Consider the following 93114-nt stretch of genomic DNA (forward strand, 5'->3'; position numbering starts at 1 on the left):
CATCTGGCAAAGGTGGGGTCAATATTGCCAAAATACAACAGCTAAACTTATTTGGTAACGCGGCGGCTAAACCTGCCGAACCGGTTGCCGAAGTAACCGACGCGCCAGAAACACGACTAAACTTAACCCTTACTGGTGTGGTCGCAAGCTCAGAGCAAGAAGCGGGTACCGCTATTATAGAAAACCGCGGCAGCCAAGCTGTTTATGGGCTGGGCGAAAAAATTGAGGGCACTAATGCCACGCTCCAAAAAGTGTATAACGACCGCGTAATCATCAAAAACGGGGCGAGAAACGAAACCTTGATGCTTGACGGCATTGATTATGAAGAAGCAAACCGACGCCGTGAAGCGCAGGCAAGAAACCGACCAGCGCCAGAAGACGACGAAGATGCAGAGGTTGAGTTGAGTGACGAGGCGCTAGAGGCAACTGCTGCACTTAGAGAGCGCCCTGCAAGCTTCACTGATTTCATTTCAATATCGCCGAAAACGGAAGAAGGCCAGCTTATCGGTTATCAGGTAAGCCCCGGAAAAGAGCCTGAGTTATTTAAGTCAGCGGGCCTTCAGGCAGGCGATGTTATTACCCAAATTAATGGGCTAGACCTTACCGACTTGCAACAATCGCAAGAGGCACTGTCTGAGCTACGCAATGCACAAAATATAGAATTAACGATTATTCGAGATGGCAGCTTAACCACGCTATATCTAGATTTACCCGAGGCGTAACAACAACTAAAACGGTAACGACTCGTCCTTATTAGATTAGGCATGCACTGACTATTACGAAGCCATTAAGCCATCGACAGGTTAGGAAATGAAGGAAGTTAGAATGAAAAGGCGCACTAGCCATAAACTATTATCTCGCTTAGGCACAGCCATGTGTACAGCGCTTCTGTGTTTCTCGGTGACGGCCGCTGAGTACATGCCTAATTTCAAAGATACCGATATCAATGAGTTTATTAATATTGTTGGTAAAAATCTTGAGCGCACCATTATTGTCGACCCTAACGTACGTGGAAAAATAAGCGTACGCAGCTATGACATGCTCAATGAAGATCAGTATTACCAATTTTTCCTTAACGTACTCCAAGTTTACGATTTCGCCGTTGTAGAAATGCCAAGCGGTATTTTAAAAGTTGTGCGTTCTAAAGACGCGAAAACCTCAAACATTCCGGTTGTGGAAGGTGCAGAGCAAGACGGTGATGAGTTTATTACCCGCGTAGTTCCTGTATATAACGTACCGGTACGTGAACTTGCTCCAATTTTACGGCAGTTGAATGATCAAGCGGGCGGCGGTAACGTGGTAAGCCACGACCCATCAAACGTGATGATGCTGACAGGCCGCGCTGCGGTGGTTAACCGCTTGGTAGAGATCATTGAACGTGTAGACCGCGCTGGTGACGAAGAAGTTGAAATTGTAAAGCTGCGTTATGCTTCTGCATCAGAAATGGTGCGCATTATCGACAGCATCAACAAGTCTCAGGGCAAAGCAAATACAGGTGGTAAGTCTGAGCCGCGCGCGGTTGCAGACGACAGAACAAACTCTGTCATTGTAAGTGGCGATGTTAAAGCACGTCAGCGTCTTATTAACCTTATTCAGCGCATGGACCAAGAACTTGAGTCTAATGGCAACACTCGCGTTATGTTTTTAAATTACGCAAAAGCGGAAGACTTAGTTAAAGTCTTACAGGGCGTTTCAGCCAGTATTCAGGCAGAAGAGCAAGGCAGTACCAGCACAAACCGCCGTGCGGGCTCAAATCGCGAAATTAGTATTGATGCACATGAAGATTCGAACGCTATCGTTATCACTGCAGAGCCCGATATGATGCGCTCGTTGGAAGAAGTGGTAAGACAGCTTGATATTCGTCGCGCGCAGGTGCAGGTTGAAGCCATTATTGTTGAAGTCTTTGAAGGCGACGGCGCAACCTTAGGTGTACAGTGGGTCTCAGAAGAGGGTGGCGGCACACAATTTAATAACGGCGTTATAGGTGTTGGGTCGTTGGCGGTTGCACTACGTCAAGCCGAAGACCGAGAAACCACGCAAACGAATATCACAGCCAACGGCGAAGTAGTAGAGACCACAGACACAATTGAAGGTGATTTTACCGCGCTTGCCAGCTTGCTTGGTGGCGCTAACGGCATGATAGCTGGCGTTATTGAAAACGGCTGGGGCGCAGTGGTTCAAGCGGTAAGCACGGATACCAACTCGAATATTCTTGCCACGCCACACCTAACCACCATGGACAACGAAGAAGCATTTTTCATCGTAGGTCAGGAAGTACCTATTATTACGGGCACAACAACCGGTGCGAATAACTCGAACCCGTTCCAAACCGTTGATCGTCAAGAAGTAGGTATCAAACTGAAAGTGACGCCGCAAATTAACGAGGGCGATGCAGTACAGCTTCTTATCGAACAAGAAGTGTCGAGCGTGAGCGGTGCAACCTCGGTAGATATCTCAATTAACAAGCGTGAAATCAAAACTACAGTAATTGTAGATGACGGCGGTACTATCGTTCTTGGCGGCCTTATAGATGAAGACGTTCAGGAAAGCGTATCTAAAGTACCGCTGCTTGGTGATATTCCTATTCTTGGTCACCTGTTTAAGAGCACATCAACAAGTAAGCGTAAGCGCAACCTAATGGTCTTCTTAAAGCCCACAATTGTGCGAGATGGTGCGACCATGAATGCCATTAGTCATCGCAAGTACAACTATATCCGTGCGCTTCAACTTAAGCGTCAGCAGGACGGTGTATCTTTGATGCCGTCAGCCGAAACACCAAGTATGCCTCAATGGGATGACGAACTTTCTCTACCGCCTTCGTTTGAAGAGTATCTCACTGAAAAAGAGAAGCTAAAAGAAGGTAACGAGTAGAATGGCTGGGCAGGACGAACAACTTACTCAAGCATTAGAGGCGCAAGAAGAAGCCTTGGAAGCCATGGGTGAAGACGCGGGTTTACCTGAAGCTGAGGCTGGCCCTAGGCAGCTTTCATTTAGTTTTGCCAAGCGCAACCAGGTGTTACTTGAAACCAATGAAACCCCTGCTGTGCTCTACTTTACCGAAAACACACCTTTTGAAGTGTTTGCAGAAGTTCGCCGTTTCTACGGCGAGCCTTTTGTGCCAAAAACCATACCCGCTGATGAATTTGAAAGCCTTCTGACTAGCGCGTTTCAACGTGACAGTTCAGCGGCGAAACAGCTTATGGAAGATCTTGGTAACGAAAGCGACTTGTTTGCGTTAGCTGAAGACCTCCCAGACACTGAAGACCTGTTAGATAGTGAAGATGACGCCCCAATTATCAAGCTTATTAATGCCATGCTTGGTGAAGCGATTAAAGAAGGCGCGTCAGATATCCACATTGAAACCTTTGAAAACCAGCTTGTGGTTCGCTTTCGTGTAGACGGTGTATTGCGAGAAATTCTGCGCCCTAACCGCAAGCTTTCTTCCATGTTGGTATCGCGCATTAAAGTAATGGCGAAGTTAGACATTGCTGAAAAACGGGTTCCGCAAGATGGCCGTATAACGCTGCGTATTGCTGGGCGAGCAGTAGATGTGCGTGTTTCTACCATGCCATCGAGTCATGGCGAGCGTGTCGTACTGCGTCTTCTGGATAAAAATAATGCCCGCCTGAATCTAGAAGATTTGGGCATGACGCTGCAAAATCGCAATCACTTTTCCACCCTTATTCGCAAGCCTCATGGCATTATTTTGGTTACCGGCCCCACCGGTTCAGGTAAAAGTACTACCTTGTACGCTGGGCTTTCTGAAATAAACTCGCGAGACAGAAATATTCTAACCGTTGAAGACCCGATTGAATTTGATCTTCCTGGCATTGGCCAAACTCAAGTCAATCCGCGCGTTGATATGACGTTTGCCCGCGGCCTTCGCGCTATTTTGCGCCAAGACCCAGACGTGGTAATGGTCGGAGAGATCCGAGATATCGAAACGGCACAAATCGCCGTTCAAGCCAGTTTAACCGGTCACTTGGTACTTTCTACTCTGCATACCAATACCGCTGCCGGCGCCATAACGCGTCTAGAAGATATGGGCATTGAGCCTTTCTTATTGTCTTCAAGTCTATTAGCGGTATTGTCACAGCGCTTGGTGCGAACTTTGTGTCCGGAATGTAAGAAGCCTCATACACCGGATGCCTCAGAACTAGAAGTTTTGGGACAAGAGGCCACCAGCAGCACAACGATTTACAAGCCTCACGGCTGCGCCGCCTGTAATCAAACCGGCTATCGCGGTCGTACTGGTATTCATGAGCTATTGTTAGTAGACGAGAAAGTGCGCGAAATGATGCACGAAGGTGTCGGTGAACAAGCCATTGAACGCTACATCCGAACGTCCACACCAAGCATTCGTGAAGACGGCTGCCGCAAAGTTCTTTTGGGTGTTACCTCACTTGAAGAAGTGCTTCGAGTTACGAGGGAAGACTAAATGGCGGCCTTCGCTTATAAGGCGGTTAATGCCCGCGGTAAAAATACAAACGGCGTACTTGAAGGTGATAATGCCCGTCAGGTGCGTCAACAGCTGCGCGAAAAGGGTTTAATCCCTTTAGAAGTCGAGCAAGTTGCCGAGCGCACACAAAGCGAAGGCAAAGGGCTTTCATTTTCTCTGTTTAAACCTCGTATTTCAGCTTCCGATTTAGCGCTACTTACTCGGCAAATGGCTACCCTTGTAGAATCGGCTCTTCCTGTCGAAGAGGCGCTGCTAGCGGTAGCAGAACAATGCGAAAAGCCTCGTCAGAAAAACATGATGATGGCGGTGCGCAGTAAAGTCGTCGAAGGTCACGGGCTTGCCGATGCATTAGGTCAGTTTCCAAGTGTATTCGACGAGCTTTACCGCGCAATGGTAGCTGCAGGTGAAAAGTCAGGCCACCTTGATACAGTACTTAATCGTTTAGCCGACTATACCGAACGTAGACAGCAAACCCGTAGCCAAATAACACAGGCGATGGTTTACCCGTTGTTAATGCTGTTTTTTGCGATGGGGATCGTGATACTGCTGTTAACCGTGGTTGTGCCTAAAATTGTGGGTCAATTCGACCACATGGGGCAAGACCTGCCGGGCATCACCCAGTTTCTCATATCTGTAAGTACATGGCTTCAGAACTACGGCTTATTTATGCTAATCGGCATAGGCGTGCTTATCGTTATCATTCAGCGCGTATTGCAGCAAAAGCTTATGAAACTGCGCTATCACAAAGCGCTATTAACGCTGCCGTTGATAGGCCGAGTATCGAGAGGCTTGAACACAGCACGATTTGCTCGCACCTTGAGTATATTGAGCGCCAGCGCTGTTCCTTTGCTTGAAGCGATGCGAATCTCTGGCGATGTGCTTGAAAATCAACATATTAAGAACCAAGTGGCCGACGCAGCCATTAACGTGAAAGAAGGTAGCAGCTTACGTGCAGCGCTGGACAATACAAAAATGTTTCCACCCATGATGATGCATATGATTGCATCAGGTGAAAAGTCGGGCGAGCTTCAGCAAATGCTAGCTCGAGCCGCAGATAATCAAGATAGGGAATTTGAAGCGCTTATTGGTGTCTCACTTAAGGTATTTGAACCCTTACTTATCGTATCGATGGCAGGCATTGTTCTGTTTATCGTTATGGCAATATTGCAGCCAATTTTAGCATTGAACAACATGGTGAATATTTAATGAAAACACTTAATCGCAGTTCTGGTTTCAGTTTGATTGAAGTCATGGTCGTACTTCTGATCATCGGTATTATGGCCTCTATGGTAGCGCCTCAGATTTTAGGTAACCAAGAAGAAGCGCAGCTTAAAAAGGCTGCTGTCGATATTCAACAAATGGAAAGCGCACTTGAGATGTACAAGCTGCGTAACAATCGCTTCCCAACCACCGAACAAGGTTTAGACGCGCTAGTTACCGCGCCAACGATTGATCCTATTCCTCGTAACTATCCTGAAGGTGGTTTTATTAAGCGCCTGCCTGAAGATCCGTGGGGCAATCCATACGCGCTTATCAGCCCAGGAGAGCTAGGCGTAGTTGATATTTTCTCAAACGGTCCAGACGGTGAACCAGGTACTGATGATGACATCGGTAACTGGAACATTAACGAATACCTGAACTAGCCTTTATGCGCTACCGCAGCAGTACATCGTTTAATAAAGCAGGCTTTACCCTATTGGAAGTCATGCTTGTACTGCTGCTTATGGGCTTGGCGGCCGGGTACGTTATGTTCAACGCCTTCGGCGCAAGCAAGGCTGATTTATTAAAAAGCCAAGCACAGCGTCTGCAAGTTATCGTCGATATGGCTAGCGACTTTGCCGTGCTGAATCAGCAGCAGCTTGGCGTGCGCTTCGAAGCTGATAAAAACCAGTATTACTTTGTTTACTTGGATGACGATGATGAATGGCAGCGTATCGAGGGTGAAAAAACCTATGAGCCCTATACTTTGCCCGAACCATTTACTTTCACATTAAATTTAGACGACCTACCTTGGGATGTTGAAGACCGGCTATTTGACAGAGACATCTTTGACGAAAATTTAAGTGTTGCTAACGAGGGCGTTGAGATAGGTAAGGAAGAAGAGAAAAAGCTACCTCCCCCGCAAATACTTATCATGTCGAGCGGCGAAATCACGCCATTTACCTTATCGTTTAATTATGAAGGCGATGACGGCGACGACCCTGTCTATTACAGCGTGCAAAACCAAGATCTACCACCTTTGGTACTTGAAGGACCGGCGGAGCGCCCACTATGAGCGCGCCCACTTCAAACGTGTCTAGTGCACTTCGTCACCAACGCGGATTAACCCTACTTGAAGTCATGGTGGCCCTGCTTATTTTCGCGCTCACAGGTACGGCAGTACTCAAAGCGGCAGGAGAGCATCTCTCGAGCGTAGGTCAAATTGAAGCTGTCACGTTTGCCAACTGGGTTGCGAGTAACCGCCTGAATCAGCTTCAGCTAGATACTACATGGCCACCCAAAAACAATTTAAAAGGCACCATGGAAATGGCCGACCGTACTTGGTATTGGCAACAAACGGTAGCCAAAACAAATGATAACGACTTACGGGCCGTTACTGTTTCTGTAGGTGAAGACGAAAGCTACGGTAGCTCGGTCACTTCCGTCACCACATTTGTGGCTAAGCCAACGGCGGACAATTAGTATGCAGCGCGGCTTTACGCTTATAGAAATATTGATCGCCATGGCCATTTTCACGCTTATTGGCCTTGCGTCTACCGGTTTGCTCACTACGGTTATTGACAGTAACGATATTTCAGAAGAGCGCTTTGCAAAGCTTCAACTATTGCAGCGCGCGATGATCACAATTGAGCGAGATCTGCAGCAAGCCGTACCTCGAGCAGCTCGGGTGAACGGTGAAAAGCAAGATGTTGTGATGGCCGGTGGCGAGGTTGATAATAGTGACGATGACGGCGTCGGCTTCGTGCGGGGAGGCTGGCACAACCCTCAGCTTATGCTGCCACGAAGTACGCTTCAATATGTTGCCTACCGCCTTAATGAAAACAGGCTAGAACGGTTATACAGCAACTATGTTGATAACGTCATTGGCTATGAGCCGAAGGTACGCGTACTGTTAGAGGACATAGAAAGTCTTAAGATAGAGTTTCTTGCTACATCTAGTAACGAATCCTTAGACGAAGATGAAGACCTTTCTTGGAATGAAAGTTATAAAGGAACCGCGCTTCCTCGCGCCGTGGCAATAGAGTTTGTCAGTAAAGACTTCGGAAAAATTCGCAGAGAATTCACCTTGACCACAGGGGGAGCGTCATGAAGAAGATTCACATGGCTTCATTCCGCCATCCCATGCCTAAAAGTGTCAACCGCAAAGCGGTTGTTAGTGCTTTTCGCTCGCCGCCAAGTAAGCAGAAAGGCGTGGCGCTGATGATTGTGCTTATGATCGTTGCACTAGTGGCAGTACTCGCTACTGAAATGGGCACACGCTTACAACTTCAGGTTCAGCGCACAATGAACCTAAAAGATAATAACCAAGCCTATTGGTACGCCATGGGCGCAGAAGCTTTTGCACGAAAATCTATTCAGTCGTTAATGAAGGAAAGTGAAGAGGTTATTTCCATTGACCAACCCTGGGCGCAAGAATTTACATATCCGTTGGAAAACGGTGGCCTCACCGCTAACTTAGAAGATTTGCAGGCGTGCTTCAATCTTAACGCTATTGTTTCTGGTAGCGCGTCAGGAAACACAAATAGTAACGGCTCCAGTAACACCACCGAAGCTATGGAAGCCTTCCACACTATGCTGCTCTCGCTTAGCGTAGATGGGCTAGATAACTTTACAGCAGATACACTTCGAGACAGTTTGGCCGACTGGGTAGATGAGGATGACAGTATGCGACCTTACGGTGCTGAAGATAGTGAATACGAGTCCAGAGAGTTTCCTTATCTTGCCGCTAACGGGCCGCTGGCATCGAAAAGTGAATTGCGTATTATTAACGGTGCATCGCCAGAATGGCTCGATGAAGTGTTACCTTTGGTTTGCGTTATACCGGATTACAATGAGTTGAAAATTAACGTCAATACGTTAGAAGAAGAAGATGCGCCATTATTAGCAGGATTGACGGGGCTAGATATGCAACAAGCCGCCAGTTTGATAAGCAGCCGCCCGCAAAACGGATGGGACGATACCAATGCTTTTTTAAGCGAGCCTTCTATTCAAGCGCTTAATTTGACAAGTACTCGACAAGCATGGTTTTCAGTTAAAACCGAATATTTTATGTTGCACACAAAAACACAGTACAACAAAGCAACCTTTAAGCTTTCCACCGTGTTTCACGCCAGCGCCGATAGTGGCGTACGTGTAGTGAACCGCGAGTTTGGGGGAACCTATTAATGGAACAATTACTGGTGCGTTTAGGCGCCAACCACACCGACCCGATAAGCTGGCTCGTTTATTCGAAAACAGAAGATGAAATCATTGCTTCTGGCGAACTTCCCAATGCAGAAGACCTATCTACGCTCACTGAACGCGCTGGCCAGCGAGGCGTTATTGCATTAGCGCCTAGTAGCGACATCTTGCTCAAGTGGGTTGAGCTTCCGCCGAAAGCGGGCCGTAAAATCATTTCTGCTATTCCGTTTATGCTTGAAGACGAGCTTGCAACCGACATAAGCCAACAGTTTTTTGCCATTGGCCCAAGGCGAGTCGACAGGCAAGCGGTAGCGGTGGTCAGTCATGAAAAAATGCAAATGTGGCAATCATGGCTAAGCGAAGCAGGTCTATTTTGCGACACCATTATTCCTGACGTCCTTGCCGTTCCAGTGACGCAAGACGGATGGTCAGTATTAACTCTTGGGGAACAACTTTTAGTACGCCAAGATACCTTTAAAGGTGTGCAGGGCGAACAAGCATGGTTATTGCCAACGCTTATCCACTTTACCGCTCAGCAAGACAGTCCTGTGGTAATTACTAATTACGCCGGCATAGATTTGAGCAGCTTGCCAAATATTGAAGAAGCACAAGCGCCGCTAGAACTACCTATGCAGGTTTTGGCTAAAGAAGCAATGCAAAGTAGCTTTAACCTGTGCCAAGGCGAGTACAAGATTAAACGCAAGCGCAGCGGAGTATTAAGTCAGTGGCGAGTGGCGGCCGTTCTTGCTGTGCTGGCCTTATGTACCAGCCTGATTGACAAAGGCGTTTCTCTCTACCATCTTAAAGCGCAAAATCAGGCGCTAAGCAGCGAAATCAATGCGGCGGTAAAAGCAGGGTTCCCCAATATTGGTACCTATCGCAACGTGAAGTTAAAGCTTCAAAGTGAATTAGCTAAGTTAGAACAAGGTGGCGGCGATGCCTCAATGCTCGTTATGCTCGATCAGCTAGCGCCTGCGTTTTCAGCCACTAATGTGAAGCCGCAAACACTGAGGTTCGACGCGGCGCGCACTGAAATTCGCATTCAGGCTCAAGGTAAAAACTTTGAAGCGCTAGAACAATTTAAACGTACCGCAGAAAACGCGGGGTTTGTAGTTGAACAAGGTGCTATAAACAATCGAGACGATGGTGTTGTCGGAACTGTGTCGGTAAGGAGTACCTTATGAACGCACTTTTAGAAAAGTATAAAGCGCTGACTGAACGCGAGCAGAAGCTTGTGTTAATTTCAGCGGTTATGATTGTGATAGCGCTATTTTATTTTGTAATTTGGTCTCCGCTTAACGCCGCATTAGACAAGCAAAAGCAACTGCTTGATAACCAGCAATCCTTATTGGTTTGGGTAAAAGACAGTGCGGCAAGAGCACAGCAGTTGCGCCGCGTAAGTGGCGGTAAGCGCGCCTTTTCTGGTTCATTACCACAAGCGGTAAACCGCACTACTGCACAGCACGACATTGCCATTTCACGTATGCAGCCACAGGGCGACGAGCTGCAAGTATGGGTCGATCAAGCCCCATTCAACAGTGTTCTAGATTGGCTTAAGGCCATGGAAAACATGGGAGTGGTTATCCTTCAAGCCGATATTGCCGAGGCCGATGCGCCAGGCTATATCAAAATTCGCCGACTACAGTTAGGTAAAGCATGAAGTCGAAAGTTAGTTGGATTATAGGCGGCGTTATCGCCTTCTTATTGTTTGCTGTAGCCTACATGCCTGCTACTCAGGTAATAGGCCGCGTATCGTTGCCGAGTAATATTGAAATTAGTGGCGTAACCGGCACTCTGTTTTCAGGCAAAGCGCAAACTGTGGTAGCCAATGGCTTAGCAATTTATAACGTTAGATGGGAACTAAGCCCTCTGCACATGTTGGTGGGGAAAATTAAATTAGATCTCAAAGCGGGAAACATTCGCGATAAAAACGAGGTAGCGTTTGAAGGGCCTGTTACAACAGGCCTGTTAAGCCAGAATACGGTAAGCACCGAGAATTTCACTCTTTATCTACCAGTAGACAGGGTGATTGCTCAAGTTCGCTTGCCGTTACCAGTAAACGCTGGTGGACGCTTTAAAGTAACGCTGGACGATTTAACGTTCGGTCCTGCGTGTCGGTCGTTAAGCGGCTCTGGAGACTGGCTAAATGCGACAGTAGCGGGAACCCAAGGGCCTATTGATTTTGGCACCTACTCTGCGAAACTGCGCTGCGAGGGCGAGCATATTGGTATAACGGTGAGCGAGCCTAATCTACTTAATTTGTCTATGGATGCCATTATTCCCACCAGCATGAAGAATATTCGTGTTAGTGGTAAATTTAAACCAGATGAAAGCTTACCTGATGAGGTACAGCAGGCATCCCGTTTATTTGGTACACCTAACAACAGCGGCTACATTGCTATACAGCTTCCCCCCGCTCAATAGTGATAGTAACTACAGCAACGTATACGTCTTGGTATCGACCTATCAGGGCCAACTGGAACACACTCAACAAAGGATTGTAAAATGAACAAACCTCTTCTAGCCGGCGTCGGCGCCACATTAGTTGCGCTCGGCGTTGCCCCTTATTTCATTGGGAATAGCGTACAAGATAACGTCATGTCAGCTATCGACGAAATAAATCAGCAGGCAATGTATTCTGCCGACGTTCTGTCTTATAGAAAGGGCTGGTTTTCTACCACCGCTGAAATAAAGCTTGCCGTTGATTTTCAAGCATTGATAAATGCGCAGAATGCTGCGCCTAGTGAAATGCCTTTTGAAGAAAACCCCAGTGTTGTTGCAACGCTTGTTGCACATCACGGACCAGTCTATTTTGGCGACGGCGTTGGTCTAGGTCGCATCCAATACTCAGTCTCTGTTGATGGCGATGAACTAAGAGAGTACGTACAGTGGGACGGTCAAAAGCCAATTTATCAAAATGACGGGGTAGTGGGCTTATTCGGTGGTTTGCACTACGCAGATGTTATTCCTGCCCTTAGCGCAACCAGTGAAGAAGAGGGTTTCACCCTGTTATTCTCGGGTTACAAAGGCGAAGCAGAGCCCGAAGGTAGTGAGACGGTATATACCTCTTTTGGTGAATCACTTAGCATTGATGCTGATGATGTTTCAATGACATTGTCTAATCTATCAATGGACGTAAGCTACCAAGGCAGTATTATAGAAGCGTTAAAAGGCGACCTGTTTGAGTCTAAAGTAAAAGCGCTTATTGAAAGCATGGAAATCACTGGTATAGAACCAGGCACAAAAGTTCAATTAGACAACATCGCACTTATTACAGATACCAATGTAAACGAAGATGAAAATACGGCTGATGTGTATGTGGAGTATGCGATTGATAAAGTCATTGGCCCTGAGATTGAGGCCACCGATATGGTGCTAGGTGTTGCTATCAATAACTTAGACATAGATTTCATCAAAGCCTATCAAGAATTCAGCAATACCTCATTGCTTTTGCCTGCTGAAGAAGTACCAGTCAAAATGATGGAGTTTGTCGAAGCAAACTTACTCCCCCAACTTAAAGCTGAGCCTGAATTAAACATAACAAAACTGAAAGCAACATTACCAGAAGGGTCATTTAATGCTCATGCTAGTACGAAGTTAGTCGGCATTGATGCGCTGCCAGGCACCATGGAAGATGTGGCTTACTGGATAACACATTTGCTAGCAGACGCGCAAATTACTGCCGACAAAGCCTTTGCAGAGAGCATGGCATCTGGCTATATGATGGGCCAACTTTTAGCCACGCCACAGGCGCAGAACATGACAGAAGAAGAACTTCAAGCTGCGGTAGACCAGCAAACACCCATGATGTTGAGTACATTTGCGCAACAGGGTTTAATAAAAGAAACTGAGAGTGGTTATGAAACTAAAATAACGTTAAAAAATGGAGAAGCCAGCGTAAACGGGACACCTATTCCGCTGCCTTTTGCCCCGCAGTAACATATTAGCAACAGAATCAAATAAAAAATGCAGAGCCGCATGCTCTGCATTTTTATTTGTCGCGACAGTATTAGCCTTATACCAATCCGCATAGATAATTGCCCACTCAGAAGGCAGTGGCAAGTTTCCTAGCGAGGGGTAACGCCCGCGAGTTACCTTTGTAGCCCTCACTCGTCAAGCGTAATATTCATTAAATCCTGAGCCGCATACACACGACCGGGGGCAATGACCGTCATCGCCTCAGTGAGTGCATCGATACCAGGTTCACTTCGTTGCATAAAGTGCGACAATACTATTCGCTTAGCTTCAGAGCGCTTTGCAATGTCTATGAGTTGAGTAGGCGTCATGTGAAGATTTTTTGCTGCTTGAGGAGCAGAATCGTCAATTGCGTTATGCAGCACAAGCAGGTCAGCGTTTTTCGCAAACTTTGCAAGGTGGCCTTCTTCATCGTTAGTGTCTCCCGAAAACACGAGCTCACAGCCTTTTGCATTTACTTTCCAAGCAAGCGCTGGAATGGGACCATGATTTACCGCAATGGCTTCAATACTAACCTCATTATCAATCTTGTGGTCGAAAGGCGTCTCAAGAAACGCATTATTGACAGATTTTGGTAAAATAGCGTAGTCATCTTGCCCTTTAACGGTGTAAGAAGATAGATAGCTAAAGGCGCCTTCTTTTCCTAATAGTGAGGCGATGTAATCCTCAGTTGATGGCATAACGTCGTTTCCATCAGGCCCTATTACTAATAAATCGGTATTTCGGTCTGTGAAGTACCCCCCTTTGATAAAGCTAGGCAAATCCGCCGCATGATCAGTATGTAAATGAGAAAGCAAGATGGCATTCAGCGTTTCAAATTGAGCGCCAGAAGCACCAAACTGCACGCTACTTCCGCTTCCCGCATCAATCAAAACCCGCGCCTTTTCGTCTATCCAAATAAGATAAGCGCTAGAGCTTCGGCCGTCATCGAGTTCGGGGCCGCCAGAGCCTAATACTTGAAGCGATACGTCTTTACACAAACGCGGAGATACCTCAGCGCTCGCCGTATTGGCATTGTTACGCTCTTCATGCGAAGCAGAGTTTGCGTGGGCAACAGATGGAAGTGGAAGGGAGAGCACGACCGCAGTTAAAAAAGTACGTAACGCGAAACGGCGAATAACCGGTCGATTAATCAACGCCACACTCAATGTCTCTTTTTGTCTATTTAGAGCCTTCATCACATTCTCCTTGTTTTGACGCCCAATTCTTTATACACAATTGTTTTACGAAAAGACCGTCACAGTAATGAAATTAGTTCAGCAAGATCAGAGCAATTGCCTGAATTTCCATAAAGAGTAAAACGATGAGCCGATTACACGAAGCATCGCCCAGAAATGTATGATGAAAAACGCGCTTAATGATAACTGCAAAAATGAGGGAGCTAGCCTTTGCATTTTAGACACAAAAAAGGCGGGCAATTGCCCGCCTTTTAACGCTAAGTAGCTTGCTGGTGATTAGTCTGCAGTATTTTCCGCTACCATAATGGTTTTGATGTTAACGAATTCTCGCATTCCATAACCACCGTGTTCACGACCATAGCCGCTATCTTTGACTCCACCAAACGGTAGATTAGGCTGTGCTAACGAATAACCGTTAATATTTACCATACCTGTATCAAACTCATCTTTCGCAAGCGCAATGGCTTTATCAGTGTCGGTACTGAAAATACCGCCGCCCAATCCATAGCGCGAATCATTCGCTACTTCCATCGCCTGCTTGTCATCTCGAGCTCTAATCAAAGACGCTACTGGGCCAAATAGTTCATCATCATAAGCAGGCATACCAGGCGATACATCTTCAAGAATAGTTACAGGATAAAAATAACCGTTTGAATCTGGTACTTCTCCACCTAAGGTCAGTGTAGCACCGGCCTCCAGTGATTTTTTTACCTGTTCGTGTAATTCGTCACGTAGGTCTTCGCGCGCCATTGGGCCTAAATCTGTGTTTTCGTCAGTAGGGTCACCCACTTTCAACTTCTTACACTGCGCAACAAATTTGTCTCTAAATTCGTTATACACGCTATCTACTACAACGAAACGCTTGGCTGCTACGCAAGTTTCGCCATTATTTATTACTCGACCTTGAATACACATTTCTACCGCGTTATCGATATCCGCATCTTCAAGTACGACAAAGGCGTCGTTACTGCCAAGTTCCATTACCGTTTTTTTCGATAAGCTTGCTGCCTCTTTCGCTACCTGCTTACCTACTTCATCACTACCAGTAAAGGTTACGCCGCGAACATGCTTATGTTTAATCAAATCACTTGCCGTACTGCCATCTATTAACAGCGACTGGTATACATTTTTAGGGAATCCTGCATCTTCATACATTTGTTGGATAGCCTGCGCCATACCGAATACGTTTTTAGCGTGCTTAAGTACAGTCGTGTTGCCTGCCATAATATTTGAAACGCTATAACGAATAACTTGATAAAGCGGGAAGTTCCAAGGCTGAATACCTAGAATCACGCCGATTGGCTGATAAGTGATAATGGCGCGACCACCCTCAAAAATACGATGTTCATCTTCTAAAATAGATGCACCGTGCTCGGCAGTGTAGCGACATATTTCTGCACACAGCTGCACTTCTTGCTTACCTTGAGCCGTTACTTTACCCATTTCCCTTGTCATTAGGCTGGCTAAATCATCAATTCGCTCTTCCATTAAGTCAGCAAGGTTGTTTAACAAGTCTGCACGGGTTTCAAATGATGTACGACGCCAGTTCAAATACGCTTCTTGCGAACGCGTTACGGCTTGCTCTGCGTCTTCAGCTGACATCAAATGATAATGATCGATTTTTTCACCTGTAGCAGGGTTGTAGGTATTAATTGTCTCACTCATTGTCACTCTCCTTAATCCTTTTGGAATGAGAGTGGTGCAACTAGAAAGCCAAGGTGACAATTGAATTATTTTCAAATTAATTCAATACCTTGCAGAGATAAAGACAAACTGATGATAAAAAAATAACGCCGTAGATCAGAAAAGATTACTTAACGCGGTAAAGATTTCAGAGCAACGCAATAGACGATATTAGTATCAATACCTGCGGTAACACGCCGCGATTACGAACGTGTTAAGTCTCGCTGAGTGGGTGACTATCTAGGCGGACTGGTACAAAAAGGTAAGTTAGCCAAGTATTTCGACCAAGGCTCACAATAAATCGCTATCCTCTGTGAGCGCTCAGTATTTAGCTATAAAATGGCAATTGCATAACAAAGTTATGATGCAGCGACTAATCGGTGTAGAGATCGGGAAAGTGAAATTTAGCCATGGCCAACGTTAACGCGACTTCATACACACTTTGTCGTGTAGCGTGATTCAACGTAAGCAGACCGATCGCGCCGCCCTTTTGCTTAACATTCGTCATATCAAAGAGTTTGTCCATTACCGGCCCTAGCTCTTCGCCTCGCTGAAGTGCCTGATAAACGCTAACCGGAAGGGGCAAACTGGCACTTCTCGTTACTGACCAATGACCCTCATGGTATATCGCGACATAAGCGAATGTTGCAGGGCCATCTTCAAAAACATCCACTCCCCCTTCGATAGCCACATACCAGGCATCGGCCAATCCACCTTGGTGATGAGCTAGCATAGCTTTAACCCGATTTATTGCCCCCAAACGGGTTTCGTCCTCGCTCATTGGCTGGTATGGCACGCCACTTGGAACTGCCATACCTTGCGCATCGAAGTCATGTTCTAGGGTGTCAGATAGGGTATTTAATGCAGCATTAATCTTAACAGGGTTAATTGAACCAACATAAATTGTATCGGAGACCATTTACTTTCGTCCTTTAAAAACGTTTTTTTGCAGCATTACTCACTGGATTTGCTTTGATATCTTCAAGCATCAAACGATAATCGCGCACCGCAGGGAACTCACTAATGTTTCTGTTTGGCAGGGTGCTGTCAGGATTATCAACGGCCAACAAATGTTTAATTCCGTAGGTTTTTGCCGCATTCAATATCGGCAATGAATCATCAACAAATAACGTTCTGTTGGCATCAAACTTCACCCGCTTTTGTAAACGTTCCCATAACAGCTGAGACTCTTTGGTAACCCCGAACTCATGGGTTGAAATCAGATTATCAATGTGGGCGTCAAGCTGAGTATGCTCTATCTTGAGAGCCAAACTATTGGGATGTGCATTAGTTACCAGCACGACTTCTCTACCAGATGCATGCAGAGCATCTAGAAAAGGGATGGTATCTTCTCGAAGTGCAAGTAAATGAGCGAGCTCCCGTTTCAACGGCATAAATTCATTTTCTAAGTCTAAAGCCAGTGACTCAGCCCAATAATCTAAGCAATACCACTGTATTTGACCAAACACTGCTTCATAACGCTCTGACATTTCCTGTTGGCTTTGTGCTTCTGAAATGCCTCGCAACTCCGCTAAACGCTTAGGTAAATGGTGCAGCCAGAACTGATTATCATAATGGAGGTCCAACAGAGTTCCATCCATATCGAGTAGTACAGTATCTATTTCATTCCAGGGCAGAAAGGGCAAGCGATTTTCCTTATAATGAAGTAAGCTAATAAATTGTATACAAGTATGATAACAAAGTTGTAGCGAGAGACATGCCGAAAATTGATCCGAACAAACCGTTACCACAAATTCATTCTCGTGAAATCGTTGCCCAGAGTAAACTCTTTAGGGTAGAGCGCCTAGACTTAGAGTTTTCCAATGGTGCCACCCGTGAGTTTGAGCGCATGGCTGGGGGTAACAGAGGCGCGGTGATGATTGTGCCAATGCTAGATGAAAACACCATGGTGTTAATTCGTGAATATGCCGCTGGAACGCACTCGTATCAACTTGGTTTTCCGAAAGGTTTAATTGACCCGGGCGAAACCGCCATTGAAGCAGCTAATCGCGAGCTTCAAGAAGAAGCAGGCTTTGCTGCCAACGACCTTATTGAGCTTCATAAAGTGAGTATGGCACCAACCTTCTTTAATGCCAACATGACCATCGTACTAGCCCGCGACTTGTATCCTAAGCAACTAGAAGGTGATGAGCCTGAACCTCTCGAGGTGATTCATTGGCCTTTAGATGAAGCAGATGCTTTACTTGCTAGAGAAGACTTTATAGAAGCACGCTGCATAGCTGCGCTGTTTTTAGCTCAAAAGTGGTTTAAGGAACAATAAACTATGCCCGATGACGCCCATGCCGACCTACTAGAACTTGCAAAAAAAATTGCCGTTGAAGCTGGCGAAGCCGTATTAGAAGTGTACGACAAAGGTGAGTTTGACGCTTACCAGAAAGAAGACGAATCCCCTGTCACCAGCGCAGACTACCTGGCAAACGATATCATTAACAAGCGCCTAAAAGCCGCTACACCTGATATCCCCATTCTTTCTGAAGAAAATAAACACGCAAGTTTAGAAGAGCGAAAGCATTGGCCGCGATATTGGCTCATAGACCCGATCGACGGCACTCAAGAGTTTATTGCACGAAGCGGCGACTTTGCCGTAAATATTGCCTTGATCGAAAATAACGAACCAACCATTGGCGTTATATTTTGGCCTCCCGGACAATCACTGTATTACGCTCAAAAAGGCCAGGGCGCATTTAAATCATCGCCAGATGGTGATCACCCGATCAAAGTGCGTAAGTTAGACGACCCTAAAAATAGCGTTGTTATGATCGCTATCAGTCGTCGTCAGTCGCGAGAAAAAGTACTAAGTAGAATGTGCGCAAAACGGGTATATCAAACCCTCCCTCTTGGAAGTTGTTCGCTGAAAGCGTGCTTTATCGCAGAAGGTAAAGCAGACGTGTTTATGCGTATTGGCATCACTGGCGAATGGGACACGGGGGCATCTCAGTGTATTGTTTCTGAAGCAGGCGGCAGTATTGCAGCTGCAAATTTTGAACCTCTCACCTATAACCAACGTCATTCGCTAGAGAACCCAGATTTTGTGGTAATGGGCGATCAACGAGTGCCATGGCAAGATGTTGTCCAGTATAATGATTTTGTAAACCCGCATCGGCATTAGCGCGTATCAAACTGATAGCGCAGCGTGCTAACCAACGTATAATAGCGTGGTAATGTTGCTGGGCCTCATTACTCTGGTCGTGGTTAAATCAAGCCAGATGGAACCCAATAGTAGAAGGAGTAACCTATGATTATTACACGTATTCGCACGTTATCGGCAGCATTGCTGACTTGTGGGCTAGCGTTCCCTGCTGCAGCCGATTGGTCAATTGACGGCGAAACCAGTGTGCTACATTTTTTATCAACGAAAAACGCCCAAGTTACAGAAATTCATAAATTTGATAGCTTCGAGGGATCGTTGTCTGATAGCGGTAAACTCAGCGTCGCTGTGGATTTGTCGTCGGTTAATACGGCAATTGATATTCGTAACGAGCGGATGCAGGAGATGCTGTTTAACGTAACGAAATTTGCACAAGCGACCTTTGAAGCAAGCTTACCTGAATCGATGATGAATCTTCAGACAGGTGATGTAGTTAATGGAAAAGTGAACGGTATACTAACGCTACATGGTAAAGCGGTACCTACTTCATTTTCTGTGCAAGCCAGTAAGGTCAGTGACGATATGTTATCAGTATCAACCACAGCACCTACGCTTATCAAAGCTGAATCTTTCGGTCTTGCTGATGGCGTAGCTGCACTTCAAAAAATTGCTGGCCTTAAAAGCATCACAACAACGGTTCCTGTGACATTTTCAGTAACGTTTGAACAGTAACAGGTTGGCAAATAGGGTGAAGAAACCCAGCTTTTGCCTGCGCTACTTTCAGTTAAGGTTGTTGTTACCTGATACCAGTCCGCATAGATAAAAAAACCGCACATTGAGTGCGGTTTTTTTATGCTCGTATTACTCAATACTTAGTGGGCGCTATTTGGTAATCTGTAACGCATAGGTAAAGGCTTTTCACCAAGCGCCTGCACCGGCATGCTTTGCCATACATTATCTGGCAGTGCGGGCACCTCTGCTTTATGCTGTGTAATTGCAAAATAGTTCATCGCTACGCGTAGACGCTTAAGGGCTTTGCACTCGTAAACTTCTTGGTCGATAACGAATACTCCCCACTTCCGCATAATTACGCCTAGCTTGTCACTGCTGGTTAAACGAATAACAGGCGCGGCCAATACCATGCCTACTAACACAGGTAGCAGCCACATAAACAGCGAGGGCGTAAAGTAGAATGTGGTGACTCCCCACGCTACTGCTAGACAGCTCATGATTTGCGTATGTTTAATTGCAACGCTCCAAGGTACCTTACGTCCTTCACGTTCTTGCGCTTCCCACTTAACAGAATGACCAACAAAAACACTGATCACAAAATAGCTGTGGTAGAACATCATAAGAGGAGCAATAAGCACAGCCATGGCCAGTTCAACAACCGCGCCTTTGAGCAATGACCACGCTCCGCCAAACTCGCTGCGACGCTTTATCAACGCTAATGCAATACCCAGCACTTTCGGTAAAAAGAGAAGCGCTGCGGTTCCCCACATCGTCACCATCATCATGTCTTGACGAGCCACTTGCCAACTTGGGAAAAGTTGATACTCAGAGACGAAAAACTCAGGTACTGACGTTGCACGTATTAACGCATCGGCCGTGCCCAACGCCAACATGCAAAATAAGATGAGTGACGAAATATAAGCGAAAGCACCAAATAAAAAGTGCAGACGGTTCTCCATTTTAAGGCCTTTCACATTAAGCAGCCCCAAATGCTGTATATTGCCCTGCACCCAGCGACGGTCGCGAATGGCGTAATCAACAATATTGCTTGGTACTTCTTCGTAGCTGCCTGTTGTATCGGTAAGCAAGTAGGCCTGCCACCCAGCACGGCGCAATAAAGCCGCTTCTACAAAGTCATGACTTAATATTTCGCCACCAAATGGGGCTCGCCCTTCAAGTGTAGGAAGCCCGCAATGCTGCATAAAAGGCGCAATTCGAATGATGGCATTGTGCCCCCAATAGTTGGCGCTATCGGTTTGCCAAAATGACAATCCAGTGGCAAGCATTGGGCTATATAAATGGGCCGCAAACTGTACAAAGCGACCAAAAAATGTGTTCTGGCGCACCGGCATTGGAATAGTTTGCACCAGCGCGGTATCTGGATTTTGTTCTATACGACGAGCAAGATCTTGCATCCGTTCTCCGGTCATAACGCTGTCCGCGTCAAGCACAATCATCGACTCGTAATTAGCCCCCCAGCGTTCGCAAAACTCTTTAAGATTGCCCACTTTTCTATGAAGATTTTGCTCGCGGCGACGGTAAAAAACCTGATTTGAAAACGCTCCTAAGCGTTTTTTTAGACGGGTAAAAGCGCGCAGTTCAGCATCGGCTTTTTCCATATCACGGGTATCACTTAGCATGTAAAAATCGAACTGAGCGCTATTTTTGCTTTCCATCAGCTCGCGAATACAGGCCTCGAACCCCACCATAATACGACGGGTATCTTCATTATACACCGGCATTACAATAGCGTGTTTCTGCGTCAGTGGCATATCAACACTAGGCTGCGCTTGTTTTTTCCGTAAGCTAAGCGGATCGATGTTAAAAAGCTGTAGAAAGAAGCCGATTATACCGGTCCAAAAAGCCATACATAGCCATGCAAACAAGGTAAGCCCTAATCCTAACTGCGCAATTTCTAAATTAGTCAGCCCATTAGGTAAAAATATTTCGTACAAACTCCAACCGGCCAGCGCCGTACTTGGAATAACCAGCATTGCCATGATGAACAAACGCATATGCTCTCCTTTTAAGATGAAATGTGATTGACGCACCGCGCCGTCACTTTTAACCTGAGATTCGGCTTTAGCCTCGTTAGATGATGTGTTCACGGGGTTATTTTGGTTGATAGACATAGTTCCAAACCTCGCTTACACGTTTACCGTCGTGCTCAATATATGCACGCATATCAACGGTTTGTTTCTCTTTAGGTTTTACGAAAAATGTGGCACGCCATTCTTGACCATCAGCAACAGGATAGAGACGCTGCTTTGAAATTGCGCCGTTAGTGCCCTGCACAATAAGTTTCATTGACTTGTCATCAAAAGACACCGAAGAAGGAGCGCTGAAGTCTACACTGAACTGTCTAGTAGTATTTAAACTGTCGTTTTTGAACTCGTCGCCGGGTAGCACAGCTTTGCCCTGACGGGTACGTACTACAGAAGCGAGTTTACTTACAAATGGATTCTGCTCTACGGTCTTCAATTCATAGGCGAAATAGAGCGACTCTCCTGACTTAAACGGCTTTTCGGGGGTCCAAAAGGCGACGATATTATCGTGAATCTCAGACTTAGTGGGAATTTCTACCACTTCCAACCGGCCTTTCTCAAAACCAGCTTCAGGTGTTACCCAAAGGCTTGGACGTAGATGATAATTGGCTTCGGCATCTAGATAATTATCCCATTCGCCATCGCGTTGAAGCATGCCAAACCCCTTAGGATTTGCATCGCTTAAAGAGGTAACCTGCAAACGGGCTGGGTTAGTAAGCGGTCGCCAAATTTCTTCATCTGCGTGAGTGACCATTAGCACACCATCGCTATCGTGTACTTCGGGGCGATAGTCATCATGACGCTTTTCAGTGTTCTCGCCATACAAGAACATACTGGTAAATGGCGCAATACCAAGCTTACTAACATCATCTCTAGCAAATAGCCAGCTTTCTACTTTTACACGAGTGTCAATATCCGGCTGAATGACAAATTTATACGCGCCAGCTACTGAGGGGCTTTCAAGACGTGCATAAATTGTAATGGGCTTACCTTCGCTAGGCTCAATTATCCAAAACTCGGTAAAGTGGGGGAATTCTTCGCCTTTCGCCAACGCCGTATCAATAGCCAAGCCTCGAGCTGAAATGCCATAAACCTGATTTTTCCCCACAAGGCGAAAGTATGACGCACCTAGAAATACCGCGAATTCATCTTTGTACCCTTCGCTCTTAATTGGATAATGAACGCGAAATCCCGCAAAACCAGACTTTTCGTCGGTCAATCCAGCCAAGTTCGATGCAGAACCATCGTAGTTAAACATCTCACTATTAAACGCAAGTCGCTCTGGTTTGTTATCCCCACCAATAGTGTGAATAGTGACTGGGTATTCATATAAAAAGCCAGGGTGAAAAAACTGCAGTTCATAGTCGTTCTCGCCGTGCCATAAACTCTGTTCTGGCTTAAAGCGGATCGACCGATAGGTGGTGTAATCTATCTCTTTTAACTTACTGTTTAATCCATGATCATCCTGTTCATAGCTTTGCGTTGCCGAATCGCGCGCAGCATCGATAATTGACTGTAAAACCGGTGACGTTTTTTGAGGCTGATTGCTGTCGTTAACCTCGATTGCCATGACTTGCTGAAAGTTAACGAGTGCGATAACGCTGGTCATCGCTAAAAGAATGCGTGATAGCACGTGTTTACGTGAATGCTTAGCTCTCTTTTGTGAAACGTAGTCGAAAAATAAAACTGGCTTAGCCATTTGTCCTCTCCTTTTGAAAACAATAGTCATCCAAGTGATGGTGAACGTAAGTGTGGTTCGTCGCTTCCCAGCGGATAAGTGCACAAAACCAACGTGATTACTTCTGCTCAAACTCGAAAAGGTGCTCTACTCCTTTCCTTCCACCCTCGTGATTACCTGCTTTGTAATCACGAATTCCCACGAATTCCATGCCGAAATGGCAAAGGTGAAAATTGGATAACTCGTAGGCACATCAGCAAAAGGCGTTCCAACACGATAGTGTGAGCGCCAGGAGTGATTTTTTGCTTTTACTTACAACAATTTGCGAAAAAACTTATTTTAAACTTGGCCCTATTACCAGTGTGTAAGAACGTCCGATGACCTATACAAAAGGATAACTGTTGTTTTTTAGAGACAGTTAGTCATGCCAAAATGTATCTAGAATGCACAATCTATTAGCTTCCTTAAATAAATCTATGGCGTGCCCCCTTAAACTACAGAATATTTTTTATATTTTGATCAATTACTTATGAAAATTTCACACAAAGAATTCTGAGCAACATGCTGCTGTTGGCAAAGCCTTTGCAAAGTTTCTAGTGAACGTCATCTTGATGATTAAATCTGATGCGAGTTCTTTATGGAAAGAATAACGATGTCACAAAAGGAAATTTGTTTTTTGTGTTCATCAATCCGGCAGTTCGTAACGTCCGGTTTAGGGCGTGCTAAACACGCTTTTCAATATTAAGCGGGCTGCTGAACATTTAAGGAGTTATCACATGCGCAAAGCAATCACACTTATCACGGCAGCACTGACTGCAGCTACACTTCCTCTTTCAGCTATGGCAGACAAACCAGACTGGCGTTATGTGGAAGGTGGTTACACTAAGATGGACTTTGATGACAACGAGTCATTCGAGCCAGATGGTTTGACCGTTAACGGTAAGTACCTTTTAAACAGCAACTGGTACCTTAACGGTGAATACAGCTTCTTTGAAGAGGGTAACTTCGACTTCGATATGTTAACCCTTGGCGCTGGCTATCGTTTACCTGTAAATGCCACTACCGACGCGTATTTCGGCGCAAACTTAGAGCGCATTGACGGTGATGTAAACGACGAAACAGGTTACAGCATTAACGCAGGTCTTCGCTCAATGATTACAGAGCAAGTAGAGCTAGCGGGTGAAGTGGGTTACTACGATGTTGACGACGGCGAAGCTACATTCAGAGTAGGCGCTAACTACTATATCACCCCACAATGGGCGGTTGGTGCGAATTACCGCATTATTGATGATTTGGATATTATGCAGGTCACTGCACGATACGCGTTTTAAGCCTCCCTCTCCTCAGGAAGGTTGCCGGGTTGCTCGACCCGGCTTTTTTGTTTATTCAGTCTCGTCACTTGGCTGAATATCTTCTTTTCTTTTTATGTCCACGCTTTCATGAAGTTCTGAGTAAACTAACACGGCTTCACCAGACTTAAGTCTATCTAAGACTTGTTGAACTTTAACGTCTAGAGACACTTCTTCTTCGCCATAGTCGGTTCCTTCGCGCAGTACAAAAGATTCGGCCAAGCTGTAAAGCGTATCGGCTTCTAACGCGTTGATGGGAACTATCATTAAAACTCCTCGTTAAGAACGTAGATTGCAATTTTTACGACAAAAACATCGCGATTTAGCGGCTCACATAACTACAGGTGGTATTAACGGGCAACGCTTCGCTGACAAAGCGTTTCACCCGCTCATGCAGCCACACTCTAGGGTTCAGTATAGAGCCTTGCATGAACCCTACATGTCCACCACGCTCACTCAACTCTACCGTTACATTGCGGGCAAGCTCTTCTTCTTTGGGCACAATAAGATGGTTCATAAACGGATCATCAATGCTATGCAGTACTAACGTGTGACAGTGAATTGCACTTAAGAAATGATAAGCGCTACACTTTTCATAATAATCTTGGGCATCAGCAAAACCGTGAAGGGGTGCCGTGATTTTTTCATCAAACTGGGTAAAGCTGGTAATATTGTTTACATCGCTTTTCGTTAGCTGAATAAGTTTGCGATAGTCGATGTACTCCATTTTTTTGCGCAGTGTGTCTTTCATACTGGTAAGCAGATACTTCTGATATACCCTTGAAAAGCCTTGGTTAATAGACTTTGCACACTCGGAAAGCTTGAGCGGAGAAGATATAGCAACAGCGGCCTTTAGCCATTTTTGAGCTGGATGCTCACCGAGTAACTTCAGCAACATGTTTCCGCCAAGAGAAAAACCAATAGCCACTTTGGGGATCCGTGGGAATTTCTCGTGCAGCCACTCTAAGAAAAAGCTCGGGTCTTCCGTTTCACCACTGTGATACGCTCTTGCTTTAAGGTTAGGTACGCCGCTGCAGCCACGATAGTGCATCATCACCACCTGCCACCCATTGACTGATAGCTGAGCCATCATATCGTTAGCGTAATGCGACCTTATACTGCCTTCGAGACCGTGAAACATAACAACGATCCCCGAGGTTTCTTGTGGCTTAGGCCCCCAAGCGACATCGACAAAATCATCGTCAGGTAGTGTTAATCGCTCCATGTGGTAAGACAAAGGTAAACGCTTTTGAATAAAGCGCGGCCAAATCGTCTGCACATGGCGGTTCTTGGCCCATCCAGGCACCTTAAAGCTACTTTTTACAATCTTTCCATGTGAAAGCGCTGATTTACTCATTCTATTTTCTTATTCTTTTACGATAATTCTTTAATCACTAGGCTGACAAGACGACGGGCTTCAGCATTATCGCGAAGACCATATGCATTGATAAACGCGGCCACAGACGCATTAAATACCGACCCTGTCGTCAACTGAGCTTGCCCTAGATGAACCACTGATTGTTCATTAAAAGCAGCTACGATATCGCGCTGCTGCTCGCGCTCAAGCTCAAGCTCTTCAGCTTTCAGCGCAGCGTAAACGGCCGGGCCTGCCCCCTTGTCAGGGTGAGCCGCTTTACGTTTGGCTCTATGAACCTTAAGTTTTTCTTCAACGGAACTTGAGGCCTCTATTACCGCCTTAAGTTGAGGCAGGTTTATAATGAAGTTGTTCTCAAGACACCAGCCTACTAGCAGTAATACGTTTACATTAACGTTGTGATTATCTTGCAGTAATATTGCAAGTGGCGCCATATTTCCCTTGGTGTAGCGGGACACACTGTAGTCCCAAAACACACCAGGTTCGAGATTAAGCGATTGCATTGTCATACTCTTCTCGCTTTAGCTCAATTTGTTCTTGGGCATCTAACCAGGCCATCTCTTCCTCTTCAAGCTGCTGCTTGAGTTGAGTTTGCTTGTCGAGCAAGGCTAAAAGCTCTGCTTTTTTATCATCGCTGTAAAGGGATGTATCGCTTAAAGACTGTTCGACTTCCGCAAGTGCTGCACTGTATTTTTCCATCGCCTTCTCGTGTTTCTCAATGGCTTTTTTAAGCGGCGCGACACTTTGCCTAAACTCGGCTTCCCGACGTTTTTCTTCCTTACGGTCTACTTTACGTTCCGGCTTATTTTGCACGCCGTTTTCTTGCTGCGCTGCTTTTTTATCATCGCTGTTTGCAATTTTCGCTTCGCTGTTAGCTTTAGCTTTTTCTGCTGCTTGCTGCTTTAAAATCCAATCTCGATAATCATCTAAATCACCTGTAAAGGGCTCTACTTCGCCGCTATCTACCAAGTAGAAATCTTCACACACCGATGAAAGCAAGAAGCGGTCATGCGATACCAGTACCATGGCACCCTCAAAACCTTGAAGGGCGATATTAAGCGCATGGCGCATTTCTAGGTCTAAATGGTTTGTAGGCTCATCCAGCAACAGCAAGTTTGGCTTTTGATAAACAATTAATGCCAGCACAAGACGCGCTTTTTCACCGCCCGACATGGGTGCTACAGGGGCTAACGCTTCATCACCGTTAAATCCAAAACCGCCCAAATAGTCGCGTAATTGTTGCTCTGTTGCTTTTTCATCAATACGCTGCAAATGCAAAAGCGGCGTGGCATTCGCATCCAATGTTTCTAATTGGTGCTGTGCAAAGTAGCCAATTTTTAGACCCTTAGCAGTATTGAAAATACCTTGCTTAGGCGAGTGTACACCAGCAAGTAGTTTAATAAGCGTCGATTTACCTTGTCCATTGCGCCCTAGAAGCCCAATCCGGCTGCCTGGCACCAAGTTTAATTTCACCTGCTGCAGTACGATATGATCATCATACCCCAGCTGGATCTTTTCCATTTGCACGAGCGGGTTGGGCAACGCAGTAGGTGGGGCAAAAGAGAAGCTAAAGGGGCTAGCCATATGCGCAGGCAATAAAGTTTCCATTTTTTCCAACTGCTTAATACGACTTTGCGCCTGCTTTGCTTTACTCGCCTTCGCTTTAAATCGCGTAATAAACGAATTCAAGTGTGCTACTTTTTGCTGCTGCTTTTCATACTCTAGGTTCTGCAAGCGAATACGCTCTGCACGCTGGGTCTCATAGGCTGAGTAGTTACCCGTATAAGTAATCAATTTTTGCTGCTCTACACTAATAATTTGAGCAACGGTGTTATCAATGAAAGCTTTGTCGTGAGATATCAACAGGAGAGTGCCAGCATAGCGTTGTAACCACTTCTCTAACCATATAACGGCGTCTAAATCTAAGTGGTTTGTTGGTTCATCCAGCAGCAGAAGGTCTGACGGGCAAAGTAGTGCCTGCGCCAGATTTAAGCGCATTCTCCACCCGCCGGAAAAGTCTGTTACAGGCGCACTCAACTGGGTATTGGTAAATCCTAGGCCTGACAAGATCGTCGCCGCTCGGGATTCAACATCGTACGCGCCAGCTTGCTCTAATTGACCGTGTATTTGGCCAATTTGAACGCCATCACCGCTTTTTTCAGCGGCCTCTAGGTTAGCCTGTAATGAACGTAAATGTTTGTCGCCATCAACAACATAGTCTATCGCAGTTCTGTTAGTAGCCGGTGTTTCCTGTGCCACACTCACAATACGCCAGTCACTCGGCACGCTGCAATCACCCGCATCTACGCTTAACTCATTGCGTAATAGCGCAAAAAGGGTGGATTTCCCGCAACCATTACTGCCAATTAGCGCCACTTTATGGCCCGGAAAAACCTGCGCAGACGCGTCTTCTAGCAGCATTTTACGACCGCGCAGTAACGATACGTTAGAAAGCTTAATCATGAGTAACCTGTGATGGAACAAACAAGGGCGCGTATAATATCAAAAACTTAAGGTAAAAGCTGATCAACGCATAGTATTTCACGGTATAATAACGACGAAATTTCTTAAAGGTGTATGTATGTCAAATCGTGTAAAACGCCGCTTTGTTGCTGGAGCAACCTGCCCAAAATGCCAAGAGCAAGACACTATTTCACTTTATTATGAAAATAATGTTGAAAAGTTAGAGTGCGTAGCGTGTGGCTACAACGAAGCCCAAACCGACGAGAAAGTGAGTGCTGCAACTCGCTCAAACGAAAATGTGATAGGTGTCTTTAAACCTCACTAGCGTTCTTACCTGTTATTCGGTAAATCTTACCTCTTAAACCTTCTTGCGTGCGCTATCAACGCGCCGCACTAGCGTTATTATTTACTTGATAGCACGCCAATAGGGCTTTTGCTACTTCTCATTCACCATCGGCACTTTGGGTATACTTTTTGTATCCACAGGTCACAAGGAGTGAATTATGAAGCAGGTAAAAAAACGTATTGGATATAGTTTAGCGGGGTTATTACTGGCACTTATCGCCGTTCGTTTATATCTACCTTACGCCGCAGCCAATTATATCAACACGACGCTAAGTCAGTCAGACAAGTACGACGGGCGTGTTGGTGATGTTGACCTTATGCTGTGGCGCGGTGCTTACAGTTTAGAATATGTGTTGCTTTATAAAGCAAACGGCGAAGTTGAAAGGCCCTTATTTAAAGCAGACTATGTGGAATTTACACTTTCTTGGTCACAGCTTATGAAAGGAGCAGCAGTCGGCCGGGTCGTCGTCAATGGGCCCGAGATCAATTTTGTAGATGGCAACACCAGTGAATCCAGTCAATCAGGAAAAGATGAAAATTGGCTATCTATCGCCGACCAACTTTTCCCACTACGAATAGACAAGCTGGCTATTAATGACGGGAAAATTGCTTTTTATAATCCTGATACGTCGCCTGTGATTGATATCGCCCTTCACGATATTCAGCTTGAAATTAATAACTTGGTAAACAGCGATAATCTATCCGATACACGAGTTGCTACCGCTAAAGCTACCGGTCAAACCGCCGAACAGGGCACTATTTCACTTGATGCTAAACTTAACCCGGCCACCAAAGCCCCTACTTTTGATATCGATATACAAGCAGATAACGTGGGCTTAGTTAATTTTAAAAACCTTCTCGATACGTATGCACCCTTCGATTTAGAAGCAGGTACTCTTACCCTTGCGGCAGAAGTTGCTTCCAACGAGGGTAAGGTTAAAGGCTATATCAAACCTATATTACACAACGTGGAAGTGTTTTCTTGGAAAGGCGATATTGAGCGTGATGGCGACGGTTTAATTGAAGGCAGTATCGAAGCCCTATCAGCGTTTGTCACCGAGCTTTTTGAAAATCAAAGTGAAGATCAGGTCGCTACCCGTATTCCTATCGAAGGGGATTTATCTAGCCCAGACACAGAGACCTGGGAAGCGTTTACTGCCATCTTGAAAAACGCATTTGTAAAAGCGTTTCAGGGAAATGTGGAAGAAAGTATAGAGCTTGAGCGATTAGAAGAGGTAGACAACACCGCTGAGGGGTAGCAAAAGCGGTGTTCTCGCGACACCCAGTCCTAAGGGAATAGGCTGGATGATGTAAATCAAACAGTCATATGGTGCAGCTATCACCACAATCATTTGCACCATCGCGCATGCTTTCAATCTCTTGGCTTTCTTGTTTCTCTTTTTCAGCCTGCTTTTCGGCTACTGACTGTTCTAATGAATCAAAGTCGATGCTGTCAAATGCATCCATATCAAAATCGCTCATAACTAACTCTTTAAATTTTCTGAAAACAACTCCTTAAGCGGAGCCTTGTAAATGATGGACGCAGTGTATTGCATAATAGTAAATAGCCAAAATGAAGAGTTAGCCTAAGTCATAACGAGATAGACTAGCCCCTGCGTCTTTAATGCATTGAATACATTACCCCTTTATCAATAGTGCGGAGGCGGTGTTTCTTCCGACTGTTTGGCAATATTAGAAGGTTCTATGGATCTAATACGGTCAATCAAGTGACGTACTTTAAAGGCTAATTCATCTAGCTGCTTTTGTTGCGAGGACAATGCATCGTTTAACGCTTCTATTGTATGCTCTTGAAACGCAAGTTTGGTTTGCAGCTCTTCAATGTACCCATTGGCACTGTCAATTTGCTGCTGTAACTGTTCAGCACTTTTGTCTGTCATGTATATTCTCTATCTCTCTCGCCGCCATTCTTCGGCGAGACCACTACTGCTAATAGACACTATATTATCATTGGGGAGGAAGGCGACGCCATACACAACTGCGGTAGGTGGCGAAATAGACTCTCTAGAGGCAACTTGGATTGACTGAATTTGCTCTCCACTTTTCAAATCCCATAAATAGACTTTTCTCGCGGGAGAGCCAGTAAGTAAGTAACGACCGTCTTTTGAAAATTCAACGTCTGTAAATATTTTTTGCCGAGAAGCAAATTTAAGGGCCGTCACTGGCTGCCCTGTTTGTACGTCCCATACTTGGGATTTACTTTGACTGTCTGCGGTAAACGCGTACCGCCCTTCATCATCTAGCGCTACTTTAGTGACGCGGGTTGGGTGAGTAAACGTATGAATTATCTGGCCCGTGTCGGTACTCCATAAGTATGCAATATAGTCATTGCCGCCAGTAAGGGCGTACTTTCCATTAGGAGAAATATCAATTGAATTGACTTTTTCTTGATGCCCAAAGAACTCTAGGCGTCGGGAAGTGCGAGGTTCGAAATACATAACCTTACCATTTGAACGGGCTACTAATATCCCGTTGCCATTGTTAGTCACAGCAACATCTCGAATAGACGCTTCATCGATACGCCAGAAGCCTTCTGGTTCTCCAGTCTCTAAGCTCCATAGGGCAAATGCCTCTCTATCGGCAGTAACGACATAGCGTTTATCTGCGCTTATGTGAACCGACATAACTAAATTGTTGCCTTCACCCTGATGGCTCCAATGAAACAAGGGTTCGCTTTGTCCTATTCGCCATACATTTATTCCATTATTTACGCCAGATACCACGGCCAAGGTGCCGTCCGTAGAAATATCGGCAGCATAAGCACCTTCTTCTACATGACGCCACTGCTGTATTGGCGTAGTATCAGGGACAGAACATCCCATGGAATTGCCAATAAGTACGATGAGTAACACTATTCTCTGGAACATTTGAGGCCTAAACATAATCAAATGGGTTTCGCTTTGTAAACGCTAGGTTTAACATAGCATGGATCACGCATCTTTAACTATCGTGCACACTGCCTTAGATGCAGCAGTATAGACATAGACGCATGATGATAATAATTAATGGAGACGTTTTTATGCAGAAGTCGCTCGTTGCCTTATCTACTATCGCTGCGCTAGGCCTTTTCGCTTGCCAGCCAAATACATCTGATGAGGCCGCTTCTACTAGCGCTGATAGTGCAAAAACCACTGCTGTTTCAGCAGAAGAAATGACAGATACACAAAAGCAAGCTTATGCAATGGGCGCAAGCATGGGTTTATTTGTTAGCAACCGTGCAGAGCAGCAAGAACAGCTAGGTTTAACTTTAGACCAAGATGCGCTGCAACAAGGCTTTAAAGACGGCCTTAACGACACCCTTAAGTTTACGCCAGAGCAAATTCAGCAAATCGCTCAACAAGGCGAAGAAGTACTTCGTGCTAAGCAGCAAGAAATGGCTGCGCAAGCCGCTGAGAAAAACATTGAAGCAGGTCTTGCTTACCTAGAAGAAAACGGTAAGAAGGAAGGCGTAGTGACTACAGAGTCTGGTCTTCAGTACGAAGTACTTGAAGAAGGCGAAGGCGCAAGCCCAGAAGCGACAGACATGGTAAAAGTTCACTACCGTGGTACTTTGCTCGACGGTACAGAGTTCGACTCTTCATACAAGCGTGGCGAACCTGCTGAATTCCCACTTAACCGTGTTATAGCTGGTTGGACCGAAGGCGTGCAGTTGATGAAAGAAGGCGCGAAATATCGCTTCCACATTCCATCTGAACTTGCCTACGGTCAGCGCTCTACTGGCGCTATCACTCCTAACTCAACGCTAATCTTTGATGTTGAGCTATTAGAAGTAGTTAAACCTGAAGCAGAAGCACCAGCGGAATAAGCAACCGCTTTAGAAAAGAGAAAGCCGACGCATAGCGTCGGCTTTTTTGTTTTAGTGAGTCAGCGTGATCCTTGCTTACCTTTTCCCTACGAGCCAGTGGATTTTCACCACGCGCGTACCCAAATAATAAAGTGGGTTATTCAATATGCTTGGTGCCTCGAATTACACTATTAAGTTTAGTCTAAAATGCCATTTATTCACGGCCAAACTGCAATTTTCTTGTAACAAATTCGACTTAAAAATCACAGCTTACAACTAAAGGTTTTAACGCTGAGGAGCACGCCGCCTTTCGGTGTGCACTTTAAATGTGGCAAAGTGGTTTAACAAAGACTGCCCCACTTTATACATAGTACAGCCCAGAATTAGGTATAACACGGTTCTCAAGCTGTTTAAGCGAACAACAATATCGAGTAACGCATACAGCAATAACAGCGCGCCGCTTAAAAACAGCATAAAACCAATGATAGTACCGCTAATTTGAAGAGGTTCTTTTCCCGACCTTCGGCGGTACAACACAGGTTTCTCATTGCGCATTCGCTTCCCCTACAGGTTTGACATTTATTTATACTGTGACATTCGTTAAAAGGTTTATGTTCAATAATTATTCAAACTACCCATTTTGTCACTTTTTCCGACAGCCAAAGATTGCGTTTTACCGCATTACCCACATAAAGTAGGGGTAACTAGCAGGGATACGTAAAGAACATTGTGAAAACACCGCTTATCACTCGAAAGGGCTACTTAAAGCTTAAACAAGAATTAGACTTCTTGTGGCGTGAAGAAAGGCCAGAAATTACTCGCAAAGTGACGTGGGCTGCAAGCCTCGGGGACAGAAGCGAGAATGCCGATTACCAGTACAACAAAAAAAAACTGCGTGAAATTGACCGCCGTGTTCGCTACCTTCGCAAATGCTTGGAAAACCTTAAAGTTGTGGACTACGATCCGCAGCAAGAAGGGAAAGTTTTCTTTGGTGCGTGGGTTGAAATTGAGAATGAGGCAGGAAAAGTAATGGAGCTTCGGTTAGTCGGTTATGATGAAATATTTGGCCGCAAGGACTACATTTCTATCGATTCTCCTATGGCCCGCGCGCTTCTTGGAAAAGAAGAAGACGATGAGTTTACTGTTAAAACAGAAGCGGGAGTAAAAGAATGGTGGATCAATCGAATTTGGTACGATGCAACAGACAAACTCTAACCAATGACAAACGCCACTTGTTTACCCTTTAAACCCCAATGATCAGACGACTTCCCATACACGGCGGTGATATACTCACCGCTCCTATTTTCACTACCGACGCTGTGTATATAAGCCTTTCACACACCGTTTATTCGCCAGCGCCTTGCGCGAATTTTTAGTATCTTAGAGCGACTTATGATTATCAATAAAATTGCAGATGAACTTAGCGTTCAACCTTCGCAAGTAACCGCCGCCGTAAAGCTTCTTGATGAAGGGGCTACCGTACCGTTTATTGCTCGCTATAGAAAAGAAGTGACTCAAGGTCTTGATGACACGCAGCTACGTACTCTCGAACAACGCTTAACCTACTTACGTGAGTTGGAAGAGCGCCGCGACGTCATTCTCAAATCGATTGAAGAACAAGGCAAGCTTACCGATGTGCTGAAAAAAAGTATTGGCAGTGCAGACAGTAAAACGACGCTTGAAGATTTGTACTTACCTTACAAGCCTCGTCGACGCACAAAAGGTCAAATAGCGATAGAAGCCGGCCTAGAGCCTCTTGCAGATACGTTATTTAACGACCCAAACACTGATGCTGAAAGTGCAGCAAGTGAATACGTAAATGCTGACGGTGGTATCGCAGATACAAAAGCAGCACTGGAGGGCGCTCGCTACATCCTCATGGAACGGTTTGCAGAAGACGCCTCACTCCTTGCAAAAGTACGTCATTATCTTATCGAAAACGCACATGTGAAAAGTACGGTTGCACCAGGTAAAGAACAGGAAGCTGCGAAATATAAAGACTACTTCGAGCACAGTGAGAAATATAAAACGGTACCTTCTCACCGCGCTCTTGCCATGTTCAGGGGCCGTAATGAAGGTATGCTTCACATTCAGTTGGATGCCGACCCCCAGTCAGAAGAAAAAGGCCCGTCGCACTGCGAACATATTATTGCGAGCCACTACGATATTATGCACCGCGGTCGTGGTGCAGACGACTTCCTCGCTCAGGTAGTACAGTGGACGTGGAAAATAAAGATTGGTTTACATATGGAAACAGAACTATTCAGCGCACTTAGAGAGCGCGCTGAAGAAGAAGCTATTGAAGTGTTTGCCAAAAACCTGAACGACCTGCTAATGGCAGCGCCTGCAGGTGCAAAAACCACTATGGGTCTCGATCCGGGTTTGAGAACCGGCGTTAAAGTGGCTGTGGTAGACAGCACAGGTAAGGTAGTCGCAACCAATACCATATTCCCACACGCGCCACAAAATCAGTGGGATAAGTCTATTCGCACGCTTACCACACTGTGTAAGCAGTACAAAGTCGATTTAATCAGCATTGGCAACGGTACAGGCTCTCGCGAAACCGACAAACTGGTTGGCGAAATGCTTAAAAACAACAGCGAGTTGACCGCACAGAAAATTATGGTTAGCGAAGCGGGCGCATCGGTATATTCTGCTTCTGAGCTTGCTTCAAAAGAATTGCCTGACCTAGACGTGTCAATTCGTGGGGCGGTTTCAATTGCGCGACGCCTGCAAGACCCGCTTGCAGAGCTGGTTAAGATTGAGCCTAAAGCCATCGGTGTGGGTCAATATCAGCACGATGTTAGCCAAAGTCAGTTGGGCAAATCCCTTGACCGTGTTATCGAAGACTGTGTGAACGCGGTGGGTGTTGATTTAAATACCGCATCGCCGGCACTGTTAAGCTATGTGTCAGGCCTCAACAAGACATTAGCCCACAATATTGTTAATTTCAGAGATACCAACGGTGCGTTCCCAGACCGCAAAGCACTATTGAAAGTAGAGCGCTTGGGTCCAAAAGCTTTTGAGCAAGCGGCAGGCTTCCTTCGCATTGTAAACGGCTCAAACCCACTTGACGCATCTGCGGTTCACCCGGAAGCTTACCCAGTAGTAGATAGAATTGTAGATACTACCGCTGTTGCGGTAAACGACATCATTGGCAACACAGAGTTACTGAAAAGTCTGTCGCCAGAAACCTTTACCAACGATGCATTCGGTTTACCCACCGTTAAAGACATTCTAAAAGAGCTGGATAAACCAGGGCGTGATCCTCGCCCAGAGTTTAAAACTGCCGCGTTTAAAGAAGGCGTTGAAACCATAAACGACCTCAAGCCAGGTATGATCTTAGAAGGTGTGGTCAGCAATGTGGCTAACTTTGGTGCATTTGTTGACGTGGGCGTGCATCAAGATGGACTCGTGCATATTTCCGCACTGACTAACAAGTTTATCTCAGACCCTCGCGAGGTGGTTAAAGCGGGCGATATCGTTAAAGTAAAGGTGCTTGAAGTAGATGTACCGCGCAAGCGTATATCCTTCACTATGCGTTTAGACGATACGCCATCGCAAGGCCACAATGCTGGCGGAAAATCAGGTTCAGGTAAAGGGGCTAATAACCAAGGTGCAGGCAAAGCGCAGCACAAAGCGTCTAGCCGTTCCAACGCCAATCCACGTTCAAATCAAGGTGGCGGCAACCGCAATAGCCAGCCGCAAAACAGCGCCATGGGTAATGCTTTTGCCGATGCGTTTGCTAAAGCGAAAAAATAAACGTTAGCTGTTTATCGATTGCTTATCCTATCTTATAAAGGGCCTGTCAATTAGACAGGCCCTTTTTTTCGCACTTCCATTTGACTGCTCGTTTTTGCTACATTATACCAATCCGCATAGATAAGTGCCCACTCAGAAGGCGCTGGCAAGTTTTTTAGCGAAGCGTGGGAATACAGGAATGGCTGTTCCCTTTCAAATTCCCAGAATAAAGAGTGTCAAATTAGAAACCGAAACAGTGAAAAGGTATTGGTCATACCGAAACGAAAGTTTGTTTGTTGTTCTTGTTTAGCGAGTCAGTTGATGTTTATGAAATTTCGTAACGTTTAACGAACGTAATGTCGCTCTTTTGACCCCAATCTTTTTCAAGGTAGCACTTTCGGACGACTATAGTGAACTGGAGCCATTGACCTTTGGTGTACGAATTTTTATCTAATCGTGCAACAAGGTTCATCAGCCCTAATCAAAGGATGATGTTATGAATTTACCTGTTTCAAAAGACATGCTGAATGTCAGCGCCGACTACCCCGACCTTCGGGACCGTTATTATCAACCAAACCTCACTCCACTTAAGCCTTTTATCGACCCACCTGGTAACCTGGTCATTTTGGACCAAGGTAAAGATGGTGCCTGTACGGGCTTTGCGTTGGCGGCAACCATTAACTTCATTTATCGTCAGCAGGGCCGAAAACAGACTGTCAGTCCGTGGATGCTTTATGCTATGGCCAAGCGTCACGATGAATGGTTGGGCGAAGCCTACGAGGGTTCGAGTTGCCGCGGAGCAATTAAAGGCTGGTACAACAGTGGGGTATGTAATTACTCACTAACACAAGATATAGAGCACAGCAACGAATTCGAAATGACCCTTGCCATTGCTAATAACGCTAGCAATCACAGACTAGGGGCCTACTACCGTATTGAACGGGAAATTAGTGATTTTCATGCAGCCCTTAACGAAGTGGGCGTTATCTTTGTGTCTGCCAGAATCCACGAAGGCTGGAAAGACAGTGAAGGGGACAAAATAAACTTAAGACCAGAACCCATAGGGGGCCATGCGTTCGCCATTGTCGGCTATAACGACGAAGGCTTTTGGATCCAAAACTCGTGGGGTACGGATTGGAAAAAATCAGGGCTGGCCCTCTGGCGCTACGATGACTGGGCATTAAATGTTATGGATGCCTGGGTTGTCCAGCTTGCGCTGCCTATCTCAGGTACCGGTACCTACCATCAAGCGACACGCTCTATTGCACAAGGGCTATTCACCCGTTCGACGCCGCGCGTGAGTATTCAAGATCACTTTGTTCATTTCGACGACGGGCACTTCGATACAAGAAGCAAATATTGGAGCAACAAAAACCACGTAGATACTATTATTGAGAAACTATCTGACAGTAACCATCGCCATGTGATGCTATATGCTCACGGGGGCTTAAATAGCATAAAAGCCTCAGCTAAGCGCATCGCCGCTATGAAAGATACGTTTCTCAAAAACGATGTTTTCCCTATTCACTTCATGTATGACACTGGCATGCTAGAAGAGTTAAAGGATATTTTAGGTTTCAAAAATAAAGAGATTAGCAATAAAGTAGGCGCCTTCACCGACTATACTGACAGAATTCTGGAATGGGCAACACGTAAAGTAGGCGGCGCATTGTGGCGTGAAATGAAAGCGGATGCGTGCACGCCTTTTACCCGTACCACGTCAGATGGTACATACTTTCTTACGCAGTTAGCCGCCTATTTGAGAAATAACCCAGATATTCAGCTGCACGTCGTTGGTCATTCAGCTGGCTCTATCTTTCATGCGCACAGCCTATCAAGGCTGTTTAAAATTGATGAAAATATAAAAGTTAAAAGCCTTCATTTACTGGCACCCGCCATTAGCACTCCCTTATTTAGTGAAAGGCTCTCTGCTCTTATAGAGGGAAAAAGTATTGAGTCGACCACAATTTACAATTTATCTGAAGCGTTGGAAAAGGATGATCATGTGGCGCGCATTTACCAAAAATCGCTGCTTTATTTAGTCTCAAATGCATTTGAATCTAAACCGGAGATGCCGCTGTTAGGTATGGCCATATTTAATCAGCCGATTGATAACGTGACATTTAAATATAGCGAAGGGAAAGAAGGCGATGCTACGGCTGCAACATCTCATGGCGGGTTCGACAGCGATGTAGACACCATGAACTCGGTGCTTTCAGACATTACTGGCGATTCACCCAAGTACCCCTTTACGAAGGCGATACTTGACTATTAAACCCAGCTAAAAACATTACAAGCCTTTACGCTTGAAGCGATAAGCCTTCTCTTGATGGCGTATAGGCTTGTAAATAAGCGCTTTGAATTCGGCCAATTCGCGCCTGCATAAAATCAGATTCGTTGGCCCCAAGCCCCTGTGAAGTTGTAGTGTCTGAGAACCTAGACTGGGCCTCTAGCACCGCGTCACCAACGGTACCTGGGCTCGCTTCTGGCTGTGCGATCGTTCCATTGCCCGAAACGTTATTAGCACTCTCAGTAGAAACACCTTCTACTGAAATCTGCTCGGTAGAAAAACCTTCAGCCTGACCTTTTGCAATTTCGCTTCGAGCTTCGGTGGCCTTCTGAGAGGCTTCAGCAGCTACCTTTAAATCTTGTGAGGATGGTTCCGCTGGCGCGAGCGCGGCTGCGCGCACTTGTTCCATTTTTTTCAGCGTTTCTTCAGGTGTTTTTTCTTCTGAAACATCGATGGATACCTGACCATCGGTGACGTAACGCCTATTATCAGGGCCCGTAGTGTACTCATACTGAGGTGCACCAGCGTATTGACCGCCTGTTGCCGCATGCGCTTGCTCGTGAACTCTTACTTCCTGATCCCGGGCTTTTAACTGTTCAATCTCAGCGGCGTCTTGTTTTTCTTGCTGCTCTTGTTGCTTATCTTGCGCGTCCTGTTTGCCTGCACTCTCATCCTGCGCGTTGTCTTTTTCTTGACCAAACACGTTTTGAAAAGCAGCTTGAAGCTCAGTTTGTACCTGAGGACGTTCATAAGTAACTGGTGCTGGCGGCTGCCCAGGGGCTTTTGCCTTATCGGCTTCAGACCCTAAGCCTTTCTGAGAGGCACCCTGTTGTGAATCTGAGGTTTGGGGAATAGTTTCCCGCTGCACGTTATCTCTGCGCGCAGATTCTGTATTTATATTTGCAGTAGGGTATGCAATGGCGTTTAGAATTGGTGTGACGATGTTCACTGCGACTTCTCCGTCTACGCCAGCACGTCAATAATAGTGCCGAGCATCTCGTCGGCAACACCGAGCGCTTTGGCGGAAGCCTGTGCATTGCGCTCGCTTACATTAAGCGCAATTAAATCGTCAGTTAAACGTGAGGTGGAAGATGTTGAATTAGGTGTCGCGTTATTTATGTCAGTGTTAGCTGCGATAGGTTGAGCGGGCGCAACCGCATCCTCAGCGGTACGCTGAGCAATATTCGATGCCGCTTGCGAAATGCCATCGCTTGCACTTTGTAAACCATATTGGGCGGCTGCAAACGCAGAGCCTACACCATCAATACCTGTCATACACTACCTCTAACCTCTCATGTGTAATTATTGACCAATTTTGCGTAAATGAAAAGTCGTGTATTACTGCCCGGCAGTAACTACTTGTAAGCAGTCGATTTTTAATGACGGGAGATGCTGCTAAAAAGCTTCAAACCAAAGGTAAACATTGGATTGAAGCTTTATTTAAAGAAAAGGTTAAGACGCTTTTCGCTGATAAACACCGGCGGCGAAACGAAAAAGAATGTCGGCAGTTTGCTGAGGGTGGGAAATAAACGGAGCATGCGACGCATGAGGCAAAACAACCGTATCAGCCTGAGGGTGTAGCTCGCAAATTCTATCGATACCACTAGTTGGTACAAGGCTATCTAATCGGCCATACAGTCGTAAAGTTGGTGTGGTTATCCGCCCGACTTCTTGACGCATGTCTTCAGTCGACAATATACGTAAGCCTTTCTTGAGCGCTTCTTCAGCAGGGTCTGGGTATTGGGTAACCTGCTCTCTAATTGCTTTAATATCTTGCTTGGCCGTTTCACTCCCCATGGCTTGAATTGCTAAAAAACGCTCCAGTGTCTTTTGGTAATTCTTTTCAAGCTGGGACTCGAACATAGTAAGTAAATCGGCAGCTATACCCGGCCAACAAGGCCCCGCAATAAAACGAGGTGTTGAAGCAATGGTCACCAGCCCAGTAAGTTTTTCTGGGACCAAAAGCGCTAATTTCTGTGCTACCAAACCGCCTAACGACCACCCAACTAATACACATTGGTCGGGCAATGAATCAACAATAAATTGAGCAAGGGTTTCAACGTTATAAGGTGAAGGAATAGTCTCAGCGTTTTCTCCAAACCCGGGAAGATCAATGGTAGTGACGCGAAAATTATCGCTAAGGTAAGGAATGAAAGATGTGAACGCCCCGCTGTTCATCCCCCATCCATGAAGAAATACCACATCTACGCCTGTACCTTGAGTACGGGTGACAAGCTCGCCGTTTGTATGCAACATTTCCATTTACACCTCCTTAGGCAGTGACGTGTTTTTGAGGCAACACGAAATGATGAAAATAGGTCAACGTTCGACAATTCAAGGAAGTTGATGGAATCAACATTATGAACCTTTCATGTTTACTATGTTATCAGGCAAGTCCTACGCCAGTATGTCACTGGTGTGAAGATGACATGTTTTTTTTCGATACCACTTTGCATGGAAGTAATCTACTTCAATACGGACCGGTAGCAGGCCACGTCAAGCATAGCCACTATGATGCGTTGAGTGTATTAGGGCTTCATACTTGGCCCATGTCATCGCTGGTTCACCAGTTGAAGTTTACGCATTCCCTTACAGCAGGAAAAGTATTAAGTAACTGGTTTGTCCATAAAAAGCGACAGTGCACTTTATCAGTGCCCGATTTACTGCTTCCGGTTCCAATTAGTGCATGGCGCCTTGCAACGCGACACTACAATCAGGCGACCCTACTTTGTGAAAGCACAAGTCGTGAGCTAAACATACCGGTTAATCAAACATGGGCTAGACGAAAAGGCTTTAGCGTGCAGCACCATTTATCCAAAGCAGCCAGAGCGGAAAACGCAAGCCGTGCATTTGGCTTAACGAAATGGTGTATTGATGAACAGATAGCAGCAGCGGAAAGTAAAGCAGATGGAGGCGGTTTCACCGTCGCGATAGTTGATGATGTTCTTACCACCGGCGTGACCGTAAATACCCTTAGCAAAAGGCTTAAGCAGCGCTACCCCAATATAGCCATTCAAGTATGGGTAGCGGCATTTACTCCGCCGCCCAAAAGCAGCCTTTATCAGACAGCCTGAAGTTAACAGGGTGTAGGCCTTGGAAAACGCAATGGCGAGAACTAGTTTCAAAAGCGCGGCATTCACCGCGCTCTTAAAACTGATTTAGCGAATAAAATGTGACTGATAAATCGCATTGGCCAGCATCTTGTTGGTACCGTACCAATACCCTCTAAACTGCGTATTGTCGGTAAAGCCAATGACCACACCACGCCCCATTTTTTGTGTAGTTACAGCGGTTGATTCCGCCATTAGCGCTACCATTGCATTATCACTAAACCCAGCCATCAAAGGCTCGTCGGTGTAACGCGCTGGCGTCACAAAAGGTGAACTACTTGCTTCTATTATCATATTGTTAGTTTTAAACATCGGCAGCGTGTCATCGTCATACCCGTAAAACAGTGGATGAGAATTATCGATGTTCGCTTCAAATACGGCACCTGCCACGAGCTTTCTGGCGTATAACGATGCGCCGTCTTTGTAACTTAATTCACTTTCATCGAAAGCGTTATCAATACTTTCTCGGCTAACCACTTCTGCATCTAACCATTTATGCTGAGCAAAATAACGCAGCGCGGATTTCTGACCGACAATCACGCCACCCGCTTTCACCCACTCTTCAATTTGTGCTCTCTCGCTCTCCGTAAAACGATAGCTACCGCTTGGAAATAGTAGATGAGTGTAAGTTGCGCTTGGATCACTGAGCGCCCTTGTCAGGTGTTGTTGCTCTACGATACTAGGCGCTAGGCCCACCTTTGTGTCGAAGTAATGCCACATTTCACCGGCTTCGTATTCGCTGGTACCTTCACCGCCTACGATCAACACTTGCGGCAACGCCACTGGTGCCATGCTTCGGCTGCCTAAGTCATTCCCTGTGGGAGTTAACCCACTGCGTAAACTAAACACAGGTACCTGAAGTTGCTGTTGCGCTTCACGCAAAATGGACGCTAAGTTTTCAGGCTGACCCAAGCCTTTCGGTACAACAATACTGCCTGGCTGAAGCTCAACGTTTTTCCCGTCATATTTAATGGCAGAGAACGCTTCTTCACTGCTTCGCACTTTTACACCTGCTTCCAATAAGGTTTGCAGCATGGCTGGGGCATAATAATGCTGCCAAGAGAATGCGTAAGCATAAGCGTCAGGATGAATATCGTTGGGTGCTATTTGGGCTAGTGCGGAGGTGCCACTTAACTCAAGGCTTCGCACATCGCTCTTGTCTAAGGGCGCGTAATCTAAATTGAAAGCGAGCGCTAAATTCCACGTTGAAACATCGTAAAACGTGTTGTTTTCAAACGACGTTTGGGTTGAAAAAATAGATTTAACTAAGCGGTATTGAGACTGGCTAGTAGGAATATATATCGCCTTTCCTGCACCGTAACGAACTTTGTCAGCCTCAAAGTTTTTTGTTAATACATTATATTCAATGTGATGTTGTTCTAGTAGCGCGATAAAAGCATTAAAGCGAGCAGTATCATTCGATGCACTAACAACAAAACCTACCTGCTCATCCTTTTCAGCCAGTGACTGTGTGCTCTTAACAAAACCCGATTGATAATCGAGAATAGCAGCTTTATTTGCCAATGCGCCTCTAAAAGTGCTCAAAGACGTAGTAATTTGATTTGCGATGGTGTCTTTGAAGGCAAGCTTGCCATTAATAGAGTCCTGCAGGTGACCTCGTGAACTGGCTTGCTCAAACAAAATACCTATGCTGCCGTGTAAATCTGGATATGTAGACCCTTTTCCTGCATAAAAGTCGTCAAATCCTTCTTGGGTGAAATATAGCTCGCCCTGTTCATCGAACGCAGCAGCATGATATTGCGCCAGTGCCTCAGTAAGGGTGACGTTCTCGTCCGGCGTTAGCGGATTTTTACGCGAGCGTACGCCAGGCTGAAAAAAATAGGTACTGTCTGTGCCCATTTCATGAAAATCGGTCAGTACATGCGGGCGCCACTTGTGAAACTGTTTTATGCGTGCTTGGGATTCTGGGTGCGCCAGTAATAGCCAATCGCGATTCAAATCGAACCAATAATGATTTGTGCGGCCTGAAGGCCACCCCTCATCATGTTCACGGTGACGGCTGTCAGAAACCAGCTGCTTACCCTTGTGCATGTTAGCCCATTGAGCAAAACGGGAAAGTCCATCAGGGTTGAAAGACGGGTCAAATAGCACAATATTATTACTTAACAAGGCATCGATTTCTTCACCTTCGGCGGCGGCTAAATAATAAGCCAGCGCTAGGGAAGCATTGGTACCAGAAGGCTCGTTACCGTGAATACTGTAGCCCATGTAGAAAATAAGGGGAGCATCGCTACCTACTTTCTTGCCGCTTTCCATGGCATCAATGTGTTGCTGTCTCATAGCTTCAATATTGTTTCTATTTGAGGGCGCTGTGATTGTCAGTAACAGAAGTGGGCGGTTTTCGTGAGTACGGCCGGTTTCTTCAATGGTGATACGGTCAGACTTCTCGGCAAGTAGCTTCATATAATTGACGACTTGGTCGTGACGCACATGCCACTCGCCAATGTTGGCGCCTAGTATCGATTCAGGCGTGGGAATAGCTGGGTTGTAGGATACCGTGTCAGGTAAGTATGCTGTCACCGGCTGCCCGCCTACATCAGGTGCAATACTAACAGCTGATGCTAACGCTGGTTGGGCTACAGCTTGGTGACTGGTAGTTGCTCCGAATGCAATAGTGCCTAGGGCTAACAATGAAGTAAGTGATAGTGGGTGGTTTCTGGCGGAGTTTTGCAATTTCGCTAACATAGCGCTTCCCGTCTTGTTGTTATGGTTGAAAATACGTTGCGCTTTGCAACTTTCCCAACAAATTCGATTTACTGGAATAATTTATTTAATTAATACCTGACTGTTTTACTCAGGTAAATTTGATACAATCATCCAAATTTCAAAATATGTAGGACTTGCTGATGATAACTATATCAGAAGAAGCCCAGGCTCACTTCGTAAAACTGTTGAGTAAACAAGAGTCTGGCACGAATATTCGTGTATTCGTCGTAAACCCAGGCACTTCATCGGCAGAGTGTGGCGTGTCCTATTGCCCGCCAGACGCTGTTGAAGAGACGGACACCCGTTTGCCATTTAATGGATTTGATGCCGTAATCGATGAAGAAAGCGCGCCGTATCTAGATGAAGCAGAAATTGACTACGTTACCGATCAAATGGGCTCTCAGCTAACGCTTAAAGCGCCTAACGCAAAAGCGCGTAAAGTAGCAGACGATGCACCGTTGATTGAAAGAATCAACTATATGATTGAGTCGGAAATCAATCCACAGCTAGCAAGCCATGGAGGCAACGTTGTGCTTACTGAACTAACCGAAGATGGTTACGCCATACTGCAATTTGGTGGCGGTTGTAACGGCTGTTCAATGGTTGACGTAACGCTTAAAGAAGGCATTGAAAAGCAAATGGTTGAACAGTTTGCTGGCGAGCTCAAGGGCGTGCGCGATGCAACTGAACACCAAGCTGGCGAGCATTCATACTACTAAGTAGAGTTTAGCTAGGCCCCTCTAGGTATCTTAACCTATGCAGACGCAAGACATTCATAAAAGCTGGCAACGATTCAAAATAGGCTTAACTATTTTCGTTGTCGGCGTCTTGCTACTATTTACATTAAGCCATTTACACATATCGCTATATGTTCTCAGTATGACTGTGCTATTTGGTGGTTTTGTCATTGCCATGTTTGGCTATATCGGCATTTTTCTAGCGCGTTTTTCCTCTTTGAAAAACAAAAAGCCGCCCCCCAAATTCTGACTTCACGTTCGCTTTACCTGCCTGCCTCCCGTAAATACGTACGAAAAACGGAGATTGACGACGTCAACTTTTGTGCCGCGTATAACGCTAAATTTGTGTAGCCCCCCCTAAAATCACGTTCTCTACGTTTGTTCAATCCACAATCTACCTCATCGCGCCAGTAGTCAAAAATGGATGTAAACGTTAGATTAGAGGTCGTGCTAAGTATCTAAAAATGGAAGGTGACCTGTGGTGAAGACGATAAAGAAACTTGGCCTACTCGGCGGTATGAGTTGGGAATCTACAGTAAGTTATTATCAAGCGATAAACCGCGGCGTAAATGCGCGACTTGGCGGCCTGCATAGTGCACCGCTTGTGATAAGCAGCGTTGATTTTGCACAAATAGAACAGCTTCAGCATAAAGGAGAATGGGATAAAACTGCTGACATTCTAATTCGCGAGGCAAAGCATTTAGAAACGGCGGGTGCAAGGGCCATATTAATTTGTACCAATACCATGCACAAAGTTGCAGCTGATATTGAGCAAAATATCTCTGTTCCTCTTATTCACATTGCTGACGCCACAGGGCGCGTGTTAAAGCAAAACAAGGTTAAAAAAGTTGGGCTGTTAGGTACGCGCTTTACCATGGAGCAAGCCTTTTATACTTCTCGTCTTGAAACGCTTTTTGGCATTCAAGTTGTTGTTCCTGATGATCAGCAAAGAAACACGGTTCATAACATTATTTATGAACAATTATGCAAGGGCGTGATTTGTGTTGACTCTCGTAACGCGTATATTGAAGTGATTAACGCGCTTGCTGCTAAGGGTGCTGAAGGTATTATTCTAGGCTGTACTGAAATCGCGTTATTAGTTCAACAAAAAGACACCAATGTTAGGTTGTACGATACGACGGCTATCCATGCTTCAGCGGCAGTAGATTTTGCGCTAGCCGACTAAATCGCGTGTAACTTAATTTTGATAAAGGGGTTTTGCCCCTACCATTTTCAGAGGACACAACTATGTTTAGCCACGTTATGTTAGGTGCGAACGACCTTGAAGCTTCAAAGAAATTCTATGATGCTATTTTAGGAGTATTAGGATACGAGCCAGGCGTTTTTGACGAGTACGGACGGGTATTTTACTATACGCCGAAAGGTATTTTAGCGCTAACAAAGCCGATTAACGGAGAGACTGCCACACACGGTAATGGCACCACGCTCGGCCTTGCCGCTCGAACACCAGACATCGTTGATGAATGGCATAAAGTGGGAAGCGAGAATGGGGGAATTCCATGTGAAGATCCTCCTGGCATTCGTGGTAGCGGCGAGCGCCAACTTTATCTTGCTTATTTACGGGATCCAGCCGGCAACAAACTCTGCGCTACGCATATCGTAAAGAAGTAACGATTACTGAGCCTGCTTAAGAGGATGATCGCTTTAGCAGGCGACTCCATACATCAGCTTTGCAATGTTATTAGTTCATCGCGTTTGTCTAAACGGTAAAAACTTAACGCCAGAGTCACACCACGGGATAGCAGGAAGGCTAAGAGAGCGTACCACAGGCTGACGTTACCTTGGTGCTGCGTAAGATACCACACGGGGAAATATACACCTAACGCGCTAATTATCATGGTATTTCTCATTGCGCTGGCTCGGGTAAGCCCTACGAAGACACCATCATACAAAAAGCACCAGTGCGCCAACAATGGGAGTAAAACCATCAAACCAAGGTAAGGTAACGCTGCTGTTACAATATCATCATGCTCGGTAAGAAGCTGAATTATGGCTTCCCCCCCCGCGTAAAATATCAGGCTGTAGATAAGGGCAAAAGCACTCGACCACGCCAGTCCTTGGTAGGTGCGTCGTTTCACTTCGCTACTGTCAGACGCCCCCTTAGCTTCCCCCACCAGCGCTTCAACGCCATAGGCAATACCATCAAGCCCCAGCGCAATTAAAACAAAAAACTGCATGAGTATGGCATTAACCGCCGCCGACGTTTCGCCATAGCGAGCACCTTGAATGGTAAGAAACGCTAAGCAGCCTTGCAATGCTAAATTCCTTAGCAGCATGTCACCGTTTAGCTTCATCAGTACTTTTCGAGCTGCACGGTTGAACCATGACGCACTTACCGTCACACCGCCAACCTGCTTGAACGCTACTGCTAACGCCATTATTGCCATGGTATATTCAGCGATTACACTCGCCAGCGCAACGCCAGCCACCGACAGGTTGAACCCGAACACAAACACCACATCGAGTGCGGCGTTTAACAAATTTCCCACTATTTGTATTGCCATAACGCTGCGCGTTTTCTGCTGGCCAACCAACCATCCCACCAATGCAAGATTAAGCATGGCAGCCGGCGCGCCCCATACTCGCGCTGAAAAATAACTTTGAAGGTGAAGGGCAACTTCACTGTTGGGTTGAGTTAACGTTAAGCCTAAAGAAAGAATTGGAGATTGAAGAGCAAGTACGGCCCCCCCCAATAGTACGGCTACTGCAACCGTTTGCCACAATACTTTTGCTGATTCAAGGGTGTTGTTCGGCGAGCCCTTAGCCTGTGCACTAAGCCCTGTCGAAGACATGCGAAGAAAACCGCAAACCCAGTATATTTGCGTTAAGATAAGCGCGCCTACCGACGCTCCCGCAAGCATTGCAGGTAGCGACATATGGCCCAATACTGCGGTATCCACTAACCCTAAAAGTGGCGTGGTAATATTCGCTAGGATCATGGGAAGCGCTAAAGCCAAAAGACGAGTATGATCATCAAAAAATGAGCGCTGAGTTACTGGGGCACGGGACATAAATGATCTCAGTAGGGGTTGGTTTCGCTATATACTATCAACCTATGCAACAGCATAAGTGAAAGGCGTACTTGTTTGACCAAACAAAAAAGACTGGCAAGTCGCCTTGTTTGGAAGTTTACCATGCTATCGAATTTAATCGGGCACTCAGTGGATGATGATATGAAAACCAACACCTTGATTCAAAATAAAGCGAAGAATCGCATTAATCTAAACGTCTTATCTTCGATGTTAGTGGGGGTTTTCAGCACGCTGTTCTTCGGGTCTAGCTTTGCTTCAGGTGCTGCCCCACATACTGCTGCAAATCCTGTTTCATCTATTACATCCAATATGCAGGATGAGGGAGGGACGAGCAGCAAGCCTAGTATAAGAACCGTACCTAACGCCGCGATTTTACTTTATCACCACGTTTCTTCGTCCACGCCAGCCAGTACCAGTATTTCACCTGAGGCTTTTAAGTCTCACATGGAATACTTAGACGCTCACCACACAGTTGTGCCACTGCAAGATGTTGTTTCAGCGATACAACACAATACTACACTGCCAGAGAAAGCGGTGGCTATTACCTTTGACGATGGATACGCAAACATTTTAAGCAATGCGCATCCCATACTCGCTGACTTGGGCTTTCCGTATACCATCTTCATAAACCCTGATGAAATTGGCGTAGGCCCGAAGCAACTAACATGGGAACAGGTGATTGCTATGCATAACGACGGTGTCGTTTTTGCCAATCACACCCTAGATCATTTGCATATGCTTAACGGTGAGCAAGCAATGGACGAACGTGCATGGCTCGACAAAGTATGGCAAAACGTAGAGAGCGCTGAGAAGAAAATAGAAGACAAATTGGATATTAGCCTTAAATATCTAGCGTATCCGTTTGGAGAGTACAATACGGCACTCGCTAACAAGCTTAAAACGGAAGGTTACATTGGGTTCGGCCAACACTCAGGGGCAGTAGGCCCAACGAGTAACATGCAGGCGCTTCCGCGTTTTCCGGCGGCAGGCCCATATGCCAATCTAGCGACACTAAAAACTAAGTTAAATAGCCTTGCTATGCCGGTAACGCACAGTTCACATGAAAACCCTCGCATGACAACACGAAAGCTATCATCACCTATCAGCTTAACGATAAACAGTGATGACGTGCGCCTTGCCCAAGTGAACTGTTTTTTTGGTGGCGATACCATAAAGACAAGCGTTGAAGGCAGCGTGCTTTCTTTTAATCTGAGTGAAACACTTCCGGTGGGACGTTCACGGGTGAACTGTACGGCGCCGTCAAAAACACAAGCAGGGCGCTATTATTGGTACTCAACACCTTTTTTTGTGGCAGACGAAAAGGGTAATTATCCTGACTAGGGCGCAATTATTAGCGAGACTCAGGCTAGGTGCGAGCGAGTATTATTAAGCCCGCACTTATATAAGAAAACGTTTACCTATACAGGCTTTGCAAACCGTATAAAGCCTTTGTTTATCGACTCTTCTTGGAAGTTATGATGCTGGTAAAAGCGAATAGCCGGAATGTTCGACACTTCAACATCTAGCACCAGCTTACGCTTTTTCAGCTTTTCCGCCCTCTTATGCATGGTATCGACTAATCGAGAGCCTACTTTGCTGCGCTTCGCGCTTTCGGCAACAGAAAGGTGCCCTATCATTAACTCACTGGTTGTGGGAGGAGTAAGATTTACAGCAACCGTTTGATTGCGCATTAGAACCGCCATGGCTTCGTCAAGAGTGAAATATGACGTGATACTATCAAGCGTCGCTCTATCGAACGCAGCTCCTAGCTTACTATGCCATGAAGTGACAACACCCAGTACTTCGTTGCCTTTACTCGCTACCCAGTGGTTCTTGAAACCGTACTGGCCACCACCTAACTCCCAAGCGTGAGCAAGATAGCCATCGGCTGTTTTATTTTTATTGTGTCCGAAAATAGACGTTAACAATGACTGTGCCGCGTTTAATATAAGCGGCGTAGTTTGCGCCGCATCAGATGCTATGCCTTGCCTGATTTTGATTTCCATATTACTGCTTCGAAATAATTACTGGCATGTCTGCCAATATTTGCTGAGGATCACTTACCGATAGCTTCCCTGGCTCTCTTTTCGGTTTAAATCTTCCTATCACCCTAGCTTCAGGGTCGACAAGTACAACAGAAGCACTGTGATCAACTAAATAATTGGGGTTATCGGTGCTTTCTGCGATAGCATACATCATTCCCAAATTGCGAACGAAGGGAAAAAGCGCCTTATGCTCACCGGTTATGGCGATAAATTCCTCATTAAAATAGTTTACGTACTCTGCGAGTCGTTTTACTGAATCGCGTTTTGGATCCACCGACACAAAAACAACTCTAATAGGTTGGACACTCTCTAGGGCTTTTAGTTCAGGGTATATACCGTTCAATTCAGCCATGGTGGTAGGGCAGATATCAGGGCAAAAGGTATAGCCCACAAACACAAGACTCCATTGCCCTTTCAACGATGCGTTATTGAAAACGTCGCCATCATGTGATGTTAATTCGAACGGCGTGATTTCACGAGGTTCAGGATAGGCTTGAAAGTATTCAGGTTGGCTTTCAACCGATGGGGGCGCGATATAAAGCGCCCCGACGATGCCCGCACATAGTGCTAAAAATGCAACAAGGCCGACGATAGTTCGTTGATTCATAAACTCAATGGTACATAGTGATCTAAGAGTAGTACAACAAACAATACCATGAGATGAATAATTGAAAACCTAAAAGTTTTCATTGCAGTTTCAGGTTGCGCATCGAATTTAAGTTTTAACGCATAATACAAAAAACCAATATTGAGAAGACTTGAGCCTATCAAGTATATAAGGTCGCTCATTCCTGTCAGATAAGGAAGTAAACAAACGAGCCCTAACAATACGGTATACAGCAGAACAGAAGTTTTAGTAAAGGCAACGCCATGGGTTACCGGCAACATAGGCACCTTGGCTTTGGCGTAGTCTTTCTCTCTGTGAATGGCCAGCGCCCAGAAATGGGGTGGAGTCCATGTAAAAATGATGAGTACGAGCAGCAATGCGTGAGAGTGAACTTCTCCTGTTACCGCGGTCCACCCCAAAAGAGGAGGAGCAGCCCCCGCTAACCCACCAATAACGATATTTTGTGGCGTAGCGCGCTTTAGGTACATTGTGTATATGAACGCATAGCCAACCAAACTGGCCAAGGTTAACCACGCTGTTAGCATGTTTACGAAAAGAGCAAGCACAACAAAGCCCAATACTCCCAAGGTGCCAGCAAACCATAGCGCGTGGTTAATACTCACCTTGCCTTTAGCTACCGGTCGGTTAAAGGTACGCGCCATAACACTATCAATCTTATGATCTACAACATGATTAATAACTGCTGCAGAAGCTGACAGCATGCCAATGCCTAACAAACCACCTATCAGAATTTTTGCATTGACCCAGTATGGCGTGGCTAAGCACATACCCACAAGGGCGGTTAATAGGAGCAGCATAACCACATTAGGCTTAGTCATTTCATAATAATCACGCCACGTTACGACCTGATGTTGGCGAGATGAACGAGCGTGTAGCGAAACCGATTTAGCCATAGAAACCTCCTGGAGCTCTAGGGAGAATATGAGAAGACGTTGACCCAGCAATAGCGTTAGGTGTCGAAGCGTCCGTTCTGAATGCGCCAGCACTATGCAATGGACGTGAACCTGATAATGCATGACTATTTTGTCTATCATTGTTGAGGGCACGCGTATGCTGTGTCCTTGTCACTAGCGTAAAAATTAGATTTATCAACGATAGAAGCAGTATCGCAGCCACCGCGTTGTGCAAAACGGCCACGGCGAGTGGCAACATGAAGACTACATTACTGATACCTAAAGCCACCTGTGTGAATAGCGCTAGTATCATAAATGCACTTACATGTTTTTGTTTTGATGTAGCGTAGTGGCTTACTAAAACACTAATCCCCAAGGCGAGTAAATACACAAAGGTAATGAGAGCACCTAACCTATGAACAATATGCATAGTGACTCGCTCACCATAATCATGAGCGCCAAATTCATAGTTTTGTGCATCAGGAACGCTAAAGGCTCCGGGGATATCAATACGGTCTTGCCAACCACTCTCACAAACAGGCATCTCTGTGCACGCAAGTGCGGCGTAGTTAGCAGAGGTCCAACCCCCAAGCGCAATCTGCGTTATTAGAACGCCTGCGCCAATAAAAGCTGCAAGTTTAAGGGATGACTGAAATGAATTAGCTTTCTGTGACGTATCTGAGGCTGCCTTTTCGATTGGGACATCGTTTAGACCCAAATGGTATGCTTCGTAAGTGCGATTGCGTAAACGTAAATAAAGCACAAAAAGACAGGATAGAACCGAAAAGCCTCCCAGTAGATGCCCCATTACGACGACAGGGAGTAAGTTGAGCGTTACTGTCCACATGCCAAGGGCAGCTTGAAAAATTATTAATCCAAGTAGAAGCAGAGGAAGCTTCACCGGCGTACCTTTATGACGCTGTCTTACCGCAATGATAGCAATAGCCAACACACAAAGCCCTAGGGTCCCAGCGAAGTAACGATGAATCATCTCATTCCACGCTTTGAATGCCTCGACAGGACGCTCTGGATAGGCTGCGTTTGCCTGAGCCACTTTCTCTTCACTTAAGGGCACGGTAAGGTTGCCGTAACATCCAGGCCAGTCGGGACAACCAAGGCCCGCATCGGTCAAACGTGTATAGGCACCTAAAATTATGACAACCGCTGCAAGGAAAATACTAAATAGTGTTAACTTTTTCATAGCGATTACCCTATGCGTGATAATTTCAAGAGCTTTCTCATGTCGGCCAGCATATTGCGACTTTCCATCACAGCATCTTTTCTATCATCCCTAATCTCGTAAAAGAGCATGGCATTATTCTGCGTATCTACAATGTAAACACTGCTTGAGGCAAGAGAGGTGGGTGTGGTAACCCTCATTGTCTCAACGAAAGGGTATTCACGTAGGGCAGCTATTGCACGTTTATCACTGGAGGATGTGGTGACAACTAGTGCTTGAGCGCGGTCAGATTCTTTTCCCAGTGCCAGCCACACTTGATTAATGCTAAACAGTGCATTCTCACATACGGCATCACACTCGTCTGGCATAACGTAGAGTAAACGCCATTTTGGATCTGCGTCGTCAAGTAAAGCCCCCATATCAATAGTGGGCGACAACAGTTGCCCCTTATTGGTAGCGCCTTTGGTAAACCAGTCATTTTCAAGTGCTAGCTTTGCCAATACCACCGGCAAAACAAACACTGCCACCATAATTATTAAGGTTTTCTTTGAAGCAGTATTACTCATAACTTCGTCCTTTCTTACTAATTGCATAGCCGCCGATGGCCGCTGCCGCGATGGCTAACCCAAACCATTGAACGGCGTAACCAAGGTGCTTTTCTGGAGACATTACAACGGCTTTGTATTCGCGCACATAGGTGGGATCAGGCGTTGTAAGGTGAAGAATAAACGGTAAAAACTTTCGCTCTAGCGCACTGCCAAGTGCAGAAAAGTCTATGTGTTGAATAAGTGTTGGGCTGGTAGAAAGCGACATATTCGTTTCTCTCACCAGCGGGTTTTCGCCAGGCACACTAATAACGCCTTCGAACGCCCGTGTTTCGCTCGATAAACTTATGTTCGGTAGGGTTCTTACTAGATCTGGCGCTGGTAACCAGCCAAAGTTGACGAGCAACCATCCCGCGTTTGTATAAACCGGTGCCAAAACATCAAAGCCAACGCGCTGATTGTGTATCTGATTATCTAAAAGAAGAACGTGATTACCATCGAGCTGCCCCTTTACCGATACAATAATGTCACGAGGGTCTGAATGCGTCAGCGCTGCTTCTAAACTCAAGGTTCCATTACTTTGCTTTTGCGCTATGCTAGCTAAACGTTGCTGCTTTTGGACCATGCGCTCAAGTTGCCAGTATCCCAAGCCGCACATAGCTGCCACACTAATACCCGTAAGTAACCAGGGTATAAAATGGCGTGGGCGAGAAAACATGATTATCTGGCTCCGTGGCACATTAGAATAAAAATAGAGGTCCGTATGCTAATAAAAATCGTCCTTATTGCTTTAGTGCTATTTATGATTGTGAACTTGTTCATGGCAATGCGAGTTATGATTAAAAATGACACGACAAAAGGCCCCATGAGTAAATATATTGGTCGACGTGTCCTCACTTCTGCCATCATTGTCATTCTTATCCTTATCGCTATTGGTACAGGCTTGATTACCCCAAACCCAAGACCTTATTGAGTCTGGGGGCTTTTTTTATAGCACGTAGACAAAGATGTAGAGCATTACCCACACTACGTCTACGAAGTGCCAGTACCAGCTCCCCGCTTGAAACGCGAAATGGTTGTCTGGCGAAAAGTGCCCTTTTAACACTCTGAAAAATAGTACGATCAGAATGATGGTACCCAACGTGACGTGCATACCATGAAACCCAGTGAGCATAAAAAAGGTGTTTCCGTAAATGCCTGACTGAAGTGTTAGCCCTAAATCGCGATAAGCATGGATATATTCCTCCACCTGAAGGAACAAGAACCCACACCCAAGTAAAATCGTTATGCCAAGCATCAAAGTTAATTGCTTACGCTTATTTTGCTCCAACCCTACGTGCGCAAAATGCAGGGTAATTGAAGAAATAAGCAGAATGACAGTATTTATAGTTGGAAGACCTGCGGCACTCATCTCTTGTGTGGTAATGCCACCAGGCGTAGTAACAAGGGGCCACATCGCCTCAAAGGTTGGCCATAACACCTCGTTGGTCATGGCGTTGTTTGATGCCCCACCCAGCCATGGCACAGCAATGAATCTCGCGTAATAAAGTGCACCGAAGAACGCGGCAAAGAACATGACTTCTGAGAAAATAAACCAGCTCATTCCCTGTCGATAGGAACGGCCCAACTGATCGCTATAAAGCCCCGCCATCGATTCATCGATTTGATTTTTAAACCAGCCAATCAACATCACGAGTAAAACAGCAATACCAGCTAAAAGAATATAACCTCCATAGCCGGCTTCACCTCTCGTTGCTTCAACCACAAAGTTGCCTGCGCCTACGGCGATGAGGAATAAAGCAACAGCTCCTACAATTGGCCAAGGGCTTTGCGCGGGTACATAATATTTTTGATAGTCGTTATTCTGAATTTCGGACTGCATTTTTTTCTCCTTACCCCTTGCGTCTATTCACCGGCAGACGGTGCTGAAGTCATAAAGGGATTCGGTGTTGTCGTTAGGTCACTTGCTCGCGCTGTGACGTCATAGAGTGTGTACTGCAATGTAAAAAATGTAATATCTTTTGGTAGCTGAGGGTCGACGTAAAACTGCATGGGCATATACGCTTCACTCCCTGCATCCAGAGGCTGCTGGTTAAAGCAGAAGCATTCGGTTTTGTTTAAGTAGAGCGCTGCCATACCAGGAGATACAGAAGGAATTGCTTGCGCCACAATATTACTCGACGCTGGGTTTCTCACGTAGAAAGAGACAGTATTGAGTTCACCAGGATGAACTTTTACGCGTTTGGTTTCAGCACGAAATACCCAAGGCATTCCAGAGTTGGTTCGGGTTATAAACTCGACCGTGACTTCCCTGGATTCATCAATTTCTACTGATTGGTAAACCGCTGCGCTTCCCTCTGTCTTGCCGTTAATCCCTGTAACGTCGCAAAACACATCGTAAAGGGGCACCAGGGCGAAGCCGAAGCCAAACATGCCGATGACAATCGCAACTAGCTTGATCACCATTTTGTTATTTGCACTTTGTTGTGACATCACGCTACCTCCGGTTAAATCCAAAGGTGAGGGCAATTAGACGTGTGAAAAAAAAATCTAATTACTCCACCATCTAGACAGTGTGGATTGTTATCCACACTGTCCACATTCATAGCAACAACTGCCTGCTTATTTCACAACGGGCGGTGTTTCGAATGTGTGATAAGGAGCAGGCGATGGAATCTCCCATTCTAGACCTTCTGCGCCATCCCATACTTGTGATGACACGGCCTCCCCCTGCTTCTTACACGCCTTGATAAGTAGCGCCAAGAAGATCAGTTGAGAAAGGCCAAATGCAAAGCCGCCCAAGCTTATCCATTTATTGAAGTCGGCGAACTGCAGTGCATAATCTGGAATACGGCGAGGCATACCTGCCAAACCAACAAAATGCATGGGGAAGAACAGAACATTTACTGAAATGAGCGAGCACCAGAAATGCCACTTTGCAAGTGTGGTGTCGTACATTTTCCCTGTCCATTTAGGCAGCCAATAATAGACAGCAGCCATAATGGAAAAGACAGCACCTGTAACCAAAACATAGTGGAAATGAGCCACAACGAAATACGTGTCGTGGTATTGGAAGTCAACGGGCGTAATCGCAAGCATTAACCCTGATAAACCGCCAATAGTGAAAAGCACAATAAAAGCGATAGCGAACATCATCGGCATTTCAAAGCTTAGAGAGCCCCGCCACATTGTCGCAACCCAGTTGAACACTTTCACACCTGTTGGCACAGAAATAAGCATGGTGGCAAACATGAAGAACATTTCCATGTACACCGGCATCCCTGTCGTAAACATATGGTGAGCCCATACAATAAACGATAGCAGAGCTATCGACGCGGTAGCATAAACCATCGACGCATAGCCAAAGAGCTGCTTTCTAGAGAAGGTAGGGACTATTTGAGAAATAATGCCAAACGCTGGCAGAATCATAATATAAACTTCAGGATGCCCAAAGAACCAGAATATATGCTGGAACATAACAGGGTCGCCACCACCAGCAGCATCGAAGAAACTCGTGCCAAAGAACTTATCAGTTAATACCATGGTTACCGCCCCCGCGAGCACCGGCATAACCGCTATAAGTAAAAACGCAGTTATTAGCCATGTCCACACGAACAGGGGCATTTTCATCCACGTCATACCCGGCGCACGCATATTAAATATGGTAACGATTACGTTAATCGCTCCCATGATTGACGAAATACCCATGATATGAACAGAAAACACGAAAAGCGCCGTTGAATCCCCGCTATAAGTGGTTGAAAGTGGAGCGTAAAAAGTCCAACCAAACGCAGGGCCGCCTCCCTCCATAAAGAGCGAGCTAAGCAAGATTAAAAACGCACCCGGTAATATCCAAAAACTCCAGTTGTTCATTCGAGGCAGTGCCATATCTGGCGCGCCAATCATCATTGGAATTAACCAGTTAGCCAGTCCTGTAAAGGCGGGCATCACCGCCCCAAATACCATGATAAGCCCATGTACCGTGGTCATTTGATTAAAGAAGTTCGGCTCAACTATCTGTAGACCTGGTTGAAAGAGTTCGGCTCGAATGACCATCGCCATCGCTCCACCCACTAAAAACATAATAAAAGCAAACCATAGGTAGAGTGTGCCAATGTCTTTGTGATTAGTGGTAAACAGCCAGCGAGTTATCCCCTTTGGAATGTGATCGTGGTGTTCATGGTTATGCTCATCATGCCCGTGGCCAGCGTGGGGCGCAGAGGTATCTGGCGAGATAACTTCAGTTGCTTTGCTCATGATCTGCTCCTAGTTTCCGTTTGCCACAGCGTTGACATCTTTGGCCTGAACCATATCTCCGGTATTGTTTCCCCATGCATTTCGTTCATAGGTAACCACCGCCGCTATTTCTTTTAGGCTAAGCATTTTGTTAAATGCCTGCATCGCCGTGCCCGATTTACCGTGAAGCACGATATCAATATGGCCTTTTTGATCTTCAAGGGCCATTTTGCTGCCCTTTAACGCAGGAAATACGCCTGGCAAACCTTCACCGTTAGGCATATGACAGGCGGCACACGTAGCGTTATAGACGCGCTCGCCCTCTTTCATCAACTCATCCATTGACATGTTCATTGAAAGTAATCGCTGTTCTTCTTCTTTCGCCCGACGAACCTTTTCCTCTTGTTCACCCATCCATTTATCAAACTCAGCAGGCTCTTTGGCGATAACTACAACCGGCATATAACCGTGATCTTTTCCGCAAAGTTCTGCGCACTGTCCGCGGTAAATTCCCGGTTCGTTTACTTTCGCCCACGACTCATTGATGAACCCGGGATTTGCGTCTTTCTTCACGGCGAAGTCAGGTACCCACCAAGAATGAATCACGTCGTCAGAAGTAATAAGAAAACGAACTTTTTTGCCCGTAGGAATGACAAGCGGGCGATCGACTTCCAACAAATAGTTATCTGTTTTTGCAAACTTGTTTTCGATTTGTTCCCGCTGAGTAGCTAGAAGTGAATAGAATTCCACGTCGCTATCCATGTACTTGTAGTGCCATTTCCACTGCGAACCCGTTACTAGCACCGTCATATCGGGTTCAGTGGTATCCTCCATGGCAATGAGGGTGTTCGCTGCGGGAACCGCCATAAAGATAAGTATGAGAAAGGGGATAACTGTCCATGCAATTTCCACTTTTACATTTTCATGGAAATTTGCTGGCTTGGCGCCTCGAGATTTTCTATGTAAATACATAGAAACAAACATTACGCCAAAAACCACTACCGCAATGCCGACGCAAATGAAAAACATCAGCATATGAAGGTCATATACTTGGCCACTGATATCGGTCGCGCCGCGCCTCAAGTTCAATGAAGAAACTTCTTCTGCCGTTTCCTGTGCGAAAAGCAATGAAGAGAAAAGCAAAGCTGATATGGTTGCACACCACTTTGCCAATATGGTCGTTTGTTGTTTCACTCAGCACCTCCGTAATGGTAGGACTGAAGACGCCTTCTCTGAGCGCGATACCCTACCAAATGAATTGCGAACGCTTGACCCTTTACCTCAACTTGTAAAACAAATTTAGAGTCATTGTTATTATTTTGTTAATCTCTGTATAAGAATTGCTCAATAATGTCGCGCCGTCTAGTCTTTTCTATTAAAAATTTAATGAAACGGTCAAAATTTAATCATTTGAGAATTGCATAGCATGACATAAGGCGAGTAACGTTGAGGCCGCCATAACTTGATGGGCGTTGAGATTAAACGCTCATTTTGAACACGGGGTCGGCGATACTTTTATTCTAAATTACTAAAAAATAGGAAAGTATTTAGCGAGTAAACATCACTTTCAAACAGCGCTCGAATTCGGAATTGACTGTCTCAGCAACAAATAGCAATTTCAATACCGGCGAAATTAATCAAAAATAGAGCAGTAATGCTGAGTACTTTTACCAAGACATTAAACCCTAAGTTGCCAATACGATGAGTGGGGAGGGGATAAAGAGGCATAAAAAAAGCGGCTAATGCGCCGCTTTTAATCAAAGTTGCTAAAACCTTACATCCAGTCTGCGTTTCTAATAACGCCCACCGCGATACCTTCAATGGCAAACGGCTCGTTAGCGAGATCAACTTTAATTGGCGCAAACTCTTCATTTTCAGCATGTAGCAATACTTCACGGCCTCGCCTTTCCAAGCGCTTAACCGTAACATCTTCGTCTACACGGGCAACAACAACCTGACCATTGTGAACATCCGTCGTGCGATGAACCGCTAGCAAATCTCCGTCTAAAATACCGATGTCCTTCATGCTCATGCCGTTTACACGAAGTAAAAAGTCAGCCTGAGGCTTGAACAACGCTGGGTCTACCTTATAGTGCGATTCGACATGCTCTTGCGCCAGAATAGGCTCACCAGCGGCAACGCGCCCTATAAGCGGCAAACCTTCTTCCTCAGCCGCTTCACTCTCAAGAGGAATATTTAGCTTGATGCCTCGGGACGTGCCCGGAAGAATTTCTATCACGCCTTTTCGCGCCAGCGCCTTTAAATGTTCTTCGGCTGCATTAGCAGATCGGAAGCCAAGTTGACGAGCAATTTCAGCACGGGTAGGCGGCATACCCGTTTCTTGCATAGTTGTCTTGATTAGTTCTAAAACTTCAGTTTGTCGAGCTGTGAGTGGGCGCATAAAAGACCTGTCTGTTCATACAGTTCCTGTAAGTATATACACCTAAAAACAAATAACAAGCACTTGCCTTGTCTTTTGCCCTTAACTCACCCAAACCACCTTGTTTCTTCCTTTTTCTTTCGCTAAATACAGTGATTTATCGGCATCAGATAAAAGCGAGCTAAAGTCTATGCCAAACGTGTCCTCAATGAATGCAGCCCCTATACTAATAGTTAGGCTTATTTTGTCCGATTCATAGGTGAGCGTGCTTTCCTCAACAGCGATGCGCAAAGCCTCTAATTGGACATGTATTTCTTCTTTGGTTTCACCAAAAACGACGAGCGCAAACTCCTCCCCACCAAGTCGCGCTACCACGCCAGGCGCCTGATTTTGTTTAGCAATCTTACCTGCAATCATGATAAGCGCTTGATCGCCGGCATCGTGCCCGTAGGTGTCGTTAACCTTTTTAAAATGATCCACGTCGATGATGGCAACGCAGCCACTGCCGTGCCTTTGTAACACCGTATCACATTCATCTAAAAAAGCACGGCGGTTGTACAACCCTGTTAAAGAGTCGGTCATCGCTAACCGGCGCAGCTTTTCTTCTGCAATGGCTCTTCCTTCTTCTTGCTCGACAGCATAGAAAAGCCCTGCAAGGGCGTCTAACAGGGGCTGTAAAAACTCAGCATCTTCGACGGTATAAACGTCAAACTTGTTCGCTAGCCCAATCATTCCCACCACTCTGTCTTTAATCTTTATCGGCAATCCTAAAAATCGACTTATTCGCGGATGGCCTTTAGGTACCCCTTTAGAGTTAGGGTGACTTCCCGATACATTGCTAATGGTCACTTCGCCCGTCACAATGGTGGTTCCGAAAAGATTATTGAAATTACTAAAATACAAATTTCGCTTTTTGTATTCATTATATTGAGTGAAGCTACTGCTATCCCACACTATTTCGGATATGGCATGTATGAAAAGCCGTGACGTTTCCCCCTCTCCCTTCATTTGACCTATAAATGCGAATTGACTGTCAGAAATATCAATTAATTCAGGCAGTACTGTCTGGCAGGCCAAGGTCAAATCATTATTTTGTAGGTAAGACGCTCGGGTCTTATTGATAAACTGAAGTAGCTGGGTCTTTTTCTTCTCGTGAAGCTCTCGCTCCATCCTCTCGGTAATATCGCGATGAATGCCTGCAATACGGACTGGCCTTCCTCTTTCATCGGTTTCTACCGTTTTCCCGTAGCTTTCCACCCAAACCCATGAGTCATTAGTATGTTTCATACGAAACGTCGTATTGAAAATACTTGTTTTGCCTTTCAAATGATCGTGAAGCATTTTTTCTACATTAACGTAGTCAGCAGGGTGAATAAGCTGCCGAAAAAAACGCGCGCTGGTATCGTAATATTCATATTCAATACCAACAATATCGCACCATCGCTTATTTACTTGATTAACGTCGGCGGCTAAATTCCAATCCCATGTACCTAACTCCGAAGCTTCTAACAATAAACGCATTCTCTGGTTTGTCTTATTCAGCTTATCTTCGACGTATTTTTGATCACTCGTATCAAATAGAAATGCCTGTACGGAATATAACGCACCATCCTCTCTAAAATTCGCAGTCGAGATCATACTCACCCAAATAGTTCTGCTAGGCGTAGTGATTTGTAAACGACATGAATGAGATTCAACCCCTTCCATGTGTGCCTGCATAGCAAAGGTAAACGCATTATCCGCTTCCTGTGTTATAACATCGCTAAGCTCAACCAAGCCCTCAAGCAAATCGTGGGCTGAAATGCCCAACACTCGTTCACTGTTATTTGATATATGAACTAACCGTAATGAGGTGTCGTATCGCCATGTCGCTAAAACAATAGGAGACTTTTCTATTAGGCCATGCTCCCTCTTCAGCACTTCATGTTCTCGTGAAAGAGATATGTGCTGGCTGACTAATGCACCCACTCTTTCTAATAACTTCAAACGCTTCTCGTCCATCTCCCGCGGCTTACTATCAATCAGGCAGACCGCGCCAACCACTTGGTTATTTATTTTCAAGGGAGTTCCCGCGTAAAAACAAATATTGGGTTCGCCAGTAACCAAAGGGTTATCTGAAAAACGGGGATCTTCATTGGCGTTGCACACGACAAGTTGTTTCTTTTCGTCTACCACGCGGCTGCAAAAAGCATGCTCTCGATTTATACGAGCTAAATCTGTACCGAATTTGGCTTTAAACGTTTCTTCGTATTGACCTACAATACCTATAAGCGCTATCGGAACTTGATATGCCTCAGCAAGAATCACCATTAGGTCATCTAAGTCCAAAGGTAATTCACTGTTCAGCATGAAATCGTCAATGGTTTTTAAACGAGATTGATCGTTCACTACGTGTAGCTCATTAATTTTTACCTATATAAAAAGTAGTAACAGTGACTCGGTATAGCAACAAAATACGGGGCATTATGGGTAGTAAAAAAGTATAAGCGGAGTAGTGAAAAACGTTTACTAAATAAAAGGAGGACAAGTTTTTGAACTTGTGCGCTATGATCTAGTCATTACAGCAATGAAAATGGCATATCGCGAGATCGTAAAGCGATTATGTTACACTTCACCCGTTTTTATTTCATAGGATTACACAATTCATGTCGTGGATGCGAAAAGCCCTCCTGTCGGTATTTCATTATCCTGTTAAGTTACTGGTAAAAGCCCACAGTATCCCAGTAAACGTTGAGACCGAACTTGGAATAGATAAAAGCAAGCCGATTGTTTATCTTCTTCCCTCAAACTCAGTGACAGACCAGCTCGCATTGAGAATGTCGACCGAAGCGCTAGGTTTACCTAGTCCAACCGAAACGCTCACGCTAGCGGGCAGGGAATATTCATCGACACTGTTTCTGCGAAAAACCCAACCCATTTTTCGCTCATCACCGAAAGATACGGGTATCGAAGAGGTTTTTACTGACCTTTTTCATTTGCACAGAGACCATGAAAACTTGGATTTGCAGGTCGTGCCTGTATATGTAACGTGGGGAAGAGCTCCCGGTCGTGGTAATCCAGGCTTGAGTGACTTGATCACAGAAGCCGCAGCACCAAGCTGGCTTCGCAAGTTATTCATCGTGTTATTTTTGGGCCGTGATAACTTCATCAACTATTCCAAAGCAGTGTCAGCACGAGCGATGTCTAACCAACATGGCAGCGATCAAAGCATTGCTCACAAACTAGTGCGAGTAGCAAGCACTCACTTTCAGCGCAAACGCCAAAGTATGACTGGCCCTACGTTGTTAGAGCGGCAAGAACTAAATAATAGTGTGTTGGGCTCTGATGCAGTTCGTCGAGCCATTGCTGAAGAATCACGAAGCAAGAAAGTGTCTCACGAGAAAGCAAAAGAGACAGCTCAAGGCTATATCACGGAAATCGCTGCAGATTACCGTGAGGGACTGATCAGGTTCGGTGATAGGCTGCTCACCCGCATTTGGAACAAGATATATAACGGTATTAGCGTAGGTCATGCAGACCGTATTCGTGAGCTAGCCGCAAACGGCCACGAGATTATTTACGTGCCCTGTCACCGTAGCCATATGGATTACCTGTTGCTGACTTACGTGATTTATCATGAAGGTATGGTAACGCCACATATTGCAGCGGGCATAAATCTCAATTTTTGGCCTGTGGGCAAAATGTTTCGTCGTGGCGGAGCGTTCTTCCTACGCCGCAGTTTCGCAGGTAACAAGCTATACACTGCCGTATTTAGAGAATATTTAGAGTTACTGTTCAATAAGGGTTATTCAGTAAAGTATTACCCAGAAGGTGGCCGCAGCCGCACCGGTCGTTTGATACCGCCGAAAACAGGCATGCTAGCCATGACCATTCAAGCCATGCTTAAAGGGGTTAATCGCCCAGTCAGCATCGTGCCTGTTTACATTGGCTACGAAAATGTAATGGAAGTAAAGAGTTACCTCAATGAACTTAAAGGCTCTAAGAAGAAAAAAGAGTCTAATCTTCAGGTGTTTTCAGCCATTCGTAAACTAAAAAACTACGGCCACGGTTATGTTAACTTTGGTGAACCAATCGCGCTTAACCAGTTTCTCGAAACTCACGTGCCAAACTGGCGTGACTGTCGCGATGCTGAGCCTGAGAAAAAGCCTGCGTGGTTAACGCCAGCGGTTAATGAATTAGCAAACAACGTTATGACTCGCATAAACCGCGCTGCTGCGTTAAACGGCATGGCGCTAACCTCGCTGTGTTTGTTGTCTTCAAAAACTCAAACTATGAGCGAGTCTGAGTTAAAACAAGCCATCGGCGATTTTATGGATTTGTTTAAGGCTGTCCCCTTTAGTGAAGATGCAACAATCCCAGAGTCGACGGCTGAAGAATTACTGCGCGATACGCTAAAACTCGGTCGCTTTGATATAAAAGAAGACGATTATGGCAGGCTAATTAGTCCTCAGCCTAAGTCAGCGGTTTACCTTACCTATTATCGAAATAATATTTTGCACTTGTTTGCGATTCCAGGCTTGATTATGGCGTCTGTTTTCGCGAAGAAAGGGGCAACAAAGAACGAAATACTACAGCTTATTGCAGCGCTTTATCCTTTATTGCAAAAAGAACTGTTTTTGCACCTTACCCAAGATGAAGCCCTTGCCCATACCGATGCACTGGTCACGGCTCTGTTAGATAATGGACTTTTACGTCAAAAAGAAGGAGAGCTTCTTCCTCCGGATGCGCACTGTAAAGAATTCCATTCAGCATGGCTGTTGAGCCGTTGTATGCAGGAAACATTGCAGCGTTATGCCGTAGTACTGACTATTCTTGATAAAGAAAAAGTAATAAGCCGCAGCGCACTAGAGCGCGAGAGCAAGCAAGTTGCAGAGCGCTTGTCTGCGCTTTACGGGCTAAGCTCACCAGAGTTTTACGACAAGAATGTACTGTCTAGTTTCATTGGTGCACTTAAAGAAAACCATTGGTTAGATTCTGAAAAAGATGGCAGTCTCAAATACTCAGAAGAGTGTGAGGCCCTTCGTCAAGACGTCATGGCACTCATTTGGCCTGAAATGATGCAGCACTTAGAAAACGTAGCGCTTAACGGTCCGGCTGAGTAGTACTGTTCACGACGGATATTCGCTTTTAAAAGCAAAAGCCCATGTAGAAACATGGGCTTTTTTATGCGGCATATCCCATCCTGAAATAGGTTGACATAAAGAGGACTTCTTTATGACAACATCAAATAAACCTAGGTCTAAGCGTACCCAGCGTGATTACACATTGGCTTTTAAATTAGGTGAGGTTGCGCGTAATGTCGCTTTGCAACGCTCCTCGGTAAGCCTGGGCTTAACGTGAAACAATGCAAAGCGAAAACGGGTTCAGCCAAGCATTTACTTAGCAATATTTCTAGGCAGGTTGAGACAAGAAAAAGCGATAAGCCGGATTATCTGTTACCTCTTCTACCTTGTAACCAAGTTCTGCGACGTGCTGGTTAAAGTCGTCACGGCTCTCAGGGGCAATATCAAATCCAGCTAATACCAAACCTTCTGCTGCGCCATGGTTGCGATAGTGAAACAGCGTAATGTTCCACTGTTCGCCCAATGTGTTTAGGAAATTCAGTAAGGCACCGGGTCGCTCTGGAAACTCAAAGCTAAACACTTGTTCGTTGAGTATGGTTGGCGGGCGGCCCCCCACCATATGTCGAACGTGAAGTTTTGCTAATTCATTGTCGGTTAAGTTAACGCAGTCGTACCCTTTGCTTTCAAGATCACCTTGCAGCGCAGCAAACTCTTGCTGTCCGCCCTTAAGCTTAACCCCCACAAAAATGTGCGCTTCGCTTTCACTTGCATAGCGATAGTTAAATTCGGTAATCGCTTTAGCCCCAACGCACTCGCAAAACTGTTTAAACGCACCTTTAGTTTCAGGAATTTTAACCGCAAATACCGCTTCTTTTTGTTCACCGAGCTCACAGCGTTCAGATACATAGCGAAGTGTATGAAAGTTTATGTTTGCCCCACACAGAATACCGCCTAGCTTTTTGCCATTGAGGTCATTCTGCTTGGCATATTTGCGAATTGCCGCCACCGAAAGCGCGCCCGCAGGCTCAGCAATAACACGCGTATCATCGAAGATATCTTTGATTGCGCCACAAATTTCATCGTTAGTAACGGTGATGGTTTCATCCACTAAACGATTACACAGGCGGAAGGTCTCTTGACCCATAATTTTAACGGCAACGCCATCGGCAAAGATGCCGACGCTTTCGAGCTCAGTAGGCTCGCCTTGTGCTTTTGCCTTAATAAAACAAGCCGACTCTTCCGACTCAACCGCAACAATTTTTATGCTTGGCTTTAATTGCTTTAGGTACACCGCAATACCCGCGGCTAAGCCACCGCCGCCAACGGCAATAAACAAAATATCAAGATTTGGATTTTGCTCTAGCAGCTCTCGTGCAACCGTACCTTGCCCTGCAATAACATCAGGGTCGTCGAAGGGCGGTACGAAGGTATAACCATGGGTTTCACATAGTGCTTTGGCGTGATTGCTTGCTTGGTCAAAGCTGGTACCGTGCAATACCACATTGACGTTTTCACCGCCAAAGCGGCGTACTGCGTCGACCTTGATATCGGGTGTGGTTTCCGGCATGACGATGGTCGCCTGAATGCCTTTCATTTTTGCACTATACGCTAAGCCTTGGGCATGATTACCCGCTGATGCGCCAATAACGCCAGCTTGAAGCTGTTTTTCGCTTAACGAGCAAATACGATTATACGCACCGCGCAGTTTAAAGCTTTTTACTGGCTGCTGATCTTCCCGTTTTAGAAAGATTTCATTACCCAGTTCAGCCGAAAGCAAAGACATATAAGAAAGCTCACTGGCCACAGCAACATCGTAAACGGGGGCAAGCAAAATCTTCTTTAAGTACTCGTGATCGCTAACGTGTGTTGCTGTCATTACAAATTTTCCAGCTTACTGACATCGCGCACTGCACCCTTATCGGCACTGGTTGCTAACGCGGCAAAGGTTTTAAGTGATGTGGAAACTTCACGCACGCGTTTTTTAGGTTTCCAAGGCTTATCGCTTGCTTCCATTTTTGCGCGACGTTCTGCAAGTTCTTCATCGCTGATGGCGATATTGATACTTCGGTTAGGAATATCGATTTCGATTTTATCGCCATCTTCGACAAGACCAATACCACCGCCGCTAGCGGCTTCTGGTGAGCAATGCCCGATAGACAAGCCGCTAGTGCCGCCACTAAAACGCCCGTCGGTTACCAAGGCGCAGTGCTTACCTAGTCCTTTAGATTTCAAGTATGACGTTGGATACAACATTTCTTGCATACCCGGCCCGCCACGAGGGCCTTCATAACGAATAAAAACCACATCACCTGCTTTTACTTCGTCGCCTAAAATACCTGCTACCGCATCGTCCTGGCTTTCATAAATACGGGCAGTTCCGTTGAATTTTAGAATAGACTCGTCCACACCTGCGGTTTTAACAATACAGCCATCTTCGGCCAAGTTTCCATAGAGCACAGCAAGACCACCTTCTTGGCTGAACGCATTCTCTACAGAGCGGATGCAGCCGTTTTCGCGGTCGTCATCGGCTTCATCCCAGCGACAATCTTGGCTAAAGGCTTTAGTTGTGCGAATACCCGCAGGGCCCGCACGATAAAAAGTAATCGCGTCTTTGTTTTCTGGGTTCGTGATGTCCCATTCGCTGATAACGTCGGTAAGCGGTTTACCTAAAACGTGATTAACATCAGTATTCAGCAGGCCCGCCTTATTTAGCTCGTTCAAAATACCTAGCACGCCACCCGCGCGGTGTACATCTTCCATGTGGTATTTTGGCGTAGAAGGCGCCACTTTGCATAAATGAGGCACTTTACGAGACAATCGATCGATGTCTGCCATAGTAAAAGGCACTTCACCTTCCATTGCCGCTGCGAGCAAATGCAAAATGGTGTTTGTTGAACCACCCATTGCAATATCTAAGCTCATAGCATTTTCAAAGGCTTTGAAGTTTGCAATATTGCGCGGCAAAACGCTTTCATCATCATCGCCATAATAACGCTTACAAAGCTCAACAATTTGCTTACCTGCTTGTTTGAACAAGCCTTCGCGGTCGGCATGAGTAGCCAGCATAGAGCCGTTACCCGGCAGTGATAAACCTAACGCTTCAGTTAAGCAGTTCATAGAGTTAGCAGTGAACATACCAGAGCATGAACCACAGGTAGGGCAGGCCGAGCGCTCAATTTCATCGGTATCAGCATCGCTTACCTTATCGTCGGCCGCGGCTACCATAGCATCTACTAGATCAAGCTTAATAATCTGATCGGAAAGCTTAGTTTTACCGGCTTCCATCGGGCCGCCCGATACAAAGACAACTGGAACGTTAAGACGCATAGACGCCATTAACATTCCCGGCGTGATCTTGTCGCAGTTAGAGATACACACTATGGCATCAGCGCAGTGCGCGTTTACCATATATTCCACTGCATCAGCGATGATTTCACGAGAAGGGAGGCTGTACAGCATACCGCTGTGCCCCATGGCGATACCATCGTCCACCGCAATAGTGTTGAACTCTTTCGCTACACCACCGGCCTCCTCGACGCTGCGCGCGACTAGCTGACCGAGGTCTTTAAGGTGAACGTGCCCCGGTACAAACTGCGTAAATGAGTTTGCAATTGCAATAATAGGCTTTCCAAAATCAGAGTCTTTCATTCCAGTTGCGCGCCATAACGCGCGAGCGCCGGCCATATTTCTACCTTGCGTGGTAGTTGCAGAACGTAACTTGGGCATAAATCCTTCCCGTTAATTTAAGGTCTAGGTTTAAATGCTAGACCTTTTTTGTGAAACTTTGAAAAAACAGTGGCAAACCAGCCTTGCGTTGGGTCGTTCCAATACGCGCTGTTTTACTCGTAATTGCGTGTCATAATGATGATGTGTTAAATCATCTTAGGTCTTTCAAGCGAAGGGCGACAAAGCATAACTACTAACTTATTGGTAGCGCTTTGTTTTTTAATAATATATTTGACTTACAATACCGCTTTACATTGGTATTATAAAAATGAAATGTTGTTCGTAAGAGGTTATGGCTTTACCCCTTATATCAACACACGTTTAAACGACGTGTTGTTATTGGGCAAAGAAATAGCATGAAATGTACGGTTCGATCAAGTTTTTGCGGTAGAAAAAGCGAGTTCTTAAGGGCAGTAAAAGGGTAGAAAACATGTTCGATTGGTTTCATTGGCTTAACTTAGCGGGTGTTGCTGTATGTGCAATTTCCGGCACCCTTATGGCCTATCAAAAGCGTATGGATGGGTTTGGCGTGGTGGTCCTCGCTAGTGCTACCGCCATTGGCGGAGGTACGCTTCGTGATGTGATGTTAGATGTTCCCGTATTTTGGATTGCCGACACCGATTATTTATACACCACGCTTATTGCCGCTTTTATTCCTATCATATGGCTGCGAATAAGCCCTCGCTTTCCCTTTCACTACCTACTAATAGCCGACGCTTTTGGGCTCGCGTTATTTAACGTCGTAGGTATAGAAAAAGCCTTAGCCAACGACACAGGTATGGCAGTGGCAGTTGCTATGGGCACCATTACGGGCGTGTTTGGTGGTTTATTACGAGACGTTATCTGCCGCGAGGTACCGCTCGTACTAAACGGCGAGCTTTATGCGATGACCTGTATTGCTGGCGGCATCGTTTACGGCATAGGCTTACAGTTTGACCTTGCAACACAGTGGTGCGGTATCGCCGCCCTTGTTACAACCGTATTGTTTAGACTCGGCGCCATGCGTTGGCACTGGCAGCTTCCTGTTTTCTACAACGATCATCACTAGCACTTAGGTTGCCTTTGCTAAGTATGGTGTTTTCGACCTGTGCTTAGCGTCTTCCTCTCGTCATTCCCGCCGTAAGTACAGTTACATCTTTGTTGCGCTCTCACTAGAGTTTACCCAATTCGGGCGAGAGCGAAACATGTTGGCCTTGCCGTTTTTAATTTTCATTATCTCTAACAATAAGCGTACAGAAGAGGGTGGCTTACCTATGGGAATGGCTGTGGTTAAAACCTTTGCGGGGCAGGGCGTGTCTGCACCAGAGGTAAGTGTAGAAATTCACCTGGCTAATGGCCTACCTGCTTTTCAACTGGTCGGGATGGCAGAAACCAGTGTAAAAGAAGCACGAGAGCGGGTACGCAGCGCTTTAATCAACAGTGGCTTTGAATTTCCCGCCAAACGAATAACCGTAAATTTAGCACCTGCAGATATTCCCAAATTCGGCGGGCGATTCGACCTTCCTATCGCCGTAGGCATTTTAGCCGCCTCGGGCTATATTTCAGATATCAGCTTATTAAATATCGCCTTTGTCGGCGAGCTTGCTTTGAATGGTGAAATCAAGCCCGTTAATGGCCTTATTCCAGTGGTAATGGCGGCGGCTAACGAAGATATCGCGCTGGTGTATCCAGGTGATAATGATGTTGAAGCCGCTTTGGTTTCCCATGCAACACGCTTTCCCGCGTTTGACTTGCTTTCTGTTTATGAACACCTTACTGGCAATAAAAAGCTCGCAAAGGGTCAGCCTTTTACCTCACATTCATCGGGTATCTCTAATACCGGATGGGATGACATTATCGGTCAGGAACAGGCTAAACGGGCCCTAATTATTGCAGCAAGTGGCGCACACAATTTACTTATGGTTGGCCCTCCTGGTACGGGAAAGAGCCTGCTCGCTAGCCGAATGCTGTCGCTACTGCCGGATATGAGCGAGGAAGAAGCGCTGGAAGTCGCCGCCATTCATTCAGTTAAAGGCGAAAAACTGCATGCTGAACGATTTCTCACACGCCACTTGCGCTCGCCACACCATACAAGTTCTGCCGTGGCGTTAACTGGCGGCGGGTCCAATCCTGTACCGGGCGAAATATCGCTGGCCCATAACGGTATTTTATTTTTAGACGAACTTCCCGAATTTGGCCGCAAAGCGTTGGATGTACTGCGCGAACCACTTGAAACTGGCGACGTGCATTTGTCTAGAGCTTCAGGAAGTGCGACGTATCCGGCTAATTTTCAGTTGGTAGCAGCGATGAACCCAAGCCCCACAGGCGATATTGACGACAACCGGCTGACACCGCAGCAGCAGCTTAACTACTTAAACCGGTTATCGGGCCCGCTTCTTGACAGAATAGATATTCAGGTGGAAGTGCCTCGGCTGCCTGATTATGACTTACCAGAGCGTGGTAATAGGCCAGATGACTCCCTGCACGCCACGCGAGAACGGGTTATCGCAGCCAGGTATAAACAAGAACAACGTCAAGGAAAGCCAAACGGTGCGCTGCATGCTGGAGAACTGGCGGATATCTGCCTTCTTGATGAGGCTGATTTGCGCTTTCTTCAAGCTGCAGCAAAGCAACTCAATTTGTCTATGCGGGTATTCCATCGCACGTTAAAAGTCGCCAGAACTATTGCGGACCTTGAAGATGAAAAAGCGGTATCGCGGGCACATATTGCAGAAGCATTGGGCTATCGCGCGCTTGATAACCTCATTAAACAGTTAAGTACGAGCTAATTACGGTTACGGCATATTAAACGTTAAGCTGCATAAAAGCGTTAATAAGCGGCTCGTTTTGTTTATCTTGCAAGCAGCACAATCCGAGCGCGTAAGGCTCTATATCTGCTACTGGAATTTGTGTTACTGCGTTGGCCATACTGGAGTGATCAAGTACCACTTTAGGTACAAAGCCTACACCGCATTCTAGTGCCACCATGCTTACGATAGCTTCGTTACCGCCTACATAGGCATAAACGTTAGGGCGAATACCGTGTTCGGCAAACCAGTGATAGGCAGTGCGGCGCGTAGGGCCCGTTTCAGGCATGATAACTTGGTGTTTGGTCCAATCTAACTGATTCAGCTGAGTCAATCGCCACTCTCGCGGGGCTATAAGTACCAAAGGTACATTGTCTAACGCGGTAAAATGTAAATCCGTGGGCATATCAGGTGTGTAGATAGCAATAGACAGGTCGCACTGTTTACCTTTTACTTTTTCTATCGCAAGAGCTGGATCGCCAGTGATAAGGCGAATATCGACGCCTGGGTGCTGCTGCCTGAACTGCCTTAGCATAGCGGGCAAATGACTTTGACTGGCCGTCACCGAACAAAATACGCTGAGTTCACCCTGTAGTGCGTCGTTATCTTCTTTTAAATCTACTTTTAATTGCTGCCATTCTTGCAATGCTTGTTTAGAAAACGACAGGAGCTTGTGGCCGCTATGGGTAAGCGCAACTTTGCGATTATCACGTTTAAATAGGCTACAGCCCAACTCGTCTTCAAGGCGCTGTATCACACGGCTAAGGGTAGACGGTGATACATACATGGCCTCTGCAGTAACACCAAAATGTAGGCTAGTGGCCAAGTGGTTAAAGAGTTGAAGGCTACGAAAATCCATGAACATTTCACTATTTGCAATATTATCTTGCAAATATATCATTTTCCAAAACAAAAGAAATCTTTTAGTCTCACTACCAAGTCGTCATAGACGAGGTCTGTCAACGCCAAGGTCGGTGTTTGATATTGACAAAAATGAATGTTGTTCGGAAATTTTTATGGCTAATTATTTCAACACCCTGTCACTTCGCCAGCAGTTAGACCAGCTTGGCCGCTGCCGTTTCATGGCACGCGATGAATTCGCTGACGGCTGTCAGTTCTTAAAAGGCAAGAAAATTGTCATTGTAGGCTGCGGCGCGCAGGGCCTTAACCAAGGCCTGAACATGCGTGACTCAGGGTTAGATGTTTCTTATGCGCTGCGTCAAGCGGCCATCGATGAGCAACGCGACTCTTACAAACGCGCTTCAAGCAATGGATTTACTGTTGGTACATATCAGCAGCTTATTCCAGAAGCTGATGTAGTTTACAACCTAACACCTGATAAGCAGCACGCAAGTGTAGTAGAGGCAGTAATGCCGCTTATGAAAAAAGGTGCAACGTTAGGTTATTCACACGGCTTCAACATTGTTGAAGAAGGCCAGCAAATTCGTAGCGATATCACAGTAATTATGTGTGCGCCGAAAAGTCCAGGCTCTGAAGTACGTGAAGAATATAAGCGTGGTTTTGGTGTACCAACACTAATTGCTGTGCACCCAGAAAACGACCCTGAAGGTAAAGGTTGGGAGCAGGCGAAAGCACTTGCTAGTGCTACCGGCGGTGACCGCGCAGGCGTACTTGAGTCATCATTTGTGGCTGAAGTTAAATCTGACCTTATGGGCGAGCAAACCATCTTATGTGGTATGCAACAAGTTGCTGCGGTACTTGCGTTCGAGAAAATGGTTGATGACGGCATTGACCCAGGATACGCAGGTGCATTAATCCAGTACGGTCTAGAAGCCATTACTGAAGCACTTAAGATTGGCGGCGTTACTAACATGATGGACCGTCTTTCAAACCCTGCAAAAGTAAAGGCTTTTGAGCTTTCTGAGCAGCTAACTGATTTACTTCGTCCGCTATTTGAAAAGCACCAAGACGACATCATCAGCGGTGAGTTCTCTCGCACCATGATGGAAGACTGGGCAAATGGCGATGCGAACCTACTTAAGTGGCGTGAAGAAACCGGTGAGACCGCGTTTGAAAATGCACCAGCTTACGAAGGTGAAATCAGCGAACAAGAATTTTTTGACCACGGCATCTTACTGGTTGCCATGATCAAATGTGGTGTTGAAGTTGCGTTCGACGTGATGGTAGAAGCTGGAATCCTGCCTGAGTCTGCGTACTACGAATCACTGCATGAAACACCGCTAATTTCTAACACAATCGCACGTAAGCGTTTGTATGAAATGAACGTGGTTATTTCAGATACAGCAGAGTACGGAAACTATTTGTTTGCTAACGCAGCAATTCCGATTTTGCGTGAGAAATTTATGCCTAGCATTGATACCAGCGTTATCGGTAAGGGTTTAGCGACTACTTCAAATCAAGTAGAGAACAAACGCCTTGTTGAAATTAACGAAGCCATCCGTTCACACGGTGTGGAATCAGTAGGTAAGACTTTGCGTGGCTACATGACTGACATGAAAGCTATTGTAGTGTAAGACAGTTGTTAGGACAGTTTCTGTCGTTAGGTGCTTAACTAAGCCCTCTTGCCCGACCATTTTGGTCGGGCTTTTTTATGCCTGTTAATAACTGAGCGCAGCTCTTACTTGTGCTTTTAGCCACACCACCATTATATTGGCAAACCTCTACAACATATTCTAGACCGCACTTTCGCGAACGCGCTCAGCGAAACGAACTGATGCATAAGCCAGCGCAAAAAAGATCAGAAAGCCCCAACCTATTGGCATCAAGTTCCCATCCAAAAAACTATCGACAACAAGCGCTACGGGAACCGAGAACAAGCTTGAAAAGCAGCCAATAATTGCGGCACCCAAACCTGCCATATCCCCTAGCGGCTGCATGGCCATTGCGTTTAAATTACCAAATAAAATACCCACAAAGAAAAAGCCAACAAACATAACAGCCACGGTAGGAATTAATGGCGGCAGACCATCGTAGGCAAACAGCAGCGCTAAATACACCACCGCAAAAGCGTTCACACCTTTAAGGGCAAATCGACAGAGCTTTCGCATACCAAACCGCATGACCATTTTACCGTTAAAATAAGAGGCAAGACCGATAGAAAAGGCAAGGGTAGCGAAGATATAGGGGAACCATTCACCTACATCGTAAAACACGGTAAATATGGTTTGTGACGCGCTTAAATACGCTAAAAACGCCCCAAAAATACAGCCCATGGCAAAGGTGTAACCCATTACTTCTGGGTGGGTCAGAATAAATTTTGATGATTTAACAAAGTGTGCCCGCGAGAACTTCCTGCGCCTTGCCCGTGGCAGGGTTTCCCCCTGGCGAGAGAAGAACCAAATTCCAGCCATAGTAGCGACTACCAAAAATAGAGTGAATATATGGAACCAAGAGGTTAGTTCCATCACAGTTTGGCCGATAATCGGCGCCAACATAGGGACCAATATAAACACCATCATGATAAACGACATGACCTTTGCCATGGCATCACCCACGTATAAGTCACGAATAATGGCCATTGAAGCGATACGAGGACCAGAAACACCAAACGCTTGAATAACCCGCCCCACCAGCATGGTCTCTAAGTTGGTGGCCAGCATACATACAAAGGTACCAAGAGCAAAAATACACAGGCCCACCAGAATAGTTAGACGACGGCCACGGCTATCCGAGAATGGACCAAAGAACATTTGTCCAAACGCCATACCTAAAAAGAACACGGTTACAATTAAATGAGTATGATGCGCCTCCTCGACATTTAGTGACTCACCAATTTGGATAAGTGCGGGCAGCATAGCATCTATACTAAGAGCAACTAGCGATGTCATGGTCGCCATTAACGCAACAAATTCAACAAGGCCAAGGGCGGGCTTTTGCACAACTGCCGTATCTTCAGATACGCCATTAGATGTCTGGGGCATAAAGTCTCGAATATGAAATAGAATGAGGGAAATTAAAAAGGCGCGAAATAATCGCGCCTTAGCAAGTATACCTGAAACCTGGTCAAAAAGCCGTCAGTTTAGATTTGCTTGTCTCAAATACTGCCACGTTTAACGGGTATCATTCGACGGTAACACCAGCTTTCACCGCATTGTCCTTTGAAACAGGTTTCAAATACTGATCTAAAAACATATCCATTTCTTTGAAAAATAAGTGTCGGTTACGTTGGATAGACAGATGATGATCGCCACTTTCAAGTTCTACATACTTAAAGACTTTGTCATAGCCTTCTAATTCGTCAGCCATGTAGCGGCTGTGAAGAGGCGGAACGATGCGATCTTCTTCGCCGTGCACGAGTAGAATAGGCGTCTTAATGCCTTCTGCATTGTAATAGGGCGAGCGCGCTTCCAAATCATCAAAATCATCGCCAATCTGATTTTTAACAAATTCGTTATTGAGGAAGCGGCGAGAGTGAATGATGACATGTTTAAGTGAGCTTACACCTGCAAAACTTACGGCGCACTTAAATAAATCGGGGGTTTTGACCGTTGCCATCAACGCCGCATAACCGCCGTAACTTGCGCCAACAATACACATATTATCTTGTTCAGCATGCCCTTGTTTTACCATCCAGTTAGCGGCGTCCGTGATGTCGTCTTGCATAGCCAATCCCCAGCCTTTCATTTGGCTTTGTGCAAAACTATATCCATACCCCCTTGAGCCCCTAAAGTTTGGTCTAAGGACCGCATAGCCTTTTGACGTGAAGTACGCAGTCCAATAGTCGAAGCCGCTGAAGTCTCGTGCTCCTGGGCCGCCGTGAGGGTGAATGATCGTTGGAAATGGGCCTTCGCCTTTTGGTAAGGTCAAGTATGCTTCAATCTTAATGCCATCCCTCGCCTCGTACTCTATAAGGGTATGCTCTGACAACTTAGTAGAATCTATTTGACTGTATTGCTGAAACAGCACGTCCAGCTTACCTTTTTTGCGATCGCCCAATAAATATACGCCAGGCAATACGTCAGACTCTGAATAAACGATATATCGCTGCTCATCGTCGCTAAAACTCACCAAGGTATTATCGTAATCGGGTAGCCCTCTATCAATACCATTTTGTAAGGCAACATATCGCTCATCCCAATAAAAACGGCCGTCGTGACGTACACCGATTGCATCTCGCGTAACGGGTGAGTAAATAAGACTCCCGTCTACATCATACCCGTCATCGGCAAACACCTCTGTTCGCTCATTAGTCTTAAGATTTAACGTATACAATGCGCGATAGTCGCCTTTATAGCCTTTGAAATAGAGTATATTGGGGTCTTTCGCAAAGCCCACAGGGTACTCACCTTTTTCGGTCATGGCGTTATAGGCAAATAAGGTTCGCCAATCATCACCTTCCTTTAAGAACACCTCGCGTTCGCCAGTATCATAGTTAAGAGAAATACCAATACGTACGTTACTTTGTTGGTCTGTAAGCCAGTCTCTAATGCGCTTTTTTCCGCGAATAATGCGACTTACACTACCGTTATTAACGTTAACTTTATATACAGAAGGCAACCCTAATACCTCAGCATCTAATGCGATTAATACATGGTCTGGGTCATCCGGAAGCCAGTCGATAACGTCATCATGGAACTGTGGAATGTGATTTGGGTTTCCAGCGCGGCGCTTTATTCGTTCCCATTCAACCATATTGAATGCGCCACCCTCGCCGTCGAATTTTATACTTAGTAAGCGAGTATCGTGCACTTTTGTCGTGCCGCGTCGGGTTTCATAGCGAGCGCTGACCACCAGGCGTTCATTATTCACCCAGTTGTACCAGTTTATTTTAACTCGCTCATTGTCAGAGCGAAGCAAGTAATGCTTTTCCCCCTTTTCTAAATCAAAGGTCGCAAGCATGGCAAACGCTTCTTCTTGCTCAACATTCTGCACAAACGCGATTTTTGTACCATCAGGCGAAAGTGACGGCGTCCAGTATGTGGGCAAGGAACTAAAAGCTTCGTATGCAGGTTTGCCCTCGCTAGGCTCTGCGCCTATTAAGGACAAAGGCAAAGCAAGCAAAATTGCGGCAAAAAATGAGATAGATAACTGCGTCTTCTTGTAAGACATAACATTCCCTTGTTGTTTTTTATTCTTATTGGAACTTAGTTCAAAGGTTAGCTTCGAACTAAGGTAAAAAGCGAGTATACAAATTTAGCGAAGAATGTACAAAAAACGTGCTTCATTACGTTCATGCATTGGGTGTGACCGTAATTATTTGATCTCTCGTCGTACTTTGGGGATACAAATTGCAATTGTGATACTATTAATCGCGTACAGTACACGGACTTTACCATTTAGCGGTATGCGTCTTAGCCTAGCGTTACCTTAAGGATTTAGCCTTTTCATGCCTTCAATTTGGAGCAGGCTTGCCAATTTGCAAGACCAACCTTTCCGACAATTTATAACGGGAATGCACAAATCTATTTCTTTTTCGGTATATGGATTTGTGTGTATTTTCACGTGCTTTATGTTGCCGGTGGCTTATGCTCAAGAGCCGATTGCCTATAACATACAAGGCGTAGAAAACGGTAAGCTGCGCAACAATATTCAGCTTCATCTAAATAATCTAGATGTAGAAAAGGCGCTACTTACCGACCCTTATTGGCAAGACGAAGTGGGTGAAACCGTTGCGACGGCAGTTCAACCTTATGGATATTACAATAGTGAAACGAAAGTCGTTATAGAGAAAGATGACAAGGTCTCGGTAAAGATTACGTTAAACGCGCCTTTAACTATCAACAAAGTGACCCGTGAGATCATTGGTGCTGGTCGTGAAGACAAAGCATTTAGAGAGCGTTTTAATTCACTAAAGCTTAAAGAGGGCGATGTACTCAACCAGACTATCTATGAGTCGTTCAAGTCCTCCATGTTTAATTATGCTCTTTCAAATGGGTATTTTGACTTCCACTGGCAAGCTACTCGACTGGATTTGGTTCGTGATGAAAAACAAGCCAACGTTTTGTTGATAGCGCAAAGTGGCCCTCAATATCAATTTGGCGAGCTTAAGTTTGTTGGTGAAGACAAAGCAAAAGCGATTATAGAGCGCCTCAAACCATTTGAATCAGGAGACGCTTATTCGTCTGCTGTTCTGTCTGATTTTAATCGTCGTTTGAATCAGTCGGGATATTTTAATCGAGTTATCGCCAGACCTGTGGTGAGTGAAGCCGATGGCTTACTTGTGCCGGTTGAAGTATCGCTTCAACACAGGCCTACCGACTCTTTTAATGTCTCCCTTGGTGCGGCCACAGATACTGGCCCAAGAGTTCGCCTTGGCTGGGAGCGCCCATGGGTAAACAGTAAAGGGCACTCAATTTCATCTGACATATTTATTTCAGAGCCCGAGCAGTCTGTTACTGCAGATTATCGCATTCCCATGAAAAATATCACTCGCGATTATGCCAGTATCGAAGCGGGCTATCAGTTTATTGAGTACAGCAACACGTCTTTTGAAAGTGAAACACTTTCATTATCTGCACATCGCTACTGGCAGAAAAACGATTCACCGTGGCAGCATGATGGCTCTGTAACGTACTTAAGAGAAACTTACGACCAAGGTGAGCTTAATACCAACACCACTTCACTTGTCTTGCCGGGCTACTCGTTAACTTATCGCGAAAAAGACAGCGATCTTAACATCAGCAACGGGAGCTATATTCAGATGTTGGCGCAAGTTGGCAGAGAAGGCTATGGCTCAGATATTGACTTTGCTAAAGCGGTCGTAGAAGCAATGTTCATCCGCACTTTCAACGATGTGCATAGAATATCGTTACGGGGTGAAGCAGGCGCAATAAAAACCAATAGTTTCAATGAAGTCCCTACATCTCTGCGTTTCTACGCTGGTGGTGACCAAAGCGTAAGAGGCTTTGACTACAGAGAAATATCGCCCACCGCAGATGTTATAGACCCAGAAACCGGTGATCTTGTTCCCGATTCAATCGGTGGAAAGTATCTAGTTACCACAAGCGTAGAGTACGCTTATGGCGTAGCAGACAATTGGCGGGTAGCAGCCTTTGTTGATGCGGGTACTGCCACTAATGATACCAGCACCACGCTCACTTACGGCGTTGGTCCGGGCATTCACTGGCTTTCTCCCATAGGCCCTGTGCGTGTTTATATCGCCAGAGGTTTTTCTCCAGATGAAAAAACATGGGGCTTCCACATTATGTTAGGGCCTGAGCTATGAGAAAACGTACGCTCTCTACTATTTTACTCTCTCCCATTTTTTTATTAGTGGCCATATATGCTCTGCTGATTAGCCCATTAGGTGGCCCAACGGTTAAGCTACTGGCAAATACGTTCGTTGATAATTTATCTATAGACGCAATAGACGGCGGATTTGCAGATACCCTTGAAGTTCATCACCTTAAATGGGAGAACCCTCAGTGGAAAGTTGAGGCGCAATACGCCTTTATCGACATTACCTGGCGCTGTTTATTTGAACCTAGGGTTTGCTTAAATGAACTAACATTAGAAAATGCGACGCTAACGCAGCGTTCAAGCGCCCCCGCAGACGAAAACGAAACATCGCCTAACGATAAACTTGAACTGCCGTTACCCATTGATATTGGCTACTTAGCGCTTTCAAATATCAAACTTGCCTTGCTTACCACCACAATTGAGATTGACGAGTTAGAGCTGGTTGATTTTGAAGGAAATAAAGCCCTTGTATTAGACAGCCTAGCCACTAAGGGCATTCGTATAGCTTTGTTAGCGAAAGATACAGAGGAAGGCGCGTCAACTGCTTCTGCCAACAATACACAGCAATCAGCCCCTAAGACAGCGTCTCAAAGCCCTGCCCCCAAAACCGGAAAAGCAGAAGAAGATTCACCGAATACTGATAGCGCATTGCCCACGTCTTACTCTTTAAATTACGAGGTACCTGAACTACCAACCATCGCTACGCCTATTCCGTTTTCGCTAGGTACGCTGCTTGTAGAAGACCTGCAGATCATTCAGGGAGACAGCCAACAGCAAATTTCACTCATATCACTGCTAGAAACCCACTTCAAAGAAAGCAACGTTGCCATTGATGAAATAGCCGTGATACACAGCCAAGGTGAAGTGAAGGGAAAGGTGAGCGCCACACTTGACGGCAACTACCCGTTAGATGTTGTTGTAGATGCGAAAACGAAGGTAAACGATACATCACAAAAAGTGACACTAGCAGCCTCTGGAGCGCTAGATAACCTAACACTGTCAGTCACTTCCGAAGGAGCGATAACGGCAAATGCTAATTTAATAGCCAATATGCTAGATAGCAAACTGCCCATAGAATTCACCGCAAACTGGCCAAAGCAAGCCATACCCACAGTGGAAAATGCCACGTTGAAAGAGGGTCAACTAACCCTTACCGGCACAATGGGCGACTATGCGCTAAAAGGCGATGGCGCGGCAAGTTTACCCGACATTGGGGATGTTCCGGTGTCTGTGGATGTGGTGCTTAAAAAGAACAATATTTATGTTAACCAAGCCAACGTGAAAACATTAGAAGGCAGCTTAACCAATACAGGCACCCTGTATTTAAATGAAAGTATTGCTTGGGAAGGCAAAACAACGCTGAAGAATGTGTCGGGTCGACAGTTCAGCACCTATGCTCCTGAAAAGCTGAACGGCGCAATCGACAGTATTTTGCAATACTCCGAGCCCGGCGGCCTACACATGAGCCTAAGAGATTTGAATATCTCTGGTGTCCTGCAAGGTAGGCCACTTAAAGTGAAAGGCAATGCAGTATATGCAGGTCCCAGTGATTTATTTGTCACGAATATCAATATTGTTCAAGAAGACGAACTGGAAAAAAATGCCATTCGTGCAATTGCTCAGGTACTTAATAAACGGCACTTAAATGCTGATATCGCGATTAACGTAAATGCCATTGATAGACTTTACCCCGACGTTTCTGGTGCAATTAATGGCAATATAAAGGCGACGGGCCCTTGGCAAAACCCACGCGCTAACGGCACGCTAGCCCTTTCGGGTGTGACTGTAACGCCGAATATCAATGCTTCTGCTGCACAACAAGGGCCGTTAAATGGCGACATAACTATTGACGGAACCTATTCCGACCACAAGGCCGACATTGAACTTGCGGTACCAAACAATCATATAGCGCTTTCACTCAAAGGTGCATGGTCGAACAACCATTGGGTAGCTGAAATTAGCGATACGGCGTTAAAACTTGCGAATATGCAGTGGACATTATCAAGCCCATTTAGCGTTGATATCGGCACTGCACCGACAACAGCAAAGATTGGACAGCACTGTTGGACGTCGCGGAAGGAAGGCGAACTGTGTATTTCAAACATAAACTATCAAGAAGATAAAGCCAGCTGGGATGTAACAGCAAGCGCACTACCGCTAGGGTTATGGGCAAATGAGTTAGCGCCTACCGTCGTTTCAAGCCCGTCGGAAGCAACACTGACGGTTAAAACTAAAGGCAGCTACTCCGCTAAAGACCCTATCGATGCGACTTTTACTGCATCAATGACCTCTGCAGCTTGGCAGTTAGGGGAAACGAGGCCTCTTTCGCTCACCATAAACTCCATTGAAACCAAAGGAAATATTAAGCAAGGTCAGCTTGAGTCCACGTCTCTTATCTCCAGCCAAGATATTGGTGATGCAACGCTTTCTCTAAATACGCGCCCTTTTGACCAGCGAATCCCCCTTGATGGTAAGCTGGTGATGGAGGGGCTAAATGTAGCGCCTCTTAAGCCACTTTCTCCTGCAATCAGAACCCTAACAGGTTTGCTCAACGGCAATATTACGCTTAGTGGTTATATTGACGACCCTGCGTTAAACGGTGAGCTTACGGTTTCAAACGGTGCGATTGATATTCAAGATACGCCGGTTTCTTTAGCAGATTGGAACCAAAAAGTGACGCTAAATAACCAAACCGCCACGCTAGATGGCACCTTTGTATTGGGTGGGGGTGAAGGCGCACTAACCGGTGAGCTAGATTGGTCTTCCAAACCCAGTGCCAACTTCAATCTAAAAGGTAACAGCTTCGAAATCCGGCAACCTAATGTGCGACTAAGAGTGTCACCTGATATTGATATTGTCGCTACCCAAGAGCGAGTGGATGTAAAAGGTGAAGTAAATATTCCATGGGCGCGAATTGAAATAGAGTCATTGCCTGAAAGTGCAGTTTCGCCGTCAAAAGACGTTCACTTGCGTGGAGAACCAGAAAGAGAAGAGCCGTTAGATATTGTTCACGCCTCGGTTATGGTGAATATCGACAAGAACAAAACCGAAGAGGTAAAGCTTGAAGCCTTTGGGTTAACAGCAAGCTTATTCGGTGGAATTAAAGTCAATACGCAGCCAGCTTTAGTTGGCTATGGTGACTTACAGATCATTAATGGCCGCTATAATGCTTACGGTCAACAGTTAATAATCCAAACCGGTGAGGTACAGTTTAACGGCCCTATCGATCAACCTTTGTTGCTGGTGGAAGCCATTCGCGACCCAGCTAAAACCGATGATGACGTAATTGCAGGTATTCGCATAGATGGCGCAGCCGACTCACCCAGCATTAACTTATTTTCTGAACCCGCGATGGATCAACAGGGGGTGTTGTCTTACTTATTAACAGGCTCAGGCCCCAATGCTTCGGGTTCATCCGACCCCAACTATGCAGCATTACTTTTAGGGTTTGGTCTGTCAAACACCAAAACCCTAACGGGGCAAGTAGGCAGTGCACTCGGCATTGATGACTTCAGCTTAAGTACTAATGAAAATAGGTTATCGGTTACTGGTCAAATAAACGAACGTTTATCGGTGGAATATAATGTGGACGTTGGACTAAGTAACAACGACGCCAATAGCACTTTAAGGCGCAGACAACTTCCCCCTGATCTGGCGCTCAAATACCAATTGTTACCTAGCCTTTATTTAGAGGCTATCCAAACCACGTTGGAAGACCAATCAGAGTTCGCCTTAGACCTCTACTACGAGTTTTTCTTAGGCGATAATAGAACCCGGAAAGATGAAGACGACGGTGAAGCTGACGAAAAGAGAGAGAGCGCAAAACAAAATGAAGCGGTGAGCACAGCGTCTGACAACTAGACGCTCTTAACTATCTCCATGTTTGCAACACCTGTTTCTCACAAAGTGCCAATTCTACAGCAGCTTTTAACGCTGCTGCGCCATACTTTTCAGCGTTTCGAATTGACGTTCAAAGCGCTTCTGTCTTTTGTGTGCCCACACATACCACATTAGCATCACAATGCTTATTGAAGACATTACAACAACCATTCTCGCTAATTTTTCAGATGTAAGTTCACCAGAGAAAAGACGCTCTAAAGCCAGACCTGCCCCAAAAGCCATGCCTATCCACGTTGAGTGTTTAGTCATATAAGCGATCCTGACATTGTTCTTAATTTGCTTAGTAAGTTTTGCGAGATGATCAGCAGTTTGTGCATTTTTATAAAATGCAGCTTCGCTTCTTAGCCATAGTTGGTAAGCAAGAAAAGGAAGAGAGGAGATTGAGATAAACAAAATTATCATTTGCGCGATGTACGACATGTTGTCCCAATATTTAAAGAAAACATAAATACCAGGAACAATCATTAATAAGTCCAATACCATGTACCAACGCTGCTTTGTTCGCTCGCTACCGAGGCTGGCTTTTACTTCATCTAAATTAATAGTGGTAACAGTTTGAGCTTGCCATAGCGCAGATAATGCATCGTTTGGCTCATTTTTAACGGCTTCTGAGGGTTTATTCAGTTTTTCATTATCTGAATTATGCATGCGGTTGCTCCTGCATGATACTGTGTCTGGCGCGCTTTAATATCACCCCAACATGGTTTTTAGTCAGGCCGCATACATCTGCAATTTCATCGTAACTCAAGCCTTCGAGGGAAAGGGTAAGCACTTGTCGTGGCTGCAGAGGTAGCGCCCGTACTGCGTGCAGTAAACGCTCAAGTGACTGTTGTTGACTGGACACTTCTTCTGGTGAATTGGTCGTGCTCAAAAATCCATCAGACCCTATGTTATCGTGGTCATACTGATGTGTATCAAGGCGCTTCACTTGGCTTGCTACGTGAGTCACTGCGCGGTTGTGGGCTATCTTCAAAATATAAGTTTTCACGCTGCTGTCGCCTTTAAAGCGAGACAATCCCTGCCAAACGGCAATAGCGATCTCTTGTAATAATTCTTGCTGCATTGCCTCGTTGGCTTCATAGCTGTTGGCTACGCGGCTAAGTAACGCCCCGTATTGCGCAAAAACATCCTCAAACTCCTGCACCAACGTTACATCCCTAATCGCAAAAATTGTTGTTATTTTATTATCTTACTTCTATCAGTCTGCCCAAACCCGTTTTTATTACAAACTTTTTCTTAAACGTTGTAATTTTTTTGAACAGCGTCTGACTACTTAAATTAAACATGCATAAACGCGCTTTTTGATGCCATAGCCCAAAAAGCTCACCAACTGTAGTAGCAAATTTTAAAAATCTTTGGATTTGTATGAGGAAAACATTATGTCTACGCTAAGTTTAGTATTGTTAATTGGCAGCATCACGTCGCTTGTGCTTTTGGCAAGCTACCTAGACGCAAAATTTCAGTGGCGATTAAACGACTGGATGAACGGCGAGTGCAGCAACCCGTTTGTCAAAAGCGTAACCGATAAACAGCAGCAGCGTTTAGAAGAGAAAGATGCACAAATTACCGCTTTGATGGCGCGTATTGAAACCCTAGAAACTATTGTCACTGAGCCAGCTTATGAGCTAAACAAGAAAATCAACGCGCTCAAATAAAAGGTTATATCAAGGTCTATTGTTCTTTGGTTTACAGACTCTAGCTCGACACCGGTGGGCGACGCATAAAGCGGGGCACTTTTCCCATAGCAACGGCGTTGCCCACCAGTACAATAATAACGCCAATCACAGATAACACGCTCCAGGTATAGCCTTCAAAAAAGGTAGAAATAACCAGCGCAACCATAGGGTATACCAGCACAACATAGGCAGCCTTGTCAGCGCCCATTTGTTTTAAAAGCTTCATATACGCCCCAAACGCGAATACTGAGCCAAAGACCGCTAGGTACAATAGTGATAAATAAAAGGCGGTATCGGTTGGAATAATTAGCTCACCGGGCATCGCCAAAGAAGTGATAAAGAGCAGCACCATGGCATAACTCATTGCATAGAAGTTCATTTGGATCACGGGCGTTCCCGAAGTCAAAATACGTTCTGAAATGACATTGCCCGTTGAAGCGCAGAAAAAACTCACAAACGCTATGGCAAGACCAGTAGCAAGAGCAGCATCCATCGTTACCTTGGAAAACTCAGGTACAAACAAGCATATAATGCCTGCTAGACCAAACGTTGCGCCAATAACGACTTCTTTTCTAATAGGCTCTTTCAGCCACCAGCGACGAAGCACCACGTTAATATAAATAATGCAGGAGCTCATCAACGCTAACAGCGCGCTGATAATGTGTGCCTGTGCCATATACAGCAAGGTGTAGTTTAAACTGTATAGAAAAAGCCCCACCGCGGCCATTTTCACATGAACATGCAACGGCAGCTTTAGCGGCAAACGCCTAATAACACAGTAAATTCCTAAACAGGCCGACGCTAATAAATAACGCAGTGCAATAGCAAAAGTTTCAGAGGTGTGTCCTATTTGATACGTTATGGCTATCCAGGTTGAGCCCCAAATCAGGCAGCACAGAGCAAATAAGGTCGCGTTATTCATAGCGGCGTTTTACCCCAAAAAATCGGCTAGATGAGCAAGGGCTCTGTCGAGCAGTTTTTGCCTAGCGCCATTACCAATCCACGCATTATGCGGCGTTACCAGCAAATTAGGTAACGCCTCTTGAAGCAATATATGATCTACAGGCGGAGGCTCCACACTTAGCACATCTAGGCCCGCGCCACCAATATGGTTGTTTTTAAGCGCATGATAAAGCGCTTCTTCATCAATAAGCCCGCCGCGGGCCGTATTAATAAGGAAGGCCGTTGGCTTCATTAGCGATAACATATCGGCATCAATGAGTTTATCGGTATCTTCCGTAAGCGGACAGTGAAGGCTTATCACGTCAGCATGGGGTAAAAGAGAAACTAGGCTAGGGCGAGGATCGTCTTTTTTGCCGGGACGAGCAGCAATACTCACTTTCATACCCATAGCTTTGAACAATGCTTCTACACGCTTACCAAGCTCGCCATGACCTACAATCACCGCGTTCTTACCCGCAAGTTCTATCACAGGATGGTTCAACAAACAGAAATGAGGTGAAGCGGACCACGCCTGCTTGTGCACATCTTGCTGGTAAACCACAAAGTTTGTGGCCAAATTGAGCGCTAAGGTTAACGTGTGCTGGGCTACACTGTCGGTGCCGTAACCTTCTACGTTTTGCACGGTAATACCAGCGTGTTGGCAATAATCATGATCGATATTGTTCATGCCGGTGGCTGTCACACCGATATAGCGAAGCTGTTTCGCCTGCCGGAGATCATCAGCTCGCAACACGACCTTATTGACCAGCACAGCATCGACACTCTGAATACGCTTACTCACGTCTTTCATTTGAGTCTGATGATAAAGGGTAACATCGGCATTAAGGCTGTCGAGCGCGCTTGTATCGAGGCTAGACAAATCCATAGTTTCGGCATCAAGAAAGACAACTTTTTTAACCATTACAGCGCTACCTACATGACTTCAACGATGGATTCGAGGGCGGCTTTAATGCTCACTGGAATAGGGATAGCTTTGTCAGATTTTCGGTCTACAAACACATGCACAAATTGGCCGTGTGCTACCCTGCGTTTGTTGTCTCCTGCATAAACAGACAAACCGTATGTCACTGAACTTCTGCCAATTTTTATAACGCGCAGCCCCACAAAAATATCCTCAGGATACGCTGCCGGCGCGATGTACTGACATTGACTGCTCACCACATAGGCCACTGTTTGCCCGTTGTGAATATCTAACCCACCTTCCTCAATTAGAAAGCGGTTTACTGCGGTATCAAAGAAGCCGTAATACACAACATTATTGACATGTCTATAAGCGTCATTGTCTTGCCATCGCGTAGCTATCGTGACTTTGTAAGGGTAGTCTGCGAGTGTTGGTGTAATATCAGTCATGATCGTCCCTTAGTGAATAAATGTATCGCTTTGTTGTTGGCGCAAACAATGAAAATCGATGAACGACTAACGCCAATTAATGTTTAATGTGCGGTAGTCTATTGCAGCGATTCTTTTGGGTAGCGCTATGAGTAAAGCACCATATCGTCACGGTGAATGGCAACATCCGTTGTTTCATAACCTAACACACTGGCGATATCTTTCGACTTTTTCCCTTTTATAACGGTTAAGTCTTTTGCGTTATACAAGCAAAGTCCCTTGGCGATGATTACGCCTTCGCACATCACTTCTACCGCATCACCTTGTTCAAAGTGTCCCGTCACATTGATAATGCCGGAAGGTAATAAAGACGCCCCCTTAGTTACCAAAGCTTGCTTCGCGCCATTATCGACTTCAATTTGCCCCGCTGTTTTTAGCGTATGGGTAAGCCATAAGCGACGAGCGCTTGCCGGTGAACTACTTGCATTGAAAAGCGTACCAGGCACTTTACCTTCAAGCAGCGCGTCAAAGGTTTCCCCTTTTCTACCATTTACAATAAGGGTTTGAATACCGCTACTGGTACACTTCTCTGCCGCCTCGATTTTCGTACGCATACCGCCTGTACCCACCGAAGTGCCAGCACCACCTGCAAGACGATAAATTGTACTGTCTATTTTATCTACCTGTGGAATGAGTGTCGCAGTTGGGTCTTTTCTTGGGTCTGCGGTAAATAAGCCGTCGATGTCTGAGCAGATAATTAAGGTGTCAGCTTGTGCTACCAATGCTGTGTAGGCACCCAAGTTGTCGTTATCCCCCACCTTAAGTTCGTTCACCGCTACGGTGTCGTTCTCATTCACAATGGGTAACGCATTGTGATTCAAAATTTCGCGCAAGGTGTTTTTGATATTTACATAGCGCGTTCTATCTCGTAAGTCATCAGCCGTGAGCAATACTTGTGCGCAGGGGAAATCGAAAAATCGCTGCCAGTTTGCCATCATCAAGTTCTGACCTATTGCTGCCATGGCTTGTTTCTCTGCAATAGATGCATTGTGACGAACCTTCACTTTACTTCTGCCAGCCGCGACGCTTCCAGATGAAACCAGAATAACGTCTTTTCCAGCTTCACGACTGGCGGTAATAAACCGAGCGAGAGACAGTAAATAACGACCACTGCATTCATTACCTTCTGGCGCAATGAGCGCGCTGCCTACTTTTATAACGGCACGTTGCCAACTAAAACGGTTCATAAAGGGGGGAAGAAAAAAGAAAACAAGGCGTTAAGAATACGACAGTTAAAGCGGGAAACAAAACGTTCTGTTACAGTTTTTTTGCGTTAAAACATGGTTAGTTTACGGTCAAAAAATTGGATTGTGCCGTGCATACTTATATACTTAAATGCGTTATTTTATAACAATTCTAACTTACAAGTTGCAAGGAACCTGCATGAGCACCGCAAAACGACACTTTTTCTGGCTAGCGCCAGTGTTGTCTATGCTGATTTCTCTTCCTAGTACCGCCGCTATTAAACAAACTAAAGGCGATTTCGAAGATAAATTCCGTCAGCTGGACGAAGTTCTTCCTACTCCAAACGTATACCGTAACGCCGCTGGTGAGCCAGGCCACCAATATTGGCAACAACAAGTAGATTACGATATTGACGTAAAACTACTTGAAGACAAACGCCGCATTGAAGCAAGCGAAACCATTACTTACCACAACAACGCGCCAGATACGCTTAAGTACTTGTGGATCCAGCTTGACCAAAACAAATTCCGCGACGATTCAATGTCTGCGCTTACTACCACGTTTGGCGGTATCGGTAACCGCGGGCCGGGTACGCAAGCTGCTAGCGGCGATGCGCCGGCGAAGCTAAGCATGGGTGCTTTGCGCCGTCAGCAGTTTGTTGACGACAACGAGCTGGGCTACACCATTTCCCGCGTAGAAGACAAAGCGGGTAACGACTTGCGCCATACCGTTGTAGGTACGCTTATGCGTGTTGACCTTGCTCAACCGTTGAAGCCAGGCAGCAAAGTTACCTTTGATATCGATTTCGCGTTTAACATTGTTGAAGAAGACGCTGTTTCAGCACGTGCAGGTTACGAGCACTTCCCTGATGACGAACGTGAAGGTGGTAACGACATCTTCTTGCTAGCACAGTGGTTCCCACGCCTAGCTGCATACACCGACTACGAAGCATGGACTAATAAAGAATTTATTGGCCGTGGTGAGTTCACGCTAGAGTTCGGTAACTACGAAGTAGATATTACGGTTCCTGCTGACCACATCGTATCGTCAACGGGTGTGCTTCAAAACCCGAAAGACGTGTTAACTAAAACACAGCGTGACCGTCTGAAAAAGGCAGAAAAAGCTGACCGTATCGTATTCATCGTTTCACCAGAAGAAGCGATTGAGAACGAAAAAGAAGGCACGACTAAGCTTAAAACTTGGACCTTTAAGGCAGAAAACGTACGTGACTTTGCATGGGCCTCTTCGCGTAAATTTGCGTGGGATGCGCGTGGTTATCAGCAAGGCGGTGACACTCAACCATTGGTAATGGCCATGTCTTTCTACCCGAAAGAAGGTGGCGAGCTATGGCAGAAGTATTCTACAGAATCAATCATCCACACCATGGATGTTTATAGCCGCTTCAGCTTCGATTACCCATACCCAGTAGCCCAGTCAGTAAATGGCCCGGTTGGCGGCATGGAATACCCCATGATCACCTTCAACGGACCGCGTACAGAGCTTCGTGACGATGGTTCACGCACTTACTCGCTTGCTGAGAAACGTTTCCTTATTGGCGTAGTTATTCACGAAGTAGGTCATATCTATTTCCCTATGACGGTTAACTCTGACGAGCGTCAGTGGACATGGATGGATGAAGGTCTTAACAGCTTCCTAGACGGCGTTGCCGGTCGTGAGTGGGATCCTACGATTCCTTGGGGCGTTGAGCCACGTGATATCACAGGCTACATGAAATCTCAGACACAGGTGCCAATTATGACCCAGTCTGATTCGGTACTTCGCCTTGGCCCTAATGCCTACACCAAGCCAGCGGTAGCGCTTAATATTCTTCGTGAAACTATTCTTGGCCGCGAGCTTTTCGACTTCGCGTTTAAAGAATACGCGCAGCGTTGGATGTTTAAACGTCCTACACCATCAGATTTCTTCCGTACTATGGAAGAAGCGTCAGGCGTTGATCTAGACTGGTTCTGGCGTGGTTGGTTTTACACCACAGACCATGTAGATATTAGCCTAGACAGCGTATATAAGCTTCGTTTAGACACTGAAGATCCAGATATCGATTTTGCTCGCGAACGCGAAGCAGAAATGGAAAAACCGAAGTCACTTACCGACCTTCGTAATAAAGAAGAAGGCAAAAAACTTTGGGTAGATCGCTTTGAAGATATCAGTGATTTCTACGACGAAAACGATCGTTACACCGTAACTAACAAAGAGCGCAACAAGTACAAGAAATTCTTGAAAGATCTTGAGCCTTGGGAGCGTAAAGCGTTTGAGCGTGCGGTTAAAGAAGACAAGAACTACTACGTGCTAGATTTCAGCAACAAGGGTGGGTTGGTGATGCCGATCATTCTTGAGCTAACCTTTGAAGACGGTACGAAAGAAGAAATGCGTATTCCTGCGGAAATCTGGCGTCGTACGCCTAAAGCGGTAAGCAAGCTTATTGTTACCGACAAAGACAAAGAGCTGGTAAGCGTAACCGTTGATCCGCACTGGGAAACCGCAGACGTAGATGTGGAAAATAACCACTACCCGCGCCGTATCATTCCTTCGCGTATTGAAGCGTATAAGAATAAGCCGCGTAACACTTACGAGTACCGCGACCTTATGCACGACTCAAAGACCGAACTGAAAACCGACGACGAGGACAAAGATGACGAGTAAGTTGTCTTTGACCCGTTTGCAGCAGAGCGCTAATGCTCTGCTGGCAAGCGTAAGTGCATTTGCTATCATGGCTGCACTATTTGTTAGCGCTGTTTCATACAGCAACGTCGCCCACGCACATCAAATAAAAGCTGCAATTACGACAGTACTGTTTAATCCTAGAACAGAAAATATTGAAGTGATGCACCGCTTTAATTTGCATGATGCTGAACATGCGGTTAAGGCGCTGTTTGATAAACATGCCGATATTATGGATGACGTGGACACGCAGCAACAATTTGCTGATTACGTTGCCCATCACTTCGCAATTTTAAATGCAGCGGGTGAGCCGTTAAAGCTTGCTGATGTGGGCTTTGAAGTTGAAGGTAAGCACTTTTGGGTTTATCAGGAAACCGCTGAACCGCCGGTGCTTGAAGGCATAAAAATTCGCCACGATGCATTACGCGATTTGTGGCCGAAGCAAGTGAATACACTGAATGTAGAAGGTAGGGGGGATATTAAAACCCTGACTTTTGCTGATAGCGTAAACTTGCTAGAAGTAAGCTTCAAAAGCCAGAATAGCGACCATCACTGATACCTAGCAGTATTAAGTTATAAAAGGTCCACCCGCTTTCATTGTTGTATAACTATGAGCGCAGGTGGGCTTTTTTGTTTGCAGTTTTAACCATTACCCCTGTGTTTTATCTATGCTCATTCGTTTAAATTGAGTGCTAAATAGAAGCCCAAAAACCATGGCCACTACTTTCCATGTGAGACCGAAGTCTTATAGTGGTTTTTGCAATCATGCTCTATCTTGGATGTGGATAAAAATATTACTGAAAACCAGTTAATGAGGTAAATCATGACCAATAGCACTGCAACAACGTTGCCTTCACAGGTCAAGAAAACCCAATCAAGAAGCGAGCGCAGTGAGCGAAAAATGCGGTCCGCAAAAGCGGCACTCCGTGCCGATCAAGTGCAAGACGCTAAGCTGTCACAAGATGCTAATGGTTCAATGAATACAAAAAGCAACGCATTTGCGGATAAGAAAAACGTAATGTGGGTGTTACTCAGTGGCGCTATGGCTCTGACTTTTGTCGTCATGCTATTTTTGCCAGATACCGGTATGGGCGGCGGCCTTATATCCACCTATGCGGCGATGCTATGGTGTGGTTTCTTTGGCGCATCGCTTTGGCGATACAGAGCGGCAAATGGCTGGGCCGGTTTCGCTTATGGAAGCGTAGTTGGCTTAATTATTCAGTTCATTTCTCAAATCATCTAGAGCATGGTAACCATTGCTTCCTTTTTTCGCAGTGGTTGCTTTACACACCAACAGCAAACAAATAGCTCTCGGGATATAACAACGCGTGCTGACGATAAGGTGAATCATACTAAACTATCACCGGCTTCCACGATCCAGAATGCTAATTGTTGAGTATTAATACTGTAATACCAATCCGCATAGAT

The 93114-nt window shown here is 45.7% G+C and carries 81 protein-coding genes and 1 pseudogene (1 of these 82 cut by a window edge); 40 read left to right on the forward strand and 42 right to left on the reverse strand.

Annotated elements, in window-relative coordinates:
- The 13 genes from gspC to GVO62_RS08765 all read left to right on the forward strand — a co-directional run.
- Positions 1-722 carry the 3' portion of a type II secretion system protein GspC gene (gspC, locus tag GVO62_RS08705; RefSeq protein ID WP_159118609.1) on the forward strand. Its footprint begins 196 nt before the window's first position, so the window shows 722 of its 918 coding nt (coding positions 197-918); its start codon lies beyond the left edge, outside the window; the stop codon is at positions 720-722.
- Positions 723-825: 103 nt separating this feature from the next.
- Positions 826-2871: a type II secretion system secretin GspD gene (gspD, locus tag GVO62_RS08710; RefSeq protein WP_159118610.1), complete on the forward strand. Its 2046-nt coding sequence runs from the start codon at positions 826-828 to the stop codon at positions 2869-2871.
- A 1-nt stretch (position 2872) separates the two neighbouring features.
- Positions 2873-4438: a type II secretion system ATPase GspE gene (gene gspE, locus GVO62_RS08715; RefSeq protein WP_159118611.1), complete on the forward strand. Its 1566-nt coding sequence runs from the start codon at positions 2873-2875 to the stop codon at positions 4436-4438.
- Positions 4439-5665: a type II secretion system inner membrane protein GspF gene (gene gspF / locus GVO62_RS08720; protein WP_159118612.1), complete on the forward strand. Its 1227-nt coding sequence runs from the start codon at positions 4439-4441 to the stop codon at positions 5663-5665.
- Complete coding sequence (gene gspG, locus GVO62_RS08725) at positions 5665-6102, forward strand: type II secretion system major pseudopilin GspG (RefSeq protein WP_012520130.1); 438 nt, start codon at positions 5665-5667, stop codon at positions 6100-6102. Before gspF ends, gspG begins: the two co-directional genes overlap by 1 nt.
- Before the next feature lie 5 nt (positions 6103-6107).
- Positions 6108-6734: a type II secretion system minor pseudopilin GspH gene (gene gspH, locus GVO62_RS08730; protein WP_159118613.1), complete on the forward strand. Its 627-nt coding sequence runs from the start codon at positions 6108-6110 to the stop codon at positions 6732-6734.
- Positions 6731-7141 carry a type II secretion system minor pseudopilin GspI gene (gene gspI, locus GVO62_RS08735; protein ID WP_120962432.1) on the forward strand — a complete coding sequence of 137 codons (411 nt, stop codon included), beginning with the start codon at positions 6731-6733 and terminating at the stop codon, positions 7139-7141. Before gspH ends, gspI begins: the two co-directional genes overlap by 4 nt.
- Position 7142: 1 nt before the next feature.
- Positions 7143-7769, forward strand: coding sequence for a type II secretion system minor pseudopilin GspJ (gene gspJ / locus GVO62_RS08740; protein WP_159118614.1), 627 nt, complete (start codon positions 7143-7145; stop codon positions 7767-7769).
- A 32-nt stretch (positions 7770-7801) separates the two neighbouring features.
- Positions 7802-8845, forward strand: a complete 1044-nt coding sequence (gene gspK / locus GVO62_RS08745) for a type II secretion system minor pseudopilin GspK (RefSeq protein ID WP_159118690.1) — start codon at positions 7802-7804, stop codon at positions 8843-8845.
- On the forward strand, positions 8845-10044 hold the full coding sequence (gspL, locus tag GVO62_RS08750; RefSeq protein WP_159118615.1) for a type II secretion system protein GspL: 1200 nt from the start codon (positions 8845-8847) through the stop codon (positions 10042-10044). Before gspK ends, gspL begins: the two co-directional genes overlap by 1 nt.
- Positions 10041-10520 (forward strand): type II secretion system protein GspM, encoded by a 480-nt coding sequence (gspM, locus tag GVO62_RS08755; RefSeq protein WP_105932489.1) that lies wholly within the window; start codon positions 10041-10043, stop codon positions 10518-10520. The genes gspL and gspM overlap by 4 nt, the downstream gene beginning before the upstream one ends.
- Positions 10517-11284 (forward strand): type II secretion system protein N, encoded by a 768-nt coding sequence (locus tag GVO62_RS08760; protein ID WP_159118616.1) that lies wholly within the window; start codon positions 10517-10519, stop codon positions 11282-11284. Before gspM ends, GVO62_RS08760 begins: the two co-directional genes overlap by 4 nt.
- A gap of 81 nt (positions 11285-11365) precedes the next feature.
- A complete protein-coding gene (locus GVO62_RS08765; protein WP_159118617.1) occupies positions 11366-12799 on the forward strand; it encodes a YdgA family protein in 1434 nt (477 codons plus the stop codon).
- A gap of 167 nt (positions 12800-12966) precedes the next feature.
- Here GVO62_RS08765 and GVO62_RS08770 read toward each other — a convergent pair whose 3' ends face one another.
- From GVO62_RS08770 to yrfG, 4 genes are all read right to left on the reverse strand, one after another.
- Complete coding sequence (locus GVO62_RS08770) at positions 12967-14013, reverse strand: MBL fold metallo-hydrolase (protein ID WP_159118618.1); 1047 nt, start codon at positions 14011-14013, stop codon at positions 12967-12969.
- A gap of 276 nt (positions 14014-14289) precedes the next feature.
- Entirely contained in the window at positions 14290-15678 is a 1389-nt protein-coding gene (locus tag GVO62_RS08775) for an NAD-dependent succinate-semialdehyde dehydrogenase (RefSeq protein ID WP_159118619.1), read from the reverse strand.
- Between the two features lie 391 nt (positions 15679-16069).
- Complete coding sequence (yjjX, locus tag GVO62_RS08780) at positions 16070-16615, reverse strand: inosine/xanthosine triphosphatase (protein WP_159118620.1); 546 nt, start codon at positions 16613-16615, stop codon at positions 16070-16072.
- A 13-nt stretch (positions 16616-16628) separates the two neighbouring features.
- Complete coding sequence (yrfG, locus tag GVO62_RS08785; protein WP_159118621.1) at positions 16629-17342, reverse strand: GMP/IMP nucleotidase; 714 nt, start codon at positions 17340-17342, stop codon at positions 16629-16631.
- 71 nt (positions 17343-17413) lie between these two features.
- On the opposite strand from yrfG, the gene nudE reads away from it, so the two are divergent.
- The 3 genes from nudE (at position 17414) to GVO62_RS08800 (ending at position 19537) form a co-directional block, all read left to right on the forward strand.
- Positions 17414-17977, forward strand: coding sequence for an ADP compounds hydrolase NudE (nudE, locus tag GVO62_RS08790; protein ID WP_105932482.1), 564 nt, complete (start codon positions 17414-17416; stop codon positions 17975-17977).
- A 3-nt stretch (positions 17978-17980) separates the two neighbouring features.
- Positions 17981-18826, forward strand: coding sequence for a 3'(2'),5'-bisphosphate nucleotidase CysQ (gene cysQ / locus GVO62_RS08795; RefSeq protein WP_159118622.1), 846 nt, complete (start codon positions 17981-17983; stop codon positions 18824-18826).
- Between the two features lie 126 nt (positions 18827-18952).
- Positions 18953-19537, forward strand: a complete 585-nt coding sequence (locus GVO62_RS08800; RefSeq protein ID WP_159118623.1) for a YceI family protein — start codon at positions 18953-18955, stop codon at positions 19535-19537.
- Positions 19538-19677: 140 nt separating this feature from the next.
- Here the strand turns inward: GVO62_RS08800 and mdoH are convergent, their stop codons facing one another.
- Complete coding sequence (mdoH, locus tag GVO62_RS08805; protein ID WP_159118624.1) at positions 19678-21669, reverse strand: glucans biosynthesis glucosyltransferase MdoH; 1992 nt, start codon at positions 21667-21669, stop codon at positions 19678-19680.
- Positions 21650-23281, reverse strand: coding sequence for a glucan biosynthesis protein G (locus GVO62_RS08810; RefSeq protein ID WP_159118625.1), 1632 nt, complete (start codon positions 23279-23281; stop codon positions 21650-21652). Before GVO62_RS08810 ends, mdoH begins: the two co-directional genes overlap by 20 nt.
- Positions 23282-24036: 755 nt before the next feature.
- Between GVO62_RS08810 and GVO62_RS08815 the strand changes: the two genes are divergently transcribed.
- Positions 24037-24591, forward strand: a complete 555-nt coding sequence (locus GVO62_RS08815; RefSeq protein WP_120962413.1) for an outer membrane beta-barrel protein — start codon at positions 24037-24039, stop codon at positions 24589-24591.
- Between the two features lie 51 nt (positions 24592-24642).
- Here the strand turns inward: GVO62_RS08815 and GVO62_RS08820 are convergent, their stop codons facing one another.
- The 4 genes from GVO62_RS08820 to GVO62_RS08835 are packed head-to-tail and all read right to left on the reverse strand — an operon-like array spanning position 24643 to position 28447.
- Positions 24643-24876 carry a YheU family protein gene (locus GVO62_RS08820; RefSeq protein ID WP_159118626.1) on the reverse strand — a complete coding sequence of 78 codons (234 nt, stop codon included), beginning with the start codon at positions 24874-24876 and terminating at the stop codon, positions 24643-24645.
- Positions 24877-24931: 55 nt separating this feature from the next.
- A complete protein-coding gene (locus GVO62_RS08825; protein WP_159118627.1) occupies positions 24932-25966 on the reverse strand; it encodes a hydrolase in 1035 nt (344 codons plus the stop codon).
- A 17-nt stretch (positions 25967-25983) separates the two neighbouring features.
- Positions 25984-26487 carry a TIGR02444 family protein gene (locus GVO62_RS08830; protein WP_159118628.1) on the reverse strand — a complete coding sequence of 168 codons (504 nt, stop codon included), beginning with the start codon at positions 26485-26487 and terminating at the stop codon, positions 25984-25986.
- A complete protein-coding gene (locus tag GVO62_RS08835) occupies positions 26474-28447 on the reverse strand; it encodes an ATP-binding cassette domain-containing protein (protein ID WP_159118629.1) in 1974 nt (657 codons plus the stop codon). The genes GVO62_RS08830 and GVO62_RS08835 overlap by 14 nt, the downstream gene beginning before the upstream one ends.
- A 118-nt stretch (positions 28448-28565) precedes the next feature.
- Here GVO62_RS08835 and GVO62_RS08840 point away from each other — a divergent pair, with 118 nt between their 5' ends.
- Both GVO62_RS08840 and GVO62_RS08845 read left to right on the forward strand, forming a co-directional pair.
- Positions 28566-28772 carry a YheV family putative zinc ribbon protein gene (locus tag GVO62_RS08840; RefSeq protein WP_105932473.1) on the forward strand — a complete coding sequence of 69 codons (207 nt, stop codon included), beginning with the start codon at positions 28566-28568 and terminating at the stop codon, positions 28770-28772.
- A 178-nt stretch (positions 28773-28950) separates the two neighbouring features.
- Positions 28951-30051 carry a DUF748 domain-containing protein gene (locus GVO62_RS08845; protein WP_159118630.1) on the forward strand — a complete coding sequence of 367 codons (1101 nt, stop codon included), beginning with the start codon at positions 28951-28953 and terminating at the stop codon, positions 30049-30051.
- A gap of 64 nt (positions 30052-30115) precedes the next feature.
- On the opposite strand, the gene GVO62_RS19350 is transcribed toward GVO62_RS08845, so the two are convergent.
- The 3 genes from GVO62_RS19350 to GVO62_RS08855 form a co-directional block, all read right to left on the reverse strand.
- The gene (locus tag GVO62_RS19350; protein ID WP_173359242.1) at positions 30116-30274 is read right to left on the reverse strand and encodes a hypothetical protein; all 159 of its coding nucleotides are present in this window, start codon (positions 30272-30274) and stop codon (positions 30116-30118) included.
- A gap of 167 nt (positions 30275-30441) precedes the next feature.
- Positions 30442-30690 carry a SlyX family protein gene (locus tag GVO62_RS08850; RefSeq protein ID WP_159118631.1) on the reverse strand — a complete coding sequence of 83 codons (249 nt, stop codon included), beginning with the start codon at positions 30688-30690 and terminating at the stop codon, positions 30442-30444.
- Between the two features lie 9 nt (positions 30691-30699).
- Complete coding sequence (locus GVO62_RS08855) at positions 30700-31632, reverse strand: WD40 repeat domain-containing protein (protein ID WP_159118692.1); 933 nt, start codon at positions 31630-31632, stop codon at positions 30700-30702.
- Between the two features lie 197 nt (positions 31633-31829).
- Between GVO62_RS08855 and fkpA the strand changes: the two genes are divergently transcribed.
- Positions 31830-32615 carry an FKBP-type peptidyl-prolyl cis-trans isomerase gene (fkpA, locus tag GVO62_RS08860; RefSeq protein ID WP_105932710.1) on the forward strand — a complete coding sequence of 262 codons (786 nt, stop codon included), beginning with the start codon at positions 31830-31832 and terminating at the stop codon, positions 32613-32615.
- 264 nt (positions 32616-32879) lie between these two features.
- On the opposite strand, the gene GVO62_RS08865 is transcribed toward fkpA, so the two are convergent.
- The gene (locus GVO62_RS08865) at positions 32880-33149 is read right to left on the reverse strand and encodes a hypothetical protein (protein ID WP_173359243.1); all 270 of its coding nucleotides are present in this window, start codon (positions 33147-33149) and stop codon (positions 32880-32882) included.
- A 174-nt stretch (positions 33150-33323) separates the two neighbouring features.
- Between GVO62_RS08865 and greB the strand changes: the two genes are divergently transcribed.
- The 3 genes from greB to GVO62_RS08880 all read left to right on the forward strand — a co-directional run bounded on the left by greB (position 33324) and on the right by GVO62_RS08880 (position 38610).
- Positions 33324-33809, forward strand: coding sequence for a transcription elongation factor GreB (gene greB, locus GVO62_RS08870; protein WP_105932470.1), 486 nt, complete (start codon positions 33324-33326; stop codon positions 33807-33809).
- 177 nt (positions 33810-33986) lie between these two features.
- Complete coding sequence (locus GVO62_RS08875; protein WP_159118632.1) at positions 33987-36356, forward strand: Tex family protein; 2370 nt, start codon at positions 33987-33989, stop codon at positions 36354-36356.
- 475 nt (positions 36357-36831) lie between these two features.
- Positions 36832-38610: a C1 family peptidase gene (locus tag GVO62_RS08880; protein WP_159118633.1), complete on the forward strand. Its 1779-nt coding sequence runs from the start codon at positions 36832-36834 to the stop codon at positions 38608-38610.
- Between the two features lie 25 nt (positions 38611-38635).
- Here the strand turns inward: GVO62_RS08880 and GVO62_RS08885 are convergent, their stop codons facing one another.
- From GVO62_RS08885 to bioH, 3 genes are all read right to left on the reverse strand, one after another.
- Positions 38636-39574, reverse strand: a complete 939-nt coding sequence (locus tag GVO62_RS08885) for a putative metalloprotease CJM1_0395 family protein (RefSeq protein WP_159118634.1) — start codon at positions 39572-39574, stop codon at positions 38636-38638.
- A gap of 14 nt (positions 39575-39588) precedes the next feature.
- Positions 39589-39900, reverse strand: a complete 312-nt coding sequence (locus GVO62_RS08890) for a hypothetical protein (protein WP_159118635.1) — start codon at positions 39898-39900, stop codon at positions 39589-39591.
- A 177-nt stretch (positions 39901-40077) separates the two neighbouring features.
- Complete coding sequence (gene bioH, locus GVO62_RS08895) at positions 40078-40887, reverse strand: pimeloyl-ACP methyl ester esterase BioH (protein ID WP_159118636.1); 810 nt, start codon at positions 40885-40887, stop codon at positions 40078-40080.
- A gap of 98 nt (positions 40888-40985) precedes the next feature.
- Between bioH and GVO62_RS08900 the strand changes: the two genes are divergently transcribed.
- Complete coding sequence (locus GVO62_RS08900; RefSeq protein ID WP_159118637.1) at positions 40986-41699, forward strand: ComF family protein; 714 nt, start codon at positions 40986-40988, stop codon at positions 41697-41699.
- Between the two features lie 84 nt (positions 41700-41783).
- On the opposite strand, the gene GVO62_RS08905 is transcribed toward GVO62_RS08900, so the two are convergent.
- Positions 41784-44441: a M14 family zinc carboxypeptidase gene (locus GVO62_RS08905; RefSeq protein ID WP_159118638.1), complete on the reverse strand. Its 2658-nt coding sequence runs from the start codon at positions 44439-44441 to the stop codon at positions 41784-41786.
- A 161-nt stretch (positions 44442-44602) separates the two neighbouring features.
- Here GVO62_RS08905 and nfuA point away from each other — a divergent pair, with 161 nt between their 5' ends.
- The 3 genes from nfuA to GVO62_RS08920 all read left to right on the forward strand — a co-directional run bounded on the left by nfuA (position 44603) and on the right by GVO62_RS08920 (position 46831).
- Positions 44603-45181: a Fe-S biogenesis protein NfuA gene (nfuA, locus tag GVO62_RS08910; RefSeq protein ID WP_159118639.1), complete on the forward strand. Its 579-nt coding sequence runs from the start codon at positions 44603-44605 to the stop codon at positions 45179-45181.
- A 499-nt stretch (positions 45182-45680) separates the two neighbouring features.
- Positions 45681-46385 carry an aspartate/glutamate racemase family protein gene (locus tag GVO62_RS08915; RefSeq protein ID WP_159118641.1) on the forward strand — a complete coding sequence of 235 codons (705 nt, stop codon included), beginning with the start codon at positions 45681-45683 and terminating at the stop codon, positions 46383-46385.
- A 62-nt stretch (positions 46386-46447) separates the two neighbouring features.
- On the forward strand, positions 46448-46831 hold the full coding sequence (locus GVO62_RS08920; protein WP_159118642.1) for a VOC family protein: 384 nt from the start codon (positions 46448-46450) through the stop codon (positions 46829-46831).
- A gap of 53 nt (positions 46832-46884) precedes the next feature.
- Here the strand turns inward: GVO62_RS08920 and GVO62_RS08925 are convergent, their stop codons facing one another.
- Complete coding sequence (locus GVO62_RS08925) at positions 46885-48231, reverse strand: MATE family efflux transporter (RefSeq protein ID WP_159118644.1); 1347 nt, start codon at positions 48229-48231, stop codon at positions 46885-46887.
- Between the two features lie 123 nt (positions 48232-48354).
- Here GVO62_RS08925 and GVO62_RS08930 point away from each other — a divergent pair, with 123 nt between their 5' ends.
- Positions 48355-49593, forward strand: a complete 1239-nt coding sequence (locus GVO62_RS08930) for a polysaccharide deacetylase family protein (RefSeq protein WP_159118694.1) — start codon at positions 48355-48357, stop codon at positions 49591-49593.
- A 77-nt stretch (positions 49594-49670) separates the two neighbouring features.
- Here the strand turns inward: GVO62_RS08930 and GVO62_RS08935 are convergent, their stop codons facing one another.
- From GVO62_RS08935 to GVO62_RS08960, 6 genes are read right to left on the reverse strand one after another with little or no spacing between them, the layout of a single operon-like run.
- On the reverse strand, positions 49671-50258 hold the full coding sequence (locus GVO62_RS08935; RefSeq protein ID WP_159118646.1) for a GNAT family N-acetyltransferase: 588 nt from the start codon (positions 50256-50258) through the stop codon (positions 49671-49673).
- A 1-nt stretch (position 50259) separates the two neighbouring features.
- Complete coding sequence (locus GVO62_RS08940) at positions 50260-50904, reverse strand: SCO family protein (RefSeq protein WP_159118647.1); 645 nt, start codon at positions 50902-50904, stop codon at positions 50260-50262.
- Positions 50901-51818, reverse strand: a complete 918-nt coding sequence (cyoE, locus tag GVO62_RS08945) for a heme o synthase (protein ID WP_159118649.1) — start codon at positions 51816-51818, stop codon at positions 50901-50903. Before cyoE ends, GVO62_RS08940 begins: the two co-directional genes overlap by 4 nt.
- Positions 51811-53019, reverse strand: coding sequence for a COX15/CtaA family protein (locus tag GVO62_RS08950; RefSeq protein WP_159118651.1), 1209 nt, complete (start codon positions 53017-53019; stop codon positions 51811-51813). Before GVO62_RS08950 ends, cyoE begins: the two co-directional genes overlap by 8 nt.
- Before the next feature lie 5 nt (positions 53020-53024).
- Complete coding sequence (locus GVO62_RS08955; protein ID WP_159118653.1) at positions 53025-53564, reverse strand: hypothetical protein; 540 nt, start codon at positions 53562-53564, stop codon at positions 53025-53027.
- A complete protein-coding gene (locus GVO62_RS08960; protein WP_159118654.1) occupies positions 53557-54261 on the reverse strand; it encodes an SURF1 family protein in 705 nt (234 codons plus the stop codon). The genes GVO62_RS08955 and GVO62_RS08960 overlap by 8 nt, the downstream gene beginning before the upstream one ends.
- Positions 54262-54306: 45 nt before the next feature.
- On the opposite strand from GVO62_RS08960, the gene GVO62_RS08965 reads away from it, so the two are divergent.
- Positions 54307-54516, forward strand: a complete 210-nt coding sequence (locus GVO62_RS08965; protein ID WP_105932450.1) for a DUF2909 domain-containing protein — start codon at positions 54307-54309, stop codon at positions 54514-54516.
- A gap of 15 nt (positions 54517-54531) precedes the next feature.
- Here GVO62_RS08965 and GVO62_RS08970 read toward each other — a convergent pair whose 3' ends face one another.
- The 6 genes from GVO62_RS08970 to GVO62_RS08995 form a co-directional block, all read right to left on the reverse strand.
- Complete coding sequence (locus GVO62_RS08970; RefSeq protein WP_173359251.1) at positions 54532-55425, reverse strand: cytochrome c oxidase subunit 3; 894 nt, start codon at positions 55423-55425, stop codon at positions 54532-54534.
- A 23-nt stretch (positions 55426-55448) separates the two neighbouring features.
- Positions 55449-56036 carry a cytochrome c oxidase assembly protein gene (locus tag GVO62_RS08975; RefSeq protein WP_159118696.1) on the reverse strand — a complete coding sequence of 196 codons (588 nt, stop codon included), beginning with the start codon at positions 56034-56036 and terminating at the stop codon, positions 55449-55451.
- Between the two features lie 129 nt (positions 56037-56165).
- A complete protein-coding gene (ctaD, locus tag GVO62_RS08980) occupies positions 56166-57800 on the reverse strand; it encodes a cytochrome c oxidase subunit I (RefSeq protein ID WP_159118656.1) in 1635 nt (544 codons plus the stop codon).
- A gap of 9 nt (positions 57801-57809) precedes the next feature.
- Positions 57810-58973, reverse strand: a complete 1164-nt coding sequence (gene coxB / locus GVO62_RS08985; protein WP_159118657.1) for a cytochrome c oxidase subunit II — start codon at positions 58971-58973, stop codon at positions 57810-57812.
- A 580-nt stretch (positions 58974-59553) separates the two neighbouring features.
- On the reverse strand, positions 59554-60180 hold the full coding sequence (lexA, locus tag GVO62_RS08990; protein WP_105932446.1) for a transcriptional repressor LexA: 627 nt from the start codon (positions 60178-60180) through the stop codon (positions 59554-59556).
- Between the two features lie 81 nt (positions 60181-60261).
- Entirely contained in the window at positions 60262-62547 is a 2286-nt protein-coding gene (locus tag GVO62_RS08995; protein WP_159118659.1) for a sensor domain-containing diguanylate cyclase, read from the reverse strand.
- Between the two features lie 257 nt (positions 62548-62804).
- On the opposite strand from GVO62_RS08995, the gene plsB reads away from it, so the two are divergent.
- Both plsB and GVO62_RS09005 read left to right on the forward strand, forming a co-directional pair.
- Positions 62805-65261 (forward strand): glycerol-3-phosphate 1-O-acyltransferase PlsB, encoded by a 2457-nt coding sequence (plsB, locus tag GVO62_RS09000; protein WP_159118661.1) that lies wholly within the window; start codon positions 62805-62807, stop codon positions 65259-65261.
- 112 nt (positions 65262-65373) lie between these two features.
- Positions 65374-65454 (forward strand): annotated as a pseudogene (locus tag GVO62_RS09005) (valyl-tRNA synthetase); the annotation flags it as partial.
- 96 nt (positions 65455-65550) lie between these two features.
- On the opposite strand, the gene ilvA reads toward GVO62_RS09005, so the two are convergent.
- Positions 65551-67098, reverse strand: a complete 1548-nt coding sequence (ilvA, locus tag GVO62_RS09010; RefSeq protein ID WP_159118663.1) for a threonine ammonia-lyase, biosynthetic — start codon at positions 67096-67098, stop codon at positions 65551-65553.
- The gene (ilvD, locus tag GVO62_RS09015) at positions 67098-68948 is read right to left on the reverse strand and encodes a dihydroxy-acid dehydratase (RefSeq protein WP_159118664.1); all 1851 of its coding nucleotides are present in this window, start codon (positions 68946-68948) and stop codon (positions 67098-67100) included. Before ilvD ends, ilvA begins: the two co-directional genes overlap by 1 nt.
- A 430-nt stretch (positions 68949-69378) precedes the next feature.
- On the opposite strand from ilvD, the gene GVO62_RS09020 reads away from it, so the two are divergent.
- The gene (locus tag GVO62_RS09020) at positions 69379-69996 is read left to right on the forward strand and encodes a trimeric intracellular cation channel family protein (RefSeq protein ID WP_105932441.1); all 618 of its coding nucleotides are present in this window, start codon (positions 69379-69381) and stop codon (positions 69994-69996) included.
- A gap of 205 nt (positions 69997-70201) precedes the next feature.
- Positions 70202-71716 carry a YifB family Mg chelatase-like AAA ATPase gene (locus GVO62_RS09025; RefSeq protein ID WP_159118699.1) on the forward strand — a complete coding sequence of 505 codons (1515 nt, stop codon included), beginning with the start codon at positions 70202-70204 and terminating at the stop codon, positions 71714-71716.
- Positions 71717-71732: 16 nt separating this feature from the next.
- Here GVO62_RS09025 and ilvY read toward each other — a convergent pair whose 3' ends face one another.
- Positions 71733-72593: an HTH-type transcriptional activator IlvY gene (gene ilvY / locus GVO62_RS09030; RefSeq protein ID WP_105932706.1), complete on the reverse strand. Its 861-nt coding sequence runs from the start codon at positions 72591-72593 to the stop codon at positions 71733-71735.
- A 157-nt stretch (positions 72594-72750) separates the two neighbouring features.
- Here ilvY and ilvC point away from each other — a divergent pair, with 157 nt between their 5' ends.
- A complete protein-coding gene (gene ilvC, locus GVO62_RS09035; protein ID WP_159118666.1) occupies positions 72751-74229 on the forward strand; it encodes a ketol-acid reductoisomerase in 1479 nt (492 codons plus the stop codon).
- Between the two features lie 159 nt (positions 74230-74388).
- On the opposite strand, the gene GVO62_RS09040 is transcribed toward ilvC, so the two are convergent.
- Together GVO62_RS09040 and GVO62_RS09045 are read right to left on the reverse strand one after the other, a co-directional pair.
- Positions 74389-75636 (reverse strand): multidrug effflux MFS transporter, encoded by a 1248-nt coding sequence (locus tag GVO62_RS09040; protein ID WP_173359255.1) that lies wholly within the window; start codon positions 75634-75636, stop codon positions 74389-74391.
- Positions 75637-75775: 139 nt separating this feature from the next.
- The gene (locus tag GVO62_RS09045) at positions 75776-77764 is read right to left on the reverse strand and encodes an alpha/beta hydrolase family protein (protein ID WP_236547113.1); all 1989 of its coding nucleotides are present in this window, start codon (positions 77762-77764) and stop codon (positions 75776-75778) included.
- A gap of 400 nt (positions 77765-78164) precedes the next feature.
- Between GVO62_RS09045 and GVO62_RS09050 the strand changes: the two genes are divergently transcribed.
- On the forward strand, positions 78165-79880 hold the full coding sequence (locus GVO62_RS09050; protein WP_373996017.1) for an autotransporter assembly complex protein TamA: 1716 nt from the start codon (positions 78165-78167) through the stop codon (positions 79878-79880).
- Positions 79877-83755 carry a translocation/assembly module TamB domain-containing protein gene (locus GVO62_RS09055; RefSeq protein ID WP_159118670.1) on the forward strand — a complete coding sequence of 1293 codons (3879 nt, stop codon included), beginning with the start codon at positions 79877-79879 and terminating at the stop codon, positions 83753-83755. Before GVO62_RS09050 ends, GVO62_RS09055 begins: the two co-directional genes overlap by 4 nt.
- Before the next feature lie 66 nt (positions 83756-83821).
- Here the strand turns inward: GVO62_RS09055 and GVO62_RS09060 are convergent, their stop codons facing one another.
- Complete coding sequence (locus GVO62_RS09060) at positions 83822-84442, reverse strand: hypothetical protein (protein ID WP_159118672.1); 621 nt, start codon at positions 84440-84442, stop codon at positions 83822-83824.
- Entirely contained in the window at positions 84435-84941 is a 507-nt protein-coding gene (locus GVO62_RS09065) for an RNA polymerase sigma factor (protein WP_159118674.1), read from the reverse strand. The genes GVO62_RS09060 and GVO62_RS09065 overlap by 8 nt, the downstream gene beginning before the upstream one ends.
- A gap of 232 nt (positions 84942-85173) precedes the next feature.
- Between GVO62_RS09065 and GVO62_RS09070 the strand changes: the two genes are divergently transcribed.
- Positions 85174-85449, forward strand: coding sequence for a hypothetical protein (locus tag GVO62_RS09070; RefSeq protein WP_105932434.1), 276 nt, complete (start codon positions 85174-85176; stop codon positions 85447-85449).
- A gap of 40 nt (positions 85450-85489) precedes the next feature.
- On the opposite strand, the gene GVO62_RS09075 is transcribed toward GVO62_RS09070, so the two are convergent.
- The 4 genes from GVO62_RS09075 to proB all read right to left on the reverse strand — a co-directional run bounded on the left by GVO62_RS09075 (position 85490) and on the right by proB (position 89009).
- A complete protein-coding gene (locus GVO62_RS09075) occupies positions 85490-86392 on the reverse strand; it encodes a DMT family transporter (RefSeq protein ID WP_159118676.1) in 903 nt (300 codons plus the stop codon).
- A 9-nt stretch (positions 86393-86401) separates the two neighbouring features.
- A complete protein-coding gene (locus GVO62_RS09080; RefSeq protein ID WP_159118678.1) occupies positions 86402-87334 on the reverse strand; it encodes a D-2-hydroxyacid dehydrogenase in 933 nt (310 codons plus the stop codon).
- Between the two features lie 11 nt (positions 87335-87345).
- Positions 87346-87783 (reverse strand): acyl-CoA thioesterase, encoded by a 438-nt coding sequence (locus GVO62_RS09085; RefSeq protein WP_159118680.1) that lies wholly within the window; start codon positions 87781-87783, stop codon positions 87346-87348.
- A 125-nt stretch (positions 87784-87908) separates the two neighbouring features.
- A complete protein-coding gene (proB, locus tag GVO62_RS09090; RefSeq protein WP_159118682.1) occupies positions 87909-89009 on the reverse strand; it encodes a glutamate 5-kinase in 1101 nt (366 codons plus the stop codon).
- Positions 89010-89205: 196 nt separating this feature from the next.
- Between proB and GVO62_RS09095 the strand changes: the two genes are divergently transcribed.
- From GVO62_RS09095 to GVO62_RS09105, 3 genes are all read left to right on the forward strand, one after another.
- Complete coding sequence (locus tag GVO62_RS09095; RefSeq protein WP_014980757.1) at positions 89206-91668, forward strand: M1 family aminopeptidase; 2463 nt, start codon at positions 89206-89208, stop codon at positions 91666-91668.
- Positions 91658-92242 (forward strand): DUF6702 family protein, encoded by a 585-nt coding sequence (locus GVO62_RS09100; protein WP_159118684.1) that lies wholly within the window; start codon positions 91658-91660, stop codon positions 92240-92242. The genes GVO62_RS09095 and GVO62_RS09100 overlap by 11 nt, the downstream gene beginning before the upstream one ends.
- Before the next feature lie 267 nt (positions 92243-92509).
- Positions 92510-92929: a hypothetical protein gene (locus tag GVO62_RS09105; RefSeq protein WP_159118686.1), complete on the forward strand. Its 420-nt coding sequence runs from the start codon at positions 92510-92512 to the stop codon at positions 92927-92929.
- Positions 92930-93114 lie beyond the last annotated feature (185 nt).

Origin of the sequence: Alteromonas sp. KUL150 (assembly GCF_009811475.1) — a bacterium.
Lineage (GTDB): Bacteria > Pseudomonadota > Gammaproteobacteria > Enterobacterales > Alteromonadaceae > Alteromonas > Alteromonas gracilis.

Bases quoted from the DNA above. Each gene is read 5' to 3' on its own strand.
- GVO62_RS08820 (WP_159118626.1), bottom strand. From the start codon at position 24,876: ATGATAGTTCCCATCAACGCGTTAGAAGCCGATACGCTTTACAGCTTG.
- GVO62_RS08940 (WP_159118647.1), bottom strand. From the start codon at position 50,904: ATGAATCAACGAACTATCGTCGGCCTTGTTGCATTTTTAGCACTATGT.
- GVO62_RS08760 (WP_159118616.1), top strand. From the start codon at position 10,517: ATGAAGTCGAAAGTTAGTTGGATTATAGGCGGCGTTATCGCCTTCTTA.
- ilvY (WP_105932706.1), bottom strand. From the start codon at position 72,593: ATGGATTTTCGTAGCCTTCAACTCTTTAACCACTTGGCCACTAGCCTA.
- fkpA (WP_105932710.1), top strand. From the start codon at position 31,830: ATGCAGAAGTCGCTCGTTGCCTTATCTACTATCGCTGCGCTAGGCCTT.
- GVO62_RS08775 (WP_159118619.1), bottom strand. From the start codon at position 15,678: ATGAGTGAGACAATTAATACCTACAACCCTGCTACAGGTGAAAAAATC.
- GVO62_RS19350 (WP_173359242.1), bottom strand. From the start codon at position 30,274: ATGAGCGATTTTGATATGGATGCATTTGACAGCATCGACTTTGATTCA.
- gspE (WP_159118611.1), top strand. From the start codon at position 2,873: ATGGCTGGGCAGGACGAACAACTTACTCAAGCATTAGAGGCGCAAGAA.
- GVO62_RS08960 (WP_159118654.1), bottom strand. From the start codon at position 54,261: ATGTTTTCTCGCCCACGCCATTTTATACCCTGGTTACTTACGGGTATT.
- GVO62_RS08810 (WP_159118625.1), bottom strand. From the start codon at position 23,281: ATGGCTAAGCCAGTTTTATTTTTCGACTACGTTTCACAAAAGAGAGCT.
- cyoE (WP_159118649.1), bottom strand. From the start codon at position 51,818: ATGGCTAAATCGGTTTCGCTACACGCTCGTTCATCTCGCCAACATCAG.
- GVO62_RS09045 (WP_236547113.1), bottom strand. From the start codon at position 77,764: ATGTCTTACAAGAAGACGCAGTTATCTATCTCATTTTTTGCCGCAATT.
- GVO62_RS08950 (WP_159118651.1), bottom strand. From the start codon at position 53,019: ATGAAAAAGTTAACACTATTTAGTATTTTCCTTGCAGCGGTTGTCATA.
- plsB (WP_159118661.1), top strand. From the start codon at position 62,805: ATGTCGTGGATGCGAAAAGCCCTCCTGTCGGTATTTCATTATCCTGTT.
- GVO62_RS08840 (WP_105932473.1), top strand. From the start codon at position 28,566: ATGTCAAATCGTGTAAAACGCCGCTTTGTTGCTGGAGCAACCTGCCCA.
- GVO62_RS08975 (WP_159118696.1), bottom strand. From the start codon at position 56,036: ATGTCACAACAAAGTGCAAATAACAAAATGGTGATCAAGCTAGTTGCG.
- GVO62_RS08955 (WP_159118653.1), bottom strand. From the start codon at position 53,564: ATGAGTAATACTGCTTCAAAGAAAACCTTAATAATTATGGTGGCAGTG.
- gspD (WP_159118610.1), top strand. From the start codon at position 826: ATGAAAAGGCGCACTAGCCATAAACTATTATCTCGCTTAGGCACAGCC.
- GVO62_RS08900 (WP_159118637.1), top strand. From the start codon at position 40,986: ATGAACCTTTCATGTTTACTATGTTATCAGGCAAGTCCTACGCCAGTA.
- ilvC (WP_159118666.1), top strand. From the start codon at position 72,751: ATGGCTAATTATTTCAACACCCTGTCACTTCGCCAGCAGTTAGACCAG.
- GVO62_RS08855 (WP_159118692.1), bottom strand. From the start codon at position 31,632: ATGGGATGTTCTGTCCCTGATACTACGCCAATACAGCAGTGGCGTCAT.
- GVO62_RS09100 (WP_159118684.1), top strand. From the start codon at position 91,658: ATGACGAGTAAGTTGTCTTTGACCCGTTTGCAGCAGAGCGCTAATGCT.
- GVO62_RS09085 (WP_159118680.1), bottom strand. From the start codon at position 87,783: ATGACTGATATTACACCAACACTCGCAGACTACCCTTACAAAGTCACG.
- GVO62_RS09080 (WP_159118678.1), bottom strand. From the start codon at position 87,334: ATGGTTAAAAAAGTTGTCTTTCTTGATGCCGAAACTATGGATTTGTCT.
- GVO62_RS08905 (WP_159118638.1), bottom strand. From the start codon at position 44,441: ATGTTAGCGAAATTGCAAAACTCCGCCAGAAACCACCCACTATCACTT.
- GVO62_RS09050 (WP_373996017.1), top strand. From the start codon at position 78,165: ATGTTGCCGGTGGCTTATGCTCAAGAGCCGATTGCCTATAACATACAA.
- yjjX (WP_159118620.1), bottom strand. From the start codon at position 16,615: ATGGTCTCCGATACAATTTATGTTGGTTCAATTAACCCTGTTAAGATT.
- GVO62_RS08865 (WP_173359243.1), bottom strand. From the start codon at position 33,149: ATGCGCAATGAGAAACCTGTGTTGTACCGCCGAAGGTCGGGAAAAGAA.
- cysQ (WP_159118622.1), top strand. From the start codon at position 17,981: ATGCCCGATGACGCCCATGCCGACCTACTAGAACTTGCAAAAAAAATT.
- ilvA (WP_159118663.1), bottom strand. From the start codon at position 67,098: ATGACAGCAACACACGTTAGCGATCACGAGTACTTAAAGAAGATTTTG.
- gspJ (WP_159118614.1), top strand. From the start codon at position 7,143: ATGCAGCGCGGCTTTACGCTTATAGAAATATTGATCGCCATGGCCATT.
- ilvD (WP_159118664.1), bottom strand. From the start codon at position 68,948: ATGCCCAAGTTACGTTCTGCAACTACCACGCAAGGTAGAAATATGGCC.
- GVO62_RS09025 (WP_159118699.1), top strand. From the start codon at position 70,202: ATGGGAATGGCTGTGGTTAAAACCTTTGCGGGGCAGGGCGTGTCTGCA.
- GVO62_RS08970 (WP_173359251.1), bottom strand. From the start codon at position 55,425: ATGCAGTCCGAAATTCAGAATAACGACTATCAAAAATATTATGTACCC.
- GVO62_RS08770 (WP_159118618.1), bottom strand. From the start codon at position 14,013: ATGAAGGCTCTAAATAGACAAAAAGAGACATTGAGTGTGGCGTTGATT.
- GVO62_RS09070 (WP_105932434.1), top strand. From the start codon at position 85,174: ATGTCTACGCTAAGTTTAGTATTGTTAATTGGCAGCATCACGTCGCTT.
- gspK (WP_159118690.1), top strand. From the start codon at position 7,802: ATGCCTAAAAGTGTCAACCGCAAAGCGGTTGTTAGTGCTTTTCGCTCG.
- gspI (WP_120962432.1), top strand. From the start codon at position 6,731: ATGAGCGCGCCCACTTCAAACGTGTCTAGTGCACTTCGTCACCAACGC.
- GVO62_RS09075 (WP_159118676.1), bottom strand. From the start codon at position 86,392: ATGAATAACGCGACCTTATTTGCTCTGTGCTGCCTGATTTGGGGCTCA.
- GVO62_RS08845 (WP_159118630.1), top strand. From the start codon at position 28,951: ATGAAGCAGGTAAAAAAACGTATTGGATATAGTTTAGCGGGGTTATTA.
- gspH (WP_159118613.1), top strand. From the start codon at position 6,108: ATGCGCTACCGCAGCAGTACATCGTTTAATAAAGCAGGCTTTACCCTA.
- gspG (WP_012520130.1), top strand. From the start codon at position 5,665: ATGAAAACACTTAATCGCAGTTCTGGTTTCAGTTTGATTGAAGTCATG.
- nfuA (WP_159118639.1), top strand. From the start codon at position 44,603: ATGATAACTATATCAGAAGAAGCCCAGGCTCACTTCGTAAAACTGTTG.
- GVO62_RS08835 (WP_159118629.1), bottom strand. From the start codon at position 28,447: ATGATTAAGCTTTCTAACGTATCGTTACTGCGCGGTCGTAAAATGCTG.
- gspF (WP_159118612.1), top strand. From the start codon at position 4,439: ATGGCGGCCTTCGCTTATAAGGCGGTTAATGCCCGCGGTAAAAATACA.
- lexA (WP_105932446.1), bottom strand. From the start codon at position 60,180: ATGCGCCCACTCACAGCTCGACAAACTGAAGTTTTAGAACTAATCAAG.
- GVO62_RS08920 (WP_159118642.1), top strand. From the start codon at position 46,448: ATGTTTAGCCACGTTATGTTAGGTGCGAACGACCTTGAAGCTTCAAAG.
- GVO62_RS09020 (WP_105932441.1), top strand. From the start codon at position 69,379: ATGTTCGATTGGTTTCATTGGCTTAACTTAGCGGGTGTTGCTGTATGT.
- GVO62_RS08815 (WP_120962413.1), top strand. From the start codon at position 24,037: ATGCGCAAAGCAATCACACTTATCACGGCAGCACTGACTGCAGCTACA.
- GVO62_RS08825 (WP_159118627.1), bottom strand. From the start codon at position 25,966: ATGAGTAAATCAGCGCTTTCACATGGAAAGATTGTAAAAAGTAGCTTT.
- mdoH (WP_159118624.1), bottom strand. From the start codon at position 21,669: ATGTCTATCAACCAAAATAACCCCGTGAACACATCATCTAACGAGGCT.
- GVO62_RS09060 (WP_159118672.1), bottom strand. From the start codon at position 84,442: ATGCATAATTCAGATAATGAAAAACTGAATAAACCCTCAGAAGCCGTT.
- GVO62_RS08875 (WP_159118632.1), top strand. From the start codon at position 33,987: ATGATTATCAATAAAATTGCAGATGAACTTAGCGTTCAACCTTCGCAA.
- gspM (WP_105932489.1), top strand. From the start codon at position 10,041: ATGAACGCACTTTTAGAAAAGTATAAAGCGCTGACTGAACGCGAGCAG.
- GVO62_RS09095 (WP_014980757.1), top strand. From the start codon at position 89,206: ATGAGCACCGCAAAACGACACTTTTTCTGGCTAGCGCCAGTGTTGTCT.
- GVO62_RS08830 (WP_159118628.1), bottom strand. From the start codon at position 26,487: ATGCAATCGCTTAATCTCGAACCTGGTGTGTTTTGGGACTACAGTGTG.
- ctaD (WP_159118656.1), bottom strand. From the start codon at position 57,800: ATGAGCAAAGCAACTGAAGTTATCTCGCCAGATACCTCTGCGCCCCAC.
- proB (WP_159118682.1), bottom strand. From the start codon at position 89,009: ATGAACCGTTTTAGTTGGCAACGTGCCGTTATAAAAGTAGGCAGCGCG.
- GVO62_RS09040 (WP_173359255.1), bottom strand. From the start codon at position 75,636: ATGCCCCAGACATCTAATGGCGTATCTGAAGATACGGCAGTTGTGCAA.
- GVO62_RS09105 (WP_159118686.1), top strand. From the start codon at position 92,510: ATGACCAATAGCACTGCAACAACGTTGCCTTCACAGGTCAAGAAAACC.
- GVO62_RS08935 (WP_159118646.1), bottom strand. From the start codon at position 50,258: ATGGAAATCAAAATCAGGCAAGGCATAGCATCTGATGCGGCGCAAACT.
- GVO62_RS09055 (WP_159118670.1), top strand. From the start codon at position 79,877: ATGAGAAAACGTACGCTCTCTACTATTTTACTCTCTCCCATTTTTTTA.
- GVO62_RS08890 (WP_159118635.1), bottom strand. From the start codon at position 39,900: ATGACAGGTATTGATGGTGTAGGCTCTGCGTTTGCAGCCGCCCAATAT.
- GVO62_RS08925 (WP_159118644.1), bottom strand. From the start codon at position 48,231: ATGTCCCGTGCCCCAGTAACTCAGCGCTCATTTTTTGATGATCATACT.
- GVO62_RS08800 (WP_159118623.1), top strand. From the start codon at position 18,953: ATGATTATTACACGTATTCGCACGTTATCGGCAGCATTGCTGACTTGT.
- GVO62_RS08930 (WP_159118694.1), top strand. From the start codon at position 48,355: ATGCTATCGAATTTAATCGGGCACTCAGTGGATGATGATATGAAAACC.
- GVO62_RS08965 (WP_105932450.1), top strand. From the start codon at position 54,307: ATGCTAATAAAAATCGTCCTTATTGCTTTAGTGCTATTTATGATTGTG.
- nudE (WP_105932482.1), top strand. From the start codon at position 17,414: ATGCCGAAAATTGATCCGAACAAACCGTTACCACAAATTCATTCTCGT.
- GVO62_RS08850 (WP_159118631.1), bottom strand. From the start codon at position 30,690: ATGACAGACAAAAGTGCTGAACAGTTACAGCAGCAAATTGACAGTGCC.
- bioH (WP_159118636.1), bottom strand. From the start codon at position 40,887: ATGGAAATGTTGCATACAAACGGCGAGCTTGTCACCCGTACTCAAGGT.
- GVO62_RS08880 (WP_159118633.1), top strand. From the start codon at position 36,832: ATGAATTTACCTGTTTCAAAAGACATGCTGAATGTCAGCGCCGACTAC.
- gspL (WP_159118615.1), top strand. From the start codon at position 8,845: ATGGAACAATTACTGGTGCGTTTAGGCGCCAACCACACCGACCCGATA.
- GVO62_RS08765 (WP_159118617.1), top strand. From the start codon at position 11,366: ATGAACAAACCTCTTCTAGCCGGCGTCGGCGCCACATTAGTTGCGCTC.